At 74.3% G+C, this 113,092-nt stretch carries 105 protein-coding genes, 1 tRNA gene, 1 pseudogene and 1 riboswitch (1 of these 108 only partly in view); of the genes and pseudogenes, 68 read left to right on the top strand and 39 right to left on the bottom strand.

From position 1 onward, the window contains the following. The 4 genes in view from pcaH to ACI2LW_RS05990 are tightly spaced (at most 19 nt apart) and all read right to left on the bottom strand, a layout consistent with a single transcriptional unit that may run on beyond the window. Positions 1–528 carry the 5' portion of a protocatechuate 3,4-dioxygenase subunit beta gene (gene pcaH / locus ACI2LW_RS06005; RefSeq protein ID WP_404729906.1) on the bottom strand. 246 nt of this gene lie to the left of the window's left edge, so 528 of the gene's 774 nt are visible here — the first part of the coding sequence; the start codon lies at positions 526–528; its stop codon lies off the left edge, out of view. 19 nt (positions 529–547) lie between these two features. Continuing rightward, a complete protein-coding gene (locus ACI2LW_RS06000) occupies positions 548–1,750 on the bottom strand; it encodes a thiolase family protein (protein ID WP_404729905.1) in 1,203 nt (400 codons plus the stop codon). Beyond that, positions 1,747–2,391: a CoA transferase subunit B gene (locus ACI2LW_RS05995; protein ID WP_404729904.1), complete on the bottom strand. Its 645-nt coding sequence runs from the start codon at positions 2,389–2,391 to the stop codon at positions 1,747–1,749. Before ACI2LW_RS05995 ends, ACI2LW_RS06000 begins: the two co-directional genes overlap by 4 nt. Then, positions 2,391–3,173 (bottom strand): CoA transferase subunit A, encoded by a 783-nt coding sequence (locus ACI2LW_RS05990; RefSeq protein ID WP_404729975.1) that lies wholly within the window; start codon positions 3,171–3,173, stop codon positions 2,391–2,393. The genes ACI2LW_RS05995 and ACI2LW_RS05990 overlap by 1 nt, the downstream gene beginning before the upstream one ends. Before the next feature lie 252 nt (positions 3,174–3,425). On the opposite strand from ACI2LW_RS05990, the gene ACI2LW_RS05985 reads away from it, so the two are divergent. Further along, complete coding sequence (locus tag ACI2LW_RS05985) at positions 3,426–3,890, top strand: MarR family winged helix-turn-helix transcriptional regulator (RefSeq protein WP_404729903.1); 465 nt, start codon at positions 3,426–3,428, stop codon at positions 3,888–3,890. A 127-nt stretch (positions 3,891–4,017) separates the two neighbouring features. Here the strand turns inward: ACI2LW_RS05985 and ACI2LW_RS05980 are convergent, their stop codons facing one another. After that, the gene (locus tag ACI2LW_RS05980) at positions 4,018–4,974 is read right to left on the bottom strand and encodes a DUF3048 domain-containing protein (RefSeq protein WP_404729974.1); all 957 of its coding nucleotides are present in this window, start codon (positions 4,972–4,974) and stop codon (positions 4,018–4,020) included. A gap of 341 nt (positions 4,975–5,315) precedes the next feature. On the opposite strand from ACI2LW_RS05980, the gene ACI2LW_RS05975 reads away from it, so the two are divergent. Then, on the top strand, positions 5,316–6,506 hold the full coding sequence (locus ACI2LW_RS05975; RefSeq protein ID WP_404729902.1) for a zinc-dependent alcohol dehydrogenase: 1,191 nt from the start codon (positions 5,316–5,318) through the stop codon (positions 6,504–6,506). 85 nt (positions 6,507–6,591) lie between these two features. Here the strand turns inward: ACI2LW_RS05975 and ACI2LW_RS05970 are convergent, their stop codons facing one another. After that, complete coding sequence (locus tag ACI2LW_RS05970; protein ID WP_404729901.1) at positions 6,592–7,662, bottom strand: ATP-dependent DNA ligase; 1,071 nt, start codon at positions 7,660–7,662, stop codon at positions 6,592–6,594. Positions 7,663–7,737: 75 nt separating this feature from the next. Here ACI2LW_RS05970 and ligD point away from each other — a divergent pair, with 75 nt between their 5' ends. Beyond that, entirely contained in the window at positions 7,738–8,763 is a 1,026-nt protein-coding gene (gene ligD / locus ACI2LW_RS05965) for a non-homologous end-joining DNA ligase (protein ID WP_404729900.1), read from the top strand. 89 nt (positions 8,764–8,852) lie between these two features. Continuing rightward, positions 8,853–9,890, top strand: a complete 1,038-nt coding sequence (locus ACI2LW_RS05960) for a LacI family DNA-binding transcriptional regulator (protein ID WP_404729899.1) — start codon at positions 8,853–8,855, stop codon at positions 9,888–9,890. 177 nt (positions 9,891–10,067) lie between these two features. On the opposite strand, the gene ACI2LW_RS05955 is transcribed toward ACI2LW_RS05960, so the two are convergent. Continuing rightward, positions 10,068–10,859, bottom strand: coding sequence for a VOC family protein (locus ACI2LW_RS05955; RefSeq protein ID WP_404729898.1), 792 nt, complete (start codon positions 10,857–10,859; stop codon positions 10,068–10,070). 313 nt (positions 10,860–11,172) lie between these two features. Between ACI2LW_RS05955 and ACI2LW_RS05950 the strand changes: the two genes are divergently transcribed. Next, complete coding sequence (locus ACI2LW_RS05950) at positions 11,173–11,418, top strand: WhiB family transcriptional regulator (RefSeq protein WP_404729897.1); 246 nt, start codon at positions 11,173–11,175, stop codon at positions 11,416–11,418. Between the two features lie 55 nt (positions 11,419–11,473). On the opposite strand, the gene ACI2LW_RS05945 is transcribed toward ACI2LW_RS05950, so the two are convergent. From ACI2LW_RS05945 to ACI2LW_RS05935, 3 genes are all read right to left on the bottom strand, one after another. After that, positions 11,474–12,448, bottom strand: coding sequence for an acyl-ACP desaturase (locus tag ACI2LW_RS05945; RefSeq protein WP_404729896.1), 975 nt, complete (start codon positions 12,446–12,448; stop codon positions 11,474–11,476). A gap of 227 nt (positions 12,449–12,675) precedes the next feature. Then, complete coding sequence (ddaH, locus tag ACI2LW_RS05940; RefSeq protein ID WP_404729895.1) at positions 12,676–13,452, bottom strand: dimethylargininase; 777 nt, start codon at positions 13,450–13,452, stop codon at positions 12,676–12,678. A gap of 594 nt (positions 13,453–14,046) precedes the next feature. Beyond that, positions 14,047–15,675, bottom strand: a complete 1,629-nt coding sequence (locus ACI2LW_RS05935) for an ABC-F family ATP-binding cassette domain-containing protein (protein WP_404729894.1) — start codon at positions 15,673–15,675, stop codon at positions 14,047–14,049. 357 nt (positions 15,676–16,032) lie between these two features. Between ACI2LW_RS05935 and ACI2LW_RS05930 the strand changes: the two genes are divergently transcribed. Then, a complete protein-coding gene (locus tag ACI2LW_RS05930; RefSeq protein ID WP_404729893.1) occupies positions 16,033–16,740 on the top strand; it encodes a GPP34 family phosphoprotein in 708 nt (235 codons plus the stop codon). Positions 16,741–16,833: 93 nt separating this feature from the next. On the opposite strand, the gene ACI2LW_RS05925 is transcribed toward ACI2LW_RS05930, so the two are convergent. Continuing rightward, complete coding sequence (locus tag ACI2LW_RS05925; protein WP_404729892.1) at positions 16,834–17,250, bottom strand: SsgA family sporulation/cell division regulator; 417 nt, start codon at positions 17,248–17,250, stop codon at positions 16,834–16,836. A 397-nt stretch (positions 17,251–17,647) separates the two neighbouring features. On the opposite strand from ACI2LW_RS05925, the gene ACI2LW_RS05920 reads away from it, so the two are divergent. The 4 genes from ACI2LW_RS05920 to mmpA all read left to right on the top strand — a co-directional run bounded on the left by ACI2LW_RS05920 (position 17,648) and on the right by mmpA (position 20,267). Further along, entirely contained in the window at positions 17,648–18,769 is a 1,122-nt protein-coding gene (locus tag ACI2LW_RS05920) for a WD40/YVTN/BNR-like repeat-containing protein (protein WP_404729891.1), read from the top strand. A gap of 70 nt (positions 18,770–18,839) precedes the next feature. Continuing rightward, positions 18,840–19,166 carry a plasmid stabilization protein gene (locus tag ACI2LW_RS05915; RefSeq protein ID WP_404729890.1) on the top strand — a complete coding sequence of 109 codons (327 nt, stop codon included), beginning with the start codon at positions 18,840–18,842 and terminating at the stop codon, positions 19,164–19,166. 194 nt (positions 19,167–19,360) lie between these two features. Continuing rightward, entirely contained in the window at positions 19,361–20,059 is a 699-nt protein-coding gene (locus ACI2LW_RS05910; protein WP_404729889.1) for an endonuclease V, read from the top strand. A 61-nt stretch (positions 20,060–20,120) separates the two neighbouring features. After that, a complete protein-coding gene (gene mmpA, locus ACI2LW_RS05905) occupies positions 20,121–20,267 on the top strand; it encodes a morphogenic membrane protein MmpA (RefSeq protein ID WP_404729888.1) in 147 nt (48 codons plus the stop codon). 1,342 nt (positions 20,268–21,609) lie between these two features. Here mmpA and ACI2LW_RS05900 read toward each other — a convergent pair. Continuing rightward, positions 21,610–22,788 (bottom strand): saccharopine dehydrogenase family protein, encoded by a 1,179-nt coding sequence (locus ACI2LW_RS05900; RefSeq protein WP_404729887.1) that lies wholly within the window; start codon positions 22,786–22,788, stop codon positions 21,610–21,612. Positions 22,789–23,030: 242 nt separating this feature from the next. Between ACI2LW_RS05900 and ACI2LW_RS05895 the strand changes: the two genes are divergently transcribed. The 3 genes from ACI2LW_RS05895 (at position 23,031) to ACI2LW_RS05885 (ending at position 27,716) form a co-directional block, all read left to right on the top strand. Next, complete coding sequence (locus ACI2LW_RS05895; RefSeq protein WP_404729886.1) at positions 23,031–24,182, top strand: CaiB/BaiF CoA transferase family protein; 1,152 nt, start codon at positions 23,031–23,033, stop codon at positions 24,180–24,182. A 94-nt stretch (positions 24,183–24,276) separates the two neighbouring features. Further along, positions 24,277–25,491 carry an acetyl-CoA C-acetyltransferase gene (locus ACI2LW_RS05890; RefSeq protein WP_404729885.1) on the top strand — a complete coding sequence of 405 codons (1,215 nt, stop codon included), beginning with the start codon at positions 24,277–24,279 and terminating at the stop codon, positions 25,489–25,491. Positions 25,492–25,538: 47 nt separating this feature from the next. Further along, positions 25,539–27,716 (top strand): 3-hydroxyacyl-CoA dehydrogenase NAD-binding domain-containing protein, encoded by a 2,178-nt coding sequence (locus tag ACI2LW_RS05885; protein ID WP_404729884.1) that lies wholly within the window; start codon positions 25,539–25,541, stop codon positions 27,714–27,716. Positions 27,717–27,845: 129 nt separating this feature from the next. Here the strand turns inward: ACI2LW_RS05885 and ACI2LW_RS05880 are convergent, their stop codons facing one another. Then, a complete protein-coding gene (locus tag ACI2LW_RS05880) occupies positions 27,846–28,604 on the bottom strand; it encodes a MerR family transcriptional regulator (protein WP_404729883.1) in 759 nt (252 codons plus the stop codon). A gap of 219 nt (positions 28,605–28,823) precedes the next feature. Here ACI2LW_RS05880 and ACI2LW_RS05875 point away from each other — a divergent pair, with 219 nt between their 5' ends. Then, positions 28,824–30,290, top strand: a complete 1,467-nt coding sequence (locus tag ACI2LW_RS05875; protein ID WP_404729882.1) for an amino acid permease — start codon at positions 28,824–28,826, stop codon at positions 30,288–30,290. Between the two features lie 258 nt (positions 30,291–30,548). Here the strand turns inward: ACI2LW_RS05875 and ACI2LW_RS05870 are convergent, their stop codons facing one another. Next, positions 30,549–32,048, bottom strand: coding sequence for a M1 family metallopeptidase (locus ACI2LW_RS05870; RefSeq protein ID WP_404729881.1), 1,500 nt, complete (start codon positions 32,046–32,048; stop codon positions 30,549–30,551). Between the two features lie 210 nt (positions 32,049–32,258). On the opposite strand from ACI2LW_RS05870, the gene ACI2LW_RS05865 reads away from it, so the two are divergent. Further along, positions 32,259–34,292 carry a Xaa-Pro dipeptidyl-peptidase gene (locus tag ACI2LW_RS05865; RefSeq protein ID WP_404729880.1) on the top strand — a complete coding sequence of 678 codons (2,034 nt, stop codon included), beginning with the start codon at positions 32,259–32,261 and terminating at the stop codon, positions 34,290–34,292. Between the two features lie 202 nt (positions 34,293–34,494). After that, positions 34,495–34,710: a hypothetical protein gene (locus ACI2LW_RS05860; RefSeq protein WP_404729973.1), complete on the top strand. Its 216-nt coding sequence runs from the start codon at positions 34,495–34,497 to the stop codon at positions 34,708–34,710. Positions 34,711–34,937: 227 nt separating this feature from the next. Here the strand turns inward: ACI2LW_RS05860 and ACI2LW_RS05855 are convergent, their stop codons facing one another. Then, complete coding sequence (locus ACI2LW_RS05855; RefSeq protein ID WP_404729879.1) at positions 34,938–37,319, bottom strand: Tex family protein; 2,382 nt, start codon at positions 37,317–37,319, stop codon at positions 34,938–34,940. A gap of 159 nt (positions 37,320–37,478) precedes the next feature. Next, positions 37,479–38,234 carry an enoyl-CoA hydratase/isomerase family protein gene (locus ACI2LW_RS05850; RefSeq protein ID WP_404729878.1) on the bottom strand — a complete coding sequence of 252 codons (756 nt, stop codon included), beginning with the start codon at positions 38,232–38,234 and terminating at the stop codon, positions 37,479–37,481. Positions 38,235–38,504: 270 nt separating this feature from the next. Between ACI2LW_RS05850 and ACI2LW_RS05845 the strand changes: the two genes are divergently transcribed. Next, entirely contained in the window at positions 38,505–39,008 is a 504-nt protein-coding gene (locus ACI2LW_RS05845; protein WP_404729972.1) for an ATP-binding protein, read from the top strand. Between the two features lie 59 nt (positions 39,009–39,067). Here the strand turns inward: ACI2LW_RS05845 and idi are convergent, their stop codons facing one another. The 3 genes from idi to galE form a co-directional block, all read right to left on the bottom strand. After that, complete coding sequence (idi, locus tag ACI2LW_RS05840; RefSeq protein ID WP_404729877.1) at positions 39,068–39,661, bottom strand: isopentenyl-diphosphate Delta-isomerase; 594 nt, start codon at positions 39,659–39,661, stop codon at positions 39,068–39,070. Positions 39,662–40,031: 370 nt separating this feature from the next. After that, on the bottom strand, positions 40,032–40,970 hold the full coding sequence (locus ACI2LW_RS05835; protein ID WP_404729876.1) for a cation diffusion facilitator family transporter: 939 nt from the start codon (positions 40,968–40,970) through the stop codon (positions 40,032–40,034). A gap of 121 nt (positions 40,971–41,091) precedes the next feature. Next, positions 41,092–42,081: a UDP-glucose 4-epimerase GalE gene (gene galE, locus ACI2LW_RS05830; protein WP_404729875.1), complete on the bottom strand. Its 990-nt coding sequence runs from the start codon at positions 42,079–42,081 to the stop codon at positions 41,092–41,094. A 755-nt stretch (positions 42,082–42,836) separates the two neighbouring features. Here galE and ACI2LW_RS05825 point away from each other — a divergent pair. From ACI2LW_RS05825 to ACI2LW_RS05730, 20 genes are all read left to right on the top strand, one after another. Continuing rightward, positions 42,837–44,690 (top strand): DUF5941 domain-containing protein, encoded by a 1,854-nt coding sequence (locus ACI2LW_RS05825; RefSeq protein ID WP_404729874.1) that lies wholly within the window; start codon positions 42,837–42,839, stop codon positions 44,688–44,690. Then, positions 44,687–45,439, top strand: coding sequence for a sugar phosphate nucleotidyltransferase (locus ACI2LW_RS05820; protein WP_404729873.1), 753 nt, complete (start codon positions 44,687–44,689; stop codon positions 45,437–45,439). The genes ACI2LW_RS05825 and ACI2LW_RS05820 overlap by 4 nt, the downstream gene beginning before the upstream one ends. Further along, positions 45,427–46,488, top strand: coding sequence for an iron-containing alcohol dehydrogenase family protein (locus tag ACI2LW_RS05815; protein ID WP_404729872.1), 1,062 nt, complete (start codon positions 45,427–45,429; stop codon positions 46,486–46,488). The genes ACI2LW_RS05820 and ACI2LW_RS05815 overlap by 13 nt, the downstream gene beginning before the upstream one ends. Beyond that, on the top strand, positions 46,466–47,245 hold the full coding sequence (locus ACI2LW_RS05810; protein ID WP_404729871.1) for a CDP-alcohol phosphatidyltransferase family protein: 780 nt from the start codon (positions 46,466–46,468) through the stop codon (positions 47,243–47,245). Before ACI2LW_RS05815 ends, ACI2LW_RS05810 begins: the two co-directional genes overlap by 23 nt. Before the next feature lie 44 nt (positions 47,246–47,289). Next, positions 47,290–48,135: a glycosyltransferase family 2 protein gene (locus ACI2LW_RS05805; protein WP_404729971.1), complete on the top strand. Its 846-nt coding sequence runs from the start codon at positions 47,290–47,292 to the stop codon at positions 48,133–48,135. 102 nt (positions 48,136–48,237) lie between these two features. Then, positions 48,238–49,167: an ABC transporter permease gene (locus ACI2LW_RS05800; RefSeq protein WP_404729870.1), complete on the top strand. Its 930-nt coding sequence runs from the start codon at positions 48,238–48,240 to the stop codon at positions 49,165–49,167. After that, positions 49,160–49,969, top strand: a complete 810-nt coding sequence (locus ACI2LW_RS05795) for an ABC transporter ATP-binding protein (RefSeq protein ID WP_404729869.1) — start codon at positions 49,160–49,162, stop codon at positions 49,967–49,969. The genes ACI2LW_RS05800 and ACI2LW_RS05795 overlap by 8 nt, the downstream gene beginning before the upstream one ends. 360 nt (positions 49,970–50,329) lie before the next feature. Continuing rightward, a complete protein-coding gene (gene hpnC / locus ACI2LW_RS05790; protein WP_404729868.1) occupies positions 50,330–51,226 on the top strand; it encodes a squalene synthase HpnC in 897 nt (298 codons plus the stop codon). Next, positions 51,223–52,173, top strand: coding sequence for a presqualene diphosphate synthase HpnD (gene hpnD, locus ACI2LW_RS05785; protein WP_404729867.1), 951 nt, complete (start codon positions 51,223–51,225; stop codon positions 52,171–52,173). The genes hpnC and hpnD overlap by 4 nt, the downstream gene beginning before the upstream one ends. Beyond that, on the top strand, positions 52,173–52,313 hold the full coding sequence (locus ACI2LW_RS05780; protein WP_404729866.1) for a DUF6380 family protein: 141 nt from the start codon (positions 52,173–52,175) through the stop codon (positions 52,311–52,313). The genes hpnD and ACI2LW_RS05780 overlap by 1 nt, the downstream gene beginning before the upstream one ends. Beyond that, positions 52,310–53,755, top strand: coding sequence for a hydroxysqualene dehydroxylase HpnE (hpnE, locus tag ACI2LW_RS05775; RefSeq protein ID WP_404729865.1), 1,446 nt, complete (start codon positions 52,310–52,312; stop codon positions 53,753–53,755). Before ACI2LW_RS05780 ends, hpnE begins: the two co-directional genes overlap by 4 nt. Then, positions 53,752–54,891: a polyprenyl synthetase family protein gene (locus ACI2LW_RS05770; RefSeq protein WP_404729864.1), complete on the top strand. Its 1,140-nt coding sequence runs from the start codon at positions 53,752–53,754 to the stop codon at positions 54,889–54,891. Before hpnE ends, ACI2LW_RS05770 begins: the two co-directional genes overlap by 4 nt. Positions 54,892–55,007: 116 nt before the next feature. Next, entirely contained in the window at positions 55,008–57,032 is a 2,025-nt protein-coding gene (gene shc / locus ACI2LW_RS05765; protein WP_404729863.1) for a squalene--hopene cyclase, read from the top strand. Continuing rightward, on the top strand, positions 57,032–57,721 hold the full coding sequence (locus tag ACI2LW_RS05760) for a 1-hydroxy-2-methyl-2-butenyl 4-diphosphate reductase (protein WP_404729862.1): 690 nt from the start codon (positions 57,032–57,034) through the stop codon (positions 57,719–57,721). The genes shc and ACI2LW_RS05760 overlap by 1 nt, the downstream gene beginning before the upstream one ends. Before the next feature lie 5 nt (positions 57,722–57,726). Then, the gene (gene hpnH / locus ACI2LW_RS05755; RefSeq protein ID WP_404729861.1) at positions 57,727–58,749 is read left to right on the top strand and encodes an adenosyl-hopene transferase HpnH; all 1,023 of its coding nucleotides are present in this window, start codon (positions 57,727–57,729) and stop codon (positions 58,747–58,749) included. 4 nt (positions 58,750–58,753) lie between these two features. Beyond that, on the top strand, positions 58,754–59,929 hold the full coding sequence (gene ispG, locus ACI2LW_RS05750) for a flavodoxin-dependent (E)-4-hydroxy-3-methylbut-2-enyl-diphosphate synthase (RefSeq protein WP_404729860.1): 1,176 nt from the start codon (positions 58,754–58,756) through the stop codon (positions 59,927–59,929). A gap of 30 nt (positions 59,930–59,959) precedes the next feature. Then, on the top strand, positions 59,960–61,873 hold the full coding sequence (dxs, locus tag ACI2LW_RS05745) for a 1-deoxy-D-xylulose-5-phosphate synthase (protein WP_404729859.1): 1,914 nt from the start codon (positions 59,960–59,962) through the stop codon (positions 61,871–61,873). Then, the gene (locus ACI2LW_RS05740; RefSeq protein ID WP_404729858.1) at positions 61,870–63,252 is read left to right on the top strand and encodes an aspartate aminotransferase family protein; all 1,383 of its coding nucleotides are present in this window, start codon (positions 61,870–61,872) and stop codon (positions 63,250–63,252) included. Before dxs ends, ACI2LW_RS05740 begins: the two co-directional genes overlap by 4 nt. Before the next feature lie 109 nt (positions 63,253–63,361). Continuing rightward, on the top strand, positions 63,362–63,985 hold the full coding sequence (locus ACI2LW_RS05735; RefSeq protein ID WP_404729857.1) for a helix-turn-helix domain-containing protein: 624 nt from the start codon (positions 63,362–63,364) through the stop codon (positions 63,983–63,985). After that, a complete protein-coding gene (locus ACI2LW_RS05730) occupies positions 63,982–64,101 on the top strand; it encodes a DUF6126 family protein (protein ID WP_404729856.1) in 120 nt (39 codons plus the stop codon). The genes ACI2LW_RS05735 and ACI2LW_RS05730 overlap by 4 nt, the downstream gene beginning before the upstream one ends. A gap of 71 nt (positions 64,102–64,172) precedes the next feature. Here the strand turns inward: ACI2LW_RS05730 and ACI2LW_RS05725 are convergent, their stop codons facing one another. After that, positions 64,173–64,970, bottom strand: a complete 798-nt coding sequence (locus ACI2LW_RS05725; RefSeq protein WP_404729855.1) for a tyrosine-protein phosphatase — start codon at positions 64,968–64,970, stop codon at positions 64,173–64,175. A 412-nt stretch (positions 64,971–65,382) separates the two neighbouring features. Beyond that, positions 65,383–65,573: riboswitch (cyclic di-AMP (ydaO/yuaA leader) on the top strand. A 4-nt stretch (positions 65,574–65,577) separates the two neighbouring features. On the opposite strand from ACI2LW_RS05725, the gene ACI2LW_RS05720 reads away from it, so the two are divergent. Together ACI2LW_RS05720 and ACI2LW_RS05715 are read left to right on the top strand one after the other, a co-directional pair. Further along, positions 65,578–66,561, top strand: coding sequence for a peptidoglycan DD-metalloendopeptidase family protein (locus ACI2LW_RS05720; RefSeq protein WP_404729854.1), 984 nt, complete (start codon positions 65,578–65,580; stop codon positions 66,559–66,561). Positions 66,562–66,844: 283 nt separating this feature from the next. After that, positions 66,845–67,630 carry an SGNH/GDSL hydrolase family protein gene (locus ACI2LW_RS05715; protein ID WP_404729970.1) on the top strand — a complete coding sequence of 262 codons (786 nt, stop codon included), beginning with the start codon at positions 66,845–66,847 and terminating at the stop codon, positions 67,628–67,630. Between the two features lie 277 nt (positions 67,631–67,907). Here the strand turns inward: ACI2LW_RS05715 and ACI2LW_RS05710 are convergent, their stop codons facing one another. Next, on the bottom strand, positions 67,908–68,531 hold the full coding sequence (locus ACI2LW_RS05710) for a TetR family transcriptional regulator C-terminal domain-containing protein (protein WP_404729853.1): 624 nt from the start codon (positions 68,529–68,531) through the stop codon (positions 67,908–67,910). 252 nt (positions 68,532–68,783) lie between these two features. Between ACI2LW_RS05710 and ACI2LW_RS05705 the strand changes: the two genes are divergently transcribed. Further along, positions 68,784–69,968, top strand: a complete 1,185-nt coding sequence (locus ACI2LW_RS05705; RefSeq protein WP_404729852.1) for an MBL fold metallo-hydrolase — start codon at positions 68,784–68,786, stop codon at positions 69,966–69,968. Between the two features lie 2 nt (positions 69,969–69,970). After that, complete coding sequence (locus tag ACI2LW_RS05700; RefSeq protein ID WP_404729851.1) at positions 69,971–70,162, top strand: hypothetical protein; 192 nt, start codon at positions 69,971–69,973, stop codon at positions 70,160–70,162. Positions 70,163–70,414: 252 nt separating this feature from the next. Here ACI2LW_RS05700 and ACI2LW_RS05695 read toward each other — a convergent pair whose 3' ends face one another. Both ACI2LW_RS05695 and ACI2LW_RS05690 read right to left on the bottom strand, forming a co-directional pair. After that, the gene (locus tag ACI2LW_RS05695) at positions 70,415–70,888 is read right to left on the bottom strand and encodes a type II toxin-antitoxin system VapC family toxin (RefSeq protein ID WP_404729850.1); all 474 of its coding nucleotides are present in this window, start codon (positions 70,886–70,888) and stop codon (positions 70,415–70,417) included. Continuing rightward, positions 70,878–71,147 carry a type II toxin-antitoxin system Phd/YefM family antitoxin gene (locus ACI2LW_RS05690; protein ID WP_404729849.1) on the bottom strand — a complete coding sequence of 90 codons (270 nt, stop codon included), beginning with the start codon at positions 71,145–71,147 and terminating at the stop codon, positions 70,878–70,880. The genes ACI2LW_RS05695 and ACI2LW_RS05690 overlap by 11 nt, the downstream gene beginning before the upstream one ends. A gap of 115 nt (positions 71,148–71,262) precedes the next feature. Here ACI2LW_RS05690 and ACI2LW_RS05685 point away from each other — a divergent pair, with 115 nt between their 5' ends. Further along, positions 71,263–72,945, top strand: coding sequence for an SWIM zinc finger domain-containing protein (locus ACI2LW_RS05685; protein ID WP_404729848.1), 1,683 nt, complete (start codon positions 71,263–71,265; stop codon positions 72,943–72,945). Positions 72,946–73,352: 407 nt separating this feature from the next. Here the strand turns inward: ACI2LW_RS05685 and ACI2LW_RS05680 are convergent, their stop codons facing one another. Both ACI2LW_RS05680 and ACI2LW_RS05675 read right to left on the bottom strand, forming a co-directional pair. Beyond that, a complete protein-coding gene (locus tag ACI2LW_RS05680) occupies positions 73,353–73,730 on the bottom strand; it encodes a hypothetical protein (protein ID WP_404729847.1) in 378 nt (125 codons plus the stop codon). 147 nt (positions 73,731–73,877) lie between these two features. Next, positions 73,878–74,864, bottom strand: a complete 987-nt coding sequence (locus tag ACI2LW_RS05675) for a helix-turn-helix domain-containing protein (RefSeq protein ID WP_404729846.1) — start codon at positions 74,862–74,864, stop codon at positions 73,878–73,880. A 281-nt stretch (positions 74,865–75,145) separates the two neighbouring features. On the opposite strand from ACI2LW_RS05675, the gene ACI2LW_RS05670 reads away from it, so the two are divergent. The 14 genes from ACI2LW_RS05670 to ACI2LW_RS05605 all read left to right on the top strand — a co-directional run bounded on the left by ACI2LW_RS05670 (position 75,146) and on the right by ACI2LW_RS05605 (position 88,955). Continuing rightward, positions 75,146–77,098, top strand: coding sequence for a dolichyl-phosphate-mannose--protein mannosyltransferase (locus tag ACI2LW_RS05670; protein WP_404729845.1), 1,953 nt, complete (start codon positions 75,146–75,148; stop codon positions 77,096–77,098). Positions 77,099–77,516: 418 nt separating this feature from the next. Then, positions 77,517–79,694, top strand: coding sequence for an ATP-binding protein (locus ACI2LW_RS05665; RefSeq protein ID WP_404729844.1), 2,178 nt, complete (start codon positions 77,517–77,519; stop codon positions 79,692–79,694). A gap of 246 nt (positions 79,695–79,940) precedes the next feature. Then, entirely contained in the window at positions 79,941–80,375 is a 435-nt protein-coding gene (locus ACI2LW_RS05660; RefSeq protein WP_404729843.1) for a roadblock/LC7 domain-containing protein, read from the top strand. Next, on the top strand, positions 80,372–80,749 hold the full coding sequence (locus ACI2LW_RS05655; protein WP_404729842.1) for a DUF742 domain-containing protein: 378 nt from the start codon (positions 80,372–80,374) through the stop codon (positions 80,747–80,749). Before ACI2LW_RS05660 ends, ACI2LW_RS05655 begins: the two co-directional genes overlap by 4 nt. Then, positions 80,727–81,362, top strand: coding sequence for a GTP-binding protein (locus ACI2LW_RS05650; protein WP_404729841.1), 636 nt, complete (start codon positions 80,727–80,729; stop codon positions 81,360–81,362). Before ACI2LW_RS05655 ends, ACI2LW_RS05650 begins: the two co-directional genes overlap by 23 nt. A 140-nt stretch (positions 81,363–81,502) precedes the next feature. Further along, on the top strand, positions 81,503–82,108 hold the full coding sequence (locus ACI2LW_RS05645) for a GAF domain-containing protein (RefSeq protein WP_404729840.1): 606 nt from the start codon (positions 81,503–81,505) through the stop codon (positions 82,106–82,108). A gap of 254 nt (positions 82,109–82,362) precedes the next feature. Then, positions 82,363–83,391 carry an L-threonine 3-dehydrogenase gene (gene tdh / locus ACI2LW_RS05640; protein ID WP_404729839.1) on the top strand — a complete coding sequence of 343 codons (1,029 nt, stop codon included), beginning with the start codon at positions 82,363–82,365 and terminating at the stop codon, positions 83,389–83,391. A 120-nt stretch (positions 83,392–83,511) separates the two neighbouring features. Beyond that, the gene (locus ACI2LW_RS05635; RefSeq protein ID WP_404729838.1) at positions 83,512–84,711 is read left to right on the top strand and encodes a glycine C-acetyltransferase; all 1,200 of its coding nucleotides are present in this window, start codon (positions 83,512–83,514) and stop codon (positions 84,709–84,711) included. Between the two features lie 48 nt (positions 84,712–84,759). Then, positions 84,760–85,662 carry a LysR family transcriptional regulator gene (locus ACI2LW_RS05630; RefSeq protein WP_404729837.1) on the top strand — a complete coding sequence of 301 codons (903 nt, stop codon included), beginning with the start codon at positions 84,760–84,762 and terminating at the stop codon, positions 85,660–85,662. A gap of 35 nt (positions 85,663–85,697) precedes the next feature. Then, positions 85,698–86,321, top strand: a complete 624-nt coding sequence (locus ACI2LW_RS05625; RefSeq protein WP_404729836.1) for a helix-turn-helix domain-containing protein — start codon at positions 85,698–85,700, stop codon at positions 86,319–86,321. After that, entirely contained in the window at positions 86,318–86,872 is a 555-nt protein-coding gene (locus ACI2LW_RS05620) for a GNAT family N-acetyltransferase (RefSeq protein WP_404729835.1), read from the top strand. The genes ACI2LW_RS05625 and ACI2LW_RS05620 overlap by 4 nt, the downstream gene beginning before the upstream one ends. Before the next feature lie 41 nt (positions 86,873–86,913). Further along, complete coding sequence (locus ACI2LW_RS05615; protein ID WP_404729834.1) at positions 86,914–87,273, top strand: MmcQ/YjbR family DNA-binding protein; 360 nt, start codon at positions 86,914–86,916, stop codon at positions 87,271–87,273. 135 nt (positions 87,274–87,408) lie between these two features. After that, complete coding sequence (locus ACI2LW_RS05610) at positions 87,409–88,767, top strand: MFS transporter (RefSeq protein ID WP_404729833.1); 1,359 nt, start codon at positions 87,409–87,411, stop codon at positions 88,765–88,767. Positions 88,768–88,881: 114 nt separating this feature from the next. Further along, positions 88,882–88,955 (top strand) — tRNA-Pro (locus ACI2LW_RS05605). Between the two features lie 78 nt (positions 88,956–89,033). Here the strand turns inward: ACI2LW_RS05605 and ACI2LW_RS05600 are convergent. Continuing rightward, the gene (locus ACI2LW_RS05600; RefSeq protein WP_404729832.1) at positions 89,034–89,600 is read right to left on the bottom strand and encodes a hypothetical protein; all 567 of its coding nucleotides are present in this window, start codon (positions 89,598–89,600) and stop codon (positions 89,034–89,036) included. Positions 89,601–89,701: 101 nt separating this feature from the next. Between ACI2LW_RS05600 and ACI2LW_RS05595 the strand changes: the two genes are divergently transcribed. Continuing rightward, on the top strand, positions 89,702–90,253 hold the full coding sequence (locus ACI2LW_RS05595; protein ID WP_404729831.1) for a PadR family transcriptional regulator: 552 nt from the start codon (positions 89,702–89,704) through the stop codon (positions 90,251–90,253). A 255-nt stretch (positions 90,254–90,508) separates the two neighbouring features. Here the strand turns inward: ACI2LW_RS05595 and ACI2LW_RS05590 are convergent, their stop codons facing one another. From ACI2LW_RS05590 to ACI2LW_RS05575, 4 genes are all read right to left on the bottom strand, one after another. Further along, the gene (locus ACI2LW_RS05590; protein ID WP_404729969.1) at positions 90,509–91,036 is read right to left on the bottom strand and encodes an NUDIX hydrolase family protein; all 528 of its coding nucleotides are present in this window, start codon (positions 91,034–91,036) and stop codon (positions 90,509–90,511) included. A gap of 117 nt (positions 91,037–91,153) precedes the next feature. Continuing rightward, positions 91,154–92,323 carry an amidohydrolase family protein gene (locus ACI2LW_RS05585; protein ID WP_404729830.1) on the bottom strand — a complete coding sequence of 390 codons (1,170 nt, stop codon included), beginning with the start codon at positions 92,321–92,323 and terminating at the stop codon, positions 91,154–91,156. After that, the gene (locus ACI2LW_RS05580) at positions 92,323–93,726 is read right to left on the bottom strand and encodes a glutamine synthetase (protein WP_404729829.1); all 1,404 of its coding nucleotides are present in this window, start codon (positions 93,724–93,726) and stop codon (positions 92,323–92,325) included. Before ACI2LW_RS05580 ends, ACI2LW_RS05585 begins: the two co-directional genes overlap by 1 nt. A gap of 48 nt (positions 93,727–93,774) precedes the next feature. Next, positions 93,775–94,587 carry an SAM-dependent methyltransferase gene (locus tag ACI2LW_RS05575; protein ID WP_404729828.1) on the bottom strand — a complete coding sequence of 271 codons (813 nt, stop codon included), beginning with the start codon at positions 94,585–94,587 and terminating at the stop codon, positions 93,775–93,777. A gap of 301 nt (positions 94,588–94,888) precedes the next feature. Here ACI2LW_RS05575 and ACI2LW_RS05570 point away from each other — a divergent pair, with 301 nt between their 5' ends. From ACI2LW_RS05570 to ACI2LW_RS05560, 3 genes are all read left to right on the top strand, one after another. Further along, complete coding sequence (locus ACI2LW_RS05570) at positions 94,889–96,247, top strand: DUF1479 domain-containing protein (protein ID WP_404729827.1); 1,359 nt, start codon at positions 94,889–94,891, stop codon at positions 96,245–96,247. A gap of 127 nt (positions 96,248–96,374) precedes the next feature. After that, complete coding sequence (locus ACI2LW_RS05565) at positions 96,375–97,568, top strand: ROK family protein (protein WP_404729826.1); 1,194 nt, start codon at positions 96,375–96,377, stop codon at positions 97,566–97,568. Positions 97,569–97,706: 138 nt separating this feature from the next. Continuing rightward, on the top strand, positions 97,707–98,564 hold the full coding sequence (locus ACI2LW_RS05560; protein WP_404729825.1) for a Cof-type HAD-IIB family hydrolase: 858 nt from the start codon (positions 97,707–97,709) through the stop codon (positions 98,562–98,564). Positions 98,565–98,583: 19 nt separating this feature from the next. Here the strand turns inward: ACI2LW_RS05560 and ACI2LW_RS05555 are convergent, their stop codons facing one another. The 6 genes from ACI2LW_RS05555 to ACI2LW_RS05530 form a co-directional block, all read right to left on the bottom strand. Next, positions 98,584–99,381 carry a hypothetical protein gene (locus tag ACI2LW_RS05555; RefSeq protein ID WP_404729824.1) on the bottom strand — a complete coding sequence of 266 codons (798 nt, stop codon included), beginning with the start codon at positions 99,379–99,381 and terminating at the stop codon, positions 98,584–98,586. Between the two features lie 281 nt (positions 99,382–99,662). Next, positions 99,663–100,325, bottom strand: coding sequence for an endonuclease (locus tag ACI2LW_RS05550; protein WP_404729823.1), 663 nt, complete (start codon positions 100,323–100,325; stop codon positions 99,663–99,665). Then, positions 100,322–100,675 carry a DUF3140 domain-containing protein gene (locus ACI2LW_RS05545; protein WP_404729822.1) on the bottom strand — a complete coding sequence of 118 codons (354 nt, stop codon included), beginning with the start codon at positions 100,673–100,675 and terminating at the stop codon, positions 100,322–100,324. Before ACI2LW_RS05545 ends, ACI2LW_RS05550 begins: the two co-directional genes overlap by 4 nt. A gap of 58 nt (positions 100,676–100,733) precedes the next feature. Next, positions 100,734–101,213 (bottom strand): Dps family protein, encoded by a 480-nt coding sequence (locus tag ACI2LW_RS05540; RefSeq protein WP_404729821.1) that lies wholly within the window; start codon positions 101,211–101,213, stop codon positions 100,734–100,736. Then, the gene (locus ACI2LW_RS05535) at positions 101,210–101,467 is read right to left on the bottom strand and encodes a WhiB family transcriptional regulator (protein WP_404729820.1); all 258 of its coding nucleotides are present in this window, start codon (positions 101,465–101,467) and stop codon (positions 101,210–101,212) included. Before ACI2LW_RS05535 ends, ACI2LW_RS05540 begins: the two co-directional genes overlap by 4 nt. Before the next feature lie 265 nt (positions 101,468–101,732). Beyond that, on the bottom strand, positions 101,733–102,584 hold the full coding sequence (locus ACI2LW_RS05530; RefSeq protein ID WP_404729819.1) for a lysophospholipase: 852 nt from the start codon (positions 102,582–102,584) through the stop codon (positions 101,733–101,735). A 170-nt stretch (positions 102,585–102,754) separates the two neighbouring features. Here ACI2LW_RS05530 and ACI2LW_RS05525 point away from each other — a divergent pair, with 170 nt between their 5' ends. Next, a complete protein-coding gene (locus ACI2LW_RS05525; RefSeq protein WP_404729818.1) occupies positions 102,755–103,942 on the top strand; it encodes a thiolase family protein in 1,188 nt (395 codons plus the stop codon). A gap of 192 nt (positions 103,943–104,134) precedes the next feature. Next, the gene (locus tag ACI2LW_RS05520; RefSeq protein ID WP_404729817.1) at positions 104,135–104,941 is read left to right on the top strand and encodes a sulfite exporter TauE/SafE family protein; all 807 of its coding nucleotides are present in this window, start codon (positions 104,135–104,137) and stop codon (positions 104,939–104,941) included. A gap of 35 nt (positions 104,942–104,976) precedes the next feature. On the opposite strand, the gene ACI2LW_RS05515 is transcribed toward ACI2LW_RS05520, so the two are convergent. Beyond that, complete coding sequence (locus ACI2LW_RS05515) at positions 104,977–105,135, bottom strand: hypothetical protein (protein WP_404729816.1); 159 nt, start codon at positions 105,133–105,135, stop codon at positions 104,977–104,979. A 116-nt stretch (positions 105,136–105,251) separates the two neighbouring features. On the opposite strand from ACI2LW_RS05515, the gene ACI2LW_RS05510 reads away from it, so the two are divergent. From ACI2LW_RS05510 to ACI2LW_RS05500, 3 genes and pseudogenes are all read left to right on the top strand, one after another. Then, entirely contained in the window at positions 105,252–105,713 is a 462-nt protein-coding gene (locus ACI2LW_RS05510) for a hydrolase (RefSeq protein WP_404729815.1), read from the top strand. A 108-nt stretch (positions 105,714–105,821) separates the two neighbouring features. After that, positions 105,822–107,042, top strand: a complete 1,221-nt coding sequence (locus ACI2LW_RS05505) for a protein kinase (protein WP_404729814.1) — start codon at positions 105,822–105,824, stop codon at positions 107,040–107,042. Between the two features lie 206 nt (positions 107,043–107,248). Beyond that, a pseudogene (locus ACI2LW_RS05500) lies at positions 107,249–107,717 on the top strand (RpiB/LacA/LacB family sugar-phosphate isomerase). Between the two features lie 41 nt (positions 107,718–107,758). On the opposite strand, the gene ACI2LW_RS05495 reads toward ACI2LW_RS05500, so the two are convergent. Beyond that, the gene (locus tag ACI2LW_RS05495; RefSeq protein ID WP_404729968.1) at positions 107,759–108,826 is read right to left on the bottom strand and encodes a galactosyldiacylglycerol synthase; all 1,068 of its coding nucleotides are present in this window, start codon (positions 108,824–108,826) and stop codon (positions 107,759–107,761) included. A 300-nt stretch (positions 108,827–109,126) separates the two neighbouring features. Between ACI2LW_RS05495 and ACI2LW_RS05490 the strand changes: the two genes are divergently transcribed. The 3 genes from ACI2LW_RS05490 (at position 109,127) to ACI2LW_RS05480 (ending at position 111,862) form a co-directional block, all read left to right on the top strand. Beyond that, on the top strand, positions 109,127–109,975 hold the full coding sequence (locus tag ACI2LW_RS05490) for an SDR family NAD(P)-dependent oxidoreductase (RefSeq protein WP_404729813.1): 849 nt from the start codon (positions 109,127–109,129) through the stop codon (positions 109,973–109,975). A 375-nt stretch (positions 109,976–110,350) separates the two neighbouring features. After that, positions 110,351–111,070: a polysaccharide deacetylase family protein gene (locus ACI2LW_RS05485; RefSeq protein WP_404729967.1), complete on the top strand. Its 720-nt coding sequence runs from the start codon at positions 110,351–110,353 to the stop codon at positions 111,068–111,070. Between the two features lie 45 nt (positions 111,071–111,115). Then, on the top strand, positions 111,116–111,862 hold the full coding sequence (locus ACI2LW_RS05480) for a cobalt-precorrin-6A reductase (protein ID WP_404729812.1): 747 nt from the start codon (positions 111,116–111,118) through the stop codon (positions 111,860–111,862). 222 nt (positions 111,863–112,084) lie between these two features. Here ACI2LW_RS05480 and cobF read toward each other — a convergent pair whose 3' ends face one another. Beyond that, entirely contained in the window at positions 112,085–112,858 is a 774-nt protein-coding gene (gene cobF / locus ACI2LW_RS05475) for a precorrin-6A synthase (deacetylating) (RefSeq protein ID WP_404729811.1), read from the bottom strand. Positions 112,859–113,092 lie beyond the last annotated feature (234 nt).

Raw genomic sequence — 113,092 nt, 5'->3', positions numbered from 1 at the left:
CGGGCGCCAGGCGCCCAGGTGGTTGCGCCAGGGGTAGGGGCCCGGCTGGACGGTGGTGAAGTGGTAGCGGCCCTCGGCGTCGGTCAGGGTGCGCCCGACGCCGGTGAAGTTGGGGTCCAGCGGGGCGTCGTGCTGCTCGCGCTGGTGGGCGTAGCGGCCGGCCGAGTTGGCCTGCCAGATCTCGATGAGCTGGCCGCGCACCGGGCGTCCGGACCGGTCGAGCAGCCGCCCCGAGACGGTGATCCGTTCACCGAGCGGCTCCCCGGTGTGCTGCCGGGTGAGGTCGTTGTCGACGCCGGTGACGTCCCGTTCGCCGAAGGCGGGCGAGGACAGCTCGACCAGCTCCGGGTCCTTGGTGACGTCGATGGCGACCAGCGGCTGCTTGGGGTGGCGCAGCACCGAGGAGCGGTACGGCGCGTAGTCGCGCCGCGGGTGGTGCTCGACGGGGCCGCCCTCGGCGCGCCGCTTCTCGTAGGCGGCGTGCTCGGCCGCGATCTCCTGGTCGATGTCGTGCTGGGTGAGGGTCATGGGGTCACCTGACGCTTTCTTAGCGTTCGAGGACGAGGGCGAGGCCCTGGCCGACGCCGATGCAGAGGGCGGCGACGCCCGTGCCGGCGCCCTTGCGGGCGAGCTGGTGGGCGACGGTGCCGGCGAGGCGGGCGCCGGAGGCGCCGAGCGGATGACCGAGGGCGATGGCGCCGCCCTGCGGGTTGAGGATCGCGGGGTCGAACTCGGGCCACTCGGCCAGGCACCCCAGCACCTGGGCGGCGAAGGCCTCGTTGAGTTCCAGGACGTCCAGGCCGGCGAAGGTCCTCCCGGCCTTGGCCAGGGCCCGGTGGACGGCCTCGACGGGGGCGAGGCCGAAGTAGTGCGGGTCGGTGGCGCTGACGCCGGTGGTGCCGATCCGGGCGAGCGGTTCGCGGCCGGTGGCCTTCAGACCCTCCTCGTCGGTGAGCAGGAGGGCGGCGGCGCCGTCGTTCAGCGGGGAGGCGTTGCCCGCGGTGACGGTGCCGTTCTCCGCCCGGAAGGACGGTTTCAGCCCGGCCAGCGCGGTGGCGGAGGTGTCCGGGCGTACGGACTCGTCGGCGCCGACGACCTGCGGCCCGCCCCTGCGCCGCGGCACGGTCACCGGGACCAGCTCGGCGTCGAACAGGCCGTCCGCCTGGGCCCGGGCCGCCTTCCGGTGGGAGGCGAGGGCGAACTCGTCCTGCCGCTCGCGGCCGATGCCGTGCTTGTCGGCGATCAGCTCGGCGGACTCGCCCAGTGGGACGGTCCACTGCGGCTCCATCCTCGGGTTGACCATGCGCCAGCCCAGGGTGGTGGAGTACAGCTCGGCGTGGCCGGCCGGGAACGGCTTGTCGCTCTTGGGCAGCACGTACGGCGCACGGGTCATGGACTCCACCCCGCCCGCGATCGCGACCGAGGCGTCCCCGGCGGCGATGGCGCGGGCCGCCTGGACGACGGCCTCCAGTCCGGAGGCGCACAGCCGGTTGACGGTGACGCCGGGCACCGAGGTGGGCAGCCCGGCCAGCAGTACGGCCATCCGGGCGACGTTGCGGTTCTCCTCGCCGGCGCCGTTGGCGTTGCCCAGGTAGACGTCGTCGACGCGGGCCGGGTCCAGGGCGGGGGTGCGGGCGAGGAGTTCGCGCAGCACATGGGCGGCGAGGTCGTCCGGGCGCACCGGGGCCAGGGCGCCGTTGTAGCGGCCGATGGGGGTGCGGACCGCGTCCACCACGTAGACGGTTCTCACAGCAGGCCCTCCGGGACGGTCAGTTCGGCGTCGGTCCGCTCCACGATCTCCGCCACGCTCACCCCGGGCGCGGTCTCGACCAGGACCAGCCCGTCGCCGGTGACGTCGAGGACGCCCAGGTCGGTGATGATCCGGTCCACGCACGCCTTGCCGGTCAGCGGCAGCGCGCACTCGGTGCGGATCTTCGGGGAGCCGTCCTTGGCGGTGTGGGTCATCACCACGACGACCGTGCGGGCGCCGTGCACCAGGTCCATCGCCCCGCCGATCCCGGTGATCATCTTGCCCGGGACGGCCCAGTTGGCGAGGTCGCCGCGCGCGGAGACCTGCATCGCGCCGAGCACGGCGACGTCGATGTGCCCGCCGCGGATCATCGAGAACGACAGCGCCGAGTCGAAGAACGAGGCCCCGGGCAGCACCGTGACCGTCTCCTTGCCCGCGTTGATCAGGTCGGGGTCGACGGCGTCCTCGGCCGGGTAGGGGCCGGTGCCCAGGATGCCGTTCTCCGACTCCAGCACCACCTCCACGCCCTCGGGCAGGTGGTTGGGGATCAGCGTGGGCAGCCCGATGCCGAGATTGACGTACTGCCCGTCCCGCAGCTCACGGGCCGCGCGGGCGGCCATCTCCTCACGCGTCCAGGCCATCAGCCGCTCACCGTCCCTCGTGGGCCGGGCCCGGAGACCGTGCGCCGTTCGATCTTCTTGTCGGCCGCCTGCTCCGCGGTGAGGGCGACGACGCGCTGCACGAAGATGCCGGGCAGGTGCACCGCGTCCGGGTCGATCGCGCCGGGTTCGACCAGCTCCTCCACCTCGGCGACGGTGATCCGGCCCGCCATCGCCGCCAGCGGGTTGAAGTTGCGGGAGGACTTGTTGAACACCAGGTTCCCGTGCCGGTCCCCGCGCGCCGCGCGGACCAGCGCGAAGTCGGTGCGGATGCCGCGCTCCAGCACGTACTCCGTCCCGTCGAACTCCCGCACCTCCTTGGGCGGCGAGGCCAGCGCGACCCCGCCCGCGCCGTCGTAGCGCCAGGGCAGCCCGCCGTCGGCGACCTGGGTGCCCACCCCGGCGGGGGTGTAGAAGGCGGGGATGCCGGCCCCGCCGGCCCGCAGCCGCTCGGCGAGCGTGCCCTGCGGGATCAGCTCCACCTCGAGCTCCCCGGCCAGGTACTGCCGGGCGAACTCCTTGTTCGCGCCGATGTAGGAGCCGGTCACCCGGGCGATCCGGCCGGCCGCCAGCAGCACCGCGAGACCGGACTCCATCGCGCCGCAGTTGTTGGAGACCACCGACAGACCGCTCACCCCGCGCTCGTACAGCGCCTGGATCAGCACGTTCGGCACACCGCTGAGCCCGAAACCACCCACCGCCAGCGACGCGCCGTCCGGCACATCGGCCACCGCCTCCGCCGCGGTGGCGACCACCTTGTCCATCGGCACAAGCCTCATTCCTGCCGAGCGTCCCGGTCTCCAGAGGGCCCGAGATAGTCAGCACACTGATTGTTTCCGCGAGGTCGCCCTCACGCTGCCACTGATGGGCGAACGGCGTCAAGACCCATTGTGAACAGGGAAGAAGACCCTTGGTCGACCGGCCGGGGGAGGGGTGAGGGCTGTATCGTTCAGTGCACCTACGATTTCGATACGCTTACGAGGCGTCGGGCGACGGAACTCATGCGAGGAGCGCACATGGCCGCCGTGGACCTCACCACCCACCCCGGGCACCTGGCCCGGCGGCTGCAGCAGGCGCACTACCTGCTGTGGAACACGATGGTCTCCGAGGAGATCACCTCGCCCCAGTTCGCGGTGCTGAACGCGCTGGTCGCCGAGGCGGGACTGGACCAGCGCACGGTGGGGGAGCGCGTGGGCCTGGACCGGTCCACCATCGCCGAGGTCGTCGGCCGGCTCCTCCGGCGCGGTCTGCTGGACAAGGTCCGCGACCCGCAGGACGGCCGCCGCTTCCTGCTGCGGCCCACCGAGGAGGGCGAGCGCACCCACCGCAGGCTGAGCGTGCGCACCGCCCGGATGAACCAGGTCTTCCTCGGGCCGCTCAGCCCGCGCGAGCGGGACCTCTTCATCGACCTGGTACGGCGCGTGGCGGACGCGGCCGAAGGCCTGCGCAACCCGGCGGAACACCTCGCCCCGCGGCCATGAACACCCGGGAGCCGAGGTCGCCGGCCCGCCGCCGGTGAACCCGCCGCGCGGCGGTCGTGGGCGCGCGGGCGCGTCGAGGCCGAGGGCCGGCCGCCGGTGGCCGGTCGCCCGTGGCGCTCGTGAGTTGTCACCCGTCGCCGGTGAGGACCACCCAGACCTGGCCGCGGGCCAGGTCGACCCGGCTGCCGTCGGCGGCCGTCAGCTCGGTGCCGTCCGCCGCCCGCGGACGTTTCCAGGTGGCCTCGTGGACCCGTCCGTCGCGCAGCACCTCCGCCTTCCCCGAGCCCACCGTCTCCGTGTACGGGGTGTGGCTGCCGAGCGAGTCGTGCAGGCCCGACGGGCGTACCCGCACATGCTGCACCACCACGGTCGACGCCGTCACCGGCGTGCCGTCCGCGGTGAGGGCGGGCGTGCCGTCCATGGCCACCCGCCAGCCGTGCCGCGCCGCCGACCAGGTGAAGGTGAACCGCGCCGACGGATAGCGCACCGTGCGCGCGGTCTCGGCGCGGCCGCCGGACGGGGCGGGGCCGTAGTGGAACCCGGTGGTCAGCGCCGCCGCGCCCGGCGGTGAGGCGAGCAGCCGGGCCGGACGCAGATAGAGGTTGTGCGGGGCCGGCCTGCCGGTGCCCCGGAAGTAGGCGTCCGGCCGGTCGTCCGGGGACTCGGCCGCGACCGGCGCCGCGTGGATCAGCGGCAGCAACCGGGACTGCGCCCCGGAGAAGGCCAGCACGGGGCGGTCGAACTGGCGCAGCAGTTCCAGGTCCGACTCGCGGGCGCTGCGCACCGGGCCGACGACCGGCGGCAGTTCGGTGGCGTAGAGGGCCATGAGCCGGGTCAGACCGCCCTCCACCTGCTCGGTGTAGACGACGTCGGCGGCATCCAGACCGGTCTGCGGCCGGGCCTGCCGCACATTGTCGATCTTCACGGCGAGCACCGGTCCGGTGCGCCCCGGGCTCGCCGGCGAGGCCGGCGACCGGCCCTGGGAGGCGCCCCGGCCGTCCTCGGGCCCGCCGCCTCCGCCCGTGCAGCCGGTCATCGCGGGCGAGAGGGCCGCCAGCGCGGCCAGCAGCGCCCCCACCGTCATGGCGCGCCGTACGCGCGCCCTCCGTGCCCGGCTTCTTCGTCCCTCGCCCACCGTTTCCCCCGTCTCGTCGTCCGTCTCGTCATCGTTGTCTGTTGATTGTGTGTTTGTCGCTTCATCGATGGCCATACCCGATCGGTTCCGACCGGGCGCGTTCGGGTGGGCCGATCGGCCCCGTACGCCGTCGTGCGTGCGGGACCGCCGGCCGGGCGGCGTGGGCGGGGCGGCCGGGCGGCGTGGGCGGCGGCCCGGCCGGCGGTCCCGGCGGCGCGATTCGCCCGTACGGCGCCCGGGTACCCGGGCGCCGCACAGCGACCGAAGGCGACGGAGGGAGCGCGCCGGTTATGAAGGCAGTCACCTGGCAGGGCAAGCGCGACGTTCGGGTGGAGGACGTCCCCGATCCGAAGATCCAGGAGCCGACGGACGCCGTCATCCGGATCACCTCGACCGGTCTGTGCGGCTCCGACCTGCACCTGTACGAGGTGCTCACCCCGTTCATGACACCGGGCGACATCCTCGGCCACGAGCCCATGGGCATCGTCGAGGAAGTGGGCTCCGAGGTGCCGAACCTCAAGCCCGGGGACCGCGTCGTCGTACCGTTCCAGATCTCCTGCGGGCACTGCTTCATGTGCTCCACGGGCCTGCAGACACAGTGCGAGACCACCCAGGTCACCAGCGAGGGCATGGGCGCCGCCCTGTTCGGCTACACCCGCCTGTACGGCGCCGTCCCCGGCGCCCAGGCCGAGTACCTGCGCGTGCCGCAGGCGCACTACGGTCCGATCAAGGTGCCCGAGGGCCCGGCCGACGACCGCTTCCTGTACCTCTCCGACGTGGTGCCCACCGCCTGGCAGGCGGTCGCCTACGCCGACGTGCCGCGCGGCGGCACCGTCGCCGTGCTGGGTCTCGGCCCGATCGGCGACATGGCGTGCCGGATCGCGCTGGCCCGCGGGGCCGAGCGGGTGTTCGGTGTGGACCTGGTCCCGGAGCGGCTGGACCGGGCGCGCGGGCGCGGCGTGCGGACCTACGACCTGCGCGACTTCCACCACGAGAAGGACCTGGTCACCGCGATCCAGGACGAGACGGACGGCCGCGGTCCCGACGCGGTGATCGACGCCGTCGGCACCGAGGCGCACGGCAGCCACGTGGCCCGGCTGGTCCAGCAGGCCGCGGCGGTGATGCCGCGGGCGATCGGCGCGCCGCTCGCGGAGCGCCTCAGCGTGGACCGGCTCGCCGCACTGCACCTGGCCATCGAACTGGTGCGCCGCGGCGGCACGGTGTCGCTCAGCGGCGTCTACGGCGGCATGGCGGACCCGATGCCGATGCTGACCCTGTTCGACAAGCAGATCCAGCTGCGCATGGGCCAGGCCAACGTCCGCCGCTGGATCGACGACATCCTGCCCTACATGACGGACGAGGACCCGCTGGGCGTGGACGACTTCGCCACCCACCGGGTGCCGCTGTCGGACGCGCCGCACGCCTACGAGATGTTCCAGCGCAAGCAGGACGGCGCCATCAAGGTGATCATGAAGCCGTGAGCCCGGCCGCCCGCGCCCGCCGTACGGCCGCGAGCGCCCGCGGGCCGGATCGGGAGCACGGGTCGGATCAAGAGGGTGGCCCGGATCAGGACGGCGGGCCGAGGATCTCCGCCAGGTCGTAGCGGACCGGCTCCTCCAGCTGGGCGTAGGTGCAGCTCTCAGGGGTGCGGTCCGGACGCCAGCGGCGGAAGCGCGCCGTGTGCCGGAACCGCGCCCCGTTCTCCATGTGGTCGTACGCCACCTCGGCCACCCGCTCCGGCCGCAGCGGCACCCACGACAGGTCCTTCTTGCCGGACCAGCGGCTGGGCGCCCCGGGCAGCCGGGCCGACTCGTGGGCGGCCTCCTCGGTCCAGGCCGCCCACGGGTGCCCGGCCACGTCGTCCATCCGCAGCGGCTCCAGCTCCTCGATCAGCTCCGCGCGCCGCTTCATCGGGAAGGCGGCGGACACCCCGACGTGCTGGAGCCGGCCCTCCTCGTCGAACAGGCCGAGCAGCAGCGAGCCGACGACGGGCCCGCTCTTGTGGTGGCGGTAGCCGGCCACCACCACGTCCGCCGTCCGCTCGTGCTTCACCTTGAACATGGCCCGCTCGTCCTGCAGATAGCGCAGCCCGAGCGGCTTGGCGACCACCCCGTCCAGGCCCGCGCCCTCGTACCGCTCGAACCACTGCCGCGCCACGTCGATGTCGGTCGTCGCCGGCGCCACGTACACCGGCGGCGTCGCGTCCCCCAGCGCCCGCACCAGCAGCTCCCGCCGGTCCGCCAGCGGCACGTCCAGCAGCGACCGGTCGTCCAGCGCCAGCAGGTCGAACGCCACGAAGGAGGCCGGGGTGGTCCGGGCCAGCATGCGCACCCGGGAGTCGGCCGGGTGGATCCGCTCGCTGAGCGCGTCGAAGTCCAGCCGCCCCTCCCGGGCGATCACGATCTCCCCGTCCAGTACGCAGCGGACGGGCACCCGCTCCTTCAGCGCCTCGACCAGCTCGGGGAAGTACCGGGTGAGCGGCTTGCCGGTGCGGCTGCCCAGCTCCACCTCGTCCCCGTCGCGGAAGACGATCGCGCGGAACCCGTCCCACTTCGCCTCGTACTGCATGTCCGGCGGGATCCGCGCCACCGACTTGGCGAGCATCGGCTTCACGGGCGGCATCACGGGCAGCTCCATGGCACCGATTCTGCGCGTACCCGTCCGTGTTCGCCCGGTGTGCGAGGTGTGCGCGGCACGCCTACCGTGGCTCGCATGGGCGATGCGGTGGAACTGGAGGTGGCCGGGCGGACCGTACGGCTGTCCAGCCCGGACAAGGTGTTCTTCCCCGAGCGCGGCTTCACCAAGCTGGACGTCGCCCGGTACTACCAGGCGGTCGCCCCCGGCATCCTGCGCGCCCTGTGCGAGCGGCCCACCACGCTCGAGCGCTACCCGGACGGCATCACGGGCGAGTGGTTCTACCAGAAGCGGGCGCCCAAGGGCATGCCCGACTGGATCCCCACCGCCCACATCACCTTCCCCAGCGGGCGCAGCGCCGACGAGATGTGCCCCACCGAGGAGGCCGCCGTCGTGTGGGCCGCCCAGTACGGCACGCTCACCTTCCACCCCTGGCCGGTGCGGCGGAGCGACGTCGACCACCCCGACGAACTGCGCATCGACCTCGACCCCCAGCCCGGCACCGACTACGCCGACGCGGTCCGTGCCGCCCACGAACTGCGCGCCGTCCTGGAGGAGTTCGGCGGTCTGCGCGGCTGGCCCAAGACCTCCGGCGGGCGCGGCCTGCACGTCTTCGTGCCCATCGAGCCGCGCTGGACGTTCACCCAGGTGCGGCGCGCCGCGGTCGCGGTGGGCCGGGAGCTGGAGCGCCGGATGCCGGAGCAGGTGACCATCAAGTGGTGGAAGGAGGAGCGCGGGTCGCGCATCTTCGTGGACTACAACCAGACCGCCCGCGACCGCACCATCGCCTCCGCCTACTCCGTACGGCCCCGCCCGCACGCGCCCGTCTCGGCGCCGCTGCGCTGGGAGGAGGTCGGCGTCGCCCAGCCCGAGGACTTCGACCTGGCGACCATGCCGGCCCGGTTCGCCGAGGTGGGCGACGTGCACGCCGGCATGGACGAGCACGCCTACTCGCTCGAGGCGCTGCTGGCCCTGGCCGCCCGGGACGAGCGGGACCACGGCCTGGGCGACTTGCCCTATCCGCCCGAGTACCCGAAGATGCCCGGGGAGCCGAAGCGGGTGCAGCCGAGCAGGGCCCGCAAGGAGCCGCCCACGGCGTCCTGACCGGATCCCCTCACACCGGCGAGAGCGTTCTCACGGCCGTAACCGGCCGGGTCTATCCTGATCCGCAATCGCCGGTGAGGAGTGCCGAAGTGACCGAGACAGCGTCGCGTCCCACGCTGGAGGCCGTGGCCGCGCGGGCGGGGGTGTCGCGGGCCACCGTGTCCCGGGTGGTGAACGGCTCGGAGGGGGTCAGGGAGCCGCTGGCCGAGCGGGTCCGGCAGGCCGTGGAGGAACTGGGCTACGTGCCCAACCAGGCGGCCCGCAGCCTGGTGACCAAGCGCCACGACGCCGTCGCCGTCGTCATCGCCGAGCCGGAGACCCGGGTCTTCGCCGACCCCTTCTTCGCCCTGCAACTGCGCGGCATCAGCAAGGAGCTGACGGCGCATGACGCGCAGTTGGTGCTGCTGCTGACGGAGGGCCGCGACGACCACGCCCGGGTCGGGCGCTATCTCGCCGGCGGCCATGTCGACGGCGCGCTCGTCTTCTCCCTCCACCTCGACGACCCGCTGCCCGGACTGATCCAGAAGGCCGGCGTGCCGACCGTGTTCGGCGGCCGGCCCGGCTGGAGCGAGGCCGCGCGCGGCATCGTGTACGTCGACAGCGACAACCGGGGCGGGGCCAGGGAGGCCGTACGGCACCTGGTCGGCCTCGGCCGCACCCGCATCGGGCACATCACCGGCGCCCTGGACCAGACCTCGGCGGTGGACCGGCTCGACGGCTTCCGGGACGTCATGGTCGACGCCGATCCCCGGCTGATCGTGGAGAGCGACTTCACCCCCGCCGGGGGCGAGCGCGCCATGCGCGAACTCCTCGACCGCTGCCCGGACCTGGACGCCGTGTTCGCCGCCAACGACCTCACCGCCTCCGGGGCGCTGCGGGTGCTGCGCGAGCGTGGGCTGCGGGTGCCCGAGGACGTCGCCGTGGTGGGCTTCGACGACATGCTGCCCGTGGCCGAGCAGACCGAGCCGCCCCTGACGACGGTCCGTCAGGACATAGAGGAGATGGGCCGCCTCATGGCACGCCTGCTGCTGCGCGGCCTGGACCGCCACCCCGCCGCCGACGGCACCGGCGCCGCCCCGCACAGCGTCGTCCTCCCGACCACGCTGATCCGGCGCGCCTCCGCCTGACCGCCCCGTCGCCGGACGGTTCCCCTCCGCCCGACCGGGCCGCCCGCCGGGTCCTGGGGCCGGACCCGGCCGCCCGGTCCTGTCTCCGGACCCGGCCGCCCGGCCCTGTCACCTGATCCGGGGCGGCGGCGGCGAAGCCGGGGAGCCCCGGACGCACAGACTCCCGCGGTCAGGGGGTCAGGACGGCCGGGGCGCGCTCTTGATCACCGCGAAGCGGGCGCCGTACGGGTCGGCGAGCCGGGCGATACGGCCGACACCGGGGATGTCCGTCGCCGGCACCCGGACCGTGCCGCCGAGCTCCTGGGCCCTGGCGACCGTGGCGTCGGCGTCCGTGACCTCGAAGTACGGCAGCCAGCAGGCGCCGGTCCGGGCCTCGGTCGGGTCCTCGCCGAGCGGCACGATGCCGCCGAACATCGAGTCGTCGCCGCCCCCGGCCGGATACACACAGGTGTAGGTGCCCCCGGGGAAGGGCACGCCCGCCGTCTCCAGGCCCAGCACCTTGTGGTAGAACGCGGCGGCGGCGGCGACGTCCGGCGTGTACAGCTCGACCCAGCACAGCGAGCCCACGTCGCCGGCCACGTCCACGCCCTTGGTCCGCCCCGGCTGCCAGATGCCGAACGTCACCCCGGCGGGGTCGGCCAGCACCGCCATGTGGCCCTGGCCCATCACGTCCATGGGCCGCATCAGCACATTGCCGTGCGCCTCTTCGGCCGCCTTGGCGGTCGCCTCCGCGTCGGCGCTCTGGAAGTACACGGTCCACGAGGGCGGCCCCTGCTGTGCGGAGGTCTGCATCCCCCCGGCGACCGTCCTGCCGTCGAGCTGGAAGAAGCCGTATCCGCCGGCCTCGGGGCCCGCGGACCGGAACTCCCAGCCGAACAGGCCGCCGTAGAACGAGCGGGCCCCGTCGATGTCGGTGGTGCCGACGTCGATCCAGTTCGGGGCGCCGTTGACGAAGCGGGTGGTGAGCATCCTTGCCCTCCTTGGAAGCGGCCCGGTTGTCTGCACTGCCGAGTCTGGCACCGCCCACTGACAGCCGCCGCCGGAACACGGCCGGGCGGCGCCGCACAGCGGCCCGGCGCTCGCGCGCGCCGCCGTGCACATGCCCGGACACCGCGCCATCATCGGACACCGTGCCGGGCAAGAGAGCACGGGCGGAGGACAGGCGCCGCTCCCGGCCGTCCGCGGGCGCCGTACGCCGCCTCCGGCGCGGTGCCGCGCTCACGGCGTACCGCGTTGATGCCGCGTTGATCGAACGTTTTTCGCCGCCCGGCACGATCGCGCCATGCACTTCGAGACGACGGCGCCGGACGAGACCGGCTGGCAGACCCAGGCCCTGTGCGCGCAGACCGGGGCCGACTTCTTCTTCCCCGAGCCGGGCAGCTCGGTGCGGGAGGCCAAGCGCATCTGCGCCATGTGCGAGATGCGCCCGGCCTGCCTGGAGTACGCGCTGGCCAACGACGAGCGCTTCGGCGTCTGGGGCGGACTGTCCGAGAAGGAGCGGCTCGCCCTGCGGCGGGTGACACGCTGACGCCCGCCCGGAAAGTCCCGGGGCGGGCGCAGGCGGCCGGTCGCCGTTAGGTCGCTCAGGCCCCCGCGCGGGCCGCCAGCCGCGCCTTGCGCGCGGCCAGCTTCTCGTCGAACTTCGCGGCCTGCTCGTCCAGGCCGCCCATGAACAGGCCGAGCTCCTCCTGGGCCTTGAGGCCCTCGGGGCCGAGCCCGTCGATCTCCATGACCTTCAGGAAGCGCAGCACCGGCTGGAGCACGTCGTCGTGGTGGATGCGCAGGTTGTAGATCTCGCCGAGGGCCATCCGGGCCGCCGCGCGCTCGAAGCCGGGGATGCCGTGCCCGGGCATGCGGAAGTTCACCACCACGTCCCGTACCGCCATCATGGTCAGGTCGGGCGCCATCTCGAACGCCGCCTTGAGCAGGTTGCGGTAGAACACCATGTGCAGGTTCTCGTCGGTCGCGATGCGCGCCAGCATGCGGTCGCAGACCGGATCGCCGGACTGGTGACCGGTGTTGCGGTGCGAGATGCGGGTGGCGAGTTCCTGGAAGGCGACGTAGGCGACCGAGTGCAGCATCGAGTGACCGTTGTCGGACTCGAAGCCCTCGCTCATGTGCGCCATCCGGAACCGCTCCAGCTCGTCCGGGTCCACGGCCCGCGAGGTGAGCAGGTAGTCGCGCATCACGATGCCGTGCCGCCCCTCCTCGGCGGTCCAGCGGTGCACCCAGGTGCCCCAGGCGCCGTCACGGCCGAACAGCGTGGCGATCTCGTGGTGGTAGCTGGGGAGGTTGTCCTCCGTCAGCAGGTTGACGACAAGGGCGGTGCGGCCGATGTCCGTGACCTTGGACTGCTCCCGGTCCCAGGCCTCGCCGTCCGCGAACAGGCCGGGGAAGTTGCGGCCGTCGCTCCAGGGCACGTACTCGTGCGGCATCCAGTCCTTGGCGACGTCGAGATGCCGGTTGAGTTCCTTCTCGACCACCTCCTCGAGGGCGTACAGCAGCCGGGTGTCGGTCCAGGCTGACGGGCTGCCGAGGTGAGGAGAGGTGAGGGTCACGGAAACTCCAGGGGGACGTGCGGAACTGACGGGGGCGCGTGGGGGCCGGCGAGCGGTGCCGGGAACCTACGGAATCGTAGGCTACGAAGGCGTAGGTTACGAGGCCGTAGGTTAAGTGCGCCGTAAAGGCCGCTGATCAGGGCGGGCGCGCAGGGGAGTGAACGCACGTGTGCGAAGGCCCCGGGACCCGCAGGTCCCGGGGCCGCGCGGGCCTTCAGGAGGGCCCGTCAGGAGTACAGCTCCCGCATCCGCACCGAGAGGCACGTCACACATCCCTCGAGCTTCTCGAACTCGCCGATGTCCACCACGACCGGCTCGAAGCCCAGGTCGGCGAAGAGCTCCGCGGTCTTCGGCGCGCTCGCCGCCATCAGCAGCCTGCCGCCGCCGAGCAGCACCACGTGCCCGCCGGACTCCTCGGGCACCGGCAGGAAGCGCGGGTACAGCGAGGGTGTGTCCACCTTCGGGATGTGCCCGATCACGGTGCCGTCGGGCAGCGCCGTCACCGCCGACTTCAGATGCAGCACCTTGCTCACGGGAACGGCGACGATCCGCGCGCCGAGCGGCTCGAACGCGGCCCGCAGCTGCTGCACCCCGGCCGCGTTGGTGCGCCCGCCCCGCCCGACGTAGATCGTGTCGCCGACCTTCAGCACGTCCCCGCCGTCCAGCGTGCCCGGCTCCCAGACCCAGTTCACCGAGCAGCCCAGGCGCGCCACGGCCTCCTCGACCCCGGCCGTCTCCTCGCGCCGCGACTCGGCGCCGGGCCGGGTGATCAGGGCGACGTTGCGGTACATGACGACGGTGTCCTCCACGAACACCGAGTCGGGGCAGTCGTCGGCCGGTTCCACCTCGACCGTCTCCCAGCCGTGCGTGCGCAGTGCCTCGACGTACGCCTCCCACTGCCGCTGCGCGAGCTCCACGTCGACCGGCTCCCGCTCGATGTGCGTCACCAGCCCTTCGGCGAGGCGGGGGCTGGGGCGGCGGACGAGGGCCTTCTGGCTGGGCACGAGTGACCTTCCGGATCGGCGGGGTGGTTCGGCGGCGCGGGTACGGACGCGCCGATTCGCCATGATGCGTCAATCGTGGGTACGGACAAAACCCTCGTTGCCGGGCTGTGCCCCTCCTGAGACGCGAGCGGCCCCGGCCCGCCGGAGCGTCCGCCGGCCCCCCGGCCCGCCGGCCCCCCGGTCCGCCGGCCCACCGGCCACGGGCGCCGCACACCCGGCGCGGGCGCGGCGTGACGCGGGTGCGCGTACCGGTGGGAGGCGGATCGGCGCGCCGGTGGGCGGTGGGTGCTGGGCCGCGTGCCGACGGGAGGCGGCCGTATGCCGGCGGGCGGTGGGCCGCGCGCGGGTGGGGGCGGCCGTATGCCGGTGCGAGGCGGGTCGCGCTCCGGTGCGCCGCAGGTCCGCGCGGCCGCGCGCGACGAAGGGCGGGCGGCGCCGCACGGCGCCCCCGGCGCCGCCGAGCCGAGCCGGGCGGCGGTGCCGAGCCGGGCGGCGGTGCCGAGCCGAGCCGCGCGGTGCCGAGCCGAGGCGTGCGGCGGCGCGCCGGTCCGTCCCGGTTCCGGGGCGGCGCCGCCGGGACGGACCGGGCGGTGGCTACGCCGGATCCGCGATCGCCTCCCACGTGGTCTCCCTGATCACCCCCTCCTCCACCAGCAGCCACCGGGTGATGCCGGCCGACTGAAGGAACGGCAGGTCGTGGCTGGCCACGAGGAGCGCTCCCTCGTAGGACTCCAGTGCGCCCGTCAGCCGGCGCACGCTCGCCATGTCCAGGTTGTTCGTCGGCTCGTCGAGCATGAGCAGCTGCGGCGCCGGCTCGGCGAGCAGCAGCGCGGCCAGCGCCGCCCGGAAGCGCTCGCCGCCGGACAGCGTCGCCGCCTTCCGGTCCGCCCGCGCCCCCCGGAACAGGAAGCGGGCCAGGCGGGCCCGGATGTGGTTGTTGGTCGCGTCCGGCGCCTGGCGGGCCACGTTCTCCACGACGCTCAGGTCGCCGTCGAGGACGTCCAGCCGCTGCGGCAGGAACCGCACCGGGACGTGCGCACTCACCTCGCCCGACACCGGCGCCAGCTCCCCGGCGACGGTCCGCAGCAGCGTCGTCTTGCCCGAGCCGTTGCGTCCGACCAGCGCGACACGCTCGGGCCCCTGGAGCCGCAGTTCCCCGTCCACGCGCGCGCCGTACCTCAGGCGGACGTCCCGCAGTGTGAGGACGGTCCGCCCCGGCGGCACGGCCGTGTGCGGCAGGTCGACGCGGATCTCCTCGTCGTCCCGCACCGCCTCCACGGCCTCGTCCAGCCGCTCCCGGGCCTCGGCGAGCCGCTCCTCGTGCAGGATGCGGTGCTTGCCCGCCGACTCCTGCGCCGCGCGCCTGCGCGCACCCATGACGATCTTCGGCTCGCGTTTGCTGTCCCACATCTTCTGGCCGTACCGCTTGCGGCGGGCCAGTTTGACCTGGGCGTCGGTGAGCTCGCGCCGCTGTCTGCGCACGTCCGCCTCGGCGACGCGCACCATGCGCTCGGCGGCCTCCTGCTCCTCGGCCAGCGCCTTCTCGTAGGCCGAGAAGTTGCCGCCGTACCAGGTGAGTTCCCCGGCGTGCAGGTCGGCGGTGCGGTCCACCAGCTCCAGCAGTTCGCGGTCGTGGCTGACCACGACCATCACGCCGGGCCAGGACTCCACCGCCGCGTACAGCCGCCGCCGCGCGTACAGGTCGAGGTTGTTGGTCGGCTCGTCCAGCAGCAGGACGTCCGGCCGGCGCAGCAGCAGCGCGGCCAGCCGGAGCAGCACCGACTCGCCGCCGGACACCTCGCCGACGGTGCGGTCGAGGCCGATGCGGCCGAGCCCGACCTCGCCGAGGGCGGCCAGGGCGCGCTCCTCGACGTCCCAGCCGTCGCCGACCGTCTCGAAGTGCTCCTCGCGGACCTCGCCCGCCTCGATGGCGTGCAGCGCGGCCCGCTGCGCGGCGATGCCGAGCGCCTGGTCGACGCGCATCCCGGTGTCGAGCGTGACGTTCTGCGGGAGGTGGCCGCTCTCGCCGGTGACGCGGACGGTGCCGTGCGACGGCGTGAGCTCCCCCGCGATCAGCTTGAGGAGGGTGGACTTGCCCGAGCCGTTGGCGCCGACGAGCCCGGTGCGGCCGGGGCCGAAGGCGGCGTCCAGGCCGGTGAGGACGGGGGTGCCGTCCGGCCAGGTGAAGGAGAGGGAGGTGCAGATGATGGATGTTGCGGACATGGCGGCCTCGCGGTTGCGTGGTGCGGTCAGGGGCAGACGCGTGTCGGGACACCGCGGGGCGACGCTCCACCTTTGGGGGTCCGCCGTGAGAAGGCCACCGTGCCACCGTGTAGGCGGCGGGGCACGGGGCATCAGAAGAGCCCTGGGCCGGACTTCCTTCGGACGGCTCGGACGCCGAGGCCGGACGCGGCGCACACACCCGTGGCGGGGTGTGCGGCGGTGTCTCGGAACCTCAGACGAGCAACGTCCTTCTCCCATCGACGGCAACAGGACCGCTGAGAACCGTAGGAGCGGGCCGGGCGGCTGTCAAAAGATTTGTTCGCGCGGGCTTCGCGGCCCGCGCCAGAAGGAGGCACCGTGACAAGCGGCTCGCTCCCGCCGCCGGGCCGGCTCCCCCTGCCGGGCCCGCTCTCCCTGCCCGCCCGGCTGTACCTGCTGGCCTGGGACACCGGGCGGCGGCGCGTCACCGGCACCGCGCATCTGCACCACCTGGTGCGGGCCGGCGCCCTCACCGAACTCGCCCAGCGCGGACTGCTGGTGGACGACGACGGGATCACCACACCCGTGGACCTGGACGGCCGCACCGGCGACACGGTCCTCGACGGACTGCTCGAACTGGTCCGGGAGTCTCGGCCGCGCCGCTGGCGCACCTGGGTCACCCTGCGCGCCCGGTACACCCTCGTGGCCGTACGGGAGCAACTGGCCGCCGAGGGATACCTGCGGGCGGAGAAGCGGCGGGTCTTCGGCGTCTTCCCGTCCGTGGAGTACGCCCTGGAGCGCGTCGCCGTCGTCGACGCGCTGCGCGAGGAGGCGCGTGAGGTGCTGGAGGGGGCGCGGCCGGCCGCGGAGGTCGGCGAACGGGACGCGGCCGTGGTGGCCCTCGCGGCCGCCGCCGAACTGCGCACCGTGGTGCCGGGCCGGGACCGCAGACGTCACCGGCAGCGCATCGAGGAGCTCACCGAGCGCAGCGGAGCGGCGGCACCCGCCCTGCGCAGGGTCGTCCGGGAGGTCCGCACGGCCGTCGTCGTGGCCGCCGCGGCGGCCACCGCGCCGGCGGGTGGCTGAGACGGGCGGCTGAGACGGGTGGCTGAGACGGGCGCGGCGCGGCGTTCCCGGGGCCGTCGACCCGGGAACGCGGCACGGCGGCACGGCGGCAGGTCAGCAGGCGTCCCGCATCAGTTCGGCCAGGTCGTGGTCGAGGTCGAGTTGCAGGTGCTCCCGCCCGACGGGGACCAGTTCGCCCGTGGCCCGCAGGAACCGCCGTACCTCGCCGCTGCGGACGTGCACCACCGCGGTGCCCTCGGGCGCGTGGAACTCCAGCACGGTGCGGTCGTAGCCATAGGGCCGCACGCGGACGTCGCCGTGGCCCTCGGGTCCCTGCAGACCGGCGGTGAGCAGGTCGCGGCTGAAGGTCCAGCAGACCTCCACGCCCTCGAGGGTGGCCGGGGCGGGGAAGGTCATGCGGACGGCGAACGGGTCGCGGGGGTCGTAGTGCAGTGTGGCCGGAATGTTGGGCATCCGCGGCGCGGCGGCGACCAGGCGCGCCTCCACGGGCTGCTCGATGACGGTGGACAAGGCCTTGCTCCCTTGGTGACGGCTGGGCGGGGGTCCGGGCGGATGAGGCCGGGCACTGGAAGAGACGCCGGAATCGGCCACTCCGTGCACATGGACAACGAGTGACCTCTGTCACCGCGTTCATTCACAGAAGTGACGCCCTTCTCCTGCCCGTACCCTCTGCGGCCTTGCGCGCAGGGCGTGTTGGGGCCGGGGACGGCTGTCTGGACGGCACCGGGGGAGTGCACTAGCTTCGCCCGCCATGAGGCGCTTGGGGAGCACGCGACGGACGGGAACGGCACAACGGGCGGGCCGAATGAGCCACTTGAGCCGGGCGGACCGGGCGGACCGGGCGGACCGGGCGGACCGGGAGGGCCGGACGAGCCGGGCGGGCCGGACCGGTCGGTGGGCGGGCCGGGTGAGCCGGACGACCGCGGTGGCGGTGAGCGGTGCGGTGCTGGCGGCGCTGGCCGCCGTGCCCGCCCGGGCCGGCGAGGTGACGCGGCCCGGCGGAACGGAACAGGCGCCCACGGCGCGGCAGCAGGCACCCGTGGCGCGGCAGTGGGCGCCGCACTGGCGGTCCGTCGGCACCGGTGCGGCCGGTGTACGTCTGCGCGGACTGTCCGCGGTCGGACGCGCCACCGCCTGGGTGGCCGGCACCGCCGGCACGGTGCTGCGCACCACCGACGGCGGGCGCAACTGGCGCGACGTCTCGCCGCCGGGAGCCGGTGACCTCCAGTTCCGGGACGTCGAGGCGTTCGACGCGCGCCGGGCGGTCGTGCTCGCCATCGGCGAGGGCGAGGCCTCGCGCGTCTACCGCACCGACGACGGCGGAGCGACCTGGACGGAGACCTTCCGCAACACCGACGCCCGCGCCTTCTACGACTGCCTCGCCTTCTTCGACCACCGGCACGGCCTGGCGGTGAGCGATCCGGTGGACGGCCGGTTCCGCCTGCTGTCCACCGGCGACGGCGGGCGTTCCTGGAAGGTGCTGCCGGACCGGGGCATGCCGGTGGCGCAGGACGGCGAGGCCGGCTTCGCCGCGAGCGGCCAGTGCCTGGTCACCGCCGGTCCGCGGGACGTCTGGCTCGCCACCGGCGGGGCGGCACGCGCGCGGGTGCTGCACTCCGCCGACCGCGGCCTGACCTGGACCGCCGCCGGCACCCCGGTGCCCGCGGGCGATCCGGCCAAGGGGGTCTTCGCGCTCGCCTTCCGCGACCGCGCCCACGGCCTCGCGGTCGGCGGCGACTACCGGCCCGACCAGGCGTCGCCGCGGGCGTCCGCGACGACGCGGGACGGCGGACGCACCTGGCGGCCCTCCGCCGCGCCCCCGCCCGCCTACCGCTCGGGAGTCGCCTGGCTGGCGCACTCCCGGACCGCCGCCCTCGCCGTCGGCCCCACCGGGACCGACCTCACCACCGACGGGGGCCGCACCTGGCGGACCGTCGACAGCGGGTCCTACGACACCGTCGACTGCGCCCGGGACGGCGGCTGCTGGGCAGCGGGGGAGCAGGGACGGGTCGCCCGACTGGAGGAGTGAACGTCGCCTGATGAGGCGAACTGTTCCAGGATGCGGGTATCCGTTCCTTGACAGAGAGGAAGTGAACGGCATGCCACGCGGTTCCAGCCCCAAGCGGGAGCGCCAGTACGAGCACATCAAGGAGAGCGCCCAGGACCGGGGGGAGAGCGCCGGCCGCGCCAAGGAGATCGCCGCGCGCACGGTGAACAAGGAACGCGCCCGCTCGGGCGAGTCCAGGACGTCCAGCCGTACCTCGACGCAGGACATGTCCCCGGGCAAGCGGGGCGGACAGCGGTCGGGCAGCGGGTCCGGCGGACCCACCTACGACCAGCTGTACGAGGAGGCCAGGCGGCGCAACATCCACGGCCGCTCGGACATGAACAAGCAGCAGCTCCAGCAGGCCCTGGGCAAGGGCTGACCCGGGCGCCGGACGGGGCGGGCCCGCGTCCCCGGCCGGCCGCGGGCTCGTCCCGTCCGCGTGCCCGTCCCGTCCGCGCGCCCGTCCCGTCCGCGCGCCCGTCCCGCCCGTATGCCCCGGGGCCTGCTCCTCCGACGGCTCCGGCCCCCCGGTGCGCCGCCCGGCGACGCCGGGACCGTACGCTCGTGCCCACCATGACGACCTCAGGCATCCCCGCGGGCCGGCCCGCGACCGAGGAACAGGCCCGCGCCGTGCAGGACGCGCTGCGGAGGAGGGTGGTACTGGACGAGCCGGGACCCCTGCCCGGCACGGGGCACGTCACCGGGGTCGACGTCGCCTACGACGACGAGCGGGACGTCGTGGCGGCCGCCGCCGTCGTCCTGGACGCGGCCACGCTGGACGTGGTCGCCGAGGCCACCGCCGTCGGGCGGATCTCCTTCCCGTACGTGCCCGGACTGCTGGCCTTCCGCGAGATCCCCACCGTGCTCGCCGCGCTGGAGGCCCTGCCCTGCCCGCCCGGCCTGGTCGTCTGCGACGGCTACGGCCTGGCCCACCCCCGGCGGTTCGGCCTGGCGAGCCACCTGGGAGTGCTCACCGGGCTGCCCACGATCGGCGTCGCCAAGAACCCGTTCACCTTCACGTACGACGACCCCGCCGCCCCGCGCGGCAGCGCCGCGCCGCTGCTCGCGGGCACCGAGGAGGTCGGCCGCGCCCTGCGCACCCGTGACGGCGTCAAGCCGGTCTTCGTCTCCGTGGGCCACCGCACCAGCCTGGACAACGCCTGCGCCCACACCCTCGCGCTCACCCCCGCCCACCGCCTCCCCGAGACGACCCGCGCCGCCGACGCGCTGTGCCGCCGCGCGCTGCGCGAGGCGGTCCAACGGGGCGTCTGAGTACGGAGTCTGAGTACCTGTACGGATGTGGCGGGCGTGGCGCGTCGGCACGCTGTGCCGCATGACGACGCACCGCTCCCCGAAGCCCCTGGCCGACCCAGACCGCCCGGTCGAGCGCGCCCTGAACGCCGCCCTGATCCTCGCCGTGCTGGCCGGCGTCGGCTGGATAGCCGGAATGGTCTGCACGGTGGCCGGCTGGTCCCTGTAACCGCGCGCCCGGCCCCCGGCCCCAAGCCCGACCGGACCTCCGCCGACGCACGGCCCGCCCCCGGTCCGCGGTTCGTGGACGGCTCGTCCGCGGACCGCTCACCGGCAGACGGATCCCCTGCGGACGGGTGACCCACGGCCCGCCCGCCGACGAACCGACTTGTTGTGCACCGGCCGCCAACGGACCGGCCCGCCGCGATCCGGCCGTCCGAGGACCGGCCGTTGACGGACCGACTTGTCGTGGCCCGGCCGCCGACGACCCGACTTGTTGCGGACCGGCCGCCGGGGACCGGCCCGCTGCGGGCCGGCCGTCCGAGGACCGGCCGTTGACGGACCGACTTGTCGTGGCCCGGCCGCCGACGACCCGACTTGTTGCGGACCGGCCGCCGGGGACCGGCCCGCTGCGGGCCGGCCCTCCGAGGACCGGCCGTTGACGACGGGCTGCCCCTGGCCGCCGCCCGACGGACGGCCGTCCTGTGGACGGGGCCGTCGTCCACGGAGGCCTCCTGCGGACCGGCTGTCCATGGCCCATTGCCCATGGCTCGCCCGCCGACGGACGGCCTTGCTGTGGGGCGGCCGTCCAAGGACCGGCCGTCCAAGGACGGGTCGTCCAGGGGCAGCCCGCCTGCGGACGCTCCTGCTGCGGACGGGGCGTCCCGGACAGCCCCGCCAACGGAAGGCTTGGCCACGGACGGGTCGTCACGGACAACCCACCTGCGGACGGTCATGCCGCGGACGGGTCGTCCACGGTCCGCTTGCCGACGGGCCGGCCCCCTGCGGACCGGCCTGTTGCGGACCGGCCCCCTGCGGACCGGCCTGTTGCGGACCGGCCCCCTGCGGACCGGCCTGTTGCGGACCAGCCCCCTGCGGACCGGCCTGTTGCGGACCAGCCCCCTGCGGACCGGCCTGTTGCGGACCGGCCCCCTCGCGGACCGCCCTGTTGCGGGCCGTCGGGCCGTCGTCCGCGGAGCGCCCACCTCCGGACGGCCCGTCGGCCGGCGTCGCGCCCGCCCTGGTCCGCTACCGGACGGCCCGTCGGCCGGCGTCGCGCCCGCCCTGGTCCGCTACCGGGCCCCGTCCGCTACCGGACGGCCCGTCGGCCGGCGTCGCGCCCGCCCTGGTCCGCTACCGGGCCCCGTCCGCTACCGGACGGCCCGCCGGCCGGCGTCGCGCCCGCCCTGGTCCGCTACCGGACCCCGTCCGCTACCGGACGGCCCGCCGGCCGACGCCGCGCCCGCCCTGGTCCGCGCTACCGGACCCCGTCCGCTACCGGACGGCCCGTCGGCCGGCGTCGCGCCCGCACCCCCCGTCCGCCACCGGACGGACGTCCCACCCCCCGTCCGCTACCGGATCGCCGCCGTGCGGAAGGTGATCCCCGCCGCGCGCAGGCGGTCGACGAGGGCGTCGCCCATCGCCACGGCCGTGGTCACCTGGCCGGCCGTGGCGGGCAGGTCGTCGAGGGCCAGGCACAGGGCCGCCTCGGCGAACATCTTCGCCGTCTCGTCGTAGCCCGGGTCGCCGCCCGCGACCTCGGTGAACACCCGCCGGCCGCCGCCCTCGCCGACGAACCGCACGGAGAACCAGCTCCGGGCGCGCTTGTCGGCGCTCGGCCCCTCGCCGGGCTCCAGCCGGCCGGACAGCCAGCGCCGCGCCGGCGGCAGCTGGGCCGCGGCCGCCAGCGCGCCGACGGCCGCCACGCCGCCCACCGCGACCGGCAGGTGCCGGACGGCCGCGTAGTGGCGGTAGCGGAAGTCGGGGCCGTAGCGCTCCAGCGCCCGCGCCGACCGCAGCACGATCTGCGCGTCGATGGTCGGCAGCGGCAGCGCCCACGCGCCGACCTCCCCGGCGAACCGCGGCGCCGCCACCGGCGCGGACACCCGCCGGCCCATCAGCCGCGGCTCGTGCCGGGCCCGCTCCCGCGCGGCGGCCCGCATCCGCAGCGGACGCGCGAACTGGTTGAGCGCCGAGGCGAACGTCCCGCCCGAGAAGGCCGCGTCCACCCGTACGAAACCGTCCACGGCCAGCGGCACCCCCTCCGGCAGCTGCTGGACCGTGAAGTAGGCGCCCAGGTCGTGCGGCACCGAGTCGAACCCGCAGGCGTGCAGCAGCCGTGCCCCGGTCTCCCGCGCCCGTGCCTCGTGCCGGACGTACACCAGGTCGACGAACTCGGGCTCACCGGTGAGGTCCAGATAGTCGGTGCCGCTGTCCGCGCAGGCGGCGACGAGGTCCTCCCCGTACGTCACGTAGGGGCCCACGGTGGTGGCCAGCACGCGCGTGGCCCCTGCCAGTTCCCGCAGTGAGGCCGGGTCGCCGGCGTCCGCCCGGAGCACCCCCACCGACTCGCCCCCGGGCAGCCGCTCGCGCAGCGCCGCCAGCCGGCGCTCGCTGCGCCCGGCGATCGCCCAGCGCAGCCCCTCGGGGGCGTGCGCCGCCAGATACTCCGCGGTGAGCGTCCCCACGAAGCCGGTGGCTCCGAAGAGCACGACGTCGTACGGTCGACCGTTCTTGTTCAGCCTGCTCATGACACCCTCCGCATCGCAGCCCGCGCCGCCGTCGGTGGCCGAGGCTAGCGTGAGGGCTCCGGGGTCCGACCGCGCGGGGTGCCGCCGGCTCCGGCGCCGGATCACGGCGCCGTACCACGGCGGCGGAGCCGGCGCCGGACCACGCCTTGGCCAAGCGCTTGCTCGTTTCGGGCTTGTGCCGGGTGGAACACGTTCTTAGCATCGTCGGTGTCACATCGGTTGTGTCACAGCGAGGGGGCCGGATGGCGACGGCACAGGCCATGGAACGCCACGGACGCCACGGCCCGCTCGGCGGCGTGCGCGTGGTGGAGCTGGCCGGCATCGGCCCCGGCCCGTTCGCCGCGATGCTCCTCGCCGACCTGGGCGCCGACGTCGTGCGGGTGGACCGCCCCGGCGGCGCCGAGCTGGGCATCGACCCGGCCCGGGACGTCACCAACCGCAACAAGCGCTCCGTCGTCGTCGACCTGAAGGCCCCCGGCGGCCCCGGCCGCGTGCTGGACCTCGCCGAACGCGCCGACATCCTCATCGAGGGCTACCGCCCCGGCGTCGCCGAGCGGCTCGGCGTCGGCCCGGACGCCTGCCACGCCCGCAACCCCCGCCTCGTCTACGGCCGGATGACCGGCTGGGGCCAGGACGGTCCGCTCGCCCCGCGCGCGGGACACGACATCGCCTACCTCGCCGTCACCGGCGCCCTCGGCATGACCGGCGCGCCCGACGGGCCCCCGGCCTTCCCCGCCAACCTGCTCGGCGACTACGCGGGCGGCGCGCTCTACCTCGTCACCGGCGTCCTCGCCGCCCTCCACCACGCGCGCGCCACCGGCACCGGCCAGGTCGTGGACGCCGCCATCGTCGACGGCGCCGCCCACCTGACCGCGATGATCCACGGCATGCTCGCCGCCGGAGGCTGGCAGGACCGCCGCGGGACCAACCTCCTGGACGGCGGCTGCCCGTACTACGGCGTCTACGAGACGGCCGACGGGCAGTACATGGCGGTGGGCGCCCTGGAACCGCGGTTCTACGACGAGTTCCTCACCCTGCTGGGGCTCGAGGAGTACGCCGCCGCCCGGACGGACGTCACTCGTTGGAGTGAGCTGCGGGAGGCGGTCGCCGCCCGCTTCAAGGCCCGCACCCGACAGGAGTGGACGGCCGTCTTCGAGGACTCCGACGCCTGTGTGGCCCCCGTGCTGTCGCTGCGCGAGGCCCCCGCCCACCCGCACCTGGCCGCCCGCGGCACCTTCACCGAGCACGCCGGCCTCACCCAGCCCGCGCCCGCGCCCCGCTTCTCCGCCACCCCCACCGCCGTCCGCACCGGCCCCGCCCGGCCCGGCGCCGACACCGCGGCCGTCGCCCGCGACTGGGACCTGCCCGCACTGCTGGACGGCGGAGCCCGGTGAACGGCCCGCCGCGCACCCGCCCCCGAAGCGCTCCCAGGACCATCCCGGCCGTCCCGGCCATCCCGGGACACCACCCTCAGTGAAAGGCTTGTCAGTGAGCACCGAAGCGTACGTCTACGACGCGATCCGCACCCCGCGCGGGCGCGGCAAGGCCACCGGCGCCCTGCACGGCACGAAGCCCATCGACCTGGTCGTCGGACTCATCCACGAGATCCGCGACCGCTTCCCCGGCCTGGACCCGGCCGCGGTCGACGACATCGTGCTCGGCGTCGTCGGCCCCGTCGGCGACCAGGGCTCCGACATCGCCCGGATCGCCGCCATCGCGGCCGGCCTGCCGGACACGGTCGCCGGAGTCCAGGAGAACCGCTTCTGCGCCTCCGGTCTGGAGGCCGTCAACCTGGCCGCCGCCAAGGTGCGCTCGGGCTGGGAGGACCTGATCCTGGCGGGCGGCGTGGAGTCGATGTCCCGGGTGCCGATGGCCTCCGACGGCGGCGCCTGGTTCAACGACCCGATGACCAACCTCGCCGTCAACTTCGTGCCCCAGGGCATCGGCGCCGACCTGATCGCCACCATCGAGGGCTTCACCCGGCGGGACGTCGACGAGTACGCGGCGCTGTCCCAGGAGCGCGCGGCGGCGGCCTGGAAGGAGGGCCGCTTCGACCGCTCCGTCGTCCCGGTCAGGGACCGCAACGGCCTGGTCGTCCTCGACCGCGACGAGCACCTGCGCCCGGGCACCACCGCCGACTCCCTGGCGGGCCTGAAGCCGTCCTTCGCGGACATCGGCGAGCTCGGCGGCTTCGACGCCGTCGCCCTGCAGAAGTACCACTGGGTGGAGCGCATCGACCACGTCCACCATGCCGGCAACTCCTCCGGCATCGTCGACGGCGCCTCCCTCGTCGCCATCGGCTCCCGGGAGGTCGGCGAGCGCTACGGCCTCACCCCCCGGGCCCGGATCGTGTCCGCCGCCGTGTCCGGCTCCGAGCCGACCATCATGCTCACCGGTCCCGCCCCCGCCACCCGCAAGGCGCTGGCCAAGGCCGGCCTGACCATCGACGACATCGACCTCGTCGAGATCAACGAGGCCTTCGCGGCGGTCGTGCTGCGCTTCGTGAAGGACATGGGCCTGTCCCTGGACAAGGTCAACGTCAACGGCGGTGCCATCGCGCTCGGCCACCCGCTCGGCGCCACCGGAGCCATGATCCTCGGCACCCTCGTCGACGAACTGGAGCGCCAGGACAAGCGCTACGGCCTCGCCACGCTGTGCGTCGGCGGCGGCATGGGCATCGCCACCGTCGTCGAGCGCGTCTGAACCCCAGCGGCGCCCTCACCTTCCGGACCTCAAGGAAAAGACCTGACATGACCGAGAGCACCACGATCCGCTGGGAACAGGACGACACCGGCGTCGTCACCCTCGTCCTGGACGATCCCGCCCAGTCGGCGAACACCATGAACCAGGCGTTCCGCGACTCCCTCGCCGCCGTCACCGACCGGCTGGAGGCGGAGAAGGACTCGATCCGCGGCGTCATCCTCACCTCCGCCAAGAAGACCTTCTTCGCCGGCGGCGACCTGCGCGACCTGATCCGGGTCACCCCCGACACCGCCCAGGAGCTGTTCGACGGCGGCCTCGCCATCAAGCGGAACCTGCGCCGCATCGAGACCCTGGGCAAGCCGGTCGTCGCCGCCATCAACGGCGCGGCCCTGGGCGGCGGCTACGAACTCGCGCTGGCCTGCCACCACCGGATCGCCCTCGACACCCCCGGCACGAAGATCGGCTGCCCCGAGGTGACCCTCGGGCTGCTCCCCGGCGGCGGCGGAGTGGTGCGCACCGTACGGCTGCTGGGCATCGCCGACGCCCTGCTGAAGGTGCTGCTCCAGGGACAGCAGTACGACGCGCGCCGCGCCCTGGACAACGGCCTGGTCGACGAGGTGGCCGCGACCCGCGACGAACTGCTCGCCCGGGCCCGCGCCTTCATCGACGCCAACCCCGAGTCCCGGCAGCCCTGGGACCGGCCCGGCCACCGCATCCCCGGCGGCACCCCCGCCAGCCCCAAGTTCGCCGCCAACCTGCCCGCCTTCCCGGCCACGCTGCGCAAGCAGACGGCCGGCGCCCCCTACCCGGCGCCGCGCAACATCCTGGCCGCCGCGGTGGAGGGCGCCCAGGTCGACTTCGAGACCGCGCAGGTCATCGAGGCCCGCTACTTCGTGGAGCTGGCCGCCGGACAGACCTCGAAGAACATGATCCAGGCGTTCTTCTTCGACCTCCAGGCCGTCAACTCCGGCGCCGGCCGCCCCAAGGGCGTCGAGCCGCGCCAGGTCCGCAAGGTGGCCGTCCTCGGCGCCGGCATGATGGGCGCGGGCATCGCCTACTCGTGCGCCCGCGCGGGCCTGGAGGTCGTCCTCAAGGACGTCTCCCTCGAGGCCGCCGTCAAGGGCAAGGGCTACTCCGAGAAGCTGTGCGCCAAGGCCGTCGCCAAGGGCCGCACCACCCAGGAGAAGGCGGACGCGCTGCTGGCCCGCATCACCCCCACCGCCGAGGCGGCCGACCTGGCCGGCTGCGAGGCGGTGATCGAGGCCGTCTTCGAGGACACCGCGCTCAAGCACAAGGTGTTCCAGGAGATCCAGCACGTGGTCGCCCCCGACGCGCTGCTGTGCACCAACACCTCCACCCTGCCGGTCACCGTGCTCGCCGAGGGAGTGGACCGCCAGGCCGACTTCATCGGGCTGCACTTCTTCTCGCCCGTCGACAAGATGCCGCTGGTGGAGATCGTCAAGGGCGACCGCACCGGCGAGGAGGCCCTCGCCCGCGCCTTCGACCTGGTCCGGCAGATCAGGAAGACGCCCATCGTGGTCAACGACTCGCGCGGCTTCTTCACCTCCCGGGTCATCGGCCACTTCATCAACGAGGGCGTGGCGATGGTCGGCGAGGGCATCGAGCCCGCCTCCGTGGAGCAGGCCGCGGCCCAGGCCGGCTACCCGGCCAAGGTGCTCTCCCTGATGGACGAGCTGACGCTCACCCTGCCGCGCCGGATCCGGGCCGAGTCCCGGCGGGCCGTGGAGGAGGCCGGCGGCACCTGGACGGCGCACCCCGCGGAGGCCGTCATCGACCGCATGGTCGACGAGTTCGGCCGCACCGGCCGCAGCGGCGGCGCCGGCTTCTACGAGTACGGGGAGGGCGGCGAGCGGCTGCGGCTGTGGCCGGGCCTGCGCGAGCACTTCACCCGGCCGGGGCACGAGATCCCGTTCCGGGACATGCAGGAGCGGATGCTGTTCGCGGAGGCGCTCGACACCGTGCGCCTCCTGGAGGAAGGCGTGCTGACCTCCGTCGCCGACGCCAACATCGGCTCCATCCTCGGCATCGGCTTCCCCGGCTGGACCGGCGGCGTGCTCCAGTACATCAACGGCTACGAAGGCGGCCTGCCCGGCTTCGTGGCCCGCGCCCGGGAGCTCGCCGGCCGCTACGGCGACCGCTTCGAGCCGCCCGCCCTGCTGGTGGAGAAGGCGGAGAAGGGCGAGACCTTCACCGACGCGCGCTGACGCCCGCGGGCGCGGACCGCCCCCGACCCGAGCCCGCGGGGCCGGTCCGCGCGTCTCCCGGGCCGATCCCGCGGGGCCGGTCCGCGCGTTTCCCCGCCTGAACCCGCCGGCGCGGTCCGCGCCCCCGGCTCAGGCCGGGTGCGCCTTCCCGTCGCCCCGGGAGTCCTCCTCCCGGGGCGCGGGGGCGTGCGGCGCGGCGCCGACCCACTCCCGCAGCTCCTCCTTCAGCGACCGCTGGAAGGTGGTGAGCAGCGCCTGCACCACCAGCGGGTGCATGTGCGCCGACAGCGACCTCACGTCCCGCGTGTCCCGCTCGGCGACCGCCGCGCGCAGCAGCCCCGAGAGCTCGTGCGCGGCGGCCCGGGCGTGCTCCATCAGCGCCGTACGGGCCGCGAGCACCGTCTCCTGGGACAGCGGCACGTCGAGCAGCTCCACCCCGAGCCGGAACAGCCCGGAGTCCACGCGGAAGGACTCCCCGTCGCGCGTGAGCACGTCCATCGCCGCCAGCCGCTCCAGGTCCTCGTCGCTGAGCGGCCGCCCCGCCCGCCGGGCGAGCTCCCGCCGCGTGACCGTCTCCACGCCGTGCGGCGCCCAGGAGGCGACGACCGCGCGCTGCACGGCCAGGTCGTGCGGGCTGAGGTCCGGTGGCAGCAGGCTCAGATGCCGTTCGATCGCGGCGAGCGTCATGCCCTGGTGCTGCATCTCCTCGATCAGGGCCAGGCGCGCCAGGTGGTCGTGGCCGTAGCGGCCCACCCGGCGCGGACCGATCACGGGCGGTGGCAGCAGGCCCCGGCTGCTGTAGAAGCGGACCGTGCGCACGGTGACCCCGGCCCGTGCCGCCAGCTCGTCGATCGTGAGCGCCGGCTCCCCGGTCTCGGTCGTCGTCATGCGCAGCAGTATCGCTGTCCCACCAATGGTGTGAAAGCCGGTGGCCGATCCGCGCGGATCATGTGAGAAGTCCCGCTGTGTGACATGGCCCATCGCATGGAAGCGAGCTCCGGGGGAAGCTGCTGGACCGGTCTGTACCGCGTCATGGGTGGTGCGGGCCGGGACTTGTACGGACACCCGGGCACACCCCGCCCGGGGCACCAGAGAGTGGAACCACCCGTGAGCAAGCAATCCGTGCGCACGGCACAGGTCGCCGACCACCCCCAGGCGACCGGGACGCCCGCCGACGCGGGCGACGCCGGCTACAGCAAGGACCTCAAGCACCGCCACGTGAACATGATCGCGATCGGCGGGGCGATCGGCACCGGCCTCTTCCTCGGCGCCGGCGGCCGTCTGCACACCGCCGGACCGGCGCTGGCGCTGGCCTACCTCGTCTGCGGCGTCTTCGCGTTCTTCGTGGTGCGGGCGCTGGGCGAGCTGGTGCTGTACCGGCCGTCGTCCGGCTCCTTCGTGTCGTACGCGCGCGAGTTCCTCGGTGAGAAGGGCGCCTACGTCGCCGGCTGGATGTACTTCCTGAACTGGTCGACCACGGGCATCGCCGACATCACCGCGATCGCGCTCTACACGCACTACTGGAGCCTGTTCACCCCCGTCCCGCAGTGGGTGCTCGCGCTGGCCGCCCTCACCGTCGTCCTCGCCGTGAACCTGATCTCGGTGCGGATCTTCGGCGAGATGGAGTTCTGGTTCGCCATCGTCAAGGTCGCCACCCTGGTCGCCTTCATGCTGATCGGCGTCTTCCTGCTGGCCACCCGGCACGACGTCGACGGCCGCACCCCCGGCCTCGGCGTGATCACCGGCCACGGCGGCCTGCTGCCGCACGGCGCGATGCCGGTCGTCCTGGTGATGCAGGGCGTGATCTTTGCCTACGCCGCGCTGGAGCTGGTCGGCGTCGCCGCCGGCGAGACCGCCGAGCCGGAGAAGGTCGTCCCGCGCGCGGTGAACTCGATCATGTGGCGGGTGGCCCTGTTCTACGTCGGCTCGGTCGTCCTGCTCGCCCTGCTGCTGCCCGGCTCGCTCTACTCGGCCGGCGAGAGCCCCTTCGTCACCGTGCTGTCGAAGATCGGCGTGCCCGCGGCCGGCGACGTGATGAACCTCGTGGTCCTGACCGCCGCCATGTCGTCGCTGAACTCGGGCCTGTACTCCACCGGCCGCATCCTGCGCTCCATGGCGGTGGCCGGCTCCGCACCGCGGTTCACCGGCGTGATGAGCCGCAGCCAGGTCCCCTACGGCGGCATCCTGCTGACCTGCGCGGTCTGCGTCCTCGGCGTCGGCCTGAACTACCTGGTGCCCAGCCAGGCCTTCGAGATCGTCCTGAACGTCGCCTCCCTCGGCATCGTCAGCACGTGGGTGATCATCATGGTCTGCCACCTGGTCTTCGTCCGCCGCGCCAGGGCCGGCCGGGTGACCCGCCCGCACTTCCGCCTCCCCGGCAGCCCGGTCACCGAGGTCGCCACGATCGCCTTCCTGCTGGCCTGCCTCGGCCTGATGTGGAACGATCCCGAGGTCGGCCGCCGGACCCTGCTGCTCATCCCGCTGATCGCCCTCGCCCTGGTGGCCGGCTGGTTCGGCGTCCGCCGCAGGGTCGCACGGGCGGCGGACCGGGAACTGACCGAGCTCACCCGGTAGCGGCGCGGGCGGCGCGGGACGCGGCCGCGAGGGGCGCCCCGGCGCTCCCGGACGCCCCGCGACCGCCGAGGCGGACCTGACCGCCGGGGCGGCACGTGACCGCCGAGGCGGCCGTGCGCGGCGGCCCGGCACTCCCGGACGCCGCGCGACCGCGGGGCGAGGGGCGACCGCCGGAGCGGCGTGCGATCGGCGGCGCGGCGGTGCCACCGGCCGGGCGGCCCGGGGCCGTGCGTGTGCCCCGGGCCGCCCGGCCGCCGTTCACCGCCGGTGCACGCCGTTCGTGGCCTCGATCTTCTTCCACGACCTCGGCCGGTCGGCGCCCGCCGCGCCCGCCGCGCCCGCGACGGCCGCCGCCCGCGCGGCCGGAGCGGCCGGCTTGGACGGCTGGAACAGCCAGGTGTCGAACAGGGCGCCCAACGGCTTGCCGGAGACCTTCTCGGCGTACCTGCGGAAGTCGGTCACGGAGGCGTTGCCGTAGGCGTGCCGCTGCGGCCAGCCCTTGAGGACGGCGAAGAAGGCCTTGTCGCCCACGGCGTTGCGCAGGGCCTGGAGGGCGAGCGCGCCCCGGTCGTAGACCGCCGTGTCGAACTGGTGGTCAGGGCCGGGGTCGCCGGGCCGGACGGTCCAGAAGGGGTCGTCGGCCGGGTGGGAGGCGTACACGTAGTCGGCCAGCTCCTGGGCGGTGCCCTCGCCCTCGTGCTCGGACCACAGCCACTGCGCGTAGCGCGCGAAGCCCTCGTTGATCCAGATGTCCTTCCAGCCCTTGAGGGACACGCTGTCGCCGTACCACTGGTGGGCCAGCTCGTGCACCACGACCGAGGTGTTGGAGCCGTTGGCGAACTGCTTCGGGCTGTAGTAGACGCGGGTCTGCGTCTCCAGCGCGTACCCGGTGGTGGTGTTGGGCACGTAGCCGCCGGCCGAGCTGAACGGATACGGCCCGAACCGGCCGCTCAGCCAGTCCACGATCTCCCCGGTGCGCTCCACGCTCGCCCGTGCCGCCCCGTCGTTGTCGCCGAGAGCGGTGCTGTAGGCGTTCAGGACGGGGACGCCGCCCTCCGAGGTGCCCCTGGTGATGTCGAACTTGCCGAGCGCGAGCGTGGCCAGATAGGTCGCCTGGGGCTTGTTCTCCCGCCAGTTGTAGCGGGTCCAGCCCAGCTTCGAGACGGCCGACTGCAGGGTGCCGTTGGAGATGGCCTGGGTGCCGTCCGGGACGGCGACCGAGACGTCGTAGGTCGCCTTGTCGCTCGGATGGTCGTTGCTGGGGAACCACCACCAGGCCGCCTCCGGCTCGTCCGCCGCGACCGCGCCGTCCGGCGTGCGGTGCCAGGTGGTGAAGCCGTACGCGCTCTTGGCGGACGGCACCCCGCGGTAGCGGACCACCACCGTGACCGGTGTGCCCTTGGCCAGCGGGGCCCTCGGGGTGACCACCAGCTCGTGCTGCCCCGAGGAGGCGAAGGCCGCCCTGGCGCCGTTGACCCGCACCTCGCTCACGTCCAGCAGGAAGTCCAGGTCGAAGAAGGCCAGGTCCTGCGTGGTGCGCGCGGAGATCGTGGCCGTGCCCTCGAGCTCGTCGGTCGCGGGCCGGTAGGTCAGCCGCAGGTCGTAGTGGGAGACGTCGTAGCCGCCGTTGCCGTAGTCGGGGTAGTAGGGGTCGCCGATGCCCGGCGCGCCGGGGGAGTGGCTCGCGGCCGATGCCGGGATCGCCAGCAGGAGGGAGGCCGCCGCCAGTGCGCCCGGCGCGAGGATTCTGCGGTGCACGTCAGCTCCAAGTCGTAGGAACACGTGGTCCGTTCGCACACTATTGAGTCGCCGGAGCCTCGCACGTGTCCATCGCCGCCCCTGTCACACGATCGCCATTCGGCCGACACGAGCGCGGTGGGCACACCGGTGCTTTCCGGCCACCCCGGCCCCGGCGGTCCGTCAGAGTCCCTCTTCTGCACGGCAGTCGGCCCCGGTACCGTCCCGCGCATGCCGACATCCACGCGCACGACGACCCGGAGAGCGCTGACCGTGGCGGCCACCGCCGTCCTCGCGGCCGCCCTCCTGACCCCGGCCGAGGCCCATGGCACCCCGGCCGCGGCCCACGGCACCCCGGCCGCGGCCCACGGCACCGCAGGCGACGGCCGGACCCCGCGGGAGAGCCGCCCCGTCTACTCCTACGCCGGCGCCGTCCGCGAGGCCGTCTGGGTGGACACCGGCCTCGACGGCGACGGCGACGGCCGCACCGACCGGGTGGCCGCCGACATCGTCCGGCCCCGCGAACCCGCCCGGCAGGGCCGGAAGATCCCCGTGATCATGGACGCCAGCCCCTACTACTCCTGCTGCGGACGCGGCAACGAGAGCCAGACGAAGACCTACGACGCGCACGGCCACGTCGTGCGGATGCCGCTGTTCTACGACAATTACTTCGTCCCGCGCGGATACGCCGTCGTCGGCGTCGACCTGGCCGGCACCAGCCGCTCCGACGGCTGCGTCGACGTCGGCGGCCCCTCCGACATCCGGTCCGCGAAAGCCGTGATCGACTGGCTGAACGGGCGCGCCCGCGCCTACACCACCCGCACCGGCTCCACCACCGTCGAGGCGACCTGGACCAACGGCAGGACCGGGATGATCGGCAAGAGCTGGGACGGCACCATCGCCAACGGCGTGGCCGCCACCGGAGTGAAGGGCCTGCGGACCGTCGTGCCGATCAGCGCCATCTCCTCCTGGTACGACTACTACTTCGCCAAGGGCGCCCCGCTGTACGACTCCGGGCCCGACTGGCTCGCCGGCTATGTGGAGAGCCCCGAGGCGCGGGCGCGGTGCGCCGCCGTCCTGCGGCGCCTCGCCGAGGGGGCCCCGCGCACCGGCGACTGGACCGGGCTGTGGACCGCCCGCGACTACGTCAAGGACGCGGGTAGGGTGCGCGCCAGCGTCTTCCTGGTGCACGGCATGCAGGACCTCAACGTCCGCACCAAGCACCTCGGCCAGTGGTGGGACGCCCTGGCCCGGCACGGGGTGAAGCGCAAGATCTGGCTCTCCCAGACCGGACACGTCGACCCCTTCGACTTCCGCCGGGCCGCCTGGGTCGACACCCTGCACCGCTGGTTCGACCACGAACTCCTCGGCTACGACAACGGCGTGGACCGCGAGCCCATGGCCGACGTCGAACGCCACCCCGACAGGTGGGTCACCTCCCCGGTGTGGCCGCCGCGCGGCACCGGGACCGCCACCCTGCGGCCGGCCCCGGGCGCCCGGGCGGGCGTCGGCACCCTCGCCCTGCGCAGGGCCCACGGGACCGAGACCTTCACCGACGACCCGAGGCTGAGCGAGACCGACTGGGCCGCCCGGGCCGGCACACCGACCCCGGAGAAGGCCGCCTTCCTCACCGGGCCGCTCACCCGCGGCCTGCGGCTGGCCGGCTCCTCGCGGGTCCGGGTCACCGCCACCCCGACCGCCTCGACGGCGCATCTGTCCGCCGTCCTGGTCGACCTCGGCCCCGACACCGTCCGCGACTACGCCGACGCCGGCGAGGGCATCACCACGCTCACCGACCGCACCTGCTGGGGCGCGAGCACCGCGGGCGACAGCGCGTGCTTCGCGCGGACCGAGGCCAGGACCGCCGCCGTGCGGTACACGATCGTCAGCCGCGGCTGGGCGGACCTCGGCAACCACGCCTCCGACCGCAAGGGCGTCCCGCTCACCCCCGGCAGGGCGTACACCATCACCCTGGACCTGGCGGCGACCGACCACCTCGTCCCCGCGGGACACCGGCTCGCGCTGATCGTGGCCGGAACCGACAAGGACCTCATCGACCCTCCGCCGAGCTCGGCGGGCGGCGGGGACGGCGCCCCGGCCCTGACGCTGGACCTGTCGCGCACCTCGGCGCGGGTGCCCGTGCTGGGCGGTGCGGCGGCGTTCGCCCGCGCCACGGCCGGAGCGCCACCCGCCACGACGCGGCCGGCCGCGCCCGCACAGGGCCTGGGGGCACCGCACGGCGAGCACCGGGTGCCCGCCAACTGACGCACCTCGCAGGGGGGTTGCCCGACGGCGGACGCATCCGCGCACCGGCGGACGCGTCGGCGTACGCGCCCCGCGCGGTGGCCCGCGCTCCGCCGGCCCGGACGAGTCGGGCGGCGGGGCGCGAACCGCTCCGGCGGGGGCCCTACACTCGGCAACCGTTGCCCTACAGGGCGAAGTTCCCCGAGGAAAGGCCTGGTTGCCCATGTTCCAAGACGCCCCCATCTACCACCAGCTCGTCGCCGAGCGTGGGGACGTGCCGGCGCGCGTCCGGGACGCGGCCATGAACATACGGCGGGAACTCGACGAAGTGATGCGCACGGGGCGGGCACCGGGCTTCTTCGAGCCCGCGGCCAATCCCCGCTCCGGGGCGGCCCCCAGGCCCCACTCGGCCCTGCCCCCGGGCCCGCACCCACGCTAGCGCCGCGCCCGGACCGGCGCCGCGCCCGGACCGACGCCCCCCGCACGCCGCGGACTTGGCCGCCGGCCCGCGGACGGACCGGGAACGGGCCGGCCCCGGACCGCCCGGAGCGGGCGGTCCGGGGCCGGACACGCGGTCAGGGCCTTCCCGGCCCAGGTCGTGCCGCGAGCAGCGCCGTCCGCCCGCGGAGCGGGGCGGACGGCGCTGCTTTCGCGATACGTCCCGTCCTAGCGGCGGCCGTTCTTCGGGTCGAGGAGACCCGCGCGGCGCAGTGCGTCGGCCATCGCGCTGTTCGCGGGCGCGGGAGCCTGGCGTGCGGACGCCTGGCGCCCGCCCGCGCCGCCCGCGCCGCGGCCCTGGCGCTGCTGCGGCGGACGGCGGCCGCGCCGGCGCTGCTCACCGCCGCCGCCCTGCCGGTCCTGCGGCGCCGCCTCGTCGTCCAGACGCAGCGTCAGTGAGATCCGCTTGCGCGGGATGTCCACGTCCAGGACCTTCACCTTGACGATGTCGCCCGGCTTGACCACGTCCCGCGGGTCCTTGACGAACGTCCTCGACATCGCCGAGACGTGCACCAGCCCGTCCTGGTGCACGCCGACGTCCACGAACGCGCCGAAGGCCGCCACGTTCGTTACCACGCCCTCCAGGACCATCCCGGAGGACAGGTCGGAGATCTTCTCCACGCCCTCCTTGAAGGTGGCCGTCCGGAACGCCGGCCGCGGGTCGCGCCCCGGCTTCTCCAGCTCCTTCAGGATGTCGGTGACCGTCGGCAGACCGAAGGTGTCGTCCACGAAGTCGGCCGGGCGCAGCGAGCGCAGTACGCCCGTGTTGCCGATCAGGGAGGCCACCTCCTGACCGGTGGTCTTCACGATGCGCCGGACCACCGGATACGCCTCGGGGTGCACGCTGGAGGAGTCCAGCGGGTCCTCCCCGTCACGGATCCGCAGGAAGCCCGCGCACTGCTCGTACGCCTTCGGGCCGAGCCGGGAGACCTTCCTCAGCTCCGCGCGGGAGCGGAACGGCCCGTTGGCGTCGCGGTGCGCCACGATGTTCTCCGCCAGCCCGCCGGTGATGCCGGACACCCGCGCCAGCAGCGGCACGGACGCCGTGTTGACGTCCACCCCCACGCCGTTCACACAGTCCTCGACCACGGCGTCCAGCGAGCGGGACAGCTTCACCTCGGACAGGTCGTGCTGGTACTGCCCCACCCCGATCGACTTGGGGTCGATCTTGACCAGCTCGGCCAGCGGGTCCTGCAGCCGGCGCGCGATGGACACCGCGCCGCGCAGCGAGACGTCCATGTCCGGCAGCTCCTGGGAGGCGTAGCTCGACGCCGAGTACACCGACGCGCCCGCCTCGGACACCATCACCTTGGTGAGCTTCAGCTCCGGGTGCCGCGTGATCAGCTCACCGGCCAGCTTGTCGGTCTCCCGGGAGGCCGTGCCGTTGCCGATCGCGATCAGCTCGACCGCGTGCTCCTCGCACAGCCGGGCCAGCTTGGCGAGCGCCTCGTCCCACCGGTTGGCCGGGACGTGCGGGTGGATCACGTCGGTGGCGACGACCTTGCCGGTGGCGTCGACCACGGCCACCTTCACCCCCGTACGGAAACCGGGGTCCAGGCCCAGGGTCGCGCGGGTGCCGGCCGGAGCGGCCAGCAGCAGGTCGCGCAGGTTGGCCGCGAACACGTTCACCGCCTCGTCCTCGGCGGCGGTGCGCAGCCGCAGCCGCAGGTCGATGCCGAGGTGCACCAGGATGCGGGTGCGCCAGGCCCAGCGGACGGTGTCCCGCAGCCACTTGTCGGCCGGGCGGCCCCGGTCGGCGATGCCGAAGCGGTGGGCGATCACACCCTCGAACGACGAGGGGCCGTCCGTGGGCTCCTCCGGCTCCAGGACGAGGTCCAGGACCTCCTCCTTCTCACCGCGCAGCATCGCCAGGATCCGGTGCGAGGGCAGCTCGGTGAACGGCTCGGCGAAGTCGAAGTAGTCGGCGAACTTGGCGCCCGCCTCCTCCTTGCCCTCGCGCACCTTCGCCGCCAGCCGTCCGCGCACCCACATGCGCTCGCGCAGCTCGCCGATCAGGTCGGCGTCCTCCGCGAACCGCTCGGTGAGGATCGCCCGCGCGCCGTCCAGCGCGGCCTGCGCGTCGGCGACGCCCTTGTCCGGGTCCACGAAGGCCTCCGCCGCGGCGAGCGGATCGACGGACGGGTCGCCGAGCAGGCCCTCGGCCAGCGGCTCCAGTCCCGCCTCCCGCGCGATCTGCGCCTTGGTGCGCCGCTTGGGCTTGTAGGGCAGGTAGACGTCCTCCAGCCGCGCCTTGGTCTCGGCGCCGCGGATCCGCGCCTCCAGTTCGGCGGTGAGCTTGCCCTGCTCGCGCACCGACTCCAGGATGGCCGTCCGCCGCTCCTCCAGCTCCCGCAGGTAGCGCAGCCGCTCCTCGATCGTGCGCAGCTGCGCGTCGTCGAGCATCTCGGTCGCTTCCTTGCGGTAGCGGGCGATGAAGGGCACCGTCGAACCGCCGTCGAGCAGCTCGACGGCGGCCTTGACCTGCCGCTCCCGTACGCCGAGCTCCTCGGCGATCCTGCCTTCGATGGACCCTGTGAGGGGTGTCGTCACGTTCCCGTACCGCCTTTGCCACTTCGGGTTGCGCCGCAATTGTGGCAGGCGGCACCGACAACCGGGGATCAGGGCGGCACGGACGTGCCGAGTGCGTGTCGTGGCCCCGTGCGCCAGGAAGTCGTGGCCCCGTACGCCAGGAAGGGGCCAGGGGCCGGGTCAGCCCGTGGCGGGCACGGTCCAGGTGAACCGGGGCGGTCTGCGCTCCAGGAACGCGGTGACGCCCTCCTGGGTGTCGCCGCTGCCGCGGGCCTGCTCGGCCCAGTGCGCCTCCCGGTCCGCGCGGCCGCCCGCGAACTCCTTCGCCGCGGCCTGCGTCAGCTGCGAGCGGGACACCAGGACGCGGGTGAACTCCGCGACGCGCTTGCCCAGTTCCCCCTCGGGCAGCACCTCGTCGACCAGGCCCGTGCGCAGCGCCCGCTCGGTGTCGATCAGCTCGCCGGAGAACAGCAGGTACTTGGCGGTCGCCGGGCCCACCAGGGACACCAGCCGCCGGGTGGAGGAGGCCGGGTAGACGATGCCGAGCTTGGCGGGCGTCACCCCGAACAGCGCCCCCGCCTCGGCGAAGCGCAGATCGCAGGCCGCCGCGAGCTGGGCGCCGCCGCCCACGCAGTGCCCGCGCACCGCGGCGAGCGTGGGCTTGGGGAAGGCGGCGAGCGCCTCCTCGGCACGCACCGCGAGGTGCTGCGCCTCCTGCGACGATCCGCGCAGCGTGGAGATGTCGGCCCCGGCGCAGAACGTCCCGCCCGCGCCCGTGAGCACGAGCGCGCGCACCCGCGGGTCGGCCGCGAGGCCGGCCAGGAGCGGCGGCAGCTGTCGCCACATCCGCGCGGTCATGGCGTTGCGCTTGGCCGGGTGGTGGACGACGACGGTGGCGACCGCGTCGGTGACGTCGTGCAGCAGCTGCGGCTCCATGGGCGGGATGCTATCCGCCCAGGCGGACGGCGCGGGCGGCGGCGTGGCGTCCTGGCGGCACGCCCGCGGGAGGCTGGACCGTACAAACCGAATAGTTCGCAAAGTCGGCACGGACCGGACGGGAACGGTCGGATCGTGGGCGGGATCGGTCTCACATGGTGCGGACTCGCTCGAAACCAGCTGACTTGTGTGCAGTCGTGGGGGGTGCGGTGGTGCGTTACCAACACTCGACGTGTGGTGACAATCGAGCGTGAGGGTGGCGATCCGGCGATGGACGACCACGGGCGTGGGCCCGACCCGCGCCCCGAAGGCGGCGCGGGGACACCCCTGGTGGCCGGACCGCCCGCTCCGCTGCCCTACGAGGGCGTCTGGAGGTTCACCGCACCCGCCGTCGACGCCTCCGTGCCCCAGGCCCGGCACGCCGTACGGGACCTGCTGCTGCGCCAGGGCGTCCCGGTCTCCCAGGACCTGGTCCACGGACTGCTGCTGATCGTCTCCGAGCTGGTCACCAACGCCGTGCGGCACGCCGCGCTGCTGTCCCCGATGCTCGCCGTGGAGGTCGCCGTCGGGGCGGAGTGGGTGCGGGTGTCGGTGGAGGACAACCATCCCTACCGCCCCACGGCCCTGGAGGCGGACCACGGGCGGACCGGCGGACGCGGGCTGCTGCTGGTCCGCGAGGTCGCCCGGGAGGCCGGCGGGGTCTGCGACGTCGAGCACACCTCGAGCGGCGGCAAGGTGATCTGGGCCGCCCTGCCGCTCAAGCCCGTGCGCTAGCGGTCACCGGCCCGCGGTCACCAACCGGCGGCCACCCGCCGGCGGTCACCGGCCAGGGGTCACCAGCCGGCGGACGCCCCCGTCAGTTCCCGGATCGCGGGGCGGGCGGCGTCCAGGACGGTCGGGAACCAGGAGGAGAAGGTGTCCTCGGCGTGCCGCCGCGCCAGCTCCGCCGCCGTCACGAACGCCGTGTCGCCGACCTCGTCCGCGTCCGGCCGCAGCGGGGCCTGCACCAGTCCCACGAAGAGGTGGTTGTACTCCTGCTCCACCAGGCCCGAGGCCGGGTCGGGGTGGTTGTAGCGGACGGTGCCCGCCTCGCCGAGCAGCGCCGGGGAGACGCCGAGCTCCTCGTAGGTGCGCCGGGCCGCCGCCGCGAAGGGCGACTCGCCGGGGTAGGGGTGGCCGCAGCAGGTGTTGGACCACACACCGGGGGAGTGGTACTTGCCGAGCGCCCGCTGCTGCAGCAGCAGCCGGCCGCGGTCGTCGAAGAGGAACACCGAGAAGGCGCGGTGCAGCCGCCCCGGCGGCTGATGGGCGGCGAGCTTCTCCGCGGTGCCGATCGTCACGCCGTCCTCGTCGACGAGTTCCAGCAGAATCGCGTCCGCGGTGCCGTTCGACGAACTGTGCGTCGCGGTGGCAGGTGTGGTCGGCATACCCATCCTTCGCATCGGTCCTCGAGTCCCAAGTCTGCCGCACGAAACCGGCACTCCCGGCACTTCCCGGCACTCCGCATGTCACTCCCGCCGCCGCGCCGGCCGCGCCGGGGAGCGCTCCCCCGCCCGGTTGATCGTGCCCAACCGGCCCGCACCGGAACCGTCCCGGAGGGGACCCGGCGGCGTACCGCGGGGCCCGCCGCGGTCCGGTGCCGCGGGCGCCCGGCGGCGCGGGCGACCCGGTGGCGCGGGCGACCCGGTGGCGCGGGCGACCCGGTGGCGCGGGCGACCCGGTGGCGCGGGCGACCCGGTGGCGGGCGACCCGGTGGCGCGGGGGACCCAGTGGCGCGGGGAACCCGGCGGCCGGGCGTCAGTGGCAGAGGCCGGACTCGTGCGCGGCGTGGCCGGTCGGCTCCAGCTGGAAGGTGCAGTGCTCCACGTCGAAGTGGTGGCCGAGGCAGCCCTGGAGCTCGTGCAGCAGCTTCTCGTGGCCGATGGCGCTGAGCACGTCGGAGCTGACGACCACATGGGCGGAGAGCACCGGGAGACCGGAGGTGATCGTCCAGGCGTGCAGGTCGTGCACGTCCTCCACGCCGTCCAACGCCAGGATGTGCGCCCGTACCTCGGCCATGTCGACGTTCTTCGGGGCGGACTCCAGCAGGACGTCGAGGGTCTCGCGCAGCAGTCGCACCGTGCGCGGCACGATCATCACACTGATGAGCAGGGAGGCGACCGGGTCGGCGGCCTGCCACCCGGTGAGCAGGATGACGGCCGCCGAGACCATGACCGCCAGCGAGCCGAGCGCGTCCGCCGCCACCTCCAGGAAGGCGCCGCGCACGTTCAGGCTCTCCTTCTGCCCGCGCATCAGCAGCGTCAGGGACACCGAGTTCGCGACGAGGCCGACCAGACCGAACGCGATCATCAGTCCGCCGCGGGTGTCGGCCGGGGTCAGGAAGCGCTCGATCGCCTCGAAGAGCACGTAGCCGCCCACCACCAGCAGCAGCAGGCAGTTGGCGAGCGCGGCGAGGATCTCCGCCCGGGCCAGGCCGAAGGTGCGGTTGCCGCTCGGCGGGCGGTCGGCGAAGCGGATGGCGAGCAGCGCCATGCCGAGCCCGAGGGCGTCGGTCGCCATGTGGGCGGCGTCCGCGACCAGCGCGAGCGAGTCCGCGAGCAGCCCTCCGGCGACCTCCACCAGCATCACGCCGAGCGTGATCGCCAGGGTGACGCGCAGCGTGCCGCGATGGGCGCCCGCCGCCGTACCGCCGGCCGCGAAACCGTGCGCGTGCCCGTGATCGTGACCGGCACCCATGTGACCGACCGCCCTCCTTGGTTCCGACCGGCACCACAGTCAACTATGGCCCAGGGGCATCGGGCAACGCGGCATTGAACACCGTTGTCATGTGCTCTGACCTGCGTAAACCAGCCGCAGGTCAGGGGGCGGCGACGGTGTGGCCGCCGTGGTGCCGCTGCCAGCCGCGCCAGGCCGAGGAGACCATCTCGGACACCCCGCGCCGGGCCCGCCAGCCCAGCTCCGCCGCGGCCCGCTCCGCCGAGGCGACGGCGCGCGGCGCGTCGCCGGGCCGGCGCGCCTCGACGACCGGGGGCCGGCGGTCACCGGTGACCTCGCCGACGACGTCGATCAGCTCCCGCACCGACACCCCCTCGCCGCGCCCGATGTTCACGGTCAGGTCGCCGCCACCCCCCGCCTCGGTCAGCCGGCGGGCCGCCGCCAGATGGGCCTCGGCGAGATCGGCGACATGGATGTAGTCGCGCACACAGGTGCCGTCCGGGGTCGGATAGTCGTCGCCGAAGATCCGCGGGGCCTCGCCCCGGCTGAGCCGGTCGAAGATCATCGGGACGATGTTGAAGACGCCGGTGTCGGACAGCTCCGGTGCCGCCGCGCCCGCCACGTTGAAGTAGCGCAGGCACACCGTGGAGATGCCGTGCGCCTCTCCCGCGGCGCGGACCAGCCACTCCCCGGCGAGCTTGGTCTCGCCGTAGGGGTTCACCGGAGCGCACGGGGTGTCCTCGGTGATGAGGTCCACGTCCGGGTTGCCGTAGACGGCGGCGGAGGAGGAGAACAGGAACCGCCGGACGCCGGCCTCGGCCACCGCGTCCAGCAGGGTCGCCAGACCGCCCACGTTCTCCTGGTAGTAGCGGGCGGGCTGGGCCACGGACTCGGCGACCTGCTTGCGGGCGGCCAGATGCACCACACCCGTCACCGCGTGCTCCGCGAACACCCGCTTGAGCAGGTCACGGTCCAGCGACGACCCCCGCACCAGCGGCACGTCCGCGTCCAGCCGCTCGGCGTGCCCGGCCGACAGGTCGTCGAGCGCGACCACCGCCTCCCCGGCTCCCCGCATGACCCGCGCCACATGCGCCCCGATGTATCCGGCCCCGCCGGTGATCAGCCACGTCATGGTCGTCCACCCTATGCCCGAACCCCGCCCCCGCGCGGCGCCCGGCGCGACCGCCCCGCGCGCCGCACCCGCCCGCCCCGGGCGGCGCCGGCCTGCCCCGAGGCCCCCGCGCCCCCGGACACCACCGCCCGAACCCGTCCGGGCTGCGTTCCACGCCCGCGCTGGTTCGGGCTGCGCCTCCGTGCCCGCGCCTGTTCGGCCCGCGTTCCGCGCCTGCGCTTGTGCCGGTCGTGTCTCCTGTCCGCGCTTGTTCGGGCCGCGCCTCCGCACCCGCACCCGCCCGTCCCCGTCCGGCCAGCCTCCCGTGCCAGCGCGCTCGCACCCTCCTGGCCGCCTCGCACGCCTTGGGCCCCAGCGGCCCCCGGCCCCCGGGCCCCAGCCCCGGCCCCCAAGCCTCGGTCCTCAGGCTCCAGCCCCGAGCCTCGGGCCCGGTACGGCCCCCGGTACGGCCCCCGGCCCTCGGCACGCTCCCCGGCCCTCGGCCCCAGTCCCCCCACAGTCCCCGTATGCGGGGAATGTCCGGTCTGGTACGGAGTTTGTGGCCCGGGCCGGGCATCACCCATGATGAGCTGCGGCGAAGGCTGGAGCGGACCGCGTCGACCGACCGTTGAGCGACCAGTGAACGGGCGGTGAACGCGGGCTTCCGGGCATCGGATAGCCTCTGCCGACATGCCGCACAGGTGCCCCGCGCAGGCGGCGCACCCATCATGCACACGACCGGCGCGGACGCGTCGGGCCCCAGGGAGTGAGTTCGGTTGCCGACCGCCATCCTCACCGGCCAGCCGGTCCCCGGATCGTCGCTCGAGGACGACCTGCGGTCCCTCGGCTTCGACGTGCGGGTCGCCCATGACGCCTCCGACGCCGAGACCCTCCTCGCCCAGGTGCCCGCCGACCGCCGGGTCGCCCTCGTCGACACCCGGTTCGTCGGCCACCCGCACGCCCTGCGCCTGGGCCTGACCGACCCCCGCTTCACGCTCGCCGCCGTCCCCGGCGCCGTCACCGCCCGGCCGGACGGCCGCCAGGCCCTGACCCGGGCGCTGGCCCGCGAGAACTCCGCCGGCGGCACCCCTGCGGCCCACCCGGGCACCGGCGGGCCGGGCGGCACCCGCACCGCCGTCGACGGCCTCGCCGACCGCGTCGCGGCCGCCCTCGACGCCGACGGCGCCGACGTGCACCGCCCCGAACTGGGCACCCTGGTGGCCACCGTCCCCGACGACCCCCAGGCCCGCAACGAGGCCCGGCAGGCGGTCGCCGCCGTGGACGACGAGGCCGTCCGCCTGAAGTCGGCCGTCAAGGCCCGCGACGGCTTCTTCACCACCTTCTTCATCAGCCCGTACTCGCGCTACCTCGCCCGCTGGTGCGCCCGCCGCGGCCTGACCCCGAACCAGGTCACCACCGCCTCGCTGCTCACCGCGCTGACGGCGGCCGGCTGCGCCGCCACCGGCACCCGCGGCGGCTTCGTCGCCGCCGGCGTGCTCCTGATCGCCTCGTTCGTCCTCGACTGCACCGACGGACAGCTCGCCCGCTACTCGCTGCAGTACTCCACCCTCGGCGCCTGGCTGGACGCCACCTTCGACCGCGCCAAGGAGTACGCCTACTACGCCGGCCTCGCCCTCGGCGCCGCCCGCGGCGGCGACGACGTATGGGCCCTCGCGCTGGCCGCGATGGTCCTGCAGACCTGCCGGCACGTGGTCGACTTCGCCTTCAACGAGGCCAACCACGACGCCACCGCCAACACCAGCCCCACCGCCGCCCTCTCCGACCGGCTCGACAGCGTCGGCTGGACGGTCTGGGTGCGCCGGATGATCGTCCTGCCCATCGGCGAGCGCTGGGCGATGATCGCCGTCCTCACCGCGGTCACGACCCCCCGCATCACCTTCTACGCCCTGCTCGCCGGCTGCGCCTTCGCGGCGACGTACACCACGGCGGGCCGGGTGCTGCGCTCGGTGACCCGCCGGGCCAGGCGCACCGACCGGGCGGCCCGGGCGCTGGCGGACCTCGCCGACAGCGGGCCGCTCGCGCAGGCCCTGGCCGGCCGGCTGGGCGGCGCCGCACGGCGGCTGCCCGGCGCGGCCGCCCCCGCCCTCGCCCTGCTCGGCGGCGCCGCCGTCGTCGCCGCCTCGGCCCTGACCGGCTTCGGCGGCCCGTGGCCCGTGCTCGGCGCCCTGTGCTACCTGCTCACCTCGGCCCTCGCCGTCGCCCGCCCGCTCAAGGGCCCGCTCGACTGGCTGGTCCCGCCGCTGTTCCGGGCCGCCGAGTACGGCACCGTCCTGGCCCTCGCGGCCCGCGCGGAGGCGAACGGAGTGCTGCCGGCGGCTTTCGGACTGGTGGCCGCCGTCGCCTACCATCACTACGACACGGTGTACCGCATCCGCGGCGACGCCGGAGCGCCGCCGGCCTGGCTGGTGCGCGCCATCGGGGGGCAGGAAGGGCGGACGCTGCTCGTCACCGTGCTGGCCGCCCTGCTCACCGCCGCTGACTTCGGGGTCGCGCTCACGGCTGTCGCCGTGGCCGTCGCCCTGGTGGTGCTCGCCGAGAGCATCCGCTTCTGGGTGTCCTCTCACCTGAGAGGCGCACCCGCCGTACACGACGAAGGAGAACCCGCATGATCGGCCTCGTGCTGGCGGCCGGCGCCGGACGGCGTCTGCGCCCCTACACCGACACCCTGCCCAAGGCGCTGGTGCCGGTGGGGCCCGAGGGTGCGGAGGACAGCCTCACGGTCCTGGACCTCACGCTCGGAAACTTCGCCGAGGTCGGCCTGACCGAGGCCGCGGTCATCGTCGGCTACCGCAAGGAGGCCGTCTACGAGCGCAAGGCCGCCCTGGAGCAGAAGTACGGCCTGAAGATCACCCTGATCGACAACGACAAGGCCGAGGAGTGGAACAACGCCTACTCCCTGTGGTGCGGCCGGGACGCGCTGAAGGACGGCGTGATACTCGCCAACGGCGACACGGTCCACCCGGTCTCCGTCGAGAAGACGCTGCTGGCCGCCCGCGGCGACGGCAAGAGGATCATCCTCGCCCTGGACACGGTGAAGAAGCTCGCCGACGAGGAGATGAAGGTCGTCGCCGACCCGGACAAGGGCGTGCGGCGGATCACCAAGCTCATGGACCCGGCCGAGGCGACCGGCGAGTACATCGGCGTCACCCTCATCGAGGGCGAGGCGGCCGGGGAGCTGGCGGACGCGCTGAAGGCCACCTTCGAGCGGGACCCGCAGCTGTACTACGAGGACGGCTACCAGGAGCTGGTCAACCGCGGCTTCCAGGTCGACGTGGCCCCGATCGGCGACGTCCGCTGGGTCGAGATCGACAACCACGACGACCTCGCCAAGGGCCGGGAGATCGCGTGCCAGTACTGACCCGGCTGATCCCCTCGCCGGTCGTCGTGGACATCCGCCCGGGTGCCCTCGACGACCTGGCGGGCGTGCTCGCCGACGAGCGCATCTCGCACTCGGGCCGGCTCGCCGTCGCGGTCAGCAACGGCTCCGGGGCGCGGCTGCGCGAGCGGGTCGCCCCCACGCTGCCGGGCGCCACCTGGTACGAGGTGGGCGGCGGCACCCTCGACGACGCCATCCGCCTGGCCGGCGAGATGAAGTCCGGCCACTACGACGCGGTCGTGGGCCTGGGCGGCGGCAAGATCATCGACTGTGCGAAGTTCGCCGCGGCGCGCGTCGGCCTGCCCCTGGTCGCCGTGCCGACGAACCTCGCGCACGACGGCCTGTGCTCCCCGGTGGCCACCCTCGACAACGACGCGGGCCGCGGCTCGTACGGCGTGCCGAACCCGATCGCCGTCGTCATCGACCTGGACGTGATCCGCGAGGCCCCCGCCCGCTACGTCCGGGCCGGCATCGGCGACGCGATCTCCAACATCAACGCCATCGCCGACTGGGAGCTCGCCAACCGCGTCAACGGCGAGAAGATCGACGGTCTGGCCGCCGCCATGGCGCGGCAGGCCGGCGAGGCGGTGCTCCGGCACCCCCGCGGCATCGGCGACAACGGTTTCCTGCAGGTGCTGGCGGAGGCGCTGGTCCTCACCGGTGTGGCGATGTCCATCTCGGGCGACTCGCGTCCCGCCTCCGGCTCCTGCCACGAGATCAACCACGCCTTCGACCTGCTCTTCCCCAAGCGCGCCGCGAGCCACGGCGAGCAGTGCGGGCTGGGCGCGGCCTTCGCGATGCACCTGCGCGGAGCCCGCGAGGAGGCGGCCTTCATGGCCGAGGTGCTGCGTCGGCACGGGCTGCCGGTGCTGCCGGAGGAGATCGGCTTCACGGTGGACGAGTTCGTCCGGGCCGTGAAGTTCGCCCCGGAGACCCGGCCCGGCCGCTACACGATCCTCGAACACCTCGACCTCAAGACCGACCAGATCAAGGACTCCTACGCCGACTATGTCAAGGCCATCGGTAGCTGAACTCAGGCCGGTCGTCCACCCCGCGGGGGTCAAGGACCGGCGCAGCGGCGAGCACTGGGCGGGACGCCTCTACATGCGCGAGGTGTCCCTGCGGATCGACCGGTACCTGGTGGGGACCAGGATCACGCCCAACCAGCTCACCTACCTGATGACCCTGTTCGGCGTCCTGGCCGCCCCGGCCCTGCTGGTGCCGGGGATCTGGGGGGCCGTGCTCGGCGTGGTGATGGTCCAGCTGTACCTGCTGCTGGACTGCGTCGACGGCGAGGTCGCCCGCTGGAAGCGGCAGTTCTCGCTCGGCGGGGTCTACATGGACCGGGTCGGCGCCTACCTGACCGACGCGGCCGTCCTCGTCGGCCTCGGCCTGCGCGCCGCCGACCTGTGGGGCCCCGGGCGCGTCGACTGGCTGTGGGCCTTCCTCGGCACGCTGGCCGCCCTCGGCGCGATCCTGATCAAGGCCGAGACCGACCTCGTCGGCGTCGCCCGCCACCAGGGCGGCCTGCCGCCGGTGCGGGAGGCCGCCGCCGAGCCGCGTTCCTCCGGCATGGCGCTGGCCCGCCGGGCCGCCGCCGCGCTGAAGTTCCACCGGCTGATCCTCGGCATCGAGGCCTCCCTGCTGATCCTGGTCCTGGCGATCGCGGACCAGGTGCGGGGCGACCTGTTCTTCACCCGGCTGGGCACCGCGGTCCTGGCCGGCATCGCGCTGCTGCAGACGCTGCTGCACCTGGTGTCGATCCTCGCCTCCAGCAGGCTCAGGTGAGTGCCGTGACGTCTTCCCTGAAGGTCGGCGCGGTCGTCATCACCATGGGCAACCGCCCCGACGAGCTGCGGGCCCTCCTCGACTCGGTCGCCAAGCAGGACGGCGACCGGGTCGAGGTCGTCGTCGTCGGCAACGGCTCTCCCGTCCCGGACGTCCCCGAGGGCGTGCGGACCGTCGAGCTGCCCGAGAACCTCGGCATCCCCGGCGGCCGCAACGTGGGCATCGAGGCCTTCGGCCCGGCCGGGCGGGACGTGGACGTCCTGCTCTTCCTCGACGACGACGGACTGCTCGCCCGCCAGGACACCGCCGAGCTGTGCCGCCGGGCCTTCGCGGACGACGACCGGCTCGGCATCATCAGCTTCCGCATCGCCGACCCGGAGACCGGCACCACCCAGCGCCGCCACGTGCCCCGGCTGCGCGCCTCCGACCCGATGCGCTCCTCCCGCGTCACCACCTTCCTCGGCGGCGCCAACGCCGTGCGCACCAAGGTGTTCGCGGAAGTGGGCGGGCTGCCGGACGCATTCTTCTACGCGCACGAGGAAACCGACCTGGCATGGCGGGCCCTCGACGCGGGCTGGATGATCGACTACCGGTCCGACATGGTGCTGTACCACCCGGCGACCGCGCCCTCCCGCCACGCGGTCTACCACCGCATGGTCGCCCGCAACCGGGTCTGGCTGGCCCGCCGCAACCTCCCGGCGCTCCTGGTCCCGGTCTACCTCGGGGTGTGGATGCTGCTCACCCTGGCCCGCCGCCCCTCGCGCCCGGCCCTCAAGGCGTGGTTCGGCGGCTTCAAGGAGGGGTGGACCACCCCGTGCGGTCCCCGCCGGCCCATGAAGTGGCGTACTGTGTGGCGGCTCACCCGACTGGGCCGGCCACCGGTCATCTGACAAGCTCGTTCCCTGGGGGCACCGGCCGCCACCCGGCCCGTGCCCGCGCCAGGCCCGTACATCCGCCCAGGATGCGCATCCAGTAGACGAAAGTATCCACTTGTGAGTGAGACAACGCATGACGGCGGCGTCGCCCTCGGGGCGGCCCCGTCGCCCGACGAGGGCCTCACCGCGGCCGCGCTCGCCGCGAAGTACGGGCTGTCCGTCAGCGGCGCCCGGCCTTCGCTCCGGGAGTACGTCCGCCGGCTCTGGGGCCGCCGGCACTTCATCCTCGCCTTCTCCCAGGCGAAGCTGACCGCCCAGTACAGCCAGGCCAAGCTGGGCCAGCTGTGGCAGGTGGCGACCCCGCTGCTCAACGCGGCCGTGTACTACTTCATCTTCGGTGTGATCCTCCATGCCGGCCGGGGCCTGGACCGCGAGACCTACATCCCGTTCCTGGTGACCGGCGTGTTCGTGTTCACCTTCACCCAGAGCTCGGTGATGGCGGGGGTGCGCGCGATCTCCGGCAACCTGGGCCTGGTGCGCGCGCTGCACTTCCCGCGGGCCTCGCTGCCGATCTCGTTCGCACTGCAGCAGCTCCAGCAGCTGCTGTTCTCGATGATCGTGGTGTTCGTCGTCACCGTCGGCTTCGGCAGCTACCCGAGCCTGTCGTGGCTGCTGACCGTGCCGGCGCTGGCCCTGCAGTTCATGTTCAACACCGGGCTGGCGCTGATCCTGGCCCGGATGGGCGCCAAGACCCCGGACCTCGCCCAGCTGATGCCGTTCATCATGCGCACCTGGATGTACGCCTCGGGCGTGATGTTCTCCATCGACGCCATGCTGGCCGGCAAGCCGGAGTGGTTCACCCGGCTGATGCAGGCCAACCCCGCCGCGGTCTACATGGACCTGGTCCGCTTCGCGCTGATCGACGGCTACGGCGCCTCGCACCTGCCGCCGCACGTGTGGGCGCTCGCCCTGTTCTGGGCCGTGGCCGCCTTCGCCGGCGGCTTCGTGTACTTCTGGAAGGCGGAGGAGAGGTACGGCCGTGGCTGAGCAGAGCGCCGCACAGCGCGCCGCGCGCGCCGGGGAGCGGATCCCCACCGTCATCGCCGACGAGCTGCACATCGTCTACCGGGTCAACGGCGCCAGGTCCGGCAAGGGCAGCGCCACCGCCGCCCTGAGCCGCATCCTCGGGCGCGGCAAGGACGACGCCAAGCGGGGCGTGCGCAAGGTGCACGCGGTGCGGGGCGTGTCCTTCATCGCCTACCGGGGCGAGGCCATCGGCCTGATCGGCTCCAACGGCTCCGGCAAGTCCACCCTGCTGCGGGCCATCGCCGGCCTGCTGCCCGCCGAGAAGGGCAAGGTCTACACCGACGGCCAGCCCTCGCTGCTGGGCGTCAACGCGGCGCTGATGAACGACCTGACCGGTGAGCGCAACGTCATCCTCGGCGGCCTGGCGATGGGCATGTCCCGCGAGGAGATCAAGGCGCGCTACCAGGACATCGTCGACTTCTCCGGGATCAACGAGAAGGGCGACTTCATCACGCTGCCGATGCGCACCTACTCCTCCGGCATGGCCGCCCGGCTGCGCTTCTCCATCGCCGCCGCCAAGGACCACGACGTCCTCATGATCGACGAGGCGCTGGCCACGGGTGACCGCGCGTTCCAGAAGCGTTCCGAGGAGCGCATCCGGGAGCTGCGCAAGGAGGCCGGCACGGTCTTCCTGGTCAGCCACAACAACAAGTCGATCCGGGACACCTGCGACCGGGTGCTGTGGCTGGAGCGCGGGGAACTGCGCATGGACGGGCCCACCGAAGAGGTGCTCAAGGAGTACGAGAAGTTCACGGGCAAGTGACCCGCGCGGCACCAGGCCCCGCCGGAACTGTTTCCGGCGGGGCCCGCGTCTGCAAAGGAAAGGTCAACTCCCCTCGCGCATAGGAATCTTGACACCAATCGGTGTGTTGTTGTGATGTGCAGGACACCCCCGCGCGGCACGGTGCGTTGTACAACGTAAGCTGTACCGGTCCCGGAAAGCGGCAAGTGGGGAGATAATGCGCGACACCCTCTGCCCGCGCGACCGCGCGGACAGCCGGGCGGCGTGTCCGAAATAGTGTGTATCCGGTCGGCAGTGTAGAACGGGAGATGTGACGGCAATGGCTACGGAAACTCCCCAGCTCAACGCAGCATGTGCCGTCCCCGCCCCGGGCAGCGGACGATGACCCCGGCCACAGCGGAGCGCGATCCGGAACGCGCCACCCTGGACAAGGCCGCGGGCGAGAACTTCCCCGTGGCACCGTTCTTCCTGCCCCGCGCCTGGCGCGAGGACCTCATGGCCGTCTACGGGTTCGCCCGTCTGGTCGACGACATCGGCGACGGCGACCTCGCCCCCGGCGGCGAGGACGCCCGGCTGCTCGGCGTGCCGGACGCCGACGCCGAGGACCGCCTGGCCCTGCTGGACGCCTTCGAGGCCGATCTGCGCCGGGTCTTCGACGGCACCCCGCGCCACCCGCTGCTGCGCCGCCTGCAGCCGGCCGTCCGCCGCCGCGGCCTGACCCCCGGTCCGTTCCTCGGCCTGATCGCGGCCAACCGCCAGGACCAGCTCGTCACCCGCTACGAGACCTACGAGGACCTCGTCGCCTACTGCGAACTGTCCGCCAATCCCGTGGGCCGCCTCGTCCTCGCCGTCACCGGCACCTCCACCCCCGAGCGGGTCCGCCGCTCCGACGCGGTCTGCACCGCGCTGCAGATCGTCGAGCACCTCCAGGACGTCGCCGAGGACCTCCGGCGCGACCGCGTCTACCTGCCCGCCCAGGACATGAAACGCTTTCACGTCCAGGAGGCGGATCTCGCCGCGCCCGCCGCGGGCGCGGCGGTGCGCGCACTGGTCGCGTACGAAGCGGAACGCGCCCGCCTTCTGCTGAATGAAGGCGCCCCTCTGGTGGGTAGCGTCCACGGCAGGCTGAAGCTGCTGCTCGCGGGGTTCGTGGCGGGGGGAAGGGCGGCGATCGCCGCGATCGCCGCCGCCGACTACGACGTACTTCCCGGCCCGCCGAAGCCCGGCAAGGCGCAGTTGCTGCGTGAGGTGGGCGTGATTCTGCGAGGAGAGGGGTGATCCGGGCCGTGGAGTTCGAGGAGCACGTGTCCGCACCGGTACTCGCCGCCTACAGCTACTGCGAGGCCGTCACCGGGCAGCAGGCACGCAACTTCGCCTACGGCATCCGGCTGCTGCCGACGCCCAAGCGCCGCGCGATGTCGGCGCTGTACGCGTTCTCCCGGCGGGTCGACGACATCGGGGACGGCGCGCTGGACGACGGGGCGAAGACGGCCCGGCTCCGGGACACCCGGGCCCTGCTCGGCCGGATCCGCGAGGGCGCGGTCGAGGACGACGACACCGACCCCGTGGCGGTGGCCCTCGCCCACGCCGCCCGCACCTTCCCGATCCCCCTCGGCGGCCTGGACGAGCTCATCGACGGCGTGCTGATGGACGTGCGCGGCGAGACCTACGAGACCTGGGACGACCTGAAGGTCTACTGCCGCTGCGTGGCCGGGGCCATCGGACGGCTCTCGCTCGGCGTGTTCGGCACCGAGGACGGCGCGCGCGGCGCCGAACGCGCCCCCGAGTACGCCGACACGCTGGGCCTCGCGCTCCAGCTGACGAACATCCTCCGCGACGTACGGGAGGACGCCGAGGGCGGCCGCACCTACCTGCCCGCCGACGACCTCGCCAAGTTCGGCTGCTCGGCCGGATTCCACGGACCGCTCCCGCCGGAGGGCTCCGACTTCGCCGGACTGGTCCACTTCGAGGTGCGCAGAGCCCGGGCCCTGTTCGCCGAGGGCTACCGGCTGCTTCCCCTGCTCGACCGGCGCAGCGGCGCGTGCGTCGCCGCCATGGCCGGCATCTACCGCCGGCTGCTCGACCGCATCGAGCGCGACCCCGAGGCCGTGCTGCGCGGCCGCGTCTCGCTGCCCGGACGCGAGAAGGCCTATGTCGCGGTACGCGGACTGTCCGGCCTCGACGCCCGGCACGTCACCCGGCGGACCGTCAGGAGGCGTGCCTGATGGGCCCGCTGGTCGACGGCGACCCGGCCGACGGGAAACGGCACGCAACCCTCCGCCGCCCGGGGGCGTCCCTGACGGCGACGGCCGGCCGCGGAACACCCGCTCACCGCGGCGGACGCACGGGGGAGGGCGCACGATGACGGACGGCACACGCCCGGCGGAACCACCCGCCGGCGCCCCGCGGACGCACCGCACCACCCCGCCCGGGCGGCACGCCGTCGTGGCCGGCGGCGGGCTCGCCGGAGTGACCGCCGCGCTCGCGCTCGCCGACGCCGGCGTGCGCGTCACCCTGCTGGAGGGCCGGCCGCGCCTGGGCGGTCTCGCCTTCTCCTTCCGGCGCGGCGAGCTGACCGTCGACAACGGCCAGCACGTCTACCTGCGCTGCTGCACCGCCTACCGCTGGTTCCTGGACCGTATCGGCGCCACCTCGCTCGCGCCCCTGCAGAACCGTCTCGACGTGCCAGTTCTCGACGCCGCGCGGCCCGAGGGACGGCGGCTCGGCAGACTGCGGCGCGATCCGCTGCCCGTACCCCTGCACCTGGGACGCAGCCTGGCGGCCTACCCGCACCTCTCGCTCGCCGAGCGCGCCGCGGTCGGACGCGCCGCACTGGCGCTGAAGGCGCTCGACCCGGCCGACCCGGCCCTCGACGCACAGGACTTCGGCAGCTGGCTGACCGCGCACGGCCAGTCGGCGCGCGCCGTCGAGGCCCTGTGGGACCTGGTCGGGGTCGCCACCCTCAACGCGGTGGCCTCCGACGCCTCGCTCGGGCTCGCCGCGATGGTGTTCAGGACCGGTCTGCTGTCCGACCCGGGAGCGGCCGACATCGGCTGGGCCCGCGTCCCGCTGGGCGAACTGCACGACCGGGCGGCCCGCAGGGCGCTCGACTCCGCGGGCGTGCGCACAAAGGTCCGTTCACGCGTCACCTCCGTCTCCACAAACGGAAACGGGGGCTGGAGCGTTCAGGTTCCCGGCGAGACCATCGAGGCCGACGCGGTCGTGCTCGCCGTACCCCAGCGCGAGGCGTACGGCCTGCTGCCGCCGGGGGCCCTGGACGCGCCCGAGCGGCTGCTGGAGATCGGCACCGCGCCGATCCTCAACATCCACGTCGTCTACGACCGCCAGGTCCTGACCCGGCCCTTCTTCGCGGCGCTCGGCACGCCCGTGCAGTGGGTCTTCGACCGCACCGCGGCCTCCGGCCTGAAGGAGGGTCAGTACCTGGCCCTGTCCCAGTCGGCGGCGCACCACGAGATCGGCACGCCCGTCGCCGAGCTGCGCGAGCGCTATCTGCCCGAGCTGAGGCGGCTGCTGCCCCGGGCGCGCGCCGCCGAGGTGAGGGACTTCTTCGTGACCCGGGAGCGCACGGCCACGTTCGCCCCCGCCCCCGGCGTCGGACGGCTGCGGCCCGGCGCCCGCACCAAGGCACCCGGCCTGTACCTGGCCGGCGCGTGGACCGCCACCGGGTGGCCCGCGACCATGGAGAGTGCGGTCCGCAGCGGTGTGAGCGCGGCGGACGCCGTGCTCGGCGCCCTCGGCCGGCCCCGCCCGAGCCGCCTGTTCGCCTTCGAGGAGGCGGCGGCATGACGCCCGGCCGGCAGCCCCCGGCAGGCCCCCGCACCCCTGGCACCGCAACAAGAGGAGAGACTGTGCCCCCTGTTCCCCCGGCCTCGACGCCCGCTCGAGCGACCGCGGTGGACGTGACCGCGCTGCTGGAGCGCGGCCGCACCCTGGCCACACCGGTACTGCGGGCGGCCGTCGACCGCCTGGCCCCGCCCATGGACACTGTCGCCGCCTACCACTTCGGCTGGATCGACGCCGAGGGCAACCCGGCGCACGGTGACGGCGGCAAGGCCGTGCGCCCCGCCCTGGCCGTGCTCTCCGCCGAGGTCACCGGCGCCGCGCCCGAGACCGGGGTGCCCGGCGCGGTCGCGGTCGAACTGGTCCACAACTTCTCGCTGCTGCACGACGACCTGATGGACGGCGACGAACAGCGCCGGCACCGCGACACGGTCTGGAAGGTGCACGGTCCCGCCCAGGCCATCCTGGTCGGCGACGCCCTGTTCGCCCTCGCCAACGAGGTGCTGCTGGAACTCGGCACCGTGGAGGCCGGCCGCGCCACCCGCAGGCTGACCACCGCCACCCGTGCCCTGATCGACGGTCAGGCCCAGGACATCTCCTACGAGCACCGCGACCGGGTCACCGTCGCCGAGTGCCTGGAGATGGAGGGCAACAAGACCGGCGCGCTGCTGGCCTGCGCCTGCTCCATCGGCGCCGTGCTCGGCGGCGCCGACGACCGCACGGCCGACGCCCTGGAGAAGTACGGCTACCACCTCGGCCTGGCCTTCCAGGCCGTCGACGACCTCCTCGGCATCTGGGGCGACCCGGAGGCCACCGGCAAGCGGACCTGGAGCGATCTGCGCCAGCGCAAGAAGTCCCTGCCGGTCGTGGCCGCGCTCGCGGCGGGCGGCGACGCCTCCGCGCGGCTCGGCGAGATCCTCGCCGCCGACGCCAAGAGCAGCGACTTCGAGAACTTCTCGGAGGAGGAGTTCGCCGCCCGTGCCGCCCTCATCGAGGAGGCCGGCGGGCGCGAGTGGACGGCCGGGGAGGCGCGCCGTCAGCACACCATCGCCATCGAGGCCCTCGACGCCGTCGGCATGCCCGAACCGGTACGGGCCGCGTTCACGGCGCTCGCGGACTTCGTCGTCGTACGGAAGAGATGATCGTTATCGCCCGAACCCACCTCGCGTAGTCGCCGGCCGGCGCCCGGAGGTCTCCGGCACCGGCCGACGGCGGACCCACAGCAGCACGACTCGCACGACTGCACGAAGGGGAAGCCATGACAGCGACGACCGACGGAAGCACCGGGGCCACCCTGCCGCCCCGCGCTGCCGCGGCCAGCGAAACCGTACTGACCACCCCCGTGGCGGCCGGGGTACAAGAAGCCGCCGCACACGCCGTCCGGCGCGCCACCGACTTCCTGCTGTCGAAACAGGACGCCGAGGGATGGTGGAAGGGCGACCTCGAGACGAACGTCACGATGGACGCCGAGGACCTCCTGCTGCGCCAGTTCCTGGGCATCCCCGACGAGGACACCACCCGCGCCGCCGCCCTGTTCATCCGCGGTGAGCAGCGCGAGGACGGCACCTGGGCCACCTTCTACGGCGGACCCGGCGAGCTGTCCACCACCATCGAAGCCTATGTCGCCCTCCGCCTGGCCGGGGACGCGCCCGACGCCCCCCACATGGCGAAGGCCTCCGCCTGGATCCGCGCCCAGGGCGGGATCGCCGCCGCCCGGGTCTTCACCCGGATCTGGCTCGCCCTGTTCGGCTGGTGGAAGTGGGAGGACCTGCCCGAACTCCCGCCCGAGCTGATCTGGTTCCCCACCTGGGCACCGCTCAACATCTACGACTTCGGCTGCTGGGCCCGGCAGACGATCGTGCCGCTCACCATCGTCTCCGCCAAGCGCCCGGTGCGCCCGGCGCCCTTCCCGCTGGACGAGCTGCACACCGACCCGGACGACCCCAACCCCGCCCGGCCGCTCGCCCCGGCCACCACCTGGGACGGCGCCTTTGAGCGCCTGGACCGGGCCATGCACGCCTTCCGCAAGGTGGCCCCCAAGCGGCTGCGCCGCGCGGCCATGAACACCGCCGCCCGCTGGATCATCGAACGCCAGGAGAACGACGGCTGCTGGGGCGGCATCCAGCCGCCGGCCGTGTACTCGGTCATCGCCCTGCACCTGATGGGCTACGACCTCAACCACCCGGTGATGCGGGCCGGCCTGCAGTCGCTGGACCGTTTCGCGGTGTGGCGCGAGGACGGCGCCCGGATGATCGAGGCCTGCCAGTCGCCGGTGTGGGACACCTGCCTGGCCACCATCGCCCTCGCCGACGCCGGACTCCCCGCCGACCACCCGCAACTGGTGAAGGCCGCCGACTGGATGCTCGGCGAGCAGGTCGTGCGCCCCGGCGACTGGTCGGTGCGCCGACCCCAACTGCCGCCCGGCGGCTGGGCGTTCGAGTTCCACAACGACAACTACCCCGACATCGACGACACCGCGGAGGTGGTCCTCGCGCTGCGCCGGGTGCGGCACCACGACCCGGAGCGGGTGGACAAGGCCATCGGGCGCGGAGTGCGCTGGAACCTCGGCATGCAGTCGAGGAACGGCGCCTGGGGCGCCTTCGACGTGGACAACACCAGCCCCTTCCCCAACCGGCTGCCGTTCTGCGACTTCGGCGAGGTGATCGACCCTCCGTCGGCCGACGTCACCGCCCACGTCGTGGAGATGCTCGCCGTCGAGGGCTACTCCCACGACCCGCGCACCCGGCGGGGCATCGACTGGCTGCTGGCCGAACAGGAGCCGGACGGCTCGTGGTTCGGCCGCTGGGGCGTCAACTACATCTACGGCACCGGGTCCGTCGTGCCCGCGCTGACCGCCGCCGGCCTGCCCGGCTCCCACCCGGCGATCCGCCGCGCGGTGGCCTGGCTGGAGTCGGTGCAGAACGACGACGGCGGCTGGGGCGAGGACCTGCGCTCCTACAAGTACGCCAACGAGTGGAGCGGCAGGGGCGTCTCCACCGCCTCGCAGACCGCCTGGGCGCTGATGGCGCTGCTCGCGGCGGGGGAGCGCGACTCCAGGGCCGTCGAGCGCGGCGTCCAGTGGCTCGCCGGCGCCCAGCGCGAGGACGGCTCCTGGGACGAGCCCCACTTCACCGGCACCGGCTTCCCCTGGGACTTCTCCATCAACTACCACCTCTACCGTCAGGTCTTCCCGCTCACCGCCCTCGGCCGGTACGTCCACGGCGAGCCCTTCGGCGGCAAGGTCCGCGCGGACCGGCGCCTGGCCGGGGCCGAGGGGACCTGATGACCACCCAGCCCGCCCCGGCCCCGCTGCTGATCGCCTGCGCGCTCGGCATCGAGCACCTCGCCCTGCGCATGAGCGACCGCGCGGCGCGGCGGCGCGGCCCCGCCCACCCCGCGGGCGCGGGGGAGGAGCCGGGCACGGGCGGGCCGGTGACCGTCCTGCGCACGGGCATGGGACCCAGGGCGGCGGAGCACTCCGTCACCCGGGTCCTGGCCGGGCCGCCGCTGGACCGGGCGGCCGTGCTCGCCACGGGCTTCTGCGCCGGACTCGCCCCGGGCATGCACCCCGGCGACCTGGTGGTCGCCGAGGAGACCCGGGACCCGGGCGGCGCCGTCCCCTGCGTCGGCACCGAACTGCTCGTCAAGGAACTCACCCGCGCCCTGCCCGGGCGCACCGTCCACACCGGGCCGCTCACCGGCTCCGACCACGTCGTGCGCGGAGCCGAGCGGTCCGAACTGCGCGCCACCGGCGCGATCGCGGTCGACATGGAGTCGGCCGCCACGCTGCTGGCCGCGGTGCGCACCGGCGACCGGCCGGTTGCGGCCGTCCGGGTGGTCGTGGACGCCCCGGAACACGAACTCGTTCGGATCGGCACGGTGCGCGGTGGAATATCGGCTTTCCGCGTTCTCCGTTCCGTACTGCCGACTTTCTTCGAATGGCACCGTAATGTGCTGCTCCCCAGGAGGTGAGCCAGATGGCCATGCCGCTGCGCCAGTCCATCAAGGTCGCTACATACTTGGCCGAACAGAAGCTGCGCAAGCGGGACAAGTTCCCGCTGATCGTGGAGCTCGAGCCCCTCTTCGCCTGCAACCTCAAGTGCGAGGGCTGCGGCAAGATCCAGCATCCCGCCGGGGTGCTCAAGCAGCGCATGCCGGTCGCCCAGGCCGTGGGTGCGGTCCTCGAGTCCGGTGCGCCGATGGTCTCCATCGCGGGCGGCGAGCCCCTGATGCACCCTCAGATCGACGAGATCGTGCGCCAGCTGGTGGCCAGGCGGAAGTACGTCTTCCTGTGCACCAACGCCATGCTGCTGCGCAAGAAGATGGACAAGTTCAAGCCCTCCCCCTACTTCGCGTTCGCGGTGCACATCGACGGACTGCGCGAACGGCACGACGAGTCGGTCGCCAAGGAGGGCGTGTTCGACGAGGCGGTCGCGGCCATCAAGGAGGCCAAGCGGCGCGGTTTCCGGGTGACCACCAACTCCACCTTCTTCAACACCGACACCCCGCAGACCGTCATCGAGGTGCTCAACTTCCTCAACGACGACCTCGAGGTCGACGAGATGATGATCTCGCCCGCCTACGCCTACGAGAAGGCGCCCGACCAGGAGCACTTCCTCGGCGTCGAGCAGACCCGCGAGCTGTTCAAGAAGGCGTTCGCCGGCGGCAACCGGCGCCGCTGGCGGCTCAACCACTCCCCGCTCTTCCTCGACTTCCTCGAAGGCAAGGTCGACTTCCCCTGCACGGCGTGGGCGATCCCGAACTACTCGCTCTTCGGCTGGCAGCGCCCCTGCTACCTGATGAGCGACGGATACGTCCCCACGTACCGGGAACTCATCGAGGACACCGACTGGGACAAGTACGGCCGCGGCAAGGACCCGCGCTGCGCCAACTGCATGGCGCACTGCGGCTACGAGCCCACCGCCGTGCTCGCCACCATGGGATCGCTCAAGGAGTCCCTGCGCGCGATGCGCGAGACGGTCTCCGGGAACCGGGGGTGAGGTCATGACCGCCATTCCCCTGGGCCTTCCCGAGGTCCCGGCCCGTCCGCTCGCCGAGCGCCGCAGGAGCCGGCAGATCCAGGTCGGCAGTGTGGCGGTGGGCGGGGACGCGCCGGTGTCGGTGCAGTCGATGACGACGACGCGGACCTCGGACGTGGGTGCGACGCTGCAGCAGATCGCGGAGCTGACGGCGTCGGGGTGCCAGATCGTGCGGGTGGCGTGTCCGACGCAGGACGACGCGGACGCGCTGGCGACGATCGCGCGCAAGTCGCAGATCCCGGTGATCGCGGACATCCACTTCCAGCCGAAGTACGTGTTCGCCGCGATCGAGGCGGGCTGCGCGGCGGTGCGGGTGAACCCGGGCAACATCAAGAAGTTCGACGACCAGGTGCGGGAGATCGCGCGGGCGGCGAAGGACCACGGCACGCCGATCCGGATCGGGGTGAACGCGGGGTCGCTGGACCGGCGGCTGCTGCAGAAGTACGGGAAGGCGACGCCGGAGGCGCTGGTGGAGTCGGCGCTGTGGGAGGCGTCGCTGTTCGAGGAGCACGGGTTCCGGGACATCAAGATCTCGGTGAAGCACAACGACCCGGTGGTGATGATCGAGGCGTACCGGCAGCTGGCGGAGCGGTGTGAGTATCCGCTGCATCTGGGCGTGACGGAGGCGGGTCCGGCGTTCCAGGGGACGATCAAGTCGGCGGTGGCGTTCGGTGCGCTGTTGTCGCGGGGGATCGGGGACACGATCCGGGTGTCGCTGTCGGCGCCGCCGGTGGAGGAGGTCAAGGTCGGTATCCAGATCCTGGAGTCGCTGAATCTGCGGCAGCGGGGTCTGGAGATCGTGTCGTGTCCGTCGTGCGGGCGGGCGCAGGTGGATGTGTACAAGCTGGCGGAGGAGGTCACGGCGGGGCTGACGGGGATGGAGGTGCCGCTGCGAGTGGCGGTGATGGGGTGTGTGGTGAACGGGCCGGGGGAGGCCCGGGAGGCGGATCTGGGGGTGGCCTCGGGCAACGGCAAGGGGCAGATCTTCGTCAAGGGCGAGGTGATCAAGACCGTGCCGGAGTCGAAGATCGTGGAGACCCTGATCGAGGAGGCCATGAAACTTGCCGCACGCATGGAGGGGGAGGACGCCGCGGCCGGCGCCCCCGCCGGCACGGGAACACCGACGGTGACAGTGGGTTGAAGCGCAGCACGGACCGAGAGGGGGACCGGCGTGAGCATTCTGGAGACGATCCGGGGACCACGCGACCTGAAGGCGCTGTCCGAGGCGGAACTCGGTGAACTGTCCGACGAGATACGCGAGTTCCTGGTGCACGCGGTGGCCAGGACCGGCGGACACCTCGGGCCCAACCTGGGGGTGGTCGAACTCACCGTCGCACTGCACCGCGTCTTCGAGTCGCCGGTGGACCGGATCCTGTGGGACACCGGGCACCAGAGCTATGTGCACAAACTGCTGACGGGGCGTCAGGACTTCTCCAAGCTGCGCGGCAAGGGCGGCCTGTCCGGCTATCCCTCGCGCGAGGAGTCCGAGCACGACGTCATCGAGAACAGCCACGCCTCGACCGCGCTGGGCTGGGCCGACGGGCTCGCCAAGGCGCGCCAGGTTCAGGGGGAGAAGGGGCATGTCGTCGCCGTCATCGGGGACGGCGCGCTGACCGGCGGCATGGCCTGGGAGGCGCTGAACAACATCGCGGCCGCCCGCGACCGGCCGCTGATCATCGTCGTCAACGACAACGAGCGCTCCTACGCCCCGACGATCGGCGGCCTGGCCAACCACCTGGCGACCCTGCGCACCACCGACGGCTACGAGAAGTTCCTCGCCTGGGGCAAGGAGGTCCTGCAGCGCACCCCGGTGGTCGGCGGCACGCTCTACGAGTCGCTGCACGGCGCCAAGAAGGGCTTCAAGGACGCCTTCGCGCCGCAGGGCATGTTCGAGGACCTGGGGCTGAAGTACCTCGGTCCGATCGACGGGCACGACGTACGGGCCGTGGAGTCCGCGCTGCGCCGCGCCAAACGCTTCCACGGCCCCGTCCTGGTCCACTGCCTCACCGAGAAGGGCCGCGGCTACGAACCCGCCCTCGCGCACGAGGAGGACCACTTCCACACGGTGGGCGTGATGGACCCGCTGACCTGCGCCCCGCTCGCGCCCGCCGGCGGCCCGTCGTGGACCTCGGTGTTCGGCGACGAGATCGTGCGGATCGGCGAGGAGCGCGACGACGTGGTGGCGATCACCGCCGCCATGCTGCACCCGGTGGGACTCGGCAAGTTCGCCGAGCGCTTCCCCGACCGGGTGTGGGACGTGGGCATCGCCGAGCAGCACGCGGCGGTGTCCGCGGCCGGTCTGGCCACCGGCGGCCTGCACCCGGTCGTCGCCGTCTACGCCACCTTCCTCAACCGCGCCTTCGACCAGCTGCTGATGGACGTGGCGCTGCACCGCTGCGGGGTGACCTTCGTCCTGGACCGGGCCGGCGTCACGGGCGTCGACGGGCCCTCCCACAACGGCATGTGGGACATGTCCGTGCTCCAGGTGGTGCCGGGCCTGAGGATCGCCGCGCCGCGCGACGCCGAGCAGTTGCGCGCACAGCTGCGCGAGGCGGTCGCCGTCGACGACGCGCCGACCCTGGTGCGCTTCCCGAAGGAGTCGGTCGGACCCGAGATCCCGGCGGTCGGCCGGGTGGGCGGCATGGACGTCCTGCACCGGGCGGAGCGGCCCGAGGTGCTGCTGGTGGCCGTCGGCGTGATGGCGCCGGTGTGCCTGCAGGCGGCCGAGCTGCTCCAGGCGCGCGGCGTCGGCTGCACGGTCGTCGACCCCCGCTGGGTCAAGCCCGTCGACCCGGAGCTGCCGGGCCTGGCCGCCGGGCACCGGCTGGTGGCCGTGGTGGAGGACAACAGCCGCGCGGCCGGGGTCGGCTCAGCGGTGGCGCTCGCCCTGGGCGACGCCGAAGTGGACGTACCGGTGCGGCGGTTCGGTATCCCGGAGCAGTTCCTCGCGCACGCCAAGCGTGCGGAGGTGCTGGCGGACATCGGACTCACCCCCGTGGAGATCGCCGGTCGGATCGGGGCGAGCCTCGCCGCCCGGGCCGCGGACGGCGGGGCCGTCATGGCAGTCAAGGAGACAACCGAATGACCACGGAGTTCGACCTCGGCGCCCTGCTGGCCGGGCGCGGCGCCGAGCGCTACGAGCTGCACGCCAGGCACCTCAACCACCAGCTGCCGCGGATGCTGCACACCATCGGCTTCGACAAGGTCTACGAGCGGGCCGAGGGGGCGTACTTCTGGGACGCCGAGGGCAACGACTACCTGGACATGCTCTCCGGGTTCGGGGTGATGGGCCTGGGCCGGCACCACCCCGTGGTGCGCAAGGCGCTGCACGACGTCCTGGACGCCCAGCTCGCCGACCTGACCCGGTTCGACTGCCCGCCGCTGCCCGGTCTGCTCGCCGAGCGGCTGCTGGCCCACAGCCCCCACCTGGACCGGGTGTTCTTCGGCAACAGCGGCACCGAGGCGGTGGAGACCGCGCTGAAGTTCGCCCGCCGGGCCACCGGCAGGCCGCGCGTGCTGTACTGCGAGCACTCCTTCCACGGGCTGACCACCGGCTCGCTGTCGGTCAACGGCGAGGACGGCTTCCGGGACGGCTTCGGCCCGCTGCTGCCCGACACCGCCGTCCCGCTCGGCGACCTCGACGCGCTCGCCCGTGAGCTGAGGAAGGGCGACGTGGCCGCCCTGATCGTGGAGCCGATCCAGGGCAAGGGCGTGCACGAGGCACCGCCCGGCTATCTGCGCGCCGCCCAGGAGCTGCTGCACCGGCACAAGGCGCTGCTGATCGCCGACGAGGTGCAGACGGGCCTCGGCCGCACCGGCGACTTCTACGCCTACCAGCACGAGGAGGGCGTCGAGCCGGACCTGGTGTGCGTGGCCAAGGCGCTGTCCGGCGGCTATGTGCCGGTCGGCGCCACCCTCGGCAAGGACTGGATCTTCAAGAAGGTCTACTCGTCCATCGACCGGGTGCTGGTCCACTCGGCGAGCTTCGGGTCCAACGCCCAGGCCATGGCGGCGGGCCTGGCGGTGCTGTCGGTCATGGAGAACGAGCAGGTCGTCGCGAACGCCCGGGCGACCGGCGAGCTGCTGAAGTCCCGCCTGGCCGCCCTGACCGGCACCTACGAGCTGCTCGCCGACGTGCGCGGCCGGGGCCTGATGATCGGCATCGAGTTCGGCCGGCCGAAGTCGCTCAAGCTGCGCGGCCGGTGGACCATGCTCCAGGCGGCGCGCAAGGGGCTGTTCGCGCAGATGGTGGTCGTGCCGCTGCTCCAGCGCCACCGCATCCTGACCCAGGTCTCCGGGGACCGTCTCGAGGTGATCAAGCTGATCCCGCCGCTGGTGATCGGGGAGCGGGAGGTGGACCGGTTCGTGGAGGCCTTCACGGCCGTGATGGACGACGCCCACGGCGGCGGCCTGATGTGGGACTTCGGCAAGACCCTGGTGAAGCAGGCCGTCGCCAACCGCTGAGGGCGGCGGCCGCCGCGGGCCGGCCGCTCTGCCTCCTTGCCCCTGGCCCGCGCGTTGCCTGGGAGGCAATAAATTTGCCGCTGAGGCAAAGCTCGGGCTCAATGGAGCCATGAACTCCCCCGAGTCCGGGCGCCCGGCGGGGCCGGCCGAGCACCTGCCCGCCGTGGCGCCGCAACTGCGCGCGCTGCGCCGCCGTGCCTCCCTCACGCTGGAGGCCGCGGCCCGGGCCGCCGGGCTGTCGCCCGCCCACCTGTCCCGGCTGGAGACCGGGCAGCGGCAGCCGTCCCTGCCGATGCTGCTCGCACTGGCCCGTACCTACGGTACGACGGTCTCCGAGCTGCTCGGCGAGACCCCGGTGGACCGGGACGCGATCGTGCGGGCCGCGGAGATGGAGCCGACCCGGGCCGGCGGCTGGACGTACTGGCAGGCCGGCGCGTCCGCCCGCGGGATGCAGGCCCTGCGGGTTCGTGTCCCGCACGGCTCCCAGGGCGACATCGTGCGCGTCCACCCCGGCGAGGAGTGGCTGTACGTGCTCGGAGGGCGGCTGCGACTGCGGCTCGGCGACTCCGTCCATCTGCTCGCCCCGGGGGACAGCGCGCACTACGACTCGCTGACCCCGCACCGTCTCGCCGCCGAGGACCCGGGCGGCGTCGAACTCCTCTTCGTCCACACCCTGCTGCAGAGCCCCACGGCCGCACTGTGCCTGGGCCCCCTGACCGGAGACATGCCATGAGCAACCTCGAAGACAAGCTTCCGCGCGCCCTGTGGGTCCGGCTCGTCATCTACATCGCCGTCGGACACCTGTTCGCGGCGTTCATCTGGCTGCTGTTCTCGGTCGGCGCCAAGTAGCCAGGGCCGCTCCCGAGCGGTCGGGGTCGCTCCCGAGCAGCCGGGGCCGCTGTGGCCGCTGTCGGGGCCGCTCAGTCCAGCAGGCGGTCCCGCAGCCGCTCCCGGGTCTCGGGGGCCAGCCGCAGCCCGCGCTCCAGATAGGCGTCGACACCTCCCCAGGTCTCCTCGATGGTCTCCAGGGCGGCCGTCAGATACTCGGCGCGCGCGTCGAAGAGCGGACTGAGCAGCTCCATCACCTCGGGGCAGTAGGCCGAGGCCGCGGTGCTGCTGCGGTGCACCCGGTAGCGGCGGTGCTTGGCGTTGGACTCCAGGTAGTCGGCGACGATCGCGTCGCGCTCCACGCCCAGCGCCAGCAGGGTCACCGCGACCGACAGGCCCGCGCGGTCCTTGCCGGCCGCGCAGTGCATCAGGGTGGGGACGCTGTCCCCGGCGATCTCGTGCAGCACCCGGGAGTGCTCGGCGGTGCGCTGGGTGATGATCATGCGGTAGGAGGCGATCATCCGGTCCGCGCCCTTGCCGTCGGCCAGGATCGAGCGCAGCTGCTCGAGGTCGCCGTCGCGCACCATCTTCCAGAACTCCGCGCCGTCCGCGGGGTCGCTCAGCGGCAGGTTCACATTGCGCACGCCGGGCAGCTCGACGTCCGGCCCCTCCAGCCGCTGGTCCGCCGCGTTGCGGAAGTCGAAGATCGTGTGCAGGCCCAGCGAGGACAGGAACGCCGCGTCCTCGGCGGTCGCGTGCGCGAGGTGCCCGCTGCGGAACAGCACGCCGTGCCGCACCCGCCGGCCGTCCACGGTGGGGAGCCCGCCCACGTCGCGGAAGTTGCGCACTCCGGCCAGCTCGGGCTCGGTCGACGGGACCTGCTGCGTCACGGGGGGCTCCTCCCAGTCGGCCCCGCCTTCACGGCTCGTCGGCGGGCGCGATGTCGACGATACGACACGGCGTCCTGGGGCAACGAGTTGTCCACAGGCCGCCGCCCCGGTTCCCCCACTCGTCTCCCACTCGACCGGATTCGCTGCATCTGTCCGGATAGACGATTTCGTTCGAACTCGATCCGGAATGCGGTGATCTGGCGATCCGTGCGTGAGCAGCGTCATAGTGATGACGGTCCGTCACTCGCCATGCCCACGTAATCCGAGCGGTTCCGCAGCGTGTTGACGAAGCGGTGGCCGTCCGGTTTCACGCTGGGTGACCGGAATCGACGGCGACGGATCATGCGGAACGACTACAACCGGAATCAACTGCTTGTCCACGCGCGTCCGGCTCGCCTACCTTCCACACCCATCCGGACGGACGCCGAATCCTGCCGCCGTCCGGAACCCGGAACTCACCCGTGCACGGCAGGAGCGGGGGACCCACACGCAGGACGGCCTGCTCCGGTTCCCGGAACAGGCCAGGGGTGAAGCCGCGAGAAGGCGGCCGGGCAGCTCCAGCCCGAACCCGACAGCTCACCTCGCAGGCGCCGGAGAGGAAGCCGCCATGCCCGCGAAGGGTAAGCACCGACGACCGAAGACCCAGCGCCTGACCCGCTCCATAGCCGCCGCCGGCACCGGCGGCGCCGCACTGGCCCTGCCGCTCATCGGGGCCGCCGGCGCCCACGCGGCGCCCGCGAAGTCCGCGCCGGACACCGCCGTCCGCACCGCCGCCACGGCCGGGAAGCAGGACGCGGCGCGCACCGAGGCCGTGCGGACGCCCACGCAGACCGTGCGGACGTACACCGTCCGGCCCGGCGACTGCCTCTCCCGGATCGCCGAGCGGCAGCAGGTCCGCGGCGGCTGGCCGGAGCTCTACGCGGACAACCGGCAGGCCGTCGGCGACGACCCCTCGCTGATCCACCCCGGTCTGAGGCTGCGGCTGGACGGCGGCTCCGCGCCGGCCGGCGCCACCGGGGCGCCCGAGTCCACGGCGCCCGCCCCCTCCAGGGCGTCCGCCCCCGCACACACCCCCAAGACCCCCAAGGCCTCCAAGGCGTCCAAGGCGAAGCAGGCCCCGCGGGCCACGGCCGCCGACCGCGCCGCGGACAGGACCGCCGGCAAGGCCGCCGCGACCACCGCCACCGGCTACACCCTCCCGGTGTCCGGCGCCGCCATCGGCACCGCCTACCACACCGCCGGCAGCATGTGGTCCAGCGGCTACCACACCGGCGTCGACTTCGTCGTCCCGACCGGCACCCCTGTCAAGGCCGTGGCCGCCGGCACGGTCGTCTCCGCGGGCTGGGGCGGCGCCTACGGCAACCAGGTCGTCGTCAGACTGCACGACGGTCGCTACGCCCAGTACGCCCACCTCTCCCGGCTGTCCGTCTCGGCCGGGCAGGCCGTGGCCGCGGGCCAGAAGCTCGGCCTGTCCGGCGCCACCGGCAACGTGACCGGCCCGCACCTGCACTTCGAGATCCGCACCGCGCCCGGCTACGGCTCCGACGTGGACCCGGTCGCCTACCTCCGCGCCCACGGCGTCCCCCTCTGATCCTCCCGCCCCACGGGCGCCGCCGCCACGCCCCCCGGCGCCGGCGCCCCGCCGGGCCCTTCCCCCCTGCCTGACACGCCGCCGAAGGCCGGACCCGCGCCACGGGCCCGGCCTTCGGCGTACCGCCGGACCTTCCGCCCGGCCCGGGATATTCCCGGCCGGGCCCGGATTCCCCGTGGCTTATCTCACCGTCCGTCAACCCCTGCCTACGGTCGCGTAGGTCACATTGAAGGGTGAATCATGGTCCGCCGTGGCAGACGATTCGAAGAGTGACAGCAGATCAGTGATCGGGTCGTACGTGGCGGTGGGGGACAGCTTCACCGAAGGTGTCGGCGACCCCGGCCCCGACGGGGCGTTCGTCGGCTGGGCCGACCGGTTCGCCGTACTGCTCGCCGACCGGCGGCCCGAGGGCGACTTCCAGTACACCAATCTCGCCGTGCGCGGGAAACTGCTCGACCAGATCGTGGCGGACCAGGTCCCGCGAGCCGTCGAACTCGCCCCCGACCTCGTGTCCTTCTGCGCCGGCGGCAACGACATCATCCGGCCCGGCACCGACCCGGACGACGTGGCCGAGCGGTTCGAGAAGGCGGTCGCCCGGCTCACCGAGGTCGCCGGCACCGTCATGGTGACCACCGGCTTCGACACCCGGGGCGTGCCCGTCCTCAAGCACCTGCGGGGCAAGATCGCCACGTACAACGGGCATGTGCGGGCCGTCGCCGACCGCTACGGCTGCCCGGTGCTGGACCTGTGGTCACTGCGCAGCATCCAGGACCGCCGCGCCTGGGACCACGACCGGCTGCACCTGTCGCCCGAGGGGCACACGCGCGTGGCCCTGCGCGCCGGCCAGCTGCTCGGCCTGGAGGTTCCCGCCGACCCGGAGCAGCCCTGGCCGCCGCTGCCGCCCCGCGGCACCCTGGAGATCCGCCGCGACGACGTCCAGTGGGCCCGCGAGTACCTGGTGCCCTGGATCGGCCGGCGTCTGCGCGGCGAGTCCTCGGGCGACCATGTGACGGCGAAGGGCACGCTGTCGCCCGCCGACATCAGGTCGCGCATCGCGGCGGTGGCCTGAAGCCCGGACTGCCCGAAGCCCGGACCCGGCCCGGACCCGGCCGGACCCGGCCCGGACTCGGCCGGACTCGGCCGGACTCGGCCGGACTCGGCCGGACTCGGCCGGACTCGGCCGGACTCGGCCGGACCCGGGCGGACTCGGGCCGGATCCGGCCCGGCGGGGGTGCGTCTCCGCGGGCCGGGTCCGCCGCCGGGTCGTGCGGTCCGGCAGCGGTACGGCTGCTGCCGCGGGCTCCTCGGCGCGGGGCGCGGGGCGCGGGCGACTGCCCCTCGTCGTCTCAGCCGGCCGTGACGCCGGTCAGCGCGGCGTGGTCCAGGCCGAGTTCGCGGGCGAGTGCCTCGTCCACCCACTGCTGGGCGCGGGCGCGGGAGACCGCGCCGCCGTAGGCGGTCATCTGGACGGCCAGGCCGTCGAGGAGCGCCGTCAGGCGCAGGGCGGCGCCCCCGGGGTCGGCGCAGTGGAACTCACCGGCCGCCGCGCCCTCCACGACGACCTCGGTGAGGGCGGCCTTCCACTGCCGGTCGAGGTCCCGCGCCACCTCCCGCAGGGCGGGCTCGCGCAGCGCGGCCGCCCAGCCCTCGATCCACAGCCGCCAGCCCTTGGCGGTACCGGTGGGCGCGTACCAGCGCACCGCGGCCCGCAGCCGGCGCAGTGCCGTCGTACGCCGGCCCAGCAGCCTGCGCAGACGGGCCAGATCGTGCTCGGCGGCGTGCGCGAAGGCGGCGGCGACCAGCCTCTCCTTGGTCGAGAAGTGGTACAGCACCAGGGCGTTGCTCACGCCGAGGGCCGAGGCCACGTCGGCGATCCGCACCGCCGCGACGCCCCGCTGCTCGATCTGCCCGATGGCGGCCCGCAGCAGCTCCTCGCGCCGCTCCGCCACGCTCAACCGCACTCTCGCCACGCGGTCACCCTAATCGCTCGTGCCCCAGGGACAAGACGAGACCAGGCCACGGCCTACGGCCCACGGACCACGGGCCACGGGTCACGGGCCATGGGTCATGGGTCACGGACCACGGGCGGGGGCACGGCCCACCGGTGCACCCGTGGCGCTCCCGCCGCGTCCGAGGCCCGCGAGCGCCGCGTCCCGGGGACATCCGGCTGTCACAGGGGCCCCGCATAATGGAAGACCTGACCGACTCCACCTGGAGGTACCGTGGCAGGCTTCCGTCCCCTGAGCTCCGGGCTTCGAGCCCTGCGGCCCGCGGCCTTCGGTGCGGACCCCGGCGGGGAGCGCATGGCGCGCATCCGCCGTTCCCCCCACTTCGAGGACGGTGTGTTCCAGAACCCCGGGGGCCCGGCACGGACCCGGCCCTCCGGCTCGATGACGACCTTCGCCAAGCGCTACTTCGACAAGGACGAGCGCCCCCGCCGCTCCCCGCTGGGCACCGTGCCCGTGCACGCCACCACGCTCGCCGACCTCGCCCGGCCCCCGGCCACTGGTCTGCGGCTGACCTGGATGGGCCACTCCAGCGTGCTCGCGGAGATCGACGGCCGCCGCGTCCTGTTCGACCCCGTGTGGGGCGAGCGCTGTTCGCCCTTCCCCTTCGCGGGCCCCAAGCGGCTGCACCCCGTGCCACTGCCCCTTCAGGCGCTGGGCCCCGTCGACGTGATCGTCATCTCGCACGACCACTACGACCACCTGGACATGCCCTCCGTCAAGACGCTCGCCGGCACCGACACCGTGTTCGCGGTGCCCCTCGGGGTGGGGGCCCACCTGGAGCACTGGGGCGTCTCCGCCGCCCGGCTGCGCGAGCTGGACTGGGGCGAGTCCACCGAGGTCGCCGGCCTCACGCTCACGGCCACGCCGGCCCGCCACTTCTGCGGCCGGGGCCTGCGCAACACCCAGCACACACTGTGGGCCTCCTGGGTCGTCGCCGGCGAGGAGCACCGGGTCTTCCACAGCGGCGACACCGGCTACTTCGACGGCTTCCGGGAGATCGGCGCCGGTCACGGCCCCTTCGACGCCACGATGATCCAGATCGGGGCCTATTCCGAGTACTGGCCCGACATCCACATGACGCCCGAGGAGGGCGTGCGCGCCCACCTCGACCTCCAGCAGGGCGAGCCCGGTGGTGCGCTGCTGCCGATCCACTGGGGGACGTTCAACCTCGCCTTCCACCCGTGGGCCGAGCCCGGCGAGTGGACGCTGGCCGCGGGCGAGGCCGTGGGCCAGCGGGTGGCCGTGCCCATCCCGGGCCTGCCGTTCGAACCGGCCGGCGAGCTCCCCTCGCGTCCGTGGTGGCGGGATGTGTCTCCGGCGCTGAGTCGCAAATGGCCTGTTCCGGAGATTGCTTCGGTGGCGGCTCGTGACGACCTCGACCTTGTGGGCGAGGGCTGACCGTGGATGAACTGAAGTGGGTCGCCGATGTCCCGGCCGCGATGAACGAGTCGGAGCGGCAGCAGGCCCTTCGAACGATCGACGGACCGCCTCGGATGGAGGAGCAGGAGGTGCCGCGGCTGCGCGTACCCCTGCCAACCGCGGTGTGCGTGACGAGGCTGAAGATCACGACGCGCATCGTTCCGAGCGCGTAGAACCCACAGGGTTCCGGACGTGCGAGCAGGGGACCTGTTGCGCAGTGAGATGGGCATGCACCGCCGGCACAGGGACATCCGGTGCACAGGGCCTTGAGAACGGGGCTTGCGCTGCTGGTACGGGCCTGGGTCCGAGAGCGGGGCGGGGCATGGACGTGCCATCCCGGGGGCGGCTCCGCGCTGAGGTCTGGGAGGCCAGGCGCACAGCCCACCCCGGTTCGCGCAAGGCGTGAGCGGTTGTGCGGTGGCGGCTTACCGGTCGTGCAGCACCTTCGGGCGGGTGACGGGGACGACGGTGAGCAGGTCGTCCAAGCCCTTGAAGTCGTCCGGGTTGGTGGTGAACAGGGGCAGGTCTTCCGCGACGGCGATGGAGGCGATCATCAGGTCGGCGATGCGGCGCCGGGTCGTGCGGCCGGCACTGATGACGGCGGCGCAGACGCGGCCGTAGATGCGTGCGGCTTCCGCGTCGAAGGGGATGGGGTCGAACTCGTTCTCGGCGCGCTGGAGGATGTCCGTGCGGCGGGCGCGTTCGGCGTGTTCGTCGTAGTCGTCCTGCTCGGCGTTGCCGCGCACCTGGTGGGGGCCGGCGGAGAGTTCCGCGAGGGTGATGGCGGTGATGGCCACCTCGGCGGGCAGCTCCTGCGGATTGATCCACTTGCGCAGGATCATGATGTTGGTGTCGAGAAGGCCCTGCTGATACGCGGTGGGCCGGTGCTCATCGGGCATAGGGGTCGTCCGGCTCCTGCTCGGCGGCGGCATCCTGGTCTGCGCGCAAGGCGTCCAGGGAGATGTCGGGGGCGGTGCGGGACATGGCGGCGAACTCCCCGCGCGGGACGAAGCGGCGGCGACGGCGCAGGGGGATCAGCTCACCGATGCGATGCCCGTCGCGGGTGACGGTGAAGGCCTGGCCGTCCTGGACGGCGTCCATGATCTCTTTGGATCTGGTGCGCAGGTCGCGTTGGGTGATCTCGGGCTGGGCGGTCACGGCTCCACGGTAGCCCTCATGTGCTATCGGGTGCCACTTCGTAGCACCGCGGTGTTACTGGGGGAGGTCGCCGGATCTCGCACCCAGCACCCGGCGGGAGGGGTTGAATACCGGTGTGGCACGGCACGTGGTGGGATTCGGCGAGGAGGATCTGCGGGCCCTGGCCGGGGTTCGGTCCTTCGATCGCGGGCTGGGGTATGTGGTCGCGGTGAGTGGCCTGGAGGTGGGCGACGGCTCGGTCACCGCCACGGTGCACGGCACCGACGTCTACGAGGTGGAGCTCACCCTCGGTGAGGGCATCGGAGTCTCCGGGTGGTGCGACTGCCCGTACGGGCAGGAGGGCAACTTCTGCAAGCACTGCGTGGCGGTGGGGCTGACCGTGCTGCGGCAGTCGGAGGCGATCCCGCGTCAGCGGGCCGCCGCCCGGGCACGGGCCTCCCGCCTGGAGGCGTGGCTCACGGCGTTGTCCCGTGACCAACTGCTTGCACTGGTGCGAGAACAGATCGGGGAGGACCGGGAGCTGCGTCGGCGTCTGGAGCTGCGGGCCGCGGCCGCGCACTCGGACACGGGCGCGGTCAGGGATCGGATCCTGGTGCTGATCGACCCGCGGCCCTTCGCCCGGTACGGATACGTCGAGTACGCGGACGCCACCAGGTACGCCCGGCAGGTCGAGGAAGCGGCCGACGCACTGCGTGCCCTGGCCTCCGGGGGGCTGGCGGCGCAGGCGGTCGGTCTGGCGGAAGAGGCGATCCGGGCGCTCGGGCGGGCCTACGAGGAGGTCGATGACTCCGACGGGGTGGTCGGGCAGGCCGTCGCCGCAGTGTCCGAGGCCCATCTGGAAGCGTGCTCGGTCGCGCGCCCTGACCCGGACCGGTTGGCCGAGTGGCTGGTCGGCCAGGTGCTCGGCGACTGGAACGACGCGGCGGACCTCGACCCGCTCGACTACGCCGACGTCCTGGGGCCGACCGGACTGGCCCGTATGCGGCAACTGGCGGCCGAGGCGCGGCGGCGCAGGCCGAACGGCTGGGCGGAGCGGTACCTGATGGAGCGCCTGGTCAAGGCGGAAGGTGATGTGGACGCGCTGGTCGCCCTGTACGCGAAGGACCTCGTGCCGTCCGGCGCCACGCATCTGCGCATCGCCGAGGAACTGGAGGCGGCGGGCCGCGCGGACGAGGCGCTGGCGTGGGCGGAGCGCGGGTTGCGGGACACCGCCGCCGAGGCCCACGTCGACGGCCGCCTGGCCGACTATGTGTGCGCCCGCTACACGCAGGCAGGCCGGACAGCTGAGACGGTCGCGGTCCGCCACGACCGCTTCCGAGTGGAGCGCTCGCTCGTTGCCTACCAGCAGCTGCGCGCCGCAGCCCGGACCGCAGGCTGCTGGGAGAGTACGCGGGAGGCGGCGCTGGCCGTCCTGCGCGAGGACGCGTGCCGGGACCGCGGCGCTTGGTACCGCGGCCCCGTGCTGCTGGACGCGCTGCTGGATGACGGCGATCTGGATGCCGCCTGGCGGGAGGCGGCCGACCGTGCCGACGATCGGCAATGGCAGTGGCTCGCCGACCTCTCGCGCGAGAGGCGCCCGGCCGACGCACTCGCGGTGTACTTGCGGTTGATCGAACCGCTGAAGGAGCCGACCGGGGACCGCGTGTACGAGCGTATGGCGCAGCTACTGCTCAACGCCCGTGACTGTCACCGGGCGATGGGCACCGAGGCCGAGTTCACCGCCCAACTCGCCGGCCTGAGGGCGGAGCTGAAGCGGAGGCGCAAGCTGATGACCCTTCTTGACCGGCACGGGCTGTGAACTGCCTCCGGAGGGCGAGTCCGGGGCCAGTCCTCAAGGAGCGCAGTACACGCGAACTGCCCACGCGTCCGTGGTGGCGGGACGTGTCGCAGACCGTGGCGCGCAGCTGGCCGGCGCCCGAGGTCGCCCTGAAGACGACCCGCGGTCTCGATCTGGTGGGCGAGGACTGACCGTTCGCGGCCCCGGACGAGCCACCGCGGTCGCCCCCCGGGCACCCGGGGTGCGCTCCCGCGGGCACTGAAGCGCCGCCGGGCGGCGGTCGTGCGCGCCGTGCGGCGGTCGTTGCGCGGTGCGGCGGTCGTGCGCGTGGCGCGGTGATCGTACGCGCGGATCGGCCGGCGCCTGCGCGCGGAGCGGCCCCGCCCCGCGCGCAGGCGCGGGCCGGGGCCGCCCGGGCGGTGTCCGGGTCAGTCGGCCACCTGGCCGCTGCTCGAATCACTGGAGAAGATGAGGAAGTACTCCGTCCCGTCCTTCACCTTGCTGGCCGCCACACCCCACTTGCCCCCGCTGATGGTGCGCCAGGAGTTGCAGGTGTCCGTCTTCTTGAAACAGGTGGCGACCTGGACGGTCTTCTTCGGCTTGACGTTGATGTCGGCACAGGCCGACGACGTCCGGGCGTAGCCGGATCCCGTGGGCCAGTAGCCGACGGTGGTGGAGTAGTTGACCGCGCCGCCGTAGCAGGACTGGGCGGTCGAAGGGGCGGCGCCGGCGTTCGGCGTGGTGATCACGAGGGCCGAGCCGGCGAGTCCGAGAACGGCGACGGCGGTCGTGAGCGTTTTCCTCATGCGTGATACCCCCTGAAGGCTGTGCTGTGGATGCGGTGCCGCGGCGGTGCCAGTCTGGGCGAGTCACCGGCGGCGTAGGACGCGGTGCGCGCACGGTTGTTGGCATCGCGCGCACGGACGGTGCGGGCGCGGTACGGACGGGCGCGTTCAGGACCGGGCGCCCGACAGCCTGCGGTACTCCCGCGGCGAGAGCCCGTACGCCCGGCGGAAGGCCCGGCTGAAGTCCGAGGGCCTGGGAAAACCCCAGCGTGCGGCGATGACGCCCACCGGCCGGTGGGAGAGTTCGGGGGCGCGCAGGTCGCGGCGGCACCGCTCGAGGCGCCTGGCGCGGATCCAGGCGGCCACGCTCGTCTCCTCGCTTTCGAACAGACGGTGCAGATAGCGCACCGAGATGTGGTGGGCGGAGGCGATGGCCGCCGGCGTGAGGGCGTAGTCGTCCAGATGGCTCTCGATGTAGCCGCGGACGCGCAGCAGCAGGGTGTCCCGCCGGGGCGCGGCGAGCGCGCGCTCCTCCCGGCCGAGGCGACGGGCGAGGAGCGCCAGGGTCAGGTCGGTGACGATCCCGCCGAGCCGTACCGAGTCGGTGCCGGTCAGCGGATCCGGGGCGTGGGCGAACTCCGGCGCGGCGATGGCCTCCAGGAACCGGCGCAGCAGCCCGGCCACCGGGTCGTCGCCCGGGATGGGCAGGCCGGCCGGCGGGATGCTCCGCCGCTGCGGCAGCGGCAGCAGTTCCCGCGGGAACTGCACCATCAGCGAGGAGTAGTGGATGTCCTCCGGGACATGGGCGGTGAACGGCTGCGCGCTGTCGTAGAACAGGAGGCTGCCCGGGCCCAGGCAGACCTCCTGGGAGCCGCCGATGAAGCGCTGGCCCCCGGTGCGGATCAGCGCGAGCTGGTAGGTCCCCGGGTCGGCGGCGCGGATGAGCCGGGGTGTGCGGCGCGACCGCAGCGAGCCGTAGGACAGTTCGGCGAGCCGGACCGGGCCGAGTTGCGCGGCGCGGAGCGTGGCGTTGAACTCCCGTGCCGCACCCGCGCAGCCGACACGGTCCAGCCGGGTGGCCGTGAGCTGCCGGGCGCACAGCTCGCCCCAGGCGTCGAACCGGTCCGTGGCCGGCAGGTCCGTACCGTCGAACACCGGACGTAACACAGTTTCCCCCTTATTGCATGTGCATGACATGGTGCGTGTGCGTGGTGACAGGTCGGTCGAAAGGGTTCCCAGTGATGCCGGAACCGTTCCGAATGGTACGGATCAGGAGGTGTCGCCTGAAGGTGCCGACCGGCCGATTCCGCCGCCCCGGACGTGGCCGGTGAGGACCCAACTCCGCCCCCGGCGAACGGTTTTCGAACGGTCTGGGTACCATCTGCGCCACCGGAGGGCGGAACGCGTGGGCGGGCCGCCGGTGAGGGGCGTCGCTGGTGACGAAACGGGAACGGTCCGTCGTGCGGACGTCCGGTCCGGCCGCGATGCGGGGCGGCATCCACCCGGAGACCGGCACGGGAACGCGCACGGGAGCCGGCACGGGGGCCGGCACGGAGAGCGCTGCCGCGATCGGCACCGGGACGGGTCCCGGAACCGGCACCGGCACCGGTACCGCAGCCGGCGCCGGTGCCCCGGCCGGCCGGGCCGGCGCAGTCCCCGCCGCGGCGCGGCGGACGGCCGCCTGGCCGGAGCGGTTGCGGCGCTTCGGCTACGCGGCACCGCCGCGCACCTCCACCCCGGCCCGCCTGGTGCCGCCGTTCCCCGAGCCGCCCGTACGGCTGTGGCGGGCGGCGGGACTGCCGCCGGCCGCCGCCCGCCGTGCGGCCGCCGCGACCGGCTGGCTGGGACCGCTGCTGGTGGCCGCCCTCGCCGGGGTGATCCGCCTGTGGCGGCTGGGCGAGCCGCGCACCCTGATGTTCGACGAGACGTACTACGCCAAGGACGCCTGGTCCCAACTGCGGCTCGGCTACGAGGGGGTGTGGCCGGACCGCAGGATCGCCGACCCGCAGGTGCTGGCCCACCCGCACGACGTCCCGCTGTCGGACACCGGCGCGTTCGTGGCCCATCCGCCCATGGGCAAGTGGGTCATCGCGGCCGGGGAGTGGGTGTTCGGACTGGACCCGGTCGGATGGCGCATCGCCTCGGCGGTGCTCGGCACGCTGTCCGTCCTGATGCTGTGCCGCATCGGCCGGCGTCTGCTGCGCTCCACGTTCCTCGGGTGCCTGGCCGGGCTGCTGCTGGCGGTGGACGGCCTGCACTTCGTCCTCAGCCGCAGCGCGCTGCTGGACCCGTTCGTGATGTTCTTCGCGCTGGCGGCCTTCGGCTGTCTGCTCCTCGACCGCGACGCGGCACGGAGCCGGCTGGCCCGCCTGCTGACCGAGCGGCAGGCCGGCTCCGGCGACCCCGTACGGCCGGACGCGTGCACGGGGGAGGGGACCCGCCTCGGCGGGCGTCCCTGGCGCTGGGCGGCCGGGATCCTCCTGGGGCTCGCGTCGGCCACCAAGTGGAACGGGTGGTACTTCCTGGCCGTCTTCGCGGTGCTGACCCTCCTCTGGGACGCCGGCGCCCGCCGGGTCGCGGGGGCCCGCCGCTCCTGGCGGGCGGTGCTGCGCAGGGACCTCGCCCCGTCGCTGCTCTCGCTGGTGCCGGTCGCCGTCGTCACCTACCTGGCCACATGGACCGGCTGGTTCCTGTCGGACAAGGGGTACGGCCGCCACTGGGCGGACGGCCGCGGCGGCGCCTGGGCGTGGATACCGGCCCCGCTGCGCAGCCTCTGGCACTACGAGCACCAGGTGTACCTGTTCAACGTCGGGCTGAGCACACCGCACCCCTACCAGTCGAACCCGTGGAGCTGGCCGGTGCTCGGGCGGCCGGTGCCATTCCTCTTCGAGTCCTCGCCGCACGGCCGGGACGGCTGCCGTGCCGCGGAGGGCTGCGCGCGGGAGGTCGTCGCCCTGGGCACGCCGCTGCTGTGGTGGGCGGCCTGCGGCGCCCTCGTGTACCTGCTGTACCGGTGGGCGTTCGGGCGCGACTGGCGGGCCGGCGCGATCCTGTGCGCGGTGGCGGCGGGCTGGCTGCCCTGGTTCCTGTACCAGGACCGTACCGTCTTCAGCTTCTACGCGGTCGTCTTCCTGCCCTACCTGTGCCTGGCGGTGGCGATGACCGCGGGAGCGTTCCTCGCCGGGCCGAGCGGATCCGCCCGCCCGCGGCCCGGACCGTGGCCCGGCCCGTGGCGCGGCGTCCGGCGCCGGATGTGGCGCGCGGTGGGTGTGGGCGCCCTGACCCTGCTGATCGTGTGGAACTTCGTGTACTTCTACCCGCTCTACGCGGGGGTGGATCTGCCGTACGGCTCCTGGCGGGCCCGCATCTGGCTCGACACGTGGGCGTAGCGGCCACGGACCGCCGGGCCCGGCGCGGAAGGGGCGCCCGCCGTCAGCGCGGGGAGCGCGCCGACGCCAGGTGAGCGCGGACCGCGCTGCTCGCGGCGGCCTTCGCGGCGTCCACCACCCCGACGGAGGCCGTCCCGGGCCGTTGCCGCCCCCGGCCGGGTGGATGTCCGTCCTCCGCCCGGCAGCGGCGTCGATTTCCTCGGTCTGCCGTGCGAACCGTCATACCAGAGCGGGACGCCGCACCGGAGGAATTTGCAACTGCCGAGCGCACATGATGCCTTGATGACTACCGTGAGTGGCCGCCGGGCGACGCGGAGCCGAACACCCCTCGACTTCCCCGACCGGTACAGCGATGGCGCATGCCCGCTCGCGTCCGACACGCGAGCACACAGGCCCGACGGATCAGCCCGAGGAACAGATGTCTCACCTCCGCGCACCGGCCGCCCGCGCAGACCGCCGTGAAGGCGGGCGGCACGGGCGGCCGGTAGCCCGCACCGTCCCCTCGCTGCCCGAGACCCACATACGGCCCCAGCTCCTGCGCCTCGCGGTGCTGCCGCCGACCGCGGTCGCCCTCGGCGCCGGGGCCGCCGTGCTCTTCACCGTGCGCTCCACCCACGCCCGCCCCGGCCTCGCACTGTGGTCCGTGCTGGCGGGCGCCCTGTCGGTGACGCTCGCGGGCATCGTGATCGCCGCCGTCGCCGCGCGCCGCGCCGCCCGCTCCGTACAGGAGCGGATCGGCACGCTGCGGCGCGGCACCGCGCGCCGCGAGGCCGAACTGCGCGCCCTCGTCGAAGCCCTGCGGCACGGCGAGACCCCGGTCCCGCGCACACCGCGCGGAGAACCGCCGCAGGACGCCGACGAGTTCGAGCTGCTCGCCGCCGATCTCGCGCGGGCGCACGACGGCGCGGTGCAGGCCGTCGTCCAGGCCGCCCAGCTCTCCAGCCAGGCAGGCAGCGAGCAGAAGCTCGAGGTCTTCGTCAACCTCGCCCGCCGGCTGCAGTCCCTGGTGCACCGCGAGATCTCCATCCTCGACGAGCTGGAGAACCAGATCGAGGACCCCGACCTGCTCAAGGGCCTCTTCCACGTCGACCACCTCGCCACCCGGATCCGCCGCCACGCCGAGAACCTCGCCGTGCTCGGCGGCGCCGTCTCCCGCCGCCAGTGGAGCCGGCCCGTCTCCATGACCGAGGTGCTGCGCTCGGCGATCGCGGAGGTGGAGCAGTACTCGCGGGTCAAGCTGGTCCCGCCGATCGACGGCCGGCTGCGCGGCCACGCGGTCGCCGACGTCATCCATCTGCTGGCCGAACTCGTGGAGAACGCCACCGTGTTCTCCGCCCCGCACACCCAGGTCCTGCTGCGCGCGGGTCTGGTGACCTCCGGACTGGCGGTGGAGGTCGAGGACCGGGGGCTGGGCATGCCGGTGGCGGAGCAGGTCAGGATGAACGCCCTCCTGGCCGACCCCGACCAGGTCAACGTCGCCAGCCTGCTCGCGGACGGCCGGATCGGGCTGTTCGTGGTCTCGCAGCTCGCCCGCCGGCACGGCATCACCGTCCGCCTGCAGACGAACATCTACGGCGGGGTCCAGGCCGTCCTCGTGGTGCCGCAGGCACTGCTGGGCGGCGCCCCCGGCGGGCCGGAGGAGGTCTCCGGGCCCGAGCCCGCCTCCGCCGACGGCACGCGTCCCCACGTACCCGGCGCGCTCCCGCCCCCGCCCGCGCCCGGGGCGCCCCGGCCACCGCACCTCGCGCACCCACCGCACCAGGCCGACGGTCACCCAGGCCCGGAACAGCCCGCCCACGGACAGCCCGCCCACGAGCAGCACGTCCCCGTACGGGCCGCCCACGCGCACCCGTCCGACGGCGACGGCGACGGCGGCAGCGGCACCGGGGCGCTTCCGGCGGACGCCCCCGGCGGCGTCCACCAGCGGGCCGAACGGGCGTACCAGGCGTACCAGGCGGATCTGGCGGATCTGGCGGACCGTGCGGACCTGACGGACCGTCCGGACGCGCACGCGACCGCCCCGGACCTCCCGGCCGGCCCGTACACCGGCGACGTACGGCCGCCCGCCGCACCGGCGGACGGTGACGGCGCACGGCCGGCTCCCGCCACGGGCCCGCACGGCGGCGGCCCCGCGCCGCTGCCCCGGCGCGGGGCCCGCCAGACACGGCCGAACCCCGCGGAGGCCGTCCCCGGCGTCCGGAACGAGGACCGGCCGGCGGTCGAGGCCAACGCCGGGGTCCCGCCGACCCCTCGCGTCGGCCCCGTGCGCGGCACCATGGGCAGGCCCCAACTGCCGCGCCGCCGCGCCCAGGAGCACCTCGTCCCCCAGTTGCGCGGCGGTCCGGCGGCCCGCCAGGAGCAGGACGGCGAGCACCTCGTGGGCCACGACCCCGGACTGATGGCCGCCTTCCAGCGCGGCATCGGCCTGGCCGAGTCCCAGCCCGGCCCGCTGCTCCCGGACCCGGCCCGCCCGCAGGAGCCCGCCGCCCGGCCCGGCGACTCCGTGCCGCCCGGGACCCTCGGGGCGTACGACGGCGGGCCCTCGCCCGGCCACGACCCGGCCGCCCGGCACGGCGGGAGCGCCCCGGCCGGATGACCCGCCCGCAGCACGCCGCCGCGCACGCCGGCGCCACCGCCCCGCGCACCCCCACGGCGACCGGCGCCGCGACCGGCGCCGCGACCGCCACCGCGACCGCGGCCGTGACCGGCGTCCCCGCCTCCCCGGGCGCCGCCACCCGCACCGCCCCCACGCCCGGTCCAGCCCCACCGACCCGCACGACCCACCCTCGTTCCCACCCCCAGCGCTCCCGCAGAACTTCACAGAGCAAGGAGTCGATCCACCATGGCGAGCGATGTGCCGACCGGCCAAGTGTCCGACCTCGACTGGCTGATGAGCGGCCTCGTGCAGCGTGTCCCGCACACCCACAGCGCGGTCCTGCTGTCCTGCGACGGGCTGGTGAAGTCCGTCCACGGCCTCGACCACGACAGCGCCGACCACATGGCGGCGCTGGCCTCCGGCCTGTACTCCCTCGGCCGCAGCGCCGGGGTCCGCTTCGGCGACGGCGGCGAGGTGCGGCAGGTCGTCGTCGAACTCGACTCGACCCTGCTGTTCGTCACCACCGCCGGCTCCGGCACCTGCCTCGCGGTGCTCGCGGGCCGGGAGGCCGACGCGGCGGTGCTGGGCTACGAGATGGCGATGCTGGTCAAGAGCGTCCGCCCCTACCTGGTGACCGCTCCCCGCCAGCACTCCGTCGAACCCCCGGCGCTGCGGCCTTGAGCGCGGCGGTGGCCGGCGACGGGCCCTGGCTCGACGACGCGGCCGGACGGCTGGTGCGCCCCTTCACGGTCAGCAACGGACGCACCCGGCCCAGCGTCGCGCTCGACCTCATGTCGCAGGTGATGGCCACCGGGGTCACACCGCTGGGCTATCTCGGCCCCGAACACGGGCAGGCACTCGGCCTGTGCCTCGCCCCGGTGTCGGTCGCCGAGGTCGCCGCCCAGCTCAGGCTGCCCGCGGCGGTGACCAAGGTGCTGCTGTCCGACCTCGTGGACTGCGGGGCGCTGACCACCAAACCCCCCGTGACCCACCACCAACCCTCTGACCGGGCCCTACTGGAGGCAGTGCTCGATGGACTACGACGACAGCTCTGACTACGACGGCGGTGACCCCTTCCCCACCGCCTTGAAGATCCTCGTCGCCGGAGGGTTCGGCGTGGGCAAGACCACCTTCGTCGGCGCGGTGAGCGAGATCGCGCCGCTCAGCACGGAGGAACTGCTCACCACGGCCGGCGCGGCGACGGACAACCTCGACGGCGTGGAGAACAAGGTCGAGACGACCGTGGCCATGGACTTCGGCCGCATCAGCCTCGACCCGCGGCACGTGCTCTACCTGTTCGGCACACCCGGGCAGGAGCGGTTCTGGTTCATGTGGGACGAACTCTCCGAAGGGGCCCTGGGCGCGGTGATCCTCGCCGACACCCGCCGGCTCCAGGAGTGCTTCGCCGCCGTCGACTTCTTCGAGCAGCGCGGCCTCGGCTTCGTGATCGCCGTCAACGAGTTCGACGGCGCCCACCGGTACGATCCCGAGGAGGTACGGGCCGCCCTGGACCTGGGCGAGGACGTCCCCGTGGTCCGCTGCGACGCCCGTATCTCCAGCTCCGGAGTCCAGACCCTGCTCACCCTGGTACGGCACCTCATCGCCCGGACACCCGCGTCCGCCCCCGCCCCGAGCCGGCCCGCGCCGAGTCACGGCGCCCACCGGTGAACCCGGAAGAACCGAAGACCGCGACCGAGCCACGGAGCCCGGACATGACCCACGCCGACCGTCACGGAGCCCGCACATGACCCACGCCGACCGCCACGGAGCCCGCACATGACCCACGCCGACCGCCACGGAGCCCGGACATGAGCTACGACCCGCCGCGCCCGGCCGGTCGCCTGCTGCTCACCCCCGAGGACACGGACGCCCCGGCCCGCGCCCTGCGGCTGCGCCGGCTCGGTCTCGGGGGACGGCCCGAGGCCGGACTGGACGCCTTCGCGGACCATCTGGCGCACCTCACCGGGGCGCCGTACGCGATGGTCAACTTCCTCGACGAGGAAGGCCAGTTCTTCGCCGGACTGCACCGGCCCCGGCGCGACGTGCTGACCGTGGAGACCGCCGCACCCGCCGACGGCGGCGACCGGGACGGGGTACGGCGCGAGATGGGCCGGCGGCTGGCGCGCGACCACGGCTTCTGCCCCCATGTGGTGGCCCGGCGCAGGGCGCTGGTGCTGGAGGACGTCTGCGACTACCCGCGCTTCGCGGGCAACCCGGTGGTCGACGAGTTCGGCATCCGCTCCTACCTCGGCGCACCGCTCATCGACAGCACGGGGACCGTGCTCGGCACGGTGTGCGCGGTCGACGTCGAGCCGCGGCCGTGGGGCCGGCGGGGCCTGGAGACCATCAAGACGGCGGCCGCGGAGCTGGTACCGCGCCTGGAGCGGCGGGAGTCGGAGGGCTTCACGCTCTGAACCGGCCGGCGAGCACGCGGGCTGGGACAGCACACCGGCGCGGGCGCGGGCGGGGCGAGCACACGGGCGGGCTGGGCGAGGGCGCGGGGCGGGCGTGGCCGGTGTGAAGGAAAGCTGCGGCCGCGCTTAAGAAATCCTCGATGGACCACCGGCGCCGCCGTACGGCAGATTGCTGTGCGATTCCACTCCTCACCCCGGACACGGGTTCCTTCGGCATGCCCGGGCCCGGGGCCCGAACCACAGGAGACTGAGCGTTGAAGGCGCTGGTCAAGCAGAAGGCGGAGCCCGGGCTGTGGCTCATGGACGTGCCCGAGCCCGCCGTGGGACCCGGTGACGTACTGATCAAGGTCCTGCGGACCGGCATCTGCGGCACCGACCTGCACATCCGGGCGTGGGACGGCTGGGCGCGGCAGGCGATCCGCACCCCGCTCGTCGTCGGCCACGAGTTCGTCGGCGAGGTCGTCGGGACCGGCCGCGACGTCCTCGACATCAAGGCCGGCGACCTGGTCAGCGGCGAGGGCCACCTGGTGTGCGGCAAGTGCCGCAACTGCCTGGCCGGCCGCCGCCACCTGTGCCGGGCCACCATCGGCCTCGGCGTGGGCCGCGACGGCGCGTTCGCCGAGTACGTGGCGCTGCCCGCCGCGAACGTGTGGGTGCACCGCGTCCCGGTCGACCTGGACATCGCCGCGATCTTCGACCCGTTCGGCAACGCCGTGCACACGGCGCTGTCGTACCCCCTGGTCGGCGAGGACGTGCTGATCACCGGCGCGGGCCCGATCGGCCTGATGGCGGCGGCGGTCGCCCGGCACGCGGGTGCCCGCAACGTGGTGATCACCGATGTGAGCGAGGAACGGCTGGAGCTGGCCCGCAAGATCGGCGTCAGTCTCGCGCTCGACGTGTCCCGGGCCACCATCGCCGAGGGCCAGCGCCTGCTGGGCCTGCGCGAGGGCTTCGACATCGGCCTGGAGATGTCCGGCCGCCCCGAGGCCATGCGCGACATGATCGCCAACATGACGCACGGCGGCCGGATCGCCGTCCTCGGCCTGCCCGCCGAGGAGTTCGCGGTCGACTGGGCCCGGATCGTCACCTCGATGATCACCATCAAGGGCATCTACGGCCGTGAGATGTTCGAGACCTGGTACGCCATGTCGGTGCTGCTCGAGGGCGGCCTCGACCTCGCCCCGGTGATCACCGGCCGCTACGCCCGCGACGACTTCGAGGCGGCGTTCGCCGACGCCGCGAGCGGCAAGGGCGGCAAGATCATCCTCGACTGGACCGCGTGACCCGCCCCCGCGCCGGGCACACCCCCGCGCGCGCCGGGCGCGCCGCCCGAGACCGCGCCAGCGCCCCGCACACCCCGCGCCCCGCCGACCCTTCCGTGTGAGCACCCCAGGAGCACTGACATGTTCGACTCCGTGCGCGACGACCTGCGCGCCACCCTCGACGAGATCCGAGCCGCCGGCCTGCACAAGCCCGAGCGCGTCATCGGCACCCCGCAGTCCGCGACCGTGAACGTCACCGCGGGCGGCCGTCCCGGCGAGGTCCTCAACTTCTGCGCCAACAACTACCTCGGCCTCGCCGACCACCCCGAGGTCGTCGCCGCCGCGCACGCCGCCCTCGACCGCTGGGGCTACGGCATGGCCTCGGTGCGCTTCATCTGCGGCACCCAGGAGGTGCACAAGGAACTCGAGGCCCGGCTCTCGGCGTTCCTCGGCCAGGAGGACACGATCCTGTACTCCTCCTGCTTCGACGCCAACGGCGGCGTCTTCGAGACGCTGCTCGGCCCGGAGGACGCGGTGATCTCCGACGCCCTCAACCACGCCTCCATCATCGACGGCATCCGCCTGTCCAAGGCCCGCCGCTTCCGCTACGCCAACCGCGACATGGCCGACCTGGAGCGGCAGCTGAAGGAGGCGGCGGAGGGCGGCGCGCGCCGCCGGCTGATCGTCACCGACGGCGTGTTCTCGATGGACGGCTACGTGGCCCCGCTGCGGGAGATCTGCGACCTCGCCGACCGCTACGACGCGATGGTGATGGTCGACGACTCGCACGCCGTCGGCTTCGTCGGCCCCGGCGGCCGGGGCACCCCCGAACTGCACGGGGTCATGGACCGCGTCGACATCCTCACCGGCACCCTCGGCAAGGCGCTCGGCGGCGCCTCCGGCGGCTACGTCGCCGCCCGCGCCGAGATCGTCGCCCTGCTGCGCCAGCGCTCCCGGCCGTACCTGTTCTCCAACACCCTCGCCCCGGTGATCGCGGCGGCCTCGCTGAAGGTGCTCGACCTGCTGGAGTCCGCGGACGACCTGCGCGTCCGGCTCGCCGAGAACACGGCGCTGTTCCGCTCCCGGATGACCGAGGAGGGCTTCGACGTCCTCCCCGGCGACCACGCGATCGCGCCCGTGATGATCGGCGACGCGGCCCGGGCCGGCCGGATGGCGGAGCTGCTGCTGGAGCGCGGCGTGTACGTGATCGGCTTCTCCTACCCGGTCGTGCCCCAGGGTCAGGCCCGGATCCGGGTGCAGCTGTCCGCGGCGCACTCCACCGAGGACGTCCACCGCGCCGTGGACGCGTTCGTCGCCGCCCGCGCCGAGCTGGAGGGCTGAACCGCCCGCGTGTCCGGCGGCGCCCGGTCTCTTGCGATAATCGTTCGCATGATCGAAGCGCGGCGGCTGCACATCCTCCGTGCGGTGGCCGACCACCGCACGGTGACCGCGGCCGCCGCGGCGCTGTACCTCACGCCGTCGGCGGTCTCCCAGCAGCTGACGGCGCTGGAGCAGGAGACGGGCCACCGGCTGGTCGAGCGCGGCGCCAAGGGCGTACGGCTCACCCCGGCCGGTGAGATCCTGCTCCGCCACGCCCACGCGGTCCTCGCCCAGCTGGAACGGGCGGAGGCCGAGCTCGCCGCGTACGGCTCGGGCGCGGCCGGCACGGTCACGGTGGCCGCCTTCGCCACCGGCATCGCCGAGGTGGTGGCGCCCGCGGTGGCCCGCCTGGCCGCGAGCGCGCCCGGCATCCGCCTGCGGGTCCAGGACGCGGAGGGCGACGCCAGCCTGCCGATGGTGCTGGACCGGCAGGTCGACGTGGCGGTCGCCGTCGAGTACCGGGGGGCGCCGCCGGCGGACGACCCGCGCCTGACCCATGTCCCGCTGTACGCCGAGCCCTTCGACGCGGTCGTCCCGGTCGCCCACCGCCTGGCCGGCGCCCCCGAGGTCCCGCTCGCCGAACTGGCCAAGGACCCCTGGATCGGCCCCTACCCCGGCAACCCCTGCCACGACGTGGTCGTCCTGGCCTGCGAGAGCGCGGGCTTCCAGCCCCGCCTGGAGCACTCCTCGGACGACTTCCGCGCCGTCGTCGCGCTCGCCTCGGCCGACGCGGGAGTGGCCCTGGTGCCGCGCTCCGCGCTGCGTGGCATGGACCTCGCCGGGGTCGTGGTGCGTCCCGTGGACGGCGAGGCGCCCACCCGCCGGGTCTTCGCGGCCGTGCGCCGGGGAGCCGAGGAGCACCCGCTGATCCGCCCGGTGCTGGACGCGCTGGCCGAGGTGTCCCCGCGTTAACACGTCTGTTTCATATCCGGGATAGCGTCCCGTTCATGAGACACGACGGCGCCCTCGGCCCGACACCCGCCGGGAGCGGAAGCGGACCGGCCCCCGAGACCCCCGACCCCGTGGACGCCCGCCTGGGCGCCCGGCTCGCCGGGCTGCGCGCCGAACGGGGCTGGTCGCTGGGGGAGCTGGCCGAGCGCAGCGGAGTGAGCAGGTCGACCCTGTCACGGGCCGAGCGGGCGGAGACCAGCCCGACGGCCGCGGTGCTCAACCGGCTGTGCCACGTGTACGGCCGCACCATGTCGCAGCTGCTCAGCGAGGTCGAGGCGGGGCACGCGCCGGTGCTGCGGGCGGCCGAGCAGCCGGTCTGGGAGGACCGCGCCTCCGGTTTCGTGCGGCGGTCCGTGTCGCCGCCGCACGCCGGACTGCGCGGCGAACTCGTCGAGGGCCGGCTCACGGCCGGCGCCGGCATCGCCTACGACCGCCCGCCCGTGCCCGGTCTCGAACAGCACATCTGGGTGCTGGAGGGGGAGCTCGAGGTGACCGCGGAGCAGGTCCCGCACCGCCTCGGCACCGGCGACTGCCTGCGGCTGCGGGTGTGGGGGCCGACCCGGTTCCACTGCCCCGGCCCCGCGCCGGTGCGCTACGCCCTGGCGGTGGTGCGGCCGTGACGGCGCGGGTGACCCGGCCGGACGCGGACCGGCTGGCGGACCACGTCGAGGACCTGGCCCGGCTGCTGACGGACACGGTGTCCGGCGGGGCCTCCGTGGGCTTCCTCGCCCCCCTGGGCCACGCGGACGCCGTGCACTGGTGGCGGGGCCGGGTGGCCGGCGTGGCCGCCGGGCGGCTCGCCGTGTGGACCGCCCACGACGAGGACGGACGCGCGGTCGGCACCGTGAGCCTCGACTTCCCCGACAAGCCCAACAGCCGTCACCGCGCCGAGCTGGTCAAGCTGATGGTGCACCGCGACGCCCGCGGCCGGGGCCTGGGACGCCGGCTGCTGACCACGGCGGAGCGGGCCGCGGCCGCGTCCGGCGTCACCCTGCTGCACCTGGACACGGAGACCGGCAGCCCGGCCGAGCGCCTCTACGACTCGGCCGGCTGGACCCGCGTCGGGACCATCCCCGGCTACGCCGCCGACCCGGGCGGGGTGCTGCGGCCGACCACCCTGTACTACAAGCACATCGCAGTGGCGGCCGGCACCGGCCGACCGCCGGGGTGACTGCAGGGCGACTGTCAGTGGGAGGGGCTAACGTGCCGACCATGCCGGACGCCGAAGACGTACGCCGTATCGCCCTGTCCCTGCCCGACACGGCGGAGAAGATCGCCTGGAGCATGCCCACCTTCCGGGTCGCGGGGAAGATGTTCGCCACCCTGCCCGAGGACGAGAGCTCCGTCGCCGTGCGCTGCCCCCGCGAGGAGCGGGACGAACTGGTCCTGGCCGAGCCGGAGAAGTTCTGGACAGCGGGTCACGAGGCACAGTTCGCCTGGATCCGGGTCAGACTCGCCGCGCTGGAGGACGAGGGCGAACTGCGCGACATCCTCGCCGACTCCTGGCGGCAGGCGGCGCCGTCCCGGCTGCTGGAGGCCCACCCCGGACTGGGGCTGCCCGCCGCTCGCTGAAATTGCGGTGTGCGCGGCCGGCCGGCCGTGGCATGATCCGCGGCGGACCCGGGACACGGCCGGGAGGCAGGGCGGCTCCGGCCCGCCGCCGGGGGAGGGGGCGGGCGGCCGCCCCAGGGGAGGGAGTGCCGAGGGATGACCGGGACGCCGTCGCAGCCGCCGCCCGCGAAGGCCCCGGCGGAACGGCGCGACATCGTTGCCGGGACGGCCGGCCGCGCGCCGGCGGGGGCGGTGTGGTCGCGTGACTTCGCGCTGTTCTTCGTGGCGCGGGCCGTCGCCCGGCTCGGGGACACCATGCTGCCCGTCGCACTCGCCGCGGGCCTGCTGCAGCACGGCTACGGCGCGAGCGCGGTCGGCCTCGCCATGGCCTCCACGGTCGCCGCGTTCGCCGGACTGGTGGTCTTCGGCGGCGTGATCGCCGACCGCTTCAGCACCCGCAAGCTGATGATCGGCGCCGACCTCGTGCGGCTCGGCACCCAGTCGCTGGCCGCCGTGCTGTTCTCCTCCGGGCACGTGGTGCTCTGGGAGGTCTGCGCCATCGGCTTCGTGGGCGGCGTGGCGGGCGCGGTCTTCCAGCCCGGCGTGGCCAGTACGGTGCCCCGGCTCGCCGCCGACGTGCAGGCGGCCAACGGCGCGATACGCATCGCCGAGTCCTCCGCCCAGCTCGCGGGCCCCGCCGCGGCCGGCCTGCTGGTCGGTCTCGCCTCGCCCGGCGGGGTGTTCGCCGCCCACGCCGCCACCTACGCCGTCAGCGCCCTGTGCCTGCTGCTGCTCCGGCTGCCACCCGCACCCGCCACCGCCCCCGGTACCGCCGCGGGGCACGCCCCGGGCACCTTCCGGGCCGATCTCGTCGAGGGCTGGCGGGAGTTCAGGGCGCGCACCTGGCTGTGGGGCGTCATCGCCGTCTGGTGCCTCTACATGATCGCCGTCTGGGGCCCCACCGTGCCGCTGGTGGCCACACAGGTGGTCCAGGAGCACGGCCCGCGCGCCTACGGCCTGGTCAACTCCGCGCTCGGCGCCGGCACCGTGGCCGGCGGCTTCCTCGCGCTGCGGCTGCGGCCCCGCCGCATGCTGCGGGCCGGCGCCTGGGCGCTGTTCGCCTTATCCGGCTTCCCCGCCGCCGTGGGCGCCGGGCTCGGCGTACCGGCCATGGCCGCCGCGGCCGCCGTCGCCGGGGCCGGCATGTCGTTCTGGGGCGTGATGTGGGCGACCAGCGTGCAGACCCAGGTCCCGCCCGACGTCCTCAACCGCATCCACGCCTACGACGTGGCGGGCTCGCTCGCCATGATGCCGGTGGGCCAGGCGCTGGCCGGCCCGGCCGCCGGGCTCTTCGGCACCGGCCATGTGCTGCTGGCCGCCGGGGCGACGAGCCTCGCCGTACCGGTCGCGCTGCTCGCCGTTCCCGCCATACGCGGCCTGGTGCGCGCCGACGAACGGCCCCGGGGCCCGGGCGCGGGGGTGACGGGCGCCGCGGCGCACCCGGCCGGCCGCTGACGGCGGCGCCCGCCCCGCGGCCGGCGCCCCAAAAGGCGTGCGCGACCACCGACCCGAGTGCGGTATGGTTTTCCTGCACGCCGGGCCGGGGGAAACCCCAGGTCAGACGGGCAACGGGACGTGGCGCAGCTTGGTAGCGCACTTGACTGGGGGTCAAGGGGTCGCAGGTTCAAATCCTGTCGTCCCGACACAGCGGAACACAGGTCGAGGGGCCGTACCGGGAAGATCCGGTACGGCCCCTCACCCGTGCGCGGACCGCCGCCCGCTCAGGAGGCCGTGCCCAGCCGCTTGGCGTACCGCGCCTGGACGATCTTGGGATAGCGGGCGGTGAAGACGGCCGGGACCACGAAGCCGAGCACCTGGACGGTCACCTTGACCGCCGTGCCGGCGCCCTCGGCGTCGCAGACGGTGAGCGCGGCGGCGGTCACCAGGAAGGCACCGGCCCACACCGCGGTGATGACGTCGTTGACGCGCAGGAACTGCGGGGTCTTCCAGAACTTCTCCGGGACCGTGCGCCGTGCGATGCCCAGGGTGAAGGGGCGGCGGACGGCGAGCGTGGTCCCCGCGGTCAGCGCCAGCCAGCCGAACGAGATCGCCCCGCCGTAGTCCGCGATCCGGGAGTCCGGCGCGGCGAAGGCGAGCGCGGTCAGCGCGACGAAGAAGCAGGCGGTGCTGGCCTCGAGGATCAGCGCGTCGGCGGGCACCCCCGCCCTGCGGTTCACGGCCAGCAGGACCAGGGCAACGACCAGTCCGGTGAGCGCACTCCACTGCCAGCCGAGCGGCGACAGGCAGGCGTAGGCGATCCACGGAAGGAAGCCGCGCAGGTAGTGCATGGGAACCCCTTTCCGGGGCGCTCGACATGACATTCCACTTTTGACATGTCGAAGCTAAGGTGTCACTCGCGATATGTCAATCGTGGAGGTACGGTGGGGGCATGAGCCTTCGCCACGCCCTGCTCGGACTTCTCGTGGACCGCCCCGCCAGCGGATACGACCTGCTGAAGCTGTTCGACACCTCGCTGGCCCACGTCTGGCCGGCCACGCAGAGCCAGATGTACGGCGAGCTGAACCGGCTGGCGGCGGCCGGGCTGGTCGATGTGTCCGCCGAGGGTCCGCGCGGCCGCAAGGAGTACACGCTCACCGAGGCGGGCCGCGCGGAACTGGCCAGGTGGCTGGGGTCGCCCAGCCCCGCGCAGCCGCGCCGCAGCGAACTGCTGCTGAAACTGTTCTTCCTGGACCTGGCCGGCGCCGAGGAGATCCGCGCGCTGCTCGCGGAACGCGAGCGGCAGGCCACGGCCGAGCACGAACGGCTGTCGCGGCTGCGCGCCCAACTCGACGGCGAGGACGGCCGGCTGACCGTCAACGGGCGCATCGGGCTGGAGTACGGGCTGCGCCTGTCCGCGATGGAGCGGGACTGGGCGCGCTGGGCGGCCGCCCAGATCGAGGACCGGGAACAGGTCCCGGCCACAACCGCACCGGAGACCTGACCGGCCCTGCGGCCGGGCCGCCCGTGCCGCCGGGCCGCGGGCCGTGGGCCGTACGGTGCCGCCTGGCCGCCCGTGCCGCCGGGCCGTGCGGTGCCCGGCGAGTCGCCGGTGCCGCCCGTGCCGCCGGCGCAGCGCGCGCCGCGCGGCCGGAGGGCGCGGTCGCAACGGGCCGGCCCGACGGCGCGGGCAGTCGCAACGGCGCAGGGGCGCAGCGGCCGGTCACAGTCGGGTGCACGTGACCGGCCCGGGCCGGGGTCAGTACACGTAACCCACGTGGGCGAGGGCCTGCTTGAGGAGGACGCCGTGCCCGCCGGGCATCTCGCTCTGCACCGCCGCCGAGGCCGCCTCCTGCGGGCTGAACCACACCAGGTCCAGCGCGTCCTGCCGGGGCCGGCAGTCACCGGTGACCGGGACGACGTAGGCGAGCGACACGGCGTGCTGACGCGGGTCGTGGTACGGCGTGATGCCCGCCGTCGGGAAGTACTCGGCGACGGTGAAGGGCTGCATGGAGGCCGGGACCTGGGGCAGTGCGACGGGCCCGAGGTCCTTCTCCAGGTGGCGCAGCAGGGCGTCCCGGATCCGCTCGTGGTGCAGCACCCGGCCGGAGACCAGGGTCCGGCTGACCGTTCCGTCCGGGCCGATGCGGAGGAGCAGGCCGATGCTGGTCACTTCGCCGCTGTCGTCCACGCGCACGGGGACCGCCTCGACGTACAGGATCGGCATGCGGGCGCGGGCCGACTCCAGTTCATCGGTGGTCAGCCAACCGGGCGTGGTCTCGGTCATGTCAGACATTGCTTGATCATACTTTCCGGGATTCCGGCTGGACAGGCGTGCCGCTCCGGCGCGGTCGTGAGCGGCCACACGTGCGGCGGGGCCGGGTACCGGGCCGCCGCACGTCGTTCAGGTCCCTCCTGTGTCGTGGTCGATGCGGTACACCCGCAGGGCGTTGTCGCGTCCCGTCCAGCGGGCGATCCGCAGCGCGTCCGCCCCGGACAGCTCGCCGGCGGCGAGGCGTTGCTCCAGCAGGGCGGCCAGGCCCTGCCGGAAGGCCACCGCGCCGAGGTGGTGGAACTCGGCCAGCCCGAACGCGTCGGAGCTGTACAGCAGTTTGCGGAACGGTGTGATCTCCAGTGCCTCGGCGAGGACCGCGGCGGCCCGGGCGGGCCCCACATGATGCAGCGTCAGTCCGACGTCCAGGTACACGTGCTCGAACACCGCGGCGAGGTAGGCGGCCTGGCGCTGGTAGGGCCAGCAGTGCAGCAGCATCACCGGGACCGTGCCGGCCGTCCGGTGCAGCCAGTCGGTCAGCAGGGCCGGGTCCGCGCGGTGCAGCCGGACGTCGCTGTCGCCGAACCCGGTGTGCAGTTGCAGCGGCAGACCGAGATCGACGGCCGTCCACAGCAGATGCCGTACCAGCACCGGGTCGTCGACACGGAAATCCGCCCCGGTGAGCCGGGCGGCCGCCGCCCGCGTCACCTCCGCCTCGCTCGGGCGCGCCGGGTCCAGGGCGAAACCGGTGCGGTACGCGGCCACCGACTTCACCGCCACCACCCCCGGCCGCCGCACGGCGTCCTCGGCCGCCGCGCGCACCGCGGCGCCGTACTCGCCGGGCTCCGCACCGCGCGCCGCCACCGCCTCCGCGACGGCCTCCAGCCGTACCACCTCGTACGCGGCCGCCGCACCGCCCGTGGCCGCGGCCAGCTCCGCCGGCGTGGTGAGCCGGTCCCCCTGATAGCCGGTGTCGACGCAGAGGGCGCCGGTGCCCGCGGCCGTCAGGAATCGCCGGTTCACCTCGTCCGGGCCCAGCTCCGCGCGCCGGGCCAGGTAGTCGCCGGGCGGGGCGTGGTGCGGCAGACCGAGGACGGGGGCGCAGTGCCGGCGGACGGCCACGCCGACGGGGGTGTCGAACAGCGAGATCCCGCTGCCCGGCCACACCTCGCCCTCGGTCAGCAGGGACTCGAAGCCGGTCCGGTCCAGACCGGCGGTGACCACGCCGTGGCAGTGGTGGTCCACCAGTGGCAGGCCGGCGAGCAGTTCGCGGACCGGTCCGGCGCCGGCCGGCGTGCCCATCAGTACGTCCAGCGGTAGGCCGCCGCCACCCGCTCGTCGTCCAGCCCCGCCACGGCCGCGATCTCGCCCTCGCGCACGGCGATCACCGCGTCGGCGAGCACCGGCCCGAGGGCCGTGCGCAGCACCTCGTCCGCGCGGAAGGCGGCCACGGCCTCGGCGAGCGTGGTGGGCAGCCGGCGTACGCCCCGTTCGGCGGCCTCCGCAGCGCCGAGCGCGGCCGGGTCCCCGGTGATCTCCTCGGGCAGCGTCGCGGACGCGTCGAGTCCGTCCAGTCCGGCGGCGATCAGGCAGCCCAGCGCCAGATAGGGGTTGGCCGCCAGGTCCACGGGCTTGATCTCGAGGTTGGCGGCCTGGTCGCCCAGGCCCCGGGTGCCGGTGACGACCCGCAGGGCCGCCTCGCGCGTCTCCCGGCCCCAGGCGGTGAACACCCCCGCCCACTGGGAGGGTTTGAGCCGCAGATAGCTGGCCGGGCTCGGCGCGGTGACCGCCGTGAGGGCGGGCAGCCGGGCGAGCAGGCCCGCGGCGAAGGACTCGGCCTCGGCCGTCATGCCGTACCGGCGCTCGCCGCCGGAGTGCAGATTGCGGCCGTCGCGCCAGGCGGACAGGTGGACGTGGCCGCCGTTGCCCACGCCCCGCGCGGACACGGCCGGGGAGAACGACACCCTCAGCCCGTGCCGCTGGGCCACGGCCCGTACGGTCTGCCGTACGAGCAGGCTCCGGTCGGCCGCCGCCACCGGGTCCAGCGCCCCGGCCGAGATCTCGAACTGCCCGGCCGCGTACTCGGGATGGAGCTGCTCCACGTCCGCGCCCTGCGCCGCGAGGGCGGCCAGCAGGTCGGCGGTGTACTCGCTCAGCTCCACCTGCCGGACGGCGCCGTAGGCCGGACCGGTGGCGGCGGGCTCGAAGTCGCCGTCCGGGGCCGTCCCCCGGCCCACGGACCACTCGATCTCGATGGCCGCCTTGAAGGCGAGGCCGTGGCGGCGCTCGGCGTCGGCGACGGTACGGCGCAGAAAAGTGCGGCTGCACCCCGGGTGCGGTTCGCCCTCCTGGGTGATCCGGTCGACCGGGGCCCAGGCCCAGCCGGGCTGCCCGGACAGGGCGACCAGGTGGTCGAGGTCCGGGAACAGCCGCAGGTCGCCGTCCGGGGAGCCGAGGACGTCGGTGGTGACGATCGAGTCGCCGGCGAGGAAGGTGTCGAACACCGGGGACATGCCCACGCCCCAGGCGGCGGCCGCGGCCAGCTTCCCCGTCGGGACCGTCTTGACCCGGCCGATCCCGGCGGTGTCCACGTACGCCAGCACGACCCCGTGCACGCCCCGCCCGGCGAGCTCGCCGCTGAGCGCGGTGGCCCGCTCGACGTCACCGGGACGCCCGCCGGGGACGGGATCGGCAAGGGTGGTCATACGTCCTCCTCGGCTCGGTGAACCGGCGGCGGGCCGCCGCCCCGCGCGTCAGGGTTTCACGGCCACCGCGCCGAACTGCGGCACCGCGGCGGGGGAGCCGCCCTCGGGGCGCCACTGCGAACACGGCACCAGGCCCGGCTCCACCAGGTCGAGCCCCTCGAGGAAGGCGGCGACGTCGGCGCGGCTGCGCGCGGTGATCGGCGGGGTGGCGTTGGCGTTCCAGAACTCCATGGCCGCGATGTTGCCCTCGCCGCCGAGGTCGGCGTCGAAGGTGGGGTGGGTCAGCACCAGGAAGCTCCCGGAGGGCACCGCGGCCATGACGCGGCCGACGATCTCGCGCGCCTTGGCGGTGTCCAGGACGAAGTTGAGGATGCCGAGCATCATCACCGCGACGGGCTCGCCGAAGTCCAGCGTGGCCGCCGCGCGTTCGACGATGGCGTCGGGGTCGTGCACATCGGCGTCGATGTAGTCGGTCACGCCCTGCGGAGTGCTGGTCAGCAGGGTGCGGGCGTGCACCAGCACGATCGGGTCGTTGTCGACGTACACGATCCGCGCGTCCGGGGCGATGCGCTGTGCTATCTCGTGCGTGTTGTCGACCGTGGGCAGCCCGGTGCCGATGTCGAGGAACTGGCGCACCCCGCGCTCGGCGGCCAGGTACCGCACCGCCCTGCCGAGGAAGTCGCGGTCCGCGCGGGCGACGTCCCTGATGACCGGGAACATCCCGGCGACGTGCTCGCCGACCTGCTGGTCGACCTCGTAGTTGTCCTTGCCGCCGACCCAGTAGTTCCACACCCGCGCGTTGTGCGCCACACCGGTGTTCAGCCTCGGCGACCCGCCCGACGGGGTGCGGCTCTCGGTCACGTCTTCGCTCCTGGTCCGTCTCGTCGTCCCGCCGCCGTCGCGGCCGTGACGGCCGCGGGTGCGGTCGTCGCCGCCATTGTGCCGCCCGGTGATCACGGTGTCCGGGGAATGCGACGACCGGCCGGGGGCGGCCCGGGATTTTTGGGCAGGGCCCTTGCCTTGACCGGGCCGGTCGTGATTCGCTCGGTTTCTAGTGAGGAGCCCTTACTAACTCCGCCGACCTGTCCCCACCCCGCCCCCTACCCCGCCTCCCTCACCCCGCTCGCTCCCGCCCGCCGCCCGATCCGCGAGGAGGTCGCCGATGACCACCACCCCGAGCCCGACCACGATGCCCACGACGCCCACGACGCCCACGACGGCCACGACGCCGACGACGCCCGCGGCGCCGAGGCCCCTGCCCCACTGGGAGACCGTCCCCGCCGACCTGCCCGCGGCCGTCCGGGAGATCAAGGCCGCGCTCAGGGCCCGTATCGAGGCCTCCGGCCGCACCGTGGAGGAGGTGTTCGCCGCCGTCGAGCGCCGGGTCGCCGCCCGGGTCGCCGAGATCGAGGCCGACCGCGCGCGCGGCGAGAGCGTCTGGCCGGTGGTCGACTACGACGACATCCGCGACGGCACCGTCCCCCCGCGCGAACTGGCCCGGATCGCCGGACGCGGCTGCCTCGTGGTGCGCGGCCACTTCCCCCGCGAGCAGGCCCTCGCCTGGGACGCCGGCATCGTCGACTACGTCGAGCGCAACCGCTTCTTCGAGACCTACACCGGTCCCGGCGACGACTTCTTCGGCAGTGTCGGCTCCAAGCCGGAGATCTATCCGGTGTACTGGTCCGCCCCCCAGATGGAGGCCCGGCAGAGCGAGCGCATGGCCCGGGTGCAGTCCTTCCTGAACTCCTTCTGGAAGCACGAATCCGGCGGCGTCCAGTGGTTCGACCCCGACCGCGACGCGATGTACCCCGACCGCATCCGCCGCCGCCCGCCGGGCACGGACTCCGGCGGCCTCGGCACCCACTGCGACCCCGGCACCCTGGACCTGTGGATGACGCGGGACTACCAGCAGGCCTTCCGCCACCTGTGGGACGGCAGCGTCGAGCGGTACGACCCGTGGGACGCCGCCCACCGCACCACCGGCCCCCAGTACCCGGGCACCACCATGTGCTCGGCCTTCCGCACCTTCCAGGGCTGGACCGCCCTGTCCGACATGGACCACGACCAGGGGGTGCTGCACACCGTGCCGGTCCCCGAGGCCATGGCCTACCTGATGCTGCGCCCGCTGCTGCCGGACGTGCCCGGGGACGACATGTGCGGCGTCACCGTCAACCAGGTCTTCCCGGTGAGCGAGAAGTGGCACCCGCTGCTGCTGCGGGCGCTCACCGGCATCCCCGACGTCAGGGCCGGGGACTCGGTGTGGTGGCACTGCGACATGGTGCACGGCGTCGCCCCGGTCACCGACCAGAAGGGCTGGGGCAACGTCATGTACATCCCGGCCGCGCCCTGGTGCCCGCGCAACGAGAGGTACGCGGCCGAGGTGAGGCAGGCGTTCCTGTCCGGGTCCAGCCCGAGCGACTTCCCCGCCGAGCACTACGAGCGCGACTGGGCCGGCCGTTTCACCCCCGACCGGCTCAACGACACCGGCCGCCGGGGCCTCGGCCTCCCGTCCGGCCGCTGAGACGGCCTCCCGTCCGCCTCTAGTCAGGAAGGAGCCCTTACCTCCGGGGGCTCGGTAGGGTGGTGAGCGCCGGCGCGGCCAGGCTCCGCCGGCGCCACGACCCGACGACCGACCGACGAGAGGTGCGATGGAGATCCGCCGGGGGCTCGCGGGAGCGGCCCTGCCGAGCATGGCCCTGGTCCGGGAGCTGACCGACCAGATCGTGCTGGACACCGTGTTCGAGCAGGCGCCCGTCACCCGGGCGGAGATCGCCCAGCGCACCGGCATCTCCAAGACCACCGTCTCGGAGTCCGTACGGCGGCTGGAGGAGCTCAAGCTGCTCCGGCCGGCCGGCGAGCAGCGGGGCCGGCAGGGCCGGGTGGGCACGTACTACCAGGTGGCCGCCGACGCCGGCTTCGTCGTCGCCGTGGATCTGCACCCCACCGAGATCCGGCTGTGCGCCGCCGACCTGTTCGGCCGTCCGTTCCTGCAGAGCACCCACCAGCCGATGCGGCCCCGCAACCCCGCGCACACCGCCCGCCAGCTGCGCACCCTGGTGGCCGGTGCCGTCCAGCAGGGCACCGTGGACCACGGCCGGCCGCTGGCCGTGGCGGTCTCGGTGGCCAACCCGGTCGACCCGCGGACGTCCGCCGTGATCCCGCTGCGCAACACCCCCTACCCGGGCGGGGTGTTCCAGCCGCAGGAGGCCCTCGCCGACCTGACCGACGCGCCGCTGCTGGTCGAGAACGACGTCAACCTGGCCGCCGTGGCCGAACGCTGGCACGGCGCCGGCCGCGACGCCGACAGCTTCGCCTATGTGTACATCGGCGCCGGTCTCGGCATGGGCCTGGTCATCGGTGACCGCCTCGTCCAGGGCGCCCGGGGCGTGGCGGGCGAGATCGGCTACCTCAGCGTCAGCTCGCAGCCGCCCGGAACACCGCACGGCCTGGCCCGTGCCGTGGCCGAGGCGGGCTTCGGCGCGGGCCGGCTGCCCGCTGACGACGGTGCGGACCCCGTGGCCGCGGCCCGCGAGGTCCTGCGGCGCGCCGGCGAGGGCGACGCCCGGGCCCTGGCCGTCGTCGCGGAGGAGGGCCGCACCATCGGCGAGGCGATCGCCTCCGTGTGCGCGGTCGTCGACCCCGCGCTGGTGCTGCTCGGGGGCCCGGTCGGCAGCCACCCGGTGCTGCTCGGCCCGGTCCGGGAGGCGGTGGACGCCCTCGCCCCGCTGCCCCCGCCCGTGGAGCCCGGCGCCCTGGGCGACGCGGCCCCGCTGCACGGCGCCCTCGCCGTCGCCCTGCGCCGCGCCCGCGCCGACCTGCGCACCCGCGCGGGAGGCGGCTGACCGGACCGCCACTCCTACCCCGCCAGTCCACTGATCCCGCTCCGGTACTGACCCCGCTCCTCCACCGACCCCCTCCCGCGTACGGCGACGGCGCCGACGCACCCCCGGCGCCGAGGCGCCCCGCACGGAAAAACGGACATGCCCAGCACTCCCTCGCCCCTGCTCACCACCTCCGCACCCGACGGCGGCCCGGCGGCCGACATACGGCTGATCGTCACCGACATGGACGGCACGCTCCTCGACGACGACAAGCGGATCCCGCGGGGCCTGTGGCCCGTCCTCGCCGAACTGCGCCGCCGCGGGGTGCTCTTCAGCCCCGCCAGCGGCCGCCAGTACGCCACCCTGGCCGAGCAGTTCGGCGACGCGGGCGAGGGCATGGTGTTCATCGCGGAGAACGGCACGTACGTCGTCCGGGACGGTGTGGAGCTGAGCTCGACGCCCCTGGAGCCGGGGACCGCCGCGCGCCTCGTGGCCGCCGCCCGGGAGCTGTCGGCCCGGGGCACGGACGTGGGCGCCGTCGTGTGCGGCAAGAGGTCGGCCTACGTCGAGCGGACCGACGAGGCGTTCCTGGCCGAGGTGCGCAAGTACTACGTACGGCACCGGATCGTGGCCGACGCGGCGGAGGTGGACGACGAGATCATCAAGGTGGCGTTCTTCGACTTCGGGCCGGCCGAGCGGACCACCGCTCCCGCGCTCGCGCCGTTCGCCGCGACGCACCAGGTGGTCGTCTCCGGTGAGCACTGGGTCGACGTGATGCACCGCGCCGCCAACAAGGGCGCCGCTCTGCGCGCGCTCCAGCGGGACCTCGGGATCACCCCGGCCCAGACCCTGGTGTTCGGCGACTACCTCAACGACCTGGAGATGCTGGACGCCGCCGAGTGGTCGTTCGCCATGGCCAACGCCCACCCCGAGGTGGTCCGCAGGGCCCGCCACCTGGCTCCTTCCAACAACGACGACGGCGTCCTGCGGACCATCGCGCGGCTGCTGCGCCTGTGAGCGGGCGGGGCGGCGCCGCTCAGCGGCCGCGGCCCTTGCCTCGGGGCCGCGGCCCGAGCGCCGTACGGACCCTCTCGACGAGCGGGGCACAGACCCGCGCGACGAGCGGCGCGCAGACCTTCGCGACGAGCACCGTACGGACCCTGGCGGCGAGCGGCGCGGCCGCCGCCGCGAGGCGCCGCCCGGCGGCGGAGCACCCGTCCACGAAGTCCACGTAGCGCTGCCCCCAACCCCGGGGCGGGAAGCCCAGCCGGGCCCGCAGACGCCGCAGCGCCCGGCCGGCGTCCGGCAGCGGCACGGCCGCCGGATCACCGGCCGACGCCGGGGTGGCGGTGTCGGCCGGCGCGTCGGCCAGTGTCAGACGCAGGCCGCCGAAGCGGCGCGCGAGCAGGGTGAACAGGGTGGCGCCGAGCCCGGCGACGACCGCCCCCGCCACCGCCTCCAGCAGCACCACGGGCACGGCCAGCACGAGCCCCCAGCCCAGCGGGGGCCACGGGTCCTCGCCCAGCAGCCACAGCAGGATCCAGACCACGGACACCACGGCGGTCAGGCACACGCCGAATGCGAGCGCCATCAGCCCGCCGACCTTGAACGCCGACGCGGGGCCGGCCCCGCATATGTGGTCGCCGTCCTCCGGCGCGTCGTCCTCCGTCGAGCCGTTCGCCGTCGCGCCGTCGGTCGCGGGGTCGTCGGATCCGCCGTCCGCGGTCGCACCGTCGTCCGTCGCTCCGTCCGTCGCGCCGGGCCCGGTGCCGCCGTCGTCGAATCCGCCGTCCTGCGGGTCCCGCGTCCAGTGGGGTTCTGCGGTGCGTGTCATGAGCGACCGGCCTCCTGGGCGAACCGGCACACCGGAGCGGCGGGGGGCCGCCCCCGGTGTGGTGGCCCCCCACGGGTCTGCGCTCCCGACGCTAGGGGCGCGGCCGGCACCCCGCATGCCCGCCGGGCGCTCGGCGGGTCCGTTCAGGTGACCGCGCGGGGCCGGCCGGTCGCCGCGAGACCCGTACGCAGGTCCCGCCGGGGCGGGGGTCCGTGCGGGGCGCGGTCAGGCCGGGTCGGAGGTCCGTCCGGGGCGGGCGCGGGCGTCAGGCCGGGCGGGTGTCAGGCCGCGTGGTCCACGCGGTCCAGGCACTCCTCGGCCAGTTTCCGGTCCAGGGCCGCGCGCACCAGCGCCGCCGCCAGGGCGGCCGGCTCGGTGTCGCCGGCCAGGGCGGTGAGGCGGGCGGGGTCCGTGGGCAGGCCGAGGCGCTCGGCGCCGGCCAGCGCCCTGCCGTCCAGGTACGGGGCCACCTCGGGCCACACGGCCTGGACCTCGCGCAGGAAGATGTCGGCGCCGGCCGGGCCGATGCCCGGCACCTCCTGGAGCAGCGCGCGCAGCTCCGGGACCCGACCGCCGGTCTCCTCGCGCAGCCGGCGCAGGTCGCCGCCCCACCGCTCGGTCACCAGCCCGGCGCCGTCGCCGAGCTGGGTGGCCGTGCGCTCGTCGTAACGCCGGTAGCCGCCGCGGCCCAGGGCGTCGACGCGCTCCTGCCAGGAGGCGGCCGCCATGCGGCGCGGGTCGCGCAGCCCGGCCTCGAACAGGGCGCGGGCGGCCGCGACGGCCACCGAGCCGCGGATGCGGGCGCTGAGCAGCACGGCCAGCACCAGCAGCTGGTACAGCGACTGCGGGGTGTTCCGCAGCCTGATGCCGGCCTCGTGCGCGAAGGTCTCGCCGTGCGCCTCGACCAGCTCGCGCAGCACCCGGGCGTCCCGGCTGCGCGTCACCGGGCCGGTTTGAGCGGGTCGTGGCCGAGGGTCATCAGCCGGTGCCGCCTGCGGGTCTCCTCCGGGTCGCTGCCCTCCGGCTCGGGTTCGTTCTCCAGGTCCGCCTCGGAGGTGACCGTGTCCACGACCTTCTGCATCACCCGCAGGTCGTCCGGGGTCAGGTCCTTGCGCCGCTTCTGCAGGATGGCGAGCACGTGCTGCCCGGTGGGCGTGCCCGCCTCCTCCGGCAGCGGCTCGGCGTTCTCGTCGGCATCCCGCACCCGCAGCCAGTCGGCGAGTTCCGCGGAGGTCATGTTCACCACGCGGTGGAAGTCCTCCCACAGCGCGTCGGCTTCGAGGGCGTCGGTCATCGGTGCCCCTTTCGTGCGTCCGTTCATCCGTTCGCCGTAGGGGAAACGGGGCTCGGGATCACTCCCCGGGCACGTTCTCGGCGGCGAACATCCAGCGCTGCTTCTCCAGCTCCGCGGTGATGGAGATGAGCAGGTCCTGGGTGACCGGGTCGGCCTTCTCGGTGGCCTCGATGCGCTCGCGCAGCCGGGCGACGGCGGACTCCAGCGCCTCGACCATCACCTCGACCACCTCGGTGTCGCGCACCCAGCCGTCCTTCGGCCCGGGCAGGGTGAAGGCCGAGGCGATCGTCTCCGGGCGGCCGTCCGGCGGCATGCCCAGCGCGGCGGCGCGCTCGGCGACCGTGTCGGCGAAGTCGCGGGCCACGGAGACCACCACGTCCAACTGGAGGTGGATGGACCGGAACCGCGGTCCCACGAGGTTCCAGTGGGCCTGCTTCCCGGTCAGGGAGAGGCCGAGGAGATCCACCAGGGTGCCCTGCAACGCGTCCCCGGTGACCTGGCGGGCCGAGTCGGGAATCGTGCTCTTCACGACAGTCATACGGTGCTTCTCCTTGCGGAGTCGTCTCTGGACGTACGGAGCAGTGCGACGCGCTCCTCCTCGCAGGTTCCGCCCCACACGCCCGCGGTCTGCGCACTGCCGAGCGCGAAGGCCAGGCACTGCGCGGTCACGGGGCAGCGGGCGCAGACGCGTTTGGCGGCCTCGATGTCCCGCACCGCCGGTCCACTGGTGCCCACGGGGAAGAACAGCTCGGGGTCCTCACCCACGCAGGCGGCACTGCGCAACCACTCCATGGGGGCGCGGGTGCCCCTGCCGAATCTCCGCAAACAACCGCACTACGGCACCCGGCGGCGGGCTCGGCAGCACCGCCCCGGGGCTTCCGGCCGTCCCGCGGTGCGGGTGCCGGCCGCTGCGTCGCGCGCGGGTTTTTCCGGCCGCCGCGCCGCGGGGCTTCCGGCCGTCCCGCCGCCGGGCCGGGCTCGGCCTGCTCAGCACCCCGGGCCGGGCTCGGGCCGGGAGCCGCCGGCCGCCGTTCAGTCCGGGAGCCGCCGGCCGGGTTCAGTCCGGGAGCGCGGTGTCCAGGAAGGACGTCAGGTGGGTGAAGACCTCGGTGCGGTTGGTCTCGTGGAAGACCTCGTGGCGGGCGTCCGGATAGATCCGCTCGGTCAGCGCGCCGCCCGCGAGCCGCTCCACGCCGGGCCGGCTGCCGGTGAGCGGCACCAGCCGGTCGTCGTCGCCGTGCAGCCACAGCACGGGGACCGGGCCCGCGTCACCGCCCTCCGCGACGGTCTCCAGGGTGCGGGCGAACGCCTCCACCGTCGGCCGCTTCATCGGGCCGTGCCACACCAGCGGGTCCGCCGCGTAGGCCGCGCCGACGGCCGGGTCCCGGGACAGCGCGGCCGGACTGATCGGCGTGTCCGGGATCTCCTCGAGCGCCAGCAGCCGCCCGGGCAGCTCCCAGGCGCCGATGACCGGCCCGGACAGCACCAGCGCGGTGAGCTCGGAGCCGTACCGCTGGGCGTACCGGGCCGCGATCAGCCCGCCCATGGAATGGCCGATCAGCACCAGCGGCAGCCCGGGATGCGCGGAGCGGGCCGACTCCGCGACCCGGTGCACGTCGCTCACCACGTCCTCGAAGTCCTCGATCAGCACCCGCTCGCCCGCCGACCTCCCGTGCCCCACATGGTCGGGGCCGTAGACGGCCGCGCCGTGCGCCCCCAGGACGCGCGCGACCTCGTCGTACCGCCCGGCGTGCTCGCCGTACCCGTGGACCACCAGGGCGACGTACCGCGGTCGCGGCCGCGGCCACGCGCGGACGGCGAGCCGCCCCCGCGTGCCCGCCAGCACGTGCTCACGGGGGGCCTCCAGAGGACGCTCGTCCTCCCGGACGGGCTCGCGGGCGTCGGCCATGGCTCCTCCGGCTGCGTCGGTGGGTTCCCGCGGCCGCGTGGGGTGGTTCCCCGCGGCCGCGCGTGGGGTGGTCTCCTGCGGCTTCGGAGGGATCTTCCCAGGAGGCCGGGCGCAGGTCTATAGTTCAAAACTAGCAGTGCTAATTAATGTGTCTCCCCAGGAGTCCTGTCGTGCGTCCCGTCCACTTCGCGGCCGCCCGCCGCACCCCCATCGGCAAGCTGCGCGGCGCCCTGTCCGGCGTGCGCCCCGACGACCTCGCCGCGGCCGTGATCCGCGCGCTGGTCGCCGAGGTGCCCGCGCTCGACCCGGCCCGCATCGACGACGTCTACTGGGGCGCCGCCAACCAGGCGGGCGAGGACAACCGCAACGTGGCCCGGATGGCCGCCCTGCTCGCCGGACTCCCCGAGACCGTGCCCGGCGCCACCGTCAACCGGCTGTGCGCCTCGGGCCTGGAGGCCGTCACCACCGCCGCCCGCACCATCGCCTCCGGAGAGGCCGACATCGTGCTCGCGGGCGGCTCGGAGTCGATGAGCCGGGCCCCCTTCGTGCTGCCCCGCCCCGACGAGGCCCTGCCGCAGCGCATGGAGACCTACGACACCCGGCTCGGCTGGCGCCTGGTCAACCCGGCCATGAAGGAACTGCACGGCCTGCTGGCCATGGGCGAGACCGCCGAGGAGGTCGCCACCCGGTACGGCATCCCGCGCGAACGCCAGGACGAGTTCGCCCTGCGCAGCCACCAGCGCGCCGCCGAGGCCCGCAAGCTGGGCCACTTCGACCACGAACTGCTCCGGATCGAACGCCCCGACGGCGGGATCGTCGACACCGACGAGTGCATCCGCGAGGACACCTCCTACGACAGACTGGCCCGCCTGAAGCCGGTGTTCCGCGCCGGCGGCACGGTCACCGCGGGCAACGCCTCCCCGATGAACGACGGCGCCGCCGGCCTCCTGCTGGTCAGCGAGGAGGCCCTGAACGACCTGGGCCTGGAGTCCCTCGGCCGCTACGTCGCCGGCGCCTCCGCGGGCGTCCACCCCGACGTGATGGGCATCGGGCCCGTCCCGGCCACGCGCAAGGTGCTCGCCCGCGCCGGCTGGAGCGTCGGGGACATCCAGGAGGCCGAGTTCAACGAGGCGTTCGCGGCCCAGGCCCTCGCCTGCGTCGACCAGCTCGGCATCGAGGAGGACCTGGTCAACCCGAGCGGCGGCGCCATCGCGCTGGGGCACCCCCTCGGCTGCTCCGGCGCCCGCATCCTCACCACCCTGCTGCACCGCATGCGCCGCACCGGCGCGGCCCGCGGCCTGGCCACGATGTGCGTGGGCGTCGGCCAGGGCAGCGCGGTACTGGTCGAGCGGCACTGACCGCCGCCGTCCGCCGCCGCCGCGCCCCGATCGCCAACCGCTGACGCGGGTGCGGCGGTGCACGTCCGGGCGGGCCCGGGTACGGCGGTTCGCGTCCTGGGCGGGCCCGGGTACGGCCGGCCGGGTGCAGTCGCCATCTGGTGAGACGGTCCTTACGGCGCGCGGTTGTCCGGACATAGCATCGGTCACCGCATGAACACCATGACGCTCTGGCACATCTCCGGCTGGGGGTTCGCGGCGCTCGCCCTGGCCTCCCTCCTCGTGGGCTTCTCCAAGACCGCCGTCAGCGGAGCCAACACGGTCAGCCTCGCGGTCTTCGCGGCCGTCCTGCCCGCCCGCGCCTCCACCGGCGTGCTGCTGCCGGTCCTGATCGCGGGGGACGTGCTCGCGGTCCTCACCTACCGGCGGCACGCCCACTGGCCCACGCTGTGGCGGCTGTTCCCGGCCGTCGGGGCGGGGGTGGTCCTCGGCACGCTGTTCCTGGTGCGGGCCGGCGACGGGGTGGTACGGACGTCGATCGGCGCGATCCTGCTGCTGATGGCGGCCGTGACCGTGTGGCGCAGGCGCACGGCCGGACGGGCTGCGGAATCGCAGCCGGAACCGGAACCGGAACCGGAGAGGGAGCCGGTCGCCGGCCCGTCCTCCGGCCGCCTCAAGGCCCGCTCCTACGGCGTCCTCGGCGGCTTCACCACCATGGTCGCCAACGCGGGCGGCCCGGTGATGTCGATGTACCTGCTGTCGGCCGGCTTCCGCAAGCTGGGCTTCCTGGGGACCTCGGCCTTCTTCTTCCTCGTCGTCAACGTCTCCAAGGTGCCGTTCAGCGCGGGCCTCGGCCTCATCGACGGCCGCTCCCTGCTGCTCGACGCGGCCCTGGCGGCGTTCGTCGTGCCGGGGGCCCTGTTCGGCAAGTGGGCCGTGCGCCGGATCAACCAGCGGCTCTTCGAGCAGCTGGTGATCGCGGCGACGGTGGTGGGCGGCGTGCAGCTGCTGCTGCGGTGAGTGCGGCGGTCGGGCCGGTGCGAGGTGACGGGCGGTCAGGGGGCGGTGGAGCGGGCCAGGGCCTGCCGCATGCGGTCGTAGCGCTCTACGGCCGTCCAGTCGTCGGCGCGTCTGCGGCGCCCGGTGCAGCAGCTCCACACGCTCGCCATGAAGGCCGTCGCCAGGGGGATGAGCAGCCACGTCAGAGGGTCCAAGGTCGTCCTCACTTTCCCGAGTGGATCAGCGGGTACGGCGACCATGACATACATCATCAGGTCTACATATTTGTACGAAGACCGACTCGGGATGTTTTCACCCGGAGGGATTCAGCATGCGGGAACCACTTCTCGACCGGCTCCCGGCCGCCTACTGGACCGTGCCCCACACCGGCTCCCGCTTCCCGGGATCGCCCGCGGTGGCCGCCCGCCCGGACCTGGCGGAAGGCGCCAACTGCCAGCTCTACGCCTACGCGGTGCTGCGGCACTTCGGCCTCGACCCGCCCCCGCTGCGTTCGAGCGACCTGTGGGCCGACACCCGCGCCGGCGTCCGCGTGTCCCGGCCCGGGCCGCTCGACCTGCTGCTGTTCGGCGCGACGGACGACGCCTACGGCGCCCATGTCGGCGTCTGGGCCGGGGACGACCAGGTGCTGCACCTGTGCGCCGAGGTCGGCCGCCCCGCGGTCTGGGGCCTGGCCGACTTCGCGGCGCGGGAGCGCTACCGGGTGCTGATCGGCGTCAAGCGGGTGATCCGTACCCGGGCGACGGCGGTCGGCGACGGGCCAAGTGATCGTTAGGATGGGGCGGTTGCCGCACCCCTACGCGCGCCCGGCCGCTGCCGCGCCCGCCGTGGGACGCGGCGCGCGGGCGGGTCGTTCTCCGGGGATCGAGGGTGGGGCTTCAAGGTGCTGGTGGCGGATCGGTACCGGCTGCACGCGGTCATCGGCCGGGGCGGGATGGGCGAGGTCTGGCGCGGCCTCGACGAGGTGCTCGGCCGGCCGGTCGCGGTCAAACTGCTGCTGAACGAGGGGGCCGACGCCTCCGCCGAGGCGCGCTTCCGGCTGGAGGCGCAGACCTCCGCCCGGCTCAACCACCCGCACGTGGTGGGCACTCTCGACTTCGGCACCTGGCAGGACCGCTGCTTCCTGGTCATGGAACTGATCGACGGCGACAGCCTCGCCGGGGAACTGGCCGCCGGCGGCCCGCTCGCCCCCGACCGGCTGGCCCAGGTCGCCGAGCAGGCCGCCGCGGGCCTGGCCGCCGCGCACGCGCAGGGCATCGTGCACCGGGACATCAAGCCGGGCAACCTGCTCAGCGACCGCGACGGCACCGTCCGCATAGGCGACTTCGGCATCGCACGCTTCGTCGACGACCCCTCGGCCGCGCTCACCACGACCGGGCAGATCGTCGGCACCGGCCTGTACCTGGCGCCCGAACGCGCCATCGGCACCCCGGCGTCGGCCGCCTCCGACATGTACTCCCTGGGCTGCGTGCTCTACGAACTGGCCGTGGGCCGCCCGCCGTTCGAGGCCACGACGGCGACCGCGCTGCTGTACCAGCACGTCGACGCCGCGCCCGCGCCGCCGCACCAGCGGGGCGCCGCGCTGCCGCCCGCCTTCGAGGCGTATCTGCTCGGCATGCTCGCCAAGCGGCCCGAGGAGCGTCCCACGGCCGGGCAGGCGGCCCAGTGGTTCGGCAGCGGCGCCTGGCGCGGCACGCCCGAGCCGCTCCCCGCGGAACTGCCGTCCGCGCACCCGCGGCCGGCCGGACCCGCACGCCACCGGGGGGCGCCACGCCAGCAGGGCGCCGGCGCCGCGCACCGGCGACCGTCCGCGGCCGCGCCGGCCACGCGCCGGCGCGGCGGCCAGCGGGAGCGCACCGGCACACCCGTGGCCGGCGGGTCCCTGACGGGCACACCGCCGCCCGGCGCCCCCGCGCCCGCCGCATCCGGCCCCGGCGCCCCGGCGTCCGGGCCGGACACCGGCTGGAACACCAGCGTGCACCGGGTGGCCCCGCGCCGCCCCGGTCTGCGCACCGCGCTGCGGCGCCACTCCCGGGCCGTCGGCGTCGTGGGCGGCGCACTCCTGTTCGTCACCGCGCTGCTCGTCGGCATGGCGCTGTTCTGACCGCCGTACCGGGTGCCGATCCGGCCGTTGCTTGCCGGTCCGCCGCCGTCGCCGATCCCGCCGTCGCCGCTGGTCCGGCCGTTGCCGCCGGTCCCGCCGTCGCCGGTCCAGTCGGTCCCGCCGCGTTCCCGCCGTTGCCGTCGCCGCTCCGGCCGCCGGCTTCGCCCGGACGCTCCGGCCCGTGGCTGTACTACCTCCGGACCGGGGTGCGGATCTCCGTCTCCTCAGACACGGACGACCCCGGGGCGCGGGCGCCGGCCGGACGGCTGCGTGAGCGCGGCCACGAGGTGCTGACCCGTGGCGCGCCGCGCCCCGGGGCCGACGCGCGGTGGGCGGCGTGCTCCCAGGCGCCGCGCGGGACGTCGCCGACGGCCGCGCCGGCCAGGCCGTCGTGTGCCGCTGGACCGGCACCGGCGCCTCCATCGCCGCGAACAAGGTGCCGGGCGGACGGGCGGCCCTGCGCACCGGCGCCGGCACGGCCGAGGGCACCCGCCGCTGGAACGACGCCACGCGCTCGCGCCGAGCCTGCGCCCGACCTCCGAGCCGCTGCTCGTCGAGATCCTCGACGCCTGGTTCTCCGCCGCGCCCGCCGCGCCCGGCGAGGACGCCGAGGACCGCGAGAACGTCGCCCACCTCGCGCGCGCCGAACGGCACGGCGAGGAGACGTCCGCGTAGGGCGGCCGCCGCACCGCGCACCGCGCGCACCGGGCACCGCGCTACGGGCGGCCCGGCCCCGCCGCCGCCCGTACCACCCGGGCCAGGGCGTCCTCGCGGAACAGCGCCCGCCCCGCCGCGATCCTGCGTTCCCGCTCCTCGCCCCGCACGGTGAGGCGGGCCAGGGAGCGCAGCAGGCCGGCCTCGTCGGCCGCACGGTCGGACACCCCGAGGGCGGCCATCCGCTCCACCCCCTGCGCGCCGTGCCCGGGCAGCGGCCGGTAGCCCACGACCGGGACACCGGCGGCCAGCGCCTGCACGGCCGTCTGCCCGGCCGCGTTGTCCACCAGCGCGGCGCAGGCGTGCAGCAGCCCCGGCATGTCGCTCACCCAGCCCGGGGCCAGCACCCCCGGGACGCCGGACAGCTCGCGCCGCAGCCGGTCGTTGCGCCCGCACAACGCCACCGGCAGGAAGCCGTGCCCGGCGAGCAGCCGCGCGGTGTCCGCCAGCCGGGTGCCCGCCCCCCAGGCACCCGCCGACAGCAGTACCGCGGGGCGTCCGTCGCCGTGCCGCCGCAGCCGGCGGCGCCACGCGTCCGCCTCCGGCCCCCCGGCGAAGAACGCGGGATCCACCACCGGGCCGCACACCTCGGCCGGCCGGCCGGTGCCCCGGCGCACCTCGGCCGCCGTCCCCGCCGTGACGCACAGGTGCAGGTCGTTGCCCGGATGCAGCCACTGCCGGTGCACGGCGAAGTCGACCACGACCACCGCACTGGGCACCCGCAGCGCGCCACGGGCCCGCAGATGACCGGTCAGCTGGGCCGCCAGGTGGAAAACCGGCACCACCACGTCGGCCCCCGTCCCGCGCACCAGGCGCAGCAGACGCCCGCCCGCGAGCCGCGCCAGCGGCGTGCCGCTGGGCCGGGGGCTCGGCCCCGGGCGCAGGAAGAAGTCGTAGATGCCGGAGTAGACCCAGGGGGCGTCGCGGACCGCGGCGCGGTAGAAGCCGCGCAGCCCGGCGCCCAGGCCACGCGGCAGCAGGGTGAGGACGTCGACCACATGGGCCCGCTTGCCGGCGGCGCGGGCCCGGCGTGCCAGCTCGGCGGCCACCGTGTCGTGGCCCGAGCCCATGCTCGCGCTGACCACCAGCAGCCGTTCGGCCTCCGCGCCCGGGGGCCCGCCCCGCCGCTCGTCCGGGTACGGGGTCAGGGCCCCCCGGGCGGCGGGCAGGGGTGGCGGTACGGGCATTTCGGACGACACTGGAAGTGAGTAACCCTTACTCACCGCAGCCAAACGAACCGGGCCGCTTCCGGCCCGGCCACGTTTCGGGCACGGCCCCCGGGATACTTCCCCACCCCGCGGACCGACCCGCGCGGACCGCCGGGCCGCCGCCGTGGCCCCGCGTCCCGTCCGACCAAGAGGTGCGCCGCGATGACCCACGCCCCTTCCCGCGCACGGTCCGGCTCCGGAAGGCCGGCCGAGGCCCCGGCGACGCTGAGCACCGCCCGCCGCGAGGACTCCGGCGGCGCGGCGCGGGGCGGGGGCGCGCTCGTGACCGGCGCCTCCTCGGGGATCGGCGCGGCCGTGGCGCGGCGGCTCGCCGCGGAGGACTGCTGGCGGCTGGTGCTCAACGGGCGCGACCGCGCCCGGCTCGAGGAGGTCGCCCGCGGCACGTCGGCCCTGGTCTTCCCGGCGGACCTGTGCGGTCCGGGCGCCGAGCGCAGGCTCGCCGAGTTCACGCTCGACAGACTCGGCCAGGTGGACCTGCTGGTGGCGGGCGCGGGCATCGGCTGGGCGGGCCCGTTCGGCACCATGCCCCAGTCCGCCATCGACGAGGTGTTCGACGTCAACGTACTGGCGACCCTCCATCTGATCCGGCTGCTGCTGCCGCACATGGTCCGGCGCGGCACGGGCCGGGTGGTCGTCATCGGATCCCTGGCCGGCACGGTCGGGGTCCGCGGCGAGGCGGTGTACTCCGCCGCCAAGGCCGCCCTCGGCACGTTCGCCGAGGCGGTGCGCTACGAGCTGCGGGGCACCGGGGTCGGGATCAGCCATGTGGTGCCCGGAGTGGTCGACACGCCGTTCTTCGACCGGCGCGGGGTGCCCTACCGGCGGTCCCGGCCCAAGCCCGTACCGGCGAGCCGGGTCGCCGACGCGGTGTGGGAGGCGGTGTCCCGGGGGCGCGACGAGGTGTACGTCCCCGGCTGGACCCGGGTGCCCGGCCGGGTACGGGGCGCCGCGCCCGGCCTGTACCGGCGCCTGGCCGCGCGGTTCGGGTGAGGCGCGGGCCGTCCCGGAGCCGGCCGCTCACGACGTGTCCGGCCCGGTCGCACGCCGTCCCGCGCCCCAGGCCCCGCGTCTGCGGCGCCGGCGCCCGCGCGACGGCCGGCCGGCGAAGACGCGCGACGGCCGGCCGGCGAAGACGCGGGGCGCGCGGAAGGCGAAGACGCGGGGCGCGCGGAAGGCGGAGACGCGGGGCGCGAGATTCTGAGACGCGGGGCGCGGGAGGCGCAGAGTCCGATGAGGAGGTGGCAGGTGCAGGTGGGCGGGCGGGGCGAGCGGAGAGGGCCGGGTACGGGAACTCGAACGCGTATCCGGACAGGAGGGGCCGGCGCCGGCCTGGGTGCCCCGTGGCGGCCGGCGGCCGCCACGGTGCTGGTCCCGGTCGCGGCGGTCACCGCGGTCGCCGCCGCGCACATCGTCCCGGCCGCCACCTGGCTGCCCCGCTTCCGCACCGCCTGCCTGCCGGGCCTGGCCGGCGTCGGCCGCCCCGGCCATGTCGCGCTCACCTTCGACGACGGGCCCGACCCGGAGAGCACCCCGCACTTCCTCGCCGTGCTGGACCGGCTCGGCGCGCGCGCCACCTTCTTCGTCCTGGGGGAAAGCGTCTCCCGCCACCCGGAGCTCACCCGGCACATCGCCGAGCGGGGACACGAACTCGCCGTGCACGGCTGGACCCACAGGCGCCCCTGGCTGCCGGCCCCCGGCCGGGACGTACGGGAGACCGCGCTGGCCGCCCGCGTCGTGCACGAGGCCGCCGGCCGCCGCCCGCAGTGGTACCGCCCGCCGTACGGCGTCCTCACCTCGGGCCGCTGGGCCGCGGCCCGGTGCGCCGGACTGCGGCCCGTGCTGTGGACCGCCTGGGGCCGGGACTGGACGGCGCGGGCCACACCCGACTCGGTCCGCGCGAGGGTCCGGGCGGACCTGCGCGGCGGCGGCACGGTCCTGCTGCACGACACGGACCGTGCCGCCTCGCCCGGCTGCTGGCGCGCGGCCCTCGGCGCCCTGCCCGGCCTGGTCGCCGCCTGCCGGGACGCCGGATGGGAGGTGGGTCCCCTCTCGGAGCACGGACTGGCCACCGCCCGGGGAACCTGACCACCGGCGCCTCGCCCGGCCGGGCCGCACCGTACGCTCGAGGCCATGTCCCCGCACGTCCTCGTCCTCGGCGGCACCACCGAGGCGCGTGAACTGGCCGCGGCGCTCGCGGCGCGTCCCGGAGTCCGCGTGACCAGCTCGCTGGCCGGCCGGGTGTCCCGGCCGGGCACGCCGGCCGGGGAGGTGCGGGTGGGCGGCTTCGGCGGGGCGGAGGGGCTGGCCGGCTGGCTGCGCGCGCACCGTGTGGACGCCGTCGCCGACGCCACGCACCCCTTCGCCGAGACGATCACGCGCAACGCGGCGCGCGCCGCCGCGGCCACCGGGGTGCCCCTGGTCGTCGTGCGCAGACCCGGCTGGCAGGCCGGGCCCGGCGACCGCTGGCATCCCGTCCCCTCGCTGGACTCGGCCGCCAGCCTGCTGCCGGGACTGGGGCGCCGGGTGTTCCTGAGCACCGGGCGGCTGGGCCTGGCGGCCTTCGCGCACCTGACCGGGCTGCACTTCCTGGTGCGGTCGGTGGAGCCGCCCGAGCCGCCGCTGCCGGAGGACACACGGGTCGTCCTGGCCCGCGGCCCGTTCACCGTGCCCGGGGAGAGGGACCTGCTGCGGGCCCACCGCATCGACGTGCTGGTGACCAAGGACAGCGGGGGAGCGGCCACGGCCGCCAAACTCACGGCCGCCCGTGAGCTCGGGCTGCCGGTGGTCGTCGTACGGCGCCCGCCGCTGCCGGAGGGGGTGACGGCGGTGCCGGACGTACGGACGGCCTTGGAACGGCTGGCCCCGACCACCGGCTGAACCCGGCCACCGGCCGAACCGGGCACACGGCCCGCACCCCGAGAGTCACGGCCGGGGCCCCCGAGCCGCGACCCGCACCCGCGAATCACGGCCCGCCCCGCTGCCCGCATCCGAGCCGCGACCTGCACCCCCCCCGAGCCACGACCCGCACCCGCGCGGACCTGCACCCGCACCCGCACCCGTGGTTCTCCGCCGCGCGGCGCGTGGCCCGCGCCCGCGCCGCTACCGCGCCGGCCTGCGCCGCAGCAGATACGTGTCCATGATCCAGCCCTTGCGCCCGCGGGCCTCGGCCCGCAGCCGCTCGATCCGGGGCCCGGCCTCGGCGATCGGGCCCGAGGCGAGGATCTCGTCCGGCGTGCCTATGTAGGCGCCCCAGTAGATGTCGATGTCCTGGTCGGCGTACTCGCGGAAGGCCTGGTGGGCGTCGAGCATCACCACCACGTCGTCCACGCCCTCCGGGAAGCCCTCCTCGGCGAGCCGCCGGCCGGTGGTGATCTGCACCGGGCGGGCCACCCGGTTCAGTCCCGTGCGGTGCCGGGCGACCAGGGCCGAGACGCTGCTGACGCCGGGCACCACGTCGTAGTCGAACTCCACCGTGCCCCGCGCCAGCACCTCCTCCAGGATGCCGAGCGTGCTGTCGTACAGCGCCGGGTCGCCCCACACCAGGAACGCGCCCGTGCCGTCCTCGCCGAGTTCCTCCGCGATCAGCCGCTCGTAGAGGGCGGCGCGGGCGCTGCGCCAGTCGCCCACGGCGGGGGAGTAGGCGGCGCCGCCCGCCGACCGGTCCCGCTCCGGGTCCCGGGCCTCCACCACGCGGTACGTCCCCTCCGGCACGTGCGTGTCGAGGATGTGCCGGCGCAGCGCGACGAGGTCGGACTTCACCTCGCCCTTGTCCAGGACGAAGAACACGTCCGTGCCGCGCAGTGCCCTGACCGCCTGCAGCGTCAGCTGCTCGGGGTCGCCCGCGCCGATACCGATGACATGGATCTTTCGCACGCCCCGAGTCTGCCGTACGCCACTGACAGCCCGTCCACCGGTGCCACCCGGACGACCACAGGCCCCGCACGGCGAACCGTGCCCCCACCGACGACGGCCCCGCCCGACGACGGCCCCGCCCGACGACGGCCCCGCCCCACGACGGCCCCGCCCGACGACGGCCCCGCCCGACGACGGCCCCGCCCGACGACGGCCCCGCCCGACGACGGCCCCGCCCGACGACGGCCCCGCCCC

The sequence above is a fragment of the Streptomyces sp. NPDC004065 genome, assembly GCF_044903565.1.
Taxonomy (GTDB): domain Bacteria; phylum Actinomycetota; class Actinomycetes; order Streptomycetales; family Streptomycetaceae; genus Streptomyces.
The sequence above is the reverse complement of the archived record's forward strand: the minus strand, read 5'-3'. Positions and strand labels throughout refer to the sequence as shown.

Coding starts and splice junctions, on each gene's coding strand:
- ACI2LW_RS05995 (WP_404729904.1), bottom strand. CDS start 2,391: ATGGCCTGGACGCGTGAGGAGATGGCCGCCCGCGCGGCCCGTGAGCTG.
- ACI2LW_RS05990 (WP_404729975.1), bottom strand. CDS start 3,173: ATGGACAAGGTGGTCGCCACCGCGGCGGAGGCGGTGGCCGATGTGCCG.
- ACI2LW_RS05985 (WP_404729903.1), top strand. CDS start 3,426: ATGGCCGCCGTGGACCTCACCACCCACCCCGGGCACCTGGCCCGGCGG.
- ACI2LW_RS05980 (WP_404729974.1), bottom strand. CDS start 4,974: ATGACGGTGGGGGCGCTGCTGGCCGCGCTGGCGGCCCTCTCGCCCGCG.
- ACI2LW_RS05975 (WP_404729902.1), top strand. CDS start 5,316: ATGAAGGCAGTCACCTGGCAGGGCAAGCGCGACGTTCGGGTGGAGGAC.
- ACI2LW_RS05970 (WP_404729901.1), bottom strand. CDS start 7,662: ATGGAGCTGCCCGTGATGCCGCCCGTGAAGCCGATGCTCGCCAAGTCG.
- ligD (WP_404729900.1), top strand. CDS start 7,738: ATGGGCGATGCGGTGGAACTGGAGGTGGCCGGGCGGACCGTACGGCTG.
- ACI2LW_RS05955 (WP_404729898.1), bottom strand. CDS start 10,859: ATGCTCACCACCCGCTTCGTCAACGGCGCCCCGAACTGGATCGACGTC.
- ACI2LW_RS05950 (WP_404729897.1), top strand. CDS start 11,173: ATGCACTTCGAGACGACGGCGCCGGACGAGACCGGCTGGCAGACCCAG.
- ACI2LW_RS05935 (WP_404729894.1), bottom strand. CDS start 15,675: ATGTCCGCAACATCCATCATCTGCACCTCCCTCTCCTTCACCTGGCCG.
- ACI2LW_RS05915 (WP_404729890.1), top strand. CDS start 18,840: ATGCCACGCGGTTCCAGCCCCAAGCGGGAGCGCCAGTACGAGCACATC.
- ACI2LW_RS05910 (WP_404729889.1), top strand. CDS start 19,361: ATGACGACCTCAGGCATCCCCGCGGGCCGGCCCGCGACCGAGGAACAG.
- mmpA (WP_404729888.1), top strand. CDS start 20,121: ATGACGACGCACCGCTCCCCGAAGCCCCTGGCCGACCCAGACCGCCCG.
- ACI2LW_RS05900 (WP_404729887.1), bottom strand. CDS start 22,788: ATGAGCAGGCTGAACAAGAACGGTCGACCGTACGACGTCGTGCTCTTC.
- ACI2LW_RS05895 (WP_404729886.1), top strand. CDS start 23,031: ATGGCGACGGCACAGGCCATGGAACGCCACGGACGCCACGGCCCGCTC.
- ACI2LW_RS05885 (WP_404729884.1), top strand. CDS start 25,539: ATGACCGAGAGCACCACGATCCGCTGGGAACAGGACGACACCGGCGTC.
- ACI2LW_RS05880 (WP_404729883.1), bottom strand. CDS start 28,604: ATGACGACGACCGAGACCGGGGAGCCGGCGCTCACGATCGACGAGCTG.
- ACI2LW_RS05865 (WP_404729880.1), top strand. CDS start 32,259: ATGCCGACATCCACGCGCACGACGACCCGGAGAGCGCTGACCGTGGCG.
- ACI2LW_RS05860 (WP_404729973.1), top strand. CDS start 34,495: ATGTTCCAAGACGCCCCCATCTACCACCAGCTCGTCGCCGAGCGTGGG.
- ACI2LW_RS05850 (WP_404729878.1), bottom strand. CDS start 38,234: ATGGAGCCGCAGCTGCTGCACGACGTCACCGACGCGGTCGCCACCGTC.
- ACI2LW_RS05845 (WP_404729972.1), top strand. CDS start 38,505: ATGGACGACCACGGGCGTGGGCCCGACCCGCGCCCCGAAGGCGGCGCG.
- idi (WP_404729877.1), bottom strand. CDS start 39,661: ATGCCGACCACACCTGCCACCGCGACGCACAGTTCGTCGAACGGCACC.
- ACI2LW_RS05835 (WP_404729876.1), bottom strand. CDS start 40,970: ATGGGTGCCGGTCACGATCACGGGCACGCGCACGGTTTCGCGGCCGGC.
- galE (WP_404729875.1), bottom strand. CDS start 42,081: ATGACGTGGCTGATCACCGGCGGGGCCGGATACATCGGGGCGCATGTG.
- ACI2LW_RS05820 (WP_404729873.1), top strand. CDS start 44,687: ATGATCGGCCTCGTGCTGGCGGCCGGCGCCGGACGGCGTCTGCGCCCC.
- ACI2LW_RS05810 (WP_404729871.1), top strand. CDS start 46,466: ATGTCAAGGCCATCGGTAGCTGAACTCAGGCCGGTCGTCCACCCCGCG.
- ACI2LW_RS05805 (WP_404729971.1), top strand. CDS start 47,290: ATGGGCAACCGCCCCGACGAGCTGCGGGCCCTCCTCGACTCGGTCGCC.
- hpnC (WP_404729868.1), top strand. CDS start 50,330: ATGACCCCGGCCACAGCGGAGCGCGATCCGGAACGCGCCACCCTGGAC.
- ACI2LW_RS05780 (WP_404729866.1), top strand. CDS start 52,173: ATGGGCCCGCTGGTCGACGGCGACCCGGCCGACGGGAAACGGCACGCA.
- hpnE (WP_404729865.1), top strand. CDS start 52,310: ATGACGGACGGCACACGCCCGGCGGAACCACCCGCCGGCGCCCCGCGG.
- ACI2LW_RS05770 (WP_404729864.1), top strand. CDS start 53,752: ATGACGCCCGGCCGGCAGCCCCCGGCAGGCCCCCGCACCCCTGGCACC.
- shc (WP_404729863.1), top strand. CDS start 55,008: ATGACAGCGACGACCGACGGAAGCACCGGGGCCACCCTGCCGCCCCGC.
- ACI2LW_RS05760 (WP_404729862.1), top strand. CDS start 57,032: ATGACCACCCAGCCCGCCCCGGCCCCGCTGCTGATCGCCTGCGCGCTC.
- hpnH (WP_404729861.1), top strand. CDS start 57,727: ATGGCCATGCCGCTGCGCCAGTCCATCAAGGTCGCTACATACTTGGCC.
- ispG (WP_404729860.1), top strand. CDS start 58,754: ATGACCGCCATTCCCCTGGGCCTTCCCGAGGTCCCGGCCCGTCCGCTC.
- ACI2LW_RS05740 (WP_404729858.1), top strand. CDS start 61,870: ATGACCACGGAGTTCGACCTCGGCGCCCTGCTGGCCGGGCGCGGCGCC.
- ACI2LW_RS05735 (WP_404729857.1), top strand. CDS start 63,362: ATGAACTCCCCCGAGTCCGGGCGCCCGGCGGGGCCGGCCGAGCACCTG.
- ACI2LW_RS05730 (WP_404729856.1), top strand. CDS start 63,982: ATGAGCAACCTCGAAGACAAGCTTCCGCGCGCCCTGTGGGTCCGGCTC.
- ACI2LW_RS05720 (WP_404729854.1), top strand. CDS start 65,578: ATGCCCGCGAAGGGTAAGCACCGACGACCGAAGACCCAGCGCCTGACC.
- ACI2LW_RS05695 (WP_404729850.1), bottom strand. CDS start 70,888: ATGCCCGATGAGCACCGGCCCACCGCGTATCAGCAGGGCCTTCTCGAC.
- ACI2LW_RS05680 (WP_404729847.1), bottom strand. CDS start 73,730: ATGAGGAAAACGCTCACGACCGCCGTCGCCGTTCTCGGACTCGCCGGC.
- ACI2LW_RS05665 (WP_404729844.1), top strand. CDS start 77,517: ATGTCTCACCTCCGCGCACCGGCCGCCCGCGCAGACCGCCGTGAAGGC.
- ACI2LW_RS05660 (WP_404729843.1), top strand. CDS start 79,941: ATGGCGAGCGATGTGCCGACCGGCCAAGTGTCCGACCTCGACTGGCTG.
- ACI2LW_RS05650 (WP_404729841.1), top strand. CDS start 80,727: ATGGACTACGACGACAGCTCTGACTACGACGGCGGTGACCCCTTCCCC.
- ACI2LW_RS05645 (WP_404729840.1), top strand. CDS start 81,503: ATGAGCTACGACCCGCCGCGCCCGGCCGGTCGCCTGCTGCTCACCCCC.
- ACI2LW_RS05635 (WP_404729838.1), top strand. CDS start 83,512: ATGTTCGACTCCGTGCGCGACGACCTGCGCGCCACCCTCGACGAGATC.
- ACI2LW_RS05630 (WP_404729837.1), top strand. CDS start 84,760: ATGATCGAAGCGCGGCGGCTGCACATCCTCCGTGCGGTGGCCGACCAC.
- ACI2LW_RS05625 (WP_404729836.1), top strand. CDS start 85,698: ATGAGACACGACGGCGCCCTCGGCCCGACACCCGCCGGGAGCGGAAGC.
- ACI2LW_RS05615 (WP_404729834.1), top strand. CDS start 86,914: ATGCCGGACGCCGAAGACGTACGCCGTATCGCCCTGTCCCTGCCCGAC.
- ACI2LW_RS05610 (WP_404729833.1), top strand. CDS start 87,409: ATGACCGGGACGCCGTCGCAGCCGCCGCCCGCGAAGGCCCCGGCGGAA.
- ACI2LW_RS05600 (WP_404729832.1), bottom strand. CDS start 89,600: ATGCACTACCTGCGCGGCTTCCTTCCGTGGATCGCCTACGCCTGCCTG.
- ACI2LW_RS05595 (WP_404729831.1), top strand. CDS start 89,702: ATGAGCCTTCGCCACGCCCTGCTCGGACTTCTCGTGGACCGCCCCGCC.
- ACI2LW_RS05590 (WP_404729969.1), bottom strand. CDS start 91,036: ATGACCGAGACCACGCCCGGTTGGCTGACCACCGATGAACTGGAGTCG.
- ACI2LW_RS05585 (WP_404729830.1), bottom strand. CDS start 92,323: ATGGGCACGCCGGCCGGCGCCGGACCGGTCCGCGAACTGCTCGCCGGC.
- ACI2LW_RS05580 (WP_404729829.1), bottom strand. CDS start 93,726: ATGACCACCCTTGCCGATCCCGTCCCCGGCGGGCGTCCCGGTGACGTC.
- ACI2LW_RS05570 (WP_404729827.1), top strand. CDS start 94,889: ATGACCACCACCCCGAGCCCGACCACGATGCCCACGACGCCCACGACG.
- ACI2LW_RS05565 (WP_404729826.1), top strand. CDS start 96,375: ATGGAGATCCGCCGGGGGCTCGCGGGAGCGGCCCTGCCGAGCATGGCC.
- ACI2LW_RS05560 (WP_404729825.1), top strand. CDS start 97,707: ATGCCCAGCACTCCCTCGCCCCTGCTCACCACCTCCGCACCCGACGGC.
- ACI2LW_RS05555 (WP_404729824.1), bottom strand. CDS start 99,381: ATGACACGCACCGCAGAACCCCACTGGACGCGGGACCCGCAGGACGGC.
- ACI2LW_RS05545 (WP_404729822.1), bottom strand. CDS start 100,675: ATGACCGACGCCCTCGAAGCCGACGCGCTGTGGGAGGACTTCCACCGC.
- ACI2LW_RS05540 (WP_404729821.1), bottom strand. CDS start 101,213: ATGACTGTCGTGAAGAGCACGATTCCCGACTCGGCCCGCCAGGTCACC.
- ACI2LW_RS05535 (WP_404729820.1), bottom strand. CDS start 101,467: ATGGAGTGGTTGCGCAGTGCCGCCTGCGTGGGTGAGGACCCCGAGCTG.
- ACI2LW_RS05530 (WP_404729819.1), bottom strand. CDS start 102,584: ATGGCCGACGCCCGCGAGCCCGTCCGGGAGGACGAGCGTCCTCTGGAG.
- ACI2LW_RS05520 (WP_404729817.1), top strand. CDS start 104,135: ATGAACACCATGACGCTCTGGCACATCTCCGGCTGGGGGTTCGCGGCG.
- ACI2LW_RS05510 (WP_404729815.1), top strand. CDS start 105,252: ATGCGGGAACCACTTCTCGACCGGCTCCCGGCCGCCTACTGGACCGTG.
- ACI2LW_RS05495 (WP_404729968.1), bottom strand. CDS start 108,826: ATGGGCTCGGGCCACGACACGGTGGCCGCCGAGCTGGCACGCCGGGCC.
- ACI2LW_RS05490 (WP_404729813.1), top strand. CDS start 109,127: ATGACCCACGCCCCTTCCCGCGCACGGTCCGGCTCCGGAAGGCCGGCC.
- ACI2LW_RS05480 (WP_404729812.1), top strand. CDS start 111,116: ATGTCCCCGCACGTCCTCGTCCTCGGCGGCACCACCGAGGCGCGTGAA.